General features: G+C 43.6%; 101 protein-coding genes and 2 pseudogenes (2 of these 103 cut by a window edge). 75 read left to right on the top strand and 28 right to left on the bottom strand.

All coding sequences use genetic code 11. The features are described from left to right. Together BBH88_RS19830 and BBH88_RS14200 are read left to right on the top strand one after the other, a co-directional pair. Positions 1-185, top strand: the 3' end of a protein-coding gene (locus BBH88_RS19830; protein WP_269148234.1) for a glycosyltransferase. It extends 202 nt beyond the left edge of the window; 185 of the gene's 387 nt are visible here — the last part of the coding sequence; its start codon lies off the left edge, out of view; its stop codon occupies positions 183-185. Further along, complete coding sequence (locus BBH88_RS14200; protein WP_065536631.1) at positions 178-753, top strand: sugar transferase; 576 nt, start codon at positions 178-180, stop codon at positions 751-753. The genes BBH88_RS19830 and BBH88_RS14200 overlap by 8 nt, the downstream gene beginning before the upstream one ends. Before the next feature lie 155 nt (positions 754-908). Here BBH88_RS14200 and BBH88_RS14195 read toward each other — a convergent pair whose 3' ends face one another. From BBH88_RS14195 to BBH88_RS14170, 7 genes are all read right to left on the bottom strand, one after another. Next, entirely contained in the window at positions 909-1,712 is an 804-nt protein-coding gene (locus tag BBH88_RS14195) for an ExeA family protein (RefSeq protein WP_238323330.1), read from the bottom strand. Positions 1,713-1,728: 16 nt separating this feature from the next. Continuing rightward, on the bottom strand, positions 1,729-2,481 hold the full coding sequence (gene istB / locus BBH88_RS14190; RefSeq protein WP_197684175.1) for an IS21-like element helper ATPase IstB: 753 nt from the start codon (positions 2,479-2,481) through the stop codon (positions 1,729-1,731). Beyond that, the gene (gene istA, locus BBH88_RS14185; RefSeq protein ID WP_427596335.1) at positions 2,474-4,021 is read right to left on the bottom strand and encodes an IS21 family transposase; all 1,548 of its coding nucleotides are present in this window, start codon (positions 4,019-4,021) and stop codon (positions 2,474-2,476) included. Before istA ends, istB (BBH88_RS14190) begins: the two co-directional genes overlap by 8 nt. Positions 4,022-4,146: 125 nt before the next feature. Next, positions 4,147-4,920 carry an IS21-like element helper ATPase IstB gene (gene istB, locus BBH88_RS14180; RefSeq protein ID WP_006830734.1) on the bottom strand — a complete coding sequence of 258 codons (774 nt, stop codon included), beginning with the start codon at positions 4,918-4,920 and terminating at the stop codon, positions 4,147-4,149. After that, positions 4,917-6,059 (bottom strand): Mu transposase domain-containing protein, encoded by a 1,143-nt coding sequence (locus BBH88_RS14175; RefSeq protein ID WP_154669170.1) that lies wholly within the window; start codon positions 6,057-6,059, stop codon positions 4,917-4,919. The genes istB (BBH88_RS14180) and BBH88_RS14175 overlap by 4 nt, the downstream gene beginning before the upstream one ends. Before the next feature lie 202 nt (positions 6,060-6,261). Next, complete coding sequence (locus BBH88_RS20045; protein ID WP_407946504.1) at positions 6,262-6,423, bottom strand: transposase; 162 nt, start codon at positions 6,421-6,423, stop codon at positions 6,262-6,264. After that, the gene (locus tag BBH88_RS14170) at positions 6,375-7,088 is read right to left on the bottom strand and encodes a hypothetical protein (RefSeq protein WP_065536634.1); all 714 of its coding nucleotides are present in this window, start codon (positions 7,086-7,088) and stop codon (positions 6,375-6,377) included. The genes BBH88_RS20045 and BBH88_RS14170 overlap by 49 nt, the downstream gene beginning before the upstream one ends. A 133-nt stretch (positions 7,089-7,221) precedes the next feature. Here BBH88_RS14170 and BBH88_RS14165 point away from each other — a divergent pair, with 133 nt between their 5' ends. Then, entirely contained in the window at positions 7,222-7,446 is a 225-nt protein-coding gene (locus tag BBH88_RS14165) for a hypothetical protein (RefSeq protein ID WP_065536635.1), read from the top strand. A 437-nt stretch (positions 7,447-7,883) separates the two neighbouring features. Here BBH88_RS14165 and istB (BBH88_RS14160) read toward each other — a convergent pair whose 3' ends face one another. The 3 genes from istB (BBH88_RS14160) to BBH88_RS14150 all read right to left on the bottom strand — a co-directional run bounded on the left by istB (BBH88_RS14160) (position 7,884) and on the right by BBH88_RS14150 (position 11,047). Beyond that, positions 7,884-8,627: an IS21-like element helper ATPase IstB gene (gene istB / locus BBH88_RS14160; protein ID WP_065536636.1), complete on the bottom strand. Its 744-nt coding sequence runs from the start codon at positions 8,625-8,627 to the stop codon at positions 7,884-7,886. Between the two features lie 299 nt (positions 8,628-8,926). Beyond that, a complete protein-coding gene (locus BBH88_RS14155; RefSeq protein WP_065536637.1) occupies positions 8,927-9,523 on the bottom strand; it encodes a transposase in 597 nt (198 codons plus the stop codon). Positions 9,524-9,526: 3 nt separating this feature from the next. Then, a complete protein-coding gene (locus tag BBH88_RS14150) occupies positions 9,527-11,047 on the bottom strand; it encodes a YifB family Mg chelatase-like AAA ATPase (RefSeq protein ID WP_269148254.1) in 1,521 nt (506 codons plus the stop codon). 598 nt (positions 11,048-11,645) lie between these two features. Here BBH88_RS14150 and BBH88_RS14145 point away from each other — a divergent pair. Further along, positions 11,646-11,942: pseudogene (locus BBH88_RS14145) on the top strand (UTP--glucose-1-phosphate uridylyltransferase); the annotation flags it as partial. 200 nt (positions 11,943-12,142) lie between these two features. After that, positions 12,143-15,589, top strand: coding sequence for an Ig-like domain-containing protein (locus BBH88_RS14140; RefSeq protein ID WP_065536640.1), 3,447 nt, complete (start codon positions 12,143-12,145; stop codon positions 15,587-15,589). A gap of 728 nt (positions 15,590-16,317) precedes the next feature. Here BBH88_RS14140 and BBH88_RS14135 read toward each other — a convergent pair. From BBH88_RS14135 to BBH88_RS18950, 6 genes are all read right to left on the bottom strand, one after another. Beyond that, a complete protein-coding gene (locus BBH88_RS14135) occupies positions 16,318-16,893 on the bottom strand; it encodes a hypothetical protein (RefSeq protein WP_065536641.1) in 576 nt (191 codons plus the stop codon). Beyond that, positions 16,868-17,089, bottom strand: coding sequence for a hypothetical protein (locus BBH88_RS14130; RefSeq protein ID WP_006831618.1), 222 nt, complete (start codon positions 17,087-17,089; stop codon positions 16,868-16,870). Before BBH88_RS14130 ends, BBH88_RS14135 begins: the two co-directional genes overlap by 26 nt. A gap of 137 nt (positions 17,090-17,226) precedes the next feature. Continuing rightward, positions 17,227-17,814: a transposase gene (locus BBH88_RS14125; protein ID WP_154669169.1), complete on the bottom strand. Its 588-nt coding sequence runs from the start codon at positions 17,812-17,814 to the stop codon at positions 17,227-17,229. Between the two features lie 4 nt (positions 17,815-17,818). Continuing rightward, entirely contained in the window at positions 17,819-18,085 is a 267-nt protein-coding gene (locus tag BBH88_RS19685) for a magnesium chelatase subunit ChlI family protein (RefSeq protein ID WP_238323495.1), read from the bottom strand. Between the two features lie 26 nt (positions 18,086-18,111). Beyond that, positions 18,112-18,741 (bottom strand): ATP-binding protein, encoded by a 630-nt coding sequence (locus BBH88_RS19680; protein WP_456291192.1) that lies wholly within the window; start codon positions 18,739-18,741, stop codon positions 18,112-18,114. Between the two features lie 56 nt (positions 18,742-18,797). Then, on the bottom strand, positions 18,798-19,304 hold the full coding sequence (locus tag BBH88_RS18950; RefSeq protein WP_162098200.1) for a magnesium chelatase domain-containing protein: 507 nt from the start codon (positions 19,302-19,304) through the stop codon (positions 18,798-18,800). Positions 19,305-19,516: 212 nt separating this feature from the next. Between BBH88_RS18950 and BBH88_RS18945 the strand changes: the two genes are divergently transcribed. The 10 genes from BBH88_RS18945 (at position 19,517) to BBH88_RS14070 (ending at position 28,036) form a co-directional block, all read left to right on the top strand. Continuing rightward, positions 19,517-19,780 carry an AlbA family DNA-binding domain-containing protein gene (locus BBH88_RS18945; RefSeq protein WP_083387789.1) on the top strand — a complete coding sequence of 88 codons (264 nt, stop codon included), beginning with the start codon at positions 19,517-19,519 and terminating at the stop codon, positions 19,778-19,780. A 188-nt stretch (positions 19,781-19,968) separates the two neighbouring features. Beyond that, positions 19,969-20,415: a type II toxin-antitoxin system RelE/ParE family toxin gene (locus BBH88_RS14115; protein WP_065536642.1), complete on the top strand. Its 447-nt coding sequence runs from the start codon at positions 19,969-19,971 to the stop codon at positions 20,413-20,415. A gap of 14 nt (positions 20,416-20,429) precedes the next feature. Further along, positions 20,430-20,705: a helix-turn-helix domain-containing protein gene (locus BBH88_RS14110; RefSeq protein ID WP_006830418.1), complete on the top strand. Its 276-nt coding sequence runs from the start codon at positions 20,430-20,432 to the stop codon at positions 20,703-20,705. Between the two features lie 320 nt (positions 20,706-21,025). Further along, positions 21,026-21,880 (top strand): HipA domain-containing protein, encoded by an 855-nt coding sequence (locus BBH88_RS14100; RefSeq protein WP_065536643.1) that lies wholly within the window; start codon positions 21,026-21,028, stop codon positions 21,878-21,880. Further along, positions 21,877-22,632 carry an HIRAN domain-containing protein gene (locus BBH88_RS14095; RefSeq protein WP_065536644.1) on the top strand — a complete coding sequence of 252 codons (756 nt, stop codon included), beginning with the start codon at positions 21,877-21,879 and terminating at the stop codon, positions 22,630-22,632. The genes BBH88_RS14100 and BBH88_RS14095 overlap by 4 nt, the downstream gene beginning before the upstream one ends. 188 nt (positions 22,633-22,820) lie before the next feature. Further along, on the top strand, positions 22,821-23,390 hold the full coding sequence (locus tag BBH88_RS14090; protein ID WP_006830415.1) for a DUF7713 domain-containing protein: 570 nt from the start codon (positions 22,821-22,823) through the stop codon (positions 23,388-23,390). Positions 23,391-24,164: 774 nt separating this feature from the next. Continuing rightward, positions 24,165-24,440, top strand: a complete 276-nt coding sequence (locus tag BBH88_RS14085) for an excalibur calcium-binding domain-containing protein (RefSeq protein ID WP_065536645.1) — start codon at positions 24,165-24,167, stop codon at positions 24,438-24,440. 175 nt (positions 24,441-24,615) lie between these two features. Further along, on the top strand, positions 24,616-25,491 hold the full coding sequence (locus BBH88_RS14080) for a threonine aldolase family protein (RefSeq protein ID WP_065536646.1): 876 nt from the start codon (positions 24,616-24,618) through the stop codon (positions 25,489-25,491). A 463-nt stretch (positions 25,492-25,954) separates the two neighbouring features. Continuing rightward, on the top strand, positions 25,955-26,740 hold the full coding sequence (gene proB / locus BBH88_RS14075; protein ID WP_006830413.1) for a glutamate 5-kinase: 786 nt from the start codon (positions 25,955-25,957) through the stop codon (positions 26,738-26,740). A gap of 18 nt (positions 26,741-26,758) precedes the next feature. Further along, positions 26,759-28,036 carry a glutamate-5-semialdehyde dehydrogenase gene (locus BBH88_RS14070; RefSeq protein WP_006830412.1) on the top strand — a complete coding sequence of 426 codons (1,278 nt, stop codon included), beginning with the start codon at positions 26,759-26,761 and terminating at the stop codon, positions 28,034-28,036. Positions 28,037-28,271: 235 nt separating this feature from the next. Here the strand turns inward: BBH88_RS14070 and BBH88_RS14065 are convergent, their stop codons facing one another. Then, complete coding sequence (locus BBH88_RS14065) at positions 28,272-28,859, bottom strand: CHRD domain-containing protein (protein WP_006830411.1); 588 nt, start codon at positions 28,857-28,859, stop codon at positions 28,272-28,274. A gap of 285 nt (positions 28,860-29,144) precedes the next feature. Between BBH88_RS14065 and BBH88_RS14060 the strand changes: the two genes are divergently transcribed. Beyond that, positions 29,145-29,858 carry a class D sortase gene (locus tag BBH88_RS14060; RefSeq protein WP_065536647.1) on the top strand — a complete coding sequence of 238 codons (714 nt, stop codon included), beginning with the start codon at positions 29,145-29,147 and terminating at the stop codon, positions 29,856-29,858. 381 nt (positions 29,859-30,239) lie between these two features. Here BBH88_RS14060 and BBH88_RS14055 read toward each other — a convergent pair whose 3' ends face one another. Further along, complete coding sequence (locus BBH88_RS14055; protein ID WP_065536648.1) at positions 30,240-31,610, bottom strand: LA2681 family HEPN domain-containing protein; 1,371 nt, start codon at positions 31,608-31,610, stop codon at positions 30,240-30,242. A 246-nt stretch (positions 31,611-31,856) separates the two neighbouring features. On the opposite strand from BBH88_RS14055, the gene BBH88_RS14050 reads away from it, so the two are divergent. The 7 genes from BBH88_RS14050 to BBH88_RS14020 all read left to right on the top strand — a co-directional run bounded on the left by BBH88_RS14050 (position 31,857) and on the right by BBH88_RS14020 (position 44,361). Continuing rightward, positions 31,857-32,918: an S-layer homology domain-containing protein gene (locus BBH88_RS14050; protein WP_006830408.1), complete on the top strand. Its 1,062-nt coding sequence runs from the start codon at positions 31,857-31,859 to the stop codon at positions 32,916-32,918. Between the two features lie 31 nt (positions 32,919-32,949). After that, positions 32,950-34,020 carry an S-layer homology domain-containing protein gene (locus tag BBH88_RS14045; RefSeq protein ID WP_065536649.1) on the top strand — a complete coding sequence of 357 codons (1,071 nt, stop codon included), beginning with the start codon at positions 32,950-32,952 and terminating at the stop codon, positions 34,018-34,020. Between the two features lie 82 nt (positions 34,021-34,102). Then, positions 34,103-35,518, top strand: coding sequence for a plasmid pRiA4b ORF-3 family protein (locus tag BBH88_RS14040; RefSeq protein WP_065536650.1), 1,416 nt, complete (start codon positions 34,103-34,105; stop codon positions 35,516-35,518). A gap of 505 nt (positions 35,519-36,023) precedes the next feature. Beyond that, positions 36,024-36,500 (top strand): VanZ family protein, encoded by a 477-nt coding sequence (locus tag BBH88_RS14035; RefSeq protein WP_006830405.1) that lies wholly within the window; start codon positions 36,024-36,026, stop codon positions 36,498-36,500. Positions 36,501-36,706: 206 nt separating this feature from the next. Beyond that, positions 36,707-40,867, top strand: coding sequence for a tetratricopeptide repeat protein (locus tag BBH88_RS14030; RefSeq protein WP_238323327.1), 4,161 nt, complete (start codon positions 36,707-36,709; stop codon positions 40,865-40,867). Positions 40,868-41,150: 283 nt separating this feature from the next. Beyond that, positions 41,151-41,669, top strand: coding sequence for a DUF6241 domain-containing protein (locus BBH88_RS14025; protein ID WP_006830478.1), 519 nt, complete (start codon positions 41,151-41,153; stop codon positions 41,667-41,669). Positions 41,670-42,045: 376 nt separating this feature from the next. Beyond that, positions 42,046-44,361: a 3'-5' exonuclease gene (locus BBH88_RS14020; RefSeq protein ID WP_238323325.1), complete on the top strand. Its 2,316-nt coding sequence runs from the start codon at positions 42,046-42,048 to the stop codon at positions 44,359-44,361. A 200-nt stretch (positions 44,362-44,561) separates the two neighbouring features. Here the strand turns inward: BBH88_RS14020 and BBH88_RS14015 are convergent, their stop codons facing one another. After that, positions 44,562-44,963 (bottom strand): DUF2512 family protein, encoded by a 402-nt coding sequence (locus BBH88_RS14015; protein ID WP_006830480.1) that lies wholly within the window; start codon positions 44,961-44,963, stop codon positions 44,562-44,564. A gap of 127 nt (positions 44,964-45,090) precedes the next feature. Further along, positions 45,091-45,915, bottom strand: coding sequence for an aldo/keto reductase (locus tag BBH88_RS14010; RefSeq protein ID WP_065536651.1), 825 nt, complete (start codon positions 45,913-45,915; stop codon positions 45,091-45,093). A 706-nt stretch (positions 45,916-46,621) separates the two neighbouring features. Here BBH88_RS14010 and BBH88_RS14000 point away from each other — a divergent pair. The 10 genes and pseudogenes from BBH88_RS14000 to BBH88_RS13955 all read left to right on the top strand — a co-directional run bounded on the left by BBH88_RS14000 (position 46,622) and on the right by BBH88_RS13955 (position 56,978). Next, positions 46,622-46,819, top strand: coding sequence for a hypothetical protein (locus BBH88_RS14000; protein ID WP_006830483.1), 198 nt, complete (start codon positions 46,622-46,624; stop codon positions 46,817-46,819). A gap of 152 nt (positions 46,820-46,971) precedes the next feature. Further along, positions 46,972-48,708, top strand: coding sequence for a DNA/RNA non-specific endonuclease (locus BBH88_RS13995; protein ID WP_006830484.1), 1,737 nt, complete (start codon positions 46,972-46,974; stop codon positions 48,706-48,708). Then, a pseudogene (locus tag BBH88_RS13990) lies at positions 48,705-49,487 on the top strand (ABC transporter ATP-binding protein). Before BBH88_RS13995 ends, BBH88_RS13990 begins: the two are co-directional and overlap by 4 nt. Positions 49,488-49,945: 458 nt before the next feature. Next, positions 49,946-50,125 carry a hypothetical protein gene (locus tag BBH88_RS13985; protein WP_006830485.1) on the top strand — a complete coding sequence of 60 codons (180 nt, stop codon included), beginning with the start codon at positions 49,946-49,948 and terminating at the stop codon, positions 50,123-50,125. Continuing rightward, positions 50,122-51,540, top strand: coding sequence for an amidase (locus tag BBH88_RS13980; RefSeq protein WP_006830486.1), 1,419 nt, complete (start codon positions 50,122-50,124; stop codon positions 51,538-51,540). Before BBH88_RS13985 ends, BBH88_RS13980 begins: the two co-directional genes overlap by 4 nt. Before the next feature lie 328 nt (positions 51,541-51,868). Then, complete coding sequence (locus BBH88_RS13975) at positions 51,869-52,810, top strand: acetamidase/formamidase family protein (RefSeq protein ID WP_065536653.1); 942 nt, start codon at positions 51,869-51,871, stop codon at positions 52,808-52,810. A 182-nt stretch (positions 52,811-52,992) separates the two neighbouring features. Continuing rightward, positions 52,993-53,997: a GNAT family N-acetyltransferase gene (locus BBH88_RS13970; RefSeq protein WP_006830488.1), complete on the top strand. Its 1,005-nt coding sequence runs from the start codon at positions 52,993-52,995 to the stop codon at positions 53,995-53,997. A 105-nt stretch (positions 53,998-54,102) separates the two neighbouring features. Further along, positions 54,103-55,056 (top strand): hypothetical protein, encoded by a 954-nt coding sequence (locus tag BBH88_RS13965; RefSeq protein ID WP_065536654.1) that lies wholly within the window; start codon positions 54,103-54,105, stop codon positions 55,054-55,056. Between the two features lie 123 nt (positions 55,057-55,179). Then, positions 55,180-55,563: a VOC family protein gene (locus BBH88_RS13960; protein WP_065536655.1), complete on the top strand. Its 384-nt coding sequence runs from the start codon at positions 55,180-55,182 to the stop codon at positions 55,561-55,563. A 440-nt stretch (positions 55,564-56,003) separates the two neighbouring features. Next, positions 56,004-56,978, top strand: coding sequence for a N(5)-(carboxyethyl)ornithine synthase (locus tag BBH88_RS13955; RefSeq protein ID WP_083387788.1), 975 nt, complete (start codon positions 56,004-56,006; stop codon positions 56,976-56,978). A gap of 611 nt (positions 56,979-57,589) precedes the next feature. Here the strand turns inward: BBH88_RS13955 and BBH88_RS13950 are convergent. Beyond that, positions 57,590-58,354 (bottom strand): SGNH/GDSL hydrolase family protein, encoded by a 765-nt coding sequence (locus BBH88_RS13950; protein ID WP_006830492.1) that lies wholly within the window; start codon positions 58,352-58,354, stop codon positions 57,590-57,592. Positions 58,355-58,548: 194 nt separating this feature from the next. On the opposite strand from BBH88_RS13950, the gene BBH88_RS13945 reads away from it, so the two are divergent. Then, entirely contained in the window at positions 58,549-58,920 is a 372-nt protein-coding gene (locus BBH88_RS13945) for a helix-turn-helix domain-containing protein (protein ID WP_006830493.1), read from the top strand. Between the two features lie 203 nt (positions 58,921-59,123). Beyond that, a complete protein-coding gene (locus tag BBH88_RS13940) occupies positions 59,124-60,317 on the top strand; it encodes a cation:proton antiporter (protein ID WP_065536657.1) in 1,194 nt (397 codons plus the stop codon). Positions 60,318-60,362: 45 nt separating this feature from the next. On the opposite strand, the gene BBH88_RS13935 is transcribed toward BBH88_RS13940, so the two are convergent. Next, entirely contained in the window at positions 60,363-62,591 is a 2,229-nt protein-coding gene (locus BBH88_RS13935; protein WP_006830495.1) for a bifunctional diguanylate cyclase/phosphodiesterase, read from the bottom strand. 460 nt (positions 62,592-63,051) lie between these two features. On the opposite strand from BBH88_RS13935, the gene galU (BBH88_RS13930) reads away from it, so the two are divergent. Both galU (BBH88_RS13930) and BBH88_RS13925 read left to right on the top strand, forming a co-directional pair. Then, complete coding sequence (gene galU / locus BBH88_RS13930; RefSeq protein ID WP_006830496.1) at positions 63,052-63,933, top strand: UTP--glucose-1-phosphate uridylyltransferase GalU; 882 nt, start codon at positions 63,052-63,054, stop codon at positions 63,931-63,933. 219 nt (positions 63,934-64,152) lie between these two features. Beyond that, positions 64,153-66,270: an LTA synthase family protein gene (locus tag BBH88_RS13925; RefSeq protein WP_006830497.1), complete on the top strand. Its 2,118-nt coding sequence runs from the start codon at positions 64,153-64,155 to the stop codon at positions 66,268-66,270. Positions 66,271-66,302: 32 nt separating this feature from the next. Here the strand turns inward: BBH88_RS13925 and BBH88_RS13920 are convergent, their stop codons facing one another. Then, positions 66,303-67,448, bottom strand: coding sequence for a stalk domain-containing protein (locus tag BBH88_RS13920; RefSeq protein ID WP_169823201.1), 1,146 nt, complete (start codon positions 67,446-67,448; stop codon positions 66,303-66,305). Positions 67,449-67,738: 290 nt separating this feature from the next. Here BBH88_RS13920 and BBH88_RS13915 point away from each other — a divergent pair, with 290 nt between their 5' ends. The 8 genes from BBH88_RS13915 to BBH88_RS13880 all read left to right on the top strand — a co-directional run bounded on the left by BBH88_RS13915 (position 67,739) and on the right by BBH88_RS13880 (position 76,385). Beyond that, positions 67,739-68,731: a lipid II:glycine glycyltransferase FemX gene (locus tag BBH88_RS13915; RefSeq protein WP_065536658.1), complete on the top strand. Its 993-nt coding sequence runs from the start codon at positions 67,739-67,741 to the stop codon at positions 68,729-68,731. A 187-nt stretch (positions 68,732-68,918) separates the two neighbouring features. Continuing rightward, on the top strand, positions 68,919-69,938 hold the full coding sequence (locus tag BBH88_RS13910) for a GNAT family N-acetyltransferase (protein WP_065537365.1): 1,020 nt from the start codon (positions 68,919-68,921) through the stop codon (positions 69,936-69,938). A gap of 208 nt (positions 69,939-70,146) precedes the next feature. Continuing rightward, positions 70,147-70,620, top strand: coding sequence for a VanZ family protein (locus BBH88_RS13905; protein ID WP_065536659.1), 474 nt, complete (start codon positions 70,147-70,149; stop codon positions 70,618-70,620). Between the two features lie 192 nt (positions 70,621-70,812). Then, on the top strand, positions 70,813-71,046 hold the full coding sequence (locus BBH88_RS13900; protein WP_006830502.1) for a hypothetical protein: 234 nt from the start codon (positions 70,813-70,815) through the stop codon (positions 71,044-71,046). 135 nt (positions 71,047-71,181) lie between these two features. After that, positions 71,182-72,309, top strand: a complete 1,128-nt coding sequence (locus tag BBH88_RS13895) for a right-handed parallel beta-helix repeat-containing protein (RefSeq protein WP_006830503.1) — start codon at positions 71,182-71,184, stop codon at positions 72,307-72,309. Between the two features lie 294 nt (positions 72,310-72,603). After that, a complete protein-coding gene (gene galE / locus BBH88_RS13890; RefSeq protein WP_065536660.1) occupies positions 72,604-73,569 on the top strand; it encodes a UDP-glucose 4-epimerase GalE in 966 nt (321 codons plus the stop codon). Positions 73,570-73,910: 341 nt separating this feature from the next. After that, positions 73,911-74,876: a glycosyltransferase family 2 protein gene (locus tag BBH88_RS13885; RefSeq protein ID WP_006830505.1), complete on the top strand. Its 966-nt coding sequence runs from the start codon at positions 73,911-73,913 to the stop codon at positions 74,874-74,876. A gap of 39 nt (positions 74,877-74,915) precedes the next feature. Continuing rightward, positions 74,916-76,385 carry a lipopolysaccharide biosynthesis protein gene (locus tag BBH88_RS13880; protein ID WP_006830506.1) on the top strand — a complete coding sequence of 490 codons (1,470 nt, stop codon included), beginning with the start codon at positions 74,916-74,918 and terminating at the stop codon, positions 76,383-76,385. A 308-nt stretch (positions 76,386-76,693) separates the two neighbouring features. Here BBH88_RS13880 and BBH88_RS13875 read toward each other — a convergent pair whose 3' ends face one another. Further along, complete coding sequence (locus tag BBH88_RS13875) at positions 76,694-77,683, bottom strand: peptidoglycan bridge formation glycyltransferase FemA/FemB family protein (protein WP_407946503.1); 990 nt, start codon at positions 77,681-77,683, stop codon at positions 76,694-76,696. A 739-nt stretch (positions 77,684-78,422) separates the two neighbouring features. Between BBH88_RS13875 and BBH88_RS13870 the strand changes: the two genes are divergently transcribed. The 21 genes from BBH88_RS13870 to BBH88_RS13770 all read left to right on the top strand — a co-directional run bounded on the left by BBH88_RS13870 (position 78,423) and on the right by BBH88_RS13770 (position 104,670). Beyond that, the gene (locus tag BBH88_RS13870) at positions 78,423-79,547 is read left to right on the top strand and encodes a right-handed parallel beta-helix repeat-containing protein (RefSeq protein WP_006830508.1); all 1,125 of its coding nucleotides are present in this window, start codon (positions 78,423-78,425) and stop codon (positions 79,545-79,547) included. 199 nt (positions 79,548-79,746) lie between these two features. After that, the gene (locus BBH88_RS13865; RefSeq protein WP_065536661.1) at positions 79,747-80,658 is read left to right on the top strand and encodes a glycosyltransferase family 2 protein; all 912 of its coding nucleotides are present in this window, start codon (positions 79,747-79,749) and stop codon (positions 80,656-80,658) included. Between the two features lie 561 nt (positions 80,659-81,219). Continuing rightward, on the top strand, positions 81,220-82,698 hold the full coding sequence (locus BBH88_RS13860; protein ID WP_065536662.1) for a lipopolysaccharide biosynthesis protein: 1,479 nt from the start codon (positions 81,220-81,222) through the stop codon (positions 82,696-82,698). A gap of 39 nt (positions 82,699-82,737) precedes the next feature. Further along, positions 82,738-83,889, top strand: a complete 1,152-nt coding sequence (locus tag BBH88_RS13855; protein ID WP_006830511.1) for a DegT/DnrJ/EryC1/StrS family aminotransferase — start codon at positions 82,738-82,740, stop codon at positions 83,887-83,889. Between the two features lie 17 nt (positions 83,890-83,906). After that, complete coding sequence (gene rfbA, locus BBH88_RS13850) at positions 83,907-84,797, top strand: glucose-1-phosphate thymidylyltransferase RfbA (protein WP_006830512.1); 891 nt, start codon at positions 83,907-83,909, stop codon at positions 84,795-84,797. Positions 84,798-84,810: 13 nt separating this feature from the next. Beyond that, positions 84,811-85,827: a dTDP-glucose 4,6-dehydratase gene (gene rfbB, locus BBH88_RS13845; RefSeq protein WP_006830513.1), complete on the top strand. Its 1,017-nt coding sequence runs from the start codon at positions 84,811-84,813 to the stop codon at positions 85,825-85,827. Positions 85,828-85,873: 46 nt separating this feature from the next. Further along, a complete protein-coding gene (locus BBH88_RS13840) occupies positions 85,874-87,988 on the top strand; it encodes a protein kinase family protein (protein ID WP_065536663.1) in 2,115 nt (704 codons plus the stop codon). A gap of 21 nt (positions 87,989-88,009) precedes the next feature. Next, positions 88,010-89,485 carry an MOP flippase family protein gene (locus BBH88_RS13835; RefSeq protein ID WP_065536664.1) on the top strand — a complete coding sequence of 492 codons (1,476 nt, stop codon included), beginning with the start codon at positions 88,010-88,012 and terminating at the stop codon, positions 89,483-89,485. 395 nt (positions 89,486-89,880) lie between these two features. Then, positions 89,881-90,831, top strand: coding sequence for a GDP-L-fucose synthase (gene fcl, locus BBH88_RS13830; protein ID WP_065536665.1), 951 nt, complete (start codon positions 89,881-89,883; stop codon positions 90,829-90,831). An 11-nt stretch (positions 90,832-90,842) separates the two neighbouring features. Beyond that, positions 90,843-91,904, top strand: a complete 1,062-nt coding sequence (gmd, locus tag BBH88_RS13825; protein ID WP_006830517.1) for a GDP-mannose 4,6-dehydratase — start codon at positions 90,843-90,845, stop codon at positions 91,902-91,904. A gap of 43 nt (positions 91,905-91,947) precedes the next feature. Then, a complete protein-coding gene (locus tag BBH88_RS13820; RefSeq protein WP_006830518.1) occupies positions 91,948-92,919 on the top strand; it encodes a glycosyltransferase family 2 protein in 972 nt (323 codons plus the stop codon). 66 nt (positions 92,920-92,985) lie between these two features. Next, on the top strand, positions 92,986-94,362 hold the full coding sequence (locus tag BBH88_RS13815) for a hypothetical protein (protein WP_065536666.1): 1,377 nt from the start codon (positions 92,986-92,988) through the stop codon (positions 94,360-94,362). A 54-nt stretch (positions 94,363-94,416) separates the two neighbouring features. Next, positions 94,417-95,526, top strand: a complete 1,110-nt coding sequence (locus BBH88_RS13810; protein ID WP_065536667.1) for a glycosyltransferase family 4 protein — start codon at positions 94,417-94,419, stop codon at positions 95,524-95,526. Between the two features lie 51 nt (positions 95,527-95,577). Beyond that, a complete protein-coding gene (locus tag BBH88_RS13805) occupies positions 95,578-96,885 on the top strand; it encodes a glycosyltransferase family 4 protein (protein ID WP_065536668.1) in 1,308 nt (435 codons plus the stop codon). A 443-nt stretch (positions 96,886-97,328) separates the two neighbouring features. After that, positions 97,329-98,714 carry a sugar phosphate nucleotidyltransferase gene (locus BBH88_RS13800; protein WP_065536669.1) on the top strand — a complete coding sequence of 462 codons (1,386 nt, stop codon included), beginning with the start codon at positions 97,329-97,331 and terminating at the stop codon, positions 98,712-98,714. Between the two features lie 64 nt (positions 98,715-98,778). Further along, positions 98,779-99,732, top strand: coding sequence for a mannose-6-phosphate isomerase, class I (gene manA, locus BBH88_RS13795; protein WP_006830523.1), 954 nt, complete (start codon positions 98,779-98,781; stop codon positions 99,730-99,732). A 272-nt stretch (positions 99,733-100,004) separates the two neighbouring features. After that, complete coding sequence (gene galU, locus BBH88_RS13790) at positions 100,005-100,895, top strand: UTP--glucose-1-phosphate uridylyltransferase GalU (RefSeq protein ID WP_006830524.1); 891 nt, start codon at positions 100,005-100,007, stop codon at positions 100,893-100,895. A gap of 16 nt (positions 100,896-100,911) precedes the next feature. Then, entirely contained in the window at positions 100,912-102,237 is a 1,326-nt protein-coding gene (locus BBH88_RS13785; protein WP_006830525.1) for a UDP-glucose dehydrogenase family protein, read from the top strand. Between the two features lie 20 nt (positions 102,238-102,257). Next, on the top strand, positions 102,258-102,971 hold the full coding sequence (locus BBH88_RS13780; protein WP_040852566.1) for a sugar transferase: 714 nt from the start codon (positions 102,258-102,260) through the stop codon (positions 102,969-102,971). A 264-nt stretch (positions 102,972-103,235) separates the two neighbouring features. Further along, the gene (locus BBH88_RS13775; RefSeq protein ID WP_065536670.1) at positions 103,236-103,961 is read left to right on the top strand and encodes a YveK family protein; all 726 of its coding nucleotides are present in this window, start codon (positions 103,236-103,238) and stop codon (positions 103,959-103,961) included. Positions 103,962-103,965: 4 nt separating this feature from the next. Continuing rightward, a complete protein-coding gene (locus tag BBH88_RS13770; RefSeq protein ID WP_065536671.1) occupies positions 103,966-104,670 on the top strand; it encodes a CpsD/CapB family tyrosine-protein kinase in 705 nt (234 codons plus the stop codon). Between the two features lie 57 nt (positions 104,671-104,727). Here BBH88_RS13770 and BBH88_RS13765 read toward each other — a convergent pair whose 3' ends face one another. From BBH88_RS13765 to BBH88_RS13755, 3 genes are all read right to left on the bottom strand, one after another. Then, a complete protein-coding gene (locus BBH88_RS13765) occupies positions 104,728-105,174 on the bottom strand; it encodes a GDYXXLXY domain-containing protein (RefSeq protein ID WP_006830529.1) in 447 nt (148 codons plus the stop codon). After that, complete coding sequence (locus BBH88_RS13760) at positions 105,171-106,346, bottom strand: DUF2157 domain-containing protein (RefSeq protein ID WP_006830530.1); 1,176 nt, start codon at positions 106,344-106,346, stop codon at positions 105,171-105,173. Before BBH88_RS13760 ends, BBH88_RS13765 begins: the two co-directional genes overlap by 4 nt. A 121-nt stretch (positions 106,347-106,467) precedes the next feature. Continuing rightward, a complete protein-coding gene (locus BBH88_RS13755; protein ID WP_006830531.1) occupies positions 106,468-108,003 on the bottom strand; it encodes a glucosyltransferase domain-containing protein in 1,536 nt (511 codons plus the stop codon). A 494-nt stretch (positions 108,004-108,497) separates the two neighbouring features. On the opposite strand from BBH88_RS13755, the gene BBH88_RS13750 reads away from it, so the two are divergent. The 5 genes from BBH88_RS13750 to BBH88_RS13735 all read left to right on the top strand — a co-directional run bounded on the left by BBH88_RS13750 (position 108,498) and on the right by BBH88_RS13735 (position 112,447). Further along, positions 108,498-109,481, top strand: coding sequence for a glycosyltransferase (locus tag BBH88_RS13750; protein WP_065536672.1), 984 nt, complete (start codon positions 108,498-108,500; stop codon positions 109,479-109,481). Positions 109,482-110,101: 620 nt separating this feature from the next. Further along, on the top strand, positions 110,102-110,449 hold the full coding sequence (locus BBH88_RS19925) for a flavin reductase family protein (RefSeq protein ID WP_006831689.1): 348 nt from the start codon (positions 110,102-110,104) through the stop codon (positions 110,447-110,449). Beyond that, positions 110,446-110,745, top strand: coding sequence for a flavin reductase family protein (locus BBH88_RS19920; protein WP_331243547.1), 300 nt, complete (start codon positions 110,446-110,448; stop codon positions 110,743-110,745). The genes BBH88_RS19925 and BBH88_RS19920 overlap by 4 nt, the downstream gene beginning before the upstream one ends. Positions 110,746-110,903: 158 nt before the next feature. Further along, the gene (locus BBH88_RS13740; RefSeq protein WP_065536673.1) at positions 110,904-111,863 is read left to right on the top strand and encodes an IS30 family transposase; all 960 of its coding nucleotides are present in this window, start codon (positions 110,904-110,906) and stop codon (positions 111,861-111,863) included. Positions 111,864-111,901: 38 nt separating this feature from the next. After that, complete coding sequence (locus BBH88_RS13735) at positions 111,902-112,447, top strand: GNAT family N-acetyltransferase (protein ID WP_006831346.1); 546 nt, start codon at positions 111,902-111,904, stop codon at positions 112,445-112,447. A gap of 70 nt (positions 112,448-112,517) precedes the next feature. On the opposite strand, the gene BBH88_RS13730 is transcribed toward BBH88_RS13735, so the two are convergent. Then, entirely contained in the window at positions 112,518-113,225 is a 708-nt protein-coding gene (locus BBH88_RS13730; protein WP_006831345.1) for an MBL fold metallo-hydrolase, read from the bottom strand. Between the two features lie 73 nt (positions 113,226-113,298). Here BBH88_RS13730 and BBH88_RS13725 point away from each other — a divergent pair, with 73 nt between their 5' ends. The 4 genes from BBH88_RS13725 to BBH88_RS13710 all read left to right on the top strand — a co-directional run. Beyond that, positions 113,299-113,478 (top strand): hypothetical protein, encoded by a 180-nt coding sequence (locus tag BBH88_RS13725; RefSeq protein ID WP_040852941.1) that lies wholly within the window; start codon positions 113,299-113,301, stop codon positions 113,476-113,478. Between the two features lie 14 nt (positions 113,479-113,492). Beyond that, positions 113,493-113,768 carry a YciI family protein gene (locus BBH88_RS13720; RefSeq protein ID WP_006831344.1) on the top strand — a complete coding sequence of 92 codons (276 nt, stop codon included), beginning with the start codon at positions 113,493-113,495 and terminating at the stop codon, positions 113,766-113,768. Positions 113,769-113,799: 31 nt separating this feature from the next. Further along, complete coding sequence (locus BBH88_RS13715; protein ID WP_006831343.1) at positions 113,800-114,345, top strand: glycerol-3-phosphate responsive antiterminator; 546 nt, start codon at positions 113,800-113,802, stop codon at positions 114,343-114,345. A 181-nt stretch (positions 114,346-114,526) separates the two neighbouring features. Then, on the top strand, positions 114,527-115,343 hold the 5' portion of the coding sequence (locus BBH88_RS13710; RefSeq protein ID WP_040852950.1) for an MIP/aquaporin family protein. Its footprint extends 14 nt past the window's final position; the window shows 817 of its 831 coding nt (coding positions 1-817); it begins with the start codon at positions 114,527-114,529; its stop codon lies beyond the right edge, outside the window.

Genomic DNA, 115,343 nt, shown 5'->3' with positions numbered 1-115,343 from the left:
GCAAAGTGAAAGATGCTAAAGCTCTTGCAGACTCTTTAGAAGTACTTATAATTAATGAAGAGAAAACTAAAAATTTTGGTATTCAATCTAGAAGAATATTTTTAGAAGAATTTGAAGAGCAAAAAGTATTAAATAGACAATTAAATATTTTTAATGAATTTCGAAAGGGAAAATTAGATGTATAATTTATCTAAGAGAATAATGGATTTCATTTTGTCATTGATTGTAATAGTAGTAGTGTCTCCAGTAATGATTGTGATTGCCCTTTTCATTAAATTTGATTCTAAAGGACCAATTATATTCAAGCAGAAAAGGCCGGGATTAAGAAAAGAAATCTTTACAATTTATAAGTTTAGGACTATGAAAACTGATACACCGAATCTCTCTACAGAAAAACTAGGGGATCCTTCTCGGTATGTTACAAAACTAGGACTATTCTTAAGAAAATCGAGTTTAGATGAATTACCCCAACTATTTAATATTTTATTTGGGGAAATGTCAATTGTCGGCCCACGTCCTGCTTTATATAACCAAGAGGATTTAATAAGTTTAAGAGATGAAAATGGTATAAATAATTTAAAGCCTGGTTTGACTGGTTATGCTCAAGTTAAGGGACGAGATAATATTACCGATATAGAAAAAGTAAGATATGAAGAATACTACAAAAGAAATATGAGCATGTGGCTGGATATTAAGATAATTTGGTGGACCTTTAAGAGCGTACTAAAGTCAGAAGGAGTAAGAGTAAATTAGTTCAGACTTATGCTAATATGGACTATTTAAAATGGAAAAAATACATTAGTAACTGTTATTGACGCCTGATTTTGTCTAGAAATTGACATTTCTTTTTGTCCCAAACTTGACGGCTTTGTTGTCCGAAAAATAGAGGGAAACGAGGGGGAACTAGTCTAGGCCAGTTCTCCCTCGATCACTTTCTTCACCATACGGTCGTCGATGATGCGGTTTCCATTCTGTGCCGCAAATAACAGGCAGTGCGTTGCCAACTTGTTGATCAGACGCGATGCGCCACTAGAATAATTGAACACCTCGTCAATCGCGGATTTACTGAAGATGTCACTTCCGACACCTGCGTAAGCGAGGTGCTGGATCATGTATTGTTCGGTCTCTGCACGGTCGAGATGATGCAGCCGGAATTGGATATCGATCCGCTGCCGGATGGCCGCGAATGACTGAAACTGAAGGCAATCCCAAAGTTCGGTCTGTCCGACCATGATCAGCGCCATCAGGCTTTGCGCGTCCATCCGAAAATTCAGGAGAAACAGTACCTCTTCCAACATCTCTCGATCGAGTAAATGGGCTTCATCCACCACACAGACAGGCGTCAGTTTGTGAATGCCTTTCATCAGCTCGATTTCGCGATGCAACTGGCATTTGGCATCGCCTCGGTAGAACTTCGATTCAAGTCCCAATTGCTCCAACATGCCTTTGTAGAAATGCCTCGGTGTCAATTTGGAGTCTGATAGATAAAGCAGTTTAAATCGCGATGGATCCAGTTGATCCGTGAAGCGCCGGATTGCAGTCATTTTGCCGAGCCCGCATTCTGCGGTCATGACCGCAAAAAGTTGTAGTTCTGCGGCATAGTTCAAGCGGCCAATGATTTCTTCCAATTGATTGGACTCGTACAGTTCGGCCGTCGGGATGTCCCACGAGAACGGCTGTATTTCGCAAATGAAAATTGAGCCACAACGCAATTTAATTTTGAGCCACTTATGAATGGTTGTTTTCGAGCCATTTTTTCGTTTCTCTCATTCGATAAGAAGGACCTACCATATTCACCACATGTGATTTGTGCGTCAGCCGATCCGTCAATGCTGCAGTCAAAATGGGGTCATGAAACACTTCCTCCCATTTCGCAAACGATAGATTACTTGTGATAATGGTCGAGGATCGCCCTGCACGCAAAGATAAATGCGTAAAGAGTAATTCAGCGCCTTCTTTATCGAAGGAAATGTAGCCCAATTCGTCAATGATGACAAGGTCGTACTTCTCAAAGCGCAATTCGAAAGAGCGCAAGGTCCGTTCGGACCTACTTTCTTTCAATTGATTGATCAAGGAAGAGACACTCGCAAAATATACCTTGTAACCAGCCAAACAGGCTTCTACTCCTAAGCCGATAGCCAAGTGGCTCTTGCCGGTGCCAGGGGAACCGGTCAGAATCACATTCTGCCCAGCTTTAATGAAATCAAGCGTCTGTAAGTTGGGCAGTTTTTGTTGCGCATCTGTGGGCAGCGCTTGGATCTCAATCTCCTCAAGCAGTTTCTTCTCCGGAAAGTTGGCACGGCGGATCCGTGTTGATTTCGATCGGATCCAACGGTCTTTCTTTTCTTTTGTTAATAATGTATATAACAGCTCGATTGCAGCTGTCGTTTCTTCAAATCCTTCATCTTCTTCAACCAACTCACGGATCCCCGGGAGTCGTAATTCTTTGCACATATCAATGACTTGTTGCTTTTTATCCATTTTCAAGCACTCCTTCATCGACTTGTTTGAACATCGCTGAAAAGGCTTGGATGTTTTGAAGCGCCTGTTCGACTGTCTCATCTTTTTGTAGAGGTACCGTAGGTACTAAATCTGTTTGTTCGCTCAGAAAAATCAGCTTTTCGGTCGTAACTTCACCGAGGCCTTTTATCTCAATCTGTCGTGCAGCGGTCATCACGTTATCCAACTGATTTTTCTCTCGTACATAGAGGAGTAGCTCTAGAAAATCTCTCTCTTTTCCGATATAATGGTTTTCGAAGAGTTTTTTAATTTGATTTGGTGCTTGGCTCAAACATTCACTTTGAGCTAAAGCGCCTTTTTTCTTTGTGAAGGTTTTTATGTAGTGATAGAGATTCATTTCCCATTGATGGACACCCCAATTTCTCCGATGTTCTGCAACGAGTTCGCCTTTAATAAAGAGCCGGACTGCATCTGCGCTGACCTTGGCACGGATCCATGCGCCTACATTGCCCTCGGGTACGGAGTACCGATTTTGTTTAATCATGACGGTGCTGTATTTATCTACCCGACATTCCAAGACTTCCGAAACATCGAATGGCAGAGGGAGCGACTCTTGAGTAGCTGTTGCTTTTTCTTGCTCTTTCAATTCCACATGAGCGATCTTCTTTTCGTGGTGGATTCGTTTATTGAGCGATTGAATCGTTTGGCTTAGACGTTTCCGGGCGTCTTCCAGGGAAGCGAACGCAATATCATATGAAAATGCTTTTCTGCGGACAACCTCGACACTCCGTTCTACGTGTCCTTTCTGGTTTCCTTTTCTTGGCTCGCAGAGCCGTATCCGGAATCCGTAATAATTGGAGAGGTTGATCATTCCATCCGTGATCTTCCGGTCTGTTCCGACAAACGATTTCACCACGGTTCGCATATTGTCGTAAGTGAAAACAGATGGGACGAAACCTAAGTGGTCAATCAGCTTGGTATGGGCATCCTGCACACAGATCATCGTCTCGGATTCATAAAGCAGCGCAAATCGGTAATTGCTGTAAGCCAAGGTGAAAACCGCTAAGGAATAGGATTTCTGTTTCCCATCAATTACTAGTTTTACTTCTCCCCAATCAAATTCTACTTCCCAAGCTGCTGAATAGCGTTGCCGAATAAAAACCTCTTTCGCTCGCATCTCCTCGATATTGACGAAATTCCGAACCGTCGTATAGCCGATGTCATATCCTTCTTCTTGCAGTTTTTCATACATATCAATCTTTTTCATTTGTTGCTTGCTCATGTTGTTTTTGCGTTTCCATTCATTGTCTTGAATGAATCCTCTGAGCCTGTCTATAATCTCCTCTGTCATTTTGCGTTTTACCCCATCCCTTTTCTTGTAGGAGGGAGCCGATAAGATATCCTCTGTAACCGGCAGGTTACGGACATCGGTTGCCTTGCTCTTCTCAAAAGCTTCGATGTATTTTGAAACGGTGTTTCTCGAGACCTTCACTTCTGTGGATATTTGTCTTTGGCTGACATCTTGAAGATGCAGCTGAATCACCTGTTGCTTCTTGTTCAATGTGATCACTCCTGTTTCCCCCTAACAATCATGCTAGGGTTTATTTTCCTACAGAAGTGGCTCAGTGTAACCGTCAAGTAGAAATCAACAGTTTTCCAAAAATAAGTTCCAACAGTTTTCACCAATTAAGATTCAACACCTTGATTGCTGAATAACGTTTTTCGATATCTCATCCGGATACTGTCTTGCGTCTCGTCGAATGTGAGAATCTCGCTTCTGTGAAGAAGGCGATCTAAAATGGCCGTCGTTAAGGTCGGATCCCCTAAGAATTTGCCCCATTCACCTGGGCCTTTATTCGAAGTCAAAATGAATGCCGCTTTGTCGTACATTTCATAAATGAATTGGAAAAACAGGTGAGCCTCTTGAGGCTCATAGGCCATGTACATCACATCATCGATGATGATCAAGTCAGATGCGGTAATGCGTTTATATCTGGTTTTGGATTTGCTGGTGTATTCTTTGGATTTTAGGACATAGATCAAGCGCTCCATCGATATAAACGACACCTGATACCCACGTTCGATGGCGTGGATACCTAAGGCAGTCGATAAATGGGTCTTACCGGCGCCTGTCGGCCCCATCATGATTAGCGTGAAGCAGTCATCAATCCAAGACAATTCCTTTAGCACATTCAGCTGCTTTTCTCCGATGGCTGTCTGTTCCTCCAAGCGGAAATGCTCAAATGTCAGTAATTCAGGGAACTCCGCCCATTTCATTAGCTTCTCGCTGGTTTTTCTTTCCCGGCAACGCATTTCATAGCTAAGCACTTCATGGATAAACTCATGATAAGTCCATCCTTTTGATTCGGCTTCACGAAGGAAATTCGGCAATTCTTTGGCCGTCTCTGCCAATCGCAAGGTTCGGCACTTTTCTTGTAGCCCCTCGTAGGGATGACTCATCGCTGCTCACCTCCTTGAAGGACGGAGAGGTAAATGTCCGCTGTCCGTTCGGGAGCCACGAGGTCTTTGTATTTCTCATTGATCGTGCCCACTTTTGACAGGTTCTTTTGTTGCTGAATCTCTAACGAGCTGGCGATGTCCCGTAAATCATTCGCACTCGACAATTTGAGACGTTTCAACTCATGCAGCGCTTCATCGACAAAGTCTGGGTAGTTTGCGATAACGGATTGCACAACCTTCAACTGATCGATTAAATGACGCGGGTATCTTTCGGTCAATTGCTCAATTAACCAGTCGGCCATTTTGGTATCCGTCAACTGTTCTTGAATCTGTTCGATCAATAAATCTCGCTTGATCGTATTCCGTTCTCGGTGGGATTCTTCGGAAATGAGTTCTCCTTTGCCGGTCGCCAGTGGGTGCTTCGCTAAAACCTCTCCGTGTTGCTGAAGGCGGATGTACAAGTAGGCGCCATCGCTTTGAACATAGACAATGTTCGGTGCCCCTTTTCGGTAGGTACCGCGCGGTACACTGTAACGGTTGGCGTCAAAGCGAATGACATTGTCAGGGCCAACATCTCTTGTTATACTCGAAGTGAAAACTTTTTCAAAAATGTAAGTACCAGAGACCTTTTGCAGGTGTTCCTTTTCCAGGGCGTGCACCTCAAAGGGTCTTTTTTTAATATTGTGATGGACTTTGTAATTGCCGGTCCGTTTAAGCCACTTCATGCAGGCATCCTGCCAATCGATTAAATTGGCAAACGTGCGGTTTTTAACGAAATTGTATTTTACATATTTGATGACTTGTTCGATTTTCCCTTTGGACTGCGGATCCGATTTCCGGCAAAGGTAGACTTTGAATTTTCGCGTCTGCTGGTACTTGGTAAATTCGGCCGTCATAATCAAATCTCCGGAATTCTCACTGACCATTAATAGCCGGTCTTGGTCGTAAACGATTTCTCGGGACATGCCCCCAAAATGGCGAAAGGCATTCTCATGCATATGTATCAGATCGCTTGCCCGGAAGGGCCGGTCCAAGAACTCCACATACTTAAACCTCGAATGCGCCAGCACAAAACCGATAAAATACAGACGTTTGAAAGTACCATCGGTTGTCAGTACCTTTTTCTGCCCAAAATCCACTTAAATTCGCGCCCCTGGGAAAGAAACAATTCTACAGTATTTTGACAATTCACGACAATTGCATGACAAAGAAACTCCATTCGCGTGAACACAAGGTTCCAGGTGATGGAGTTTTGACGTTTATGCAGGAAGCGGAATTGTCATGAATTGTGCGGTTCCCTGGGAACAAGGAAAGTAAGCGTCCAATAGGTTCTTTCCAACGTTAGTTGAATTTTCGGGCTTCTAGTAATAGAAGCTTATTTCGTAGAAGAGCGAAACTATTGCGGCCATACATGATTCGCTTGATGGTTTTCAATTTATTGACACTGCCTTCAGCTAATCCGTTACTATAGGGAAGTGTACAGGCATTTTCAACTGCCTTGATATCTTTTTTATTCCATTTAGGAAACTTTTCAATTCAGCTAATTCTAGGCTTTCCGTCTCTGCAATCCATGTATGGATGATCTCTTTCTTACCTGATTTAAGAATCTTTTTGAAATCCCAAATTAGATCGAGTAATGTACCTTTCAATGGATACTTCTGAATAATATTTTCAACTTGTTCAAAAGAAATATCTTTCACTTTGTCAAGTGGCTTGTAGAGTAACTTTATCAGCCACTTTCTCTCAATAACCTCTGTGGCATCAGTAGAGGCTTCTTTTTTAAAATCTCTTCCCATTCTTTTTTCTTTCGCAATGAATTGTCTAATCGCCGCTTCTGAGCCCGTGTATCCTTTCTGACAAATGAAAGCATGGATTTCTTTATATGTGGTTCCTTTTGTCCGCAAGGTCAGCACTTCATTTCTGAAAGGAGATAATTTCCCAGGCCGCCGTACGCCGTATTGACCATTAATTGGATTGAAATTAGGAGCTAAATAATTGGTTATGGTCTTATGGGTATAGCCTGTTTCGTCGTAAGCGTCCAATAGCGAGCACGTTCTAATAGAAGATTTTTCATGAGATACTCTTTTCAGATTTGAATTTCTGGGAGGGGTTTTTTTTGAAAAGAAAAGAGAAAGAATTGTATTGGACCGAGCAGTGCATACAGCCACTTAATAGAACCACCTGTGCCATATTTTAGAACCACTTCGGACAAAAAATAGAACCACTTAAGACATGAGAGAACCACTCCTATATAATTAGTTTGCGGAATATTCCGTAAATTGATTGTGTAGGAGGTTTTTTATGATCAAATATCGAGAGATTCTACGGCTGGATGCTCAGGAGGTATCCAAACGTGGAATCGCAGCCAGTTGTAAGTGTTCAAGGAATACGATCACTGAAGTGCTGGAACAGGCAGAAAAGAAAGGGATTTCCTGGCCCTTGCCAGAGGATCTCGGAGACAGAGAACTTCAAAAGCTTCTTTTTCCCGAGAAGCATGTGAAAGATGAAAGATACTTGCCTAATTAAATTCGCGTCCCTGGGAAAGAAAAAATTCTACAATATTCTGACAATTCACGACAATTGCATGACAAAGAAACTTCATTCCCGAGAACACAAGGTTCCAGGTGATGGAGTTTTGATGTTTATGCAGGAAGCGGAATTGTCATGAATTGTGCGGTTCCCTGGGAACAGGCATCGTTGATAAACGTAAGCGTCCAATAATCAACACGTTCTAATAGCAGGTTTTCCATGAGATACTCTTTCCAGATTTAAATTTCTGGGAGGGGTTTTTTTTGAAAAGAAAAGAGAAAGAATTGTATTGGCTGGATCAAATGAAGAAGGACAAGCTCGAGAACCACTCGTGCCATAAAATAGAACCACCTCGGACAAATTTCAGAACCACCTCGGACATCTGAGAACCACTCATAAAATTAAGAAGGCCGCCCATAGGCGGCTTTTTATACTTATGACTGAATCCCGATCCTTTCGCGCATGGAAATCTTGCCATCAATAAAAATGGAATGCGAACTATGGATGACCCGATCAAGGATGGCATCGGCGAGCGTTGCTTCCCCAATCTGTTCATACCAACCGCTCGGTTCAAACTGCGAGCAGAAAATGGTGGAGGCATTCTGGTATCTCGATTCGACGATTTCCAGTACATCTCGAGCTTCATACTCGGTCAATGAAACAAGTAGCCACTCGTCTAAAATTAATAAATTTACCTTTCGGTAAGCTTTCATGATCTTTTGATACGTTCCATTTAATCGAGCCAGGGCCAGTTCATCCAGTAATTCCGGCAGACGCATATATTTGGCCGTATAACCGTTTCGGCAAGCACTGACGCCAAACGCACATGCTAGATAAGATTTCCCGTTTCCAGATGCCCCTTTTAGGATGACGTTCTGTTTTTCACCGATGTAATTGCAGCTGGCTAAACGTAAGATAGTGGTACGATCCAGCTTGCGGTCTTCGTAATAGTGGATGTCTTCGATGCAAGCGTCTGGCATACGCAAATTCGCTGTACGGATCAGCCGATCCAACTTGTTGTTCTTCCGGCGGATGTACTCGCTGTCGATCAATAAATTGAAGCGATCCTCGAAAGACAGCTCCCGGTATTGAGGGTCGTTCATTTGGTTGTAATAGGTGTCAGCTATAGCGTTCAGGCGCATTTCGTTTAGTTTGGTGATCGTAGATTCAATGGTCATTTATCTTTCCTCCCGTAGTAGTCTGCCCCTCTGACAAATCCATGCTCTTTTGGAAATTCGCGCCCCAGGGAAAGAAACAATTCTAAACGATTTTGACAATTCACGACAATTGCATGATAAAGAAACACCATTCCCGTGAACACAAAGTTCCAGGGGATAGTGTTTTGCTGTTTATGCAGGAAGTGGAATTGTCATGAATTGTGCGGTTCCCTGGGAGCAGGAAAGGAAAAAGGAAAAGAAAAGAAAAAACGACAAAACAGCAACAACTAAGAAAAGAGCGGATAGCTCTGTCGCTCCCTTCATGGATCAAACCATTCTGAATGTGGATCTTCTTCCGCAGTCTGTCGGTAACTCAAGCAATAGACGCAATACGCCGTATTGGTTTTAGCAAACGGTTCCGGCAACAATTCCTTTAACAACTGCCGGTTTAAAAAAGTCGGAGCGTCTTTCTCATCATCTACATATAACGGAAACGAGCTATACGGATAGAGTTCCAGTTTTTCCACCATCGGTACTTTCGTCTCAATCGGATTGCGGTGAATATAACTGCTGACGGTTAGCAAACCAAGTCGGGAATCGACTTCTTTGGCGAAATAGCGTTTCTGGTAAATCTGCCCGACATGCCCATACCGTTTTGAATAGGAGATGCTGTAGCGCTTATTGATACGCTGCATGATTTTATCCAATGGGTCCCGGACAGGTTTCAGCAAAAAATGATAATGGTTCGTCATGACACAATAAGCCAACATCGTGAATGGATACTCAGCATGGACGTGCAAAAGCGTACGCTTGAGCTCAAACATATCTTCTTTTGTTTTGTAAATCGGTTGCCGGTTATTGCCGCGCATGATGACATGGTAATAGGAATGCGGATTGAACTCGCGTTTTCGTGTCATGGCTCACCTCATCAGCGAACTGTGGGTACGCGAAGCACTGATTTTCCACTCGAGCGCTTCATCGACCGCCATGTCCGTGACCTGATCGTCGCCTGCGACGTCCGAAATCGTCCGTGCCAGCCGCAGGATTTTCATCGTGGAGCGGCTGCTCAGTTTTTCCTGGAAACTGACCGTCTCAATCCGTGCCAGTTGTGCTGGGCTGAAATGGGTCTTTTCCTCAAACAGCTTAATCGGCACAATGGCATTGGTGTAATTGGCGCCGTAACGGATTCGCTGGCGAGTACGTGCAGCCGCTGTCAGCTTGCGCAGTTCTTCGGACGTGACGGCAGTTGGTTGTGCCAACACACCCTGATTTTTCATCTCCAGCACAAAATCCACCCGGTCGATGATGGGGCCGGTGATTTTCTGCATGTACTTCAACCGTACTTTGTCCCCGCACGTGCAATATTTTTCATGAGAGCCGTAATAGCCGCACGGACACGGGTTGGTCGCGGCGATCAAGTTAATTGCTGCCGGAAACTGGTCAGATCCTTCAACGCGGTTAACCACGGCAAACCCGCTTTCGAGTGGCTGCCGTAACGTATCGATAACGCGCCGCGGAAAATGGCCTAATTCGTCCAAGAATAACACTCCGCGATGCGCCAGCGACATTTCGCCCGGCTTCGGGTACCGTCCACCGCCAATAATCGCACCTTCTGAAGAAGAATGATGCGGACTGCGAAACGGTGGACGCTCGGATAACGACCGTGCTTGTTTAGCCAGTTGATAAATGCTATACACTTCTAAAATCTCGTCATGTGCCAAGTCGGGCAAAATCGTATGAAACGCATTCGCTAGCAAACTTTTCCCACATCCCGGTGGACCGCTCATCAATACGTGATGACCACCAGCCGCCGCAAGCAATAGCGCGCGTTTCGCCTCGTCGTGACCGCGAATCGCAGAGAAACACACATGAGGAACTTTTTCATGATCTTCGTAAAATGTTTCGGGTGTTAATAGCGTGAGGTCTTCATCAAACAAGGAAGGTTTTCCGCTTAAGTGGGAAAGTAAAGAGGGCATGTCCGGCATACGAATCAATTCAACATCCGCAGCTTGCGCAAACAGGGAGATTTCAATAGGTGGAATGTAGATGCGTTTAAAACCGAGTAAAATGGCTTGGTGAATCGTTGGAATCATACTGTGGAACGTCGTCAGTTCGCCGTTCAACGTCAATGCGGCAATAAAGCAGGTCTTTTCCGGTATCTCCAACGGTTTTTTCGTCATCGCTTGCAACACCGCCAAAAGCATCGCCGCGTCATACGAAGTGCCTTGCTTTTTAACATCGGCAGGGGATAAGTGAATGGTGATTTTCTTCATGTCGATGTCTTTTTTTAGTGCATGTAGGCAATTCAGAATCCGTTCGCGTGACTCCTTGATCGACACATCTGGCAAGCCGATGATGATGCATTGTTCTTTGTCTTCCCGCACGGTCGCCTCGACCCGGATCACTTGGCCGGAGAGGCCGCTCATGCCGACACTGTAAATATAGTTTGATATACAAATCCCTCTCTTCTAAATAAATTATCCAGCAATACCAGTGTAGAGGAAAGCGAAGTAGTTGTCGAAATATTTTATTAATTAAATTTCTCTCTATTACAAAATAACAATATATATAAATGCACCACATACAACAACGGTTTGCAAAAAAAAATACATAACGGTTTAGCCATGATTATACATGGAGAGGCGAGCGTGATAGCCTGCTTGGGCAAAGGCGAAACTTTAAAAAGACTGGCTTCTCAGCTCGTGAGTCATAATCGTATAGGCTCCATGTCAAATTAACTTGAAGTCTGTACTAGCTATGAATAAAGCTTTGCAATGCTCTGCACTCGTTTTTGCAAAATCAAACTTCTCTGCTTATACAATTGTCAGAACAGGCTACATGTTTTATTGTTAAGAGAATAAATCGCGTCCCAGGAAAAGAAAAAATTCTACATGATTTTGACATTTCACGACAATTGCATGACAAAGAAACTCCATTCCCGTGAACCCAATAATTCATAATTATAATTCATAGTTCGCGTCCCTGGAAAAGAAACAATTCTACAGAATTCTGACAATTCACGACAATAATTGTGCGGTTCCCTGGGAACAGGCATTAATGGGCCGTTATATTCTGACTCCAGAAATCTTTGACTATTTAGGAGAGCATCAACTAGGTGCAGGTGGAGAAATCCAGTTGACGGATGCGATTCAGAAACTCAACGAAGTGCAGTCTGTTTATGCTTATGAGTTTGAAGGACAGCGGTTTGATGTGGGCGAGAAGTTCGGCTTTATTGAGACGACGATTGAGTTTGCTTTGAAGCGTCCAGAGCTGAGAGATCAGTTGCTGGAGTTGTTTGAAAAGAAATTGCTGGAACAAAAAGTTTTGACTAAGTAAAATACGTTCAATATATGAACAAGTCGATTTGGAATTCAAAATTCCTCATTTACTTGTTTTTTTATTTGATAAAAATATGTATTTTATTATTTTGTAAACCTTTTTAATTACGCTATATACTTATTTGTAGGCACAAAGTATAATATCTAAGGAAATATAAAACAGTAAGACTTATTTGATAACCCAAGGGAGATAGTTAAATGAAAAAGAGCATGAAGGTTTCATCTGTGTTACTGAGCGTTGTATTGTTGTCCAGTACATTGGGGACAACTGTATACGCTGAAGAAGAAAAGCCGCTTGTCACGCAAGAAGTAGAAACAGACCAAGTGATCGTCACGTTTAAAGAAGACACGACAAGTGAAATGACTGACTTGGATGTGGTGAGCGTAAAAACTGTAGACACCGAGGAAATCGCAACTTTAAAAGTTCCAGAGGGAGAAACGGTTAACACGTATATAGAAGAATTAGAAGCAAGAAAAGATATTGAAAGTGTAGAACCTGATCACTTGGTTCAGCTAACATACACACCAAACGATCCTTATTTCAACTATTATCAATATCATCATAAAAATATAGAGACTGAAAGAGCTTGGGATAAAACGATGGGATCTTCGGATGTCGTTGTTGCGGTATTGGATTCAGGTTTTGATATTAATCATCCAGATCTTAAGGAGCAGATTGTCAAGCCGCATACTACGGCAGATTCGGGTTTTAGTGTAGATGATCATGGCACACATGTTGCTGGCATAATTGGCAGCTCAATTGACAATTACGAGTTCGGTGCTGGAGTAGCTCCAAAAACGAGCATTATGCCAATCGATGTTTTTGTTGGAGAAACTGCCTATACGTCAGATGTGATTGAAGGCATTTACCAAGCTGTGTGGGCGGGGGCCGATATCATTAATATGAGCTTAGGCAGCTACAATTATAGTACTCAATACAATAATGCCATTCAGTATGCTTATCAAAGTGGATTAGTTATCATAGCTTCTGCAGGAAATGATGCGACTAGTCGTACTCATTATCCATCTGCTTATGACAATGTCATTTCGGTGGGATCAACCGACTCTTCAGATTATCAGTCTTATTTCTCAAACTATGGATATGACGTTGATGTTGTAGCACCGGGAAGTTCCATCTATTCGATACTTCCTTATGGTTCTGGCGGTTGGATGAGTGGGACCTCAATGGCCTCACCAGTCGTTGCTGGTGTAGCAGCATTGGTTATGGCCAATGAGCCCAATTTGACGAATACTGAAGTAGTCGATCGATTGCTTTCCACTGCAAAAGACTTAGGAGACTACGGTAGAGATTACATTTACGGAAATGGTTTAGTGAATGCTAAACAAGCGGTGAAAGTTATAGATATTCCTGCACCAGTAGTTGATCCTATTCAAGATTACGCAACTACCGTTCGTGGTTTTCTTCCGTTTTATATTGATAATGGAAAGATAATGATTCGTAACGAGTCAGGAAATGTCATTGGTTCAGCAGAGGGATACTCAAGTTATTCTGTTTTTGAAGTACCAATTTCGAAACAAACTGCCGGAACTAAATTATATATATCTGTGGTAGATTCATACAATAATGAAAGTGAAGCGCTAGAAGTCATTGTTTCGGATAATACAGCTCCAGAAAAACCGGAAGTCCATGAAGTAACAGATCAATCAACATCCATTATAGGATCGGCTGAACCGAACACTGTATTAACAGTTTTAGCAAATGATAGCATCATTGATACTGCTTGGGTAGACGGAAACGGAAATTTTGAAAGACCGATCGTTCCATTTGCAGCGGGTACAAAACTTTCACTTAATGTGATGGATGACGCTGGGAATATTAGTGAACCCGCAGATCTTATAGTGAAAGATGCAACAGCCCCTGCAAAACCAAAAGTAAATGGAGTAACAGAAAACGCGGTTAAAGTAACTGGAACTGCAGAAGCAAATTCACTCGTAACAGTAAAAGTGAAAGGTGTTTTATTGGGGGAAGCTACAACTGCAGCAAATGGCAGTTATTCTGTTGTGATTGTAAAGCAAAAAGCTGGAACTCTGTTAGCAATTAATTCTACTGATCAGTCAGGAAATGTTAGTGAAACGACAGAAATCAAGGTGAAAGATACCACTGCACCTGCTTTACCGACAGTAGCAGAAGTAACAGACAAATCAACAACTGTAAAAGGTACTGCAGAAGCAGGTTCTATTATTGTTGTGAAAGCTGGAGCTACTGAGATTGGCAAAGCAAAAGCGAATGCTGATGGAGGCTTTGCAACGACGATTGCAAAACAAAAAGCGGGAACCAAATTAAGCGTAACTGCTACAGATGCATCAGGAAATGTTAGCCCGTCAAAAGACGTCACTGTATTGGATGCAACAGCACCCTTAATTCCAACAGTCGACAAAGTGACAGACAAATCGATAGCCGTTACCGGAACTGGTGAAATAGCTTCTTTTATTTCCATTAAATCGGAAGGTAAAGAATTGGGAGCTGGAACAGTAGACGGAGATGGCAAATACAAAGTAGCTATAGCCGCACAAAAAGCCGGAACCAAAATCCAAGTGACATCAATGGATGTTGGGGGCAATATTAGTTCTGTTAAAGAAACAGTGGTTCTTGAAGCAGCTGCTCCTGACATGCCGACAGTAAACAAAGTAACAGATCAATCTACTGTTGTAACAGGAACAGCGGAAGCGACTTCCAAAATTATAGTTAAAGTAGGAAGTAAACAAGTCGGTACAACTACAGCAAGTGCAGTCGGAACGTATTCAGCAGATATTTCGAAACAAAAAGCTGGCACTGTCATAGCGATTACTGCCGTGGATAAAGAAGGAAATACTAGTGAAGCAAAAGAAGTCATCGTTGTCGATGGCACCGCACCAGCGCTTAAACTGAAGAATAAAGTAACGCACTATTCCACACGCATTATTGGTACAGCGGAAGCGGATGCTAAAATTGAAGTCAAAGCGGGTACGAAATCTATCGGAACCGCAACGACGGATGCAAAAGGTACGTATGAAGTGACCATTGCTAAACAAAAGATCGGAACAAAAATTTCCATAACTGCAACAGATGCTGCTGGAAATAGCAGTAAAGCGATTCCAGTCACAGTAGTAGATGGCAACTATCCTGATTTGAAGCTGACACACTGGGCACTAGATAAAATCATGTACCTAGCGGATGATCAAATCATTGGTGGCTACCCGAACGGTAGTTTCCAACCCGAAAAGAACACGACACGCGCAGAAGCAGCAAAAATGTTAGCTTTGGCACTCGACTTACCAGTTAAAGACGTTCCATCTGGCTACAAAGATGTTTCGAACAAACACTGGGGCAAAGACTACATTGCAGCAGTTTCTAAAGCAGGCTTGTTTACCGGTAATCCGGATGGTACGTTTGCACCAAACGATGTGCTGAAGCGTGCTGAAATGGCCAAGGTTATCAGTATTGCTTACAAACTGAATGCCAGCGACAAAAATCATTTCAGTGATGTCAAAGCAGGTCATTGGGCAAAAGGCTATATCTCAGGATTATATGAGAATGGCATTACCACCGGATATCCAGATAAGACATTCCATCCTGGTGAGCCAACGACGAGAGCAGAGTATTCCGTGTTCTTAGCACGTGCGATGAATGAAGATTTTCGTTAATATGATTTGAAAAGAAATAGAAGAAAGCCCATTCCGTAATTGGAATGGGCTTTTTTAAAGCTATGGTAAATAAAAAAATGATGTGGATATTCATTAGAGATAATAATTATTGATTTTTATTAGAATCTTGCACCTGTAACTAAAATGACTCAGTCTACACAACGTGTTAATGCTATTTCATAATGTCTAAAAGTTGATGGTATTGTCTGTCCAGGAATTGATGGATATAATGTCCTTAATAACCCTGGAGAAAGGAAAAGACGCCTCCCATAGTATCGACTATTACTAGTAGCTCGATGGGAGACGTCTTCCAAAAAAATATGATAATCGTCTCTCATTATAACATAGAAGAATGCGCCTCAAAAGGCGTTTTTTATTCGGAAAAACGCGTCCCTGTGAGCAGAACAATTCACTCTATACAAAGAATTTGCATAGAAAAAATGCCATCTTCGGTGAAATCAATTGATTTCGAAGGTGGCATCCGTATAATTAGTGATGTCGATAAATAGTTATAATTGAACCGCTCACAAGGATCATTTAGAAACAGTTGGAAAAGAATCGCCATGAGAGTCACCATGAATCAAAGCGACATAATCGGAAATTCCCCAGAAAATAGTAAGAGAAAACGGAATAAAATAGGCGAATCAGATAGTGCTTACCTTCATTGTACTGAAGAAAACCAATAGTGAAAAAATTAAGGGAGCACCCGTTCAATTTTGTTGATTTACTTATTTTGCTCTTTGATGGTATTGAAGAACACATCGGCTACTTCTTTTTCTTTTGATCCCTATTAAGCGGGAATAAATATAGTCCTGATCCAACTCATTTCCTTCGTATAACTTTGTCATCCATTTCAATTGCTCTTTTTCCTTCCAATGAACAAGTGCTCTTAACCTATCACAAAAGATGTCTTCAGGACTAATCATATGAACGATACAACCGTCATCAGTCAGGACATCTCTTACTTTTTCATAACTGCCTTCTAGGTGATTGTCAGGAATTTCGACAGAGACCTGTAACTCTTTTAAGTAACTGTCTTTGCCTTGTCTTTCAAAACCCAATTCAACTAGCGATTCCATAATCTGCTCATGTGAAGTTGCAACAAAATCGATATCAACAGTCGCATATTGTCCGGTCGTATAGTACTCAACGCTGAGGCCACCGACCACTATGAGTTGAATTTTCGGATGTTTTCTTTCAACATACTCCGTCACAATACCAGCAACACGAATGTTCTTTTCTACCAAGGGCAAGTCTTTTAACTTAGCTAATTTTTCTCTATATTGTTCCGTTTTGTTTTCCATATTCCTTTTCAAACATCAGAAGGATTTTTGTCTCATCTTTAGAGCGGGGGCGTTGTCTACCCGGCTTTAAATCAGAAACAATTTCTCCTGTCCTCTCTTCTAAAGTTTTCAGGAAATCATCTGGCAGAGTCGACTTAGAATTTCGACGCTCCTTCATAGCAATGCTTGCAATTTCCAGCTTACGTTTAGACTCCATTGTCGATCACCTCTTTTCTATATAATAGCATATTTTGTGGTAATCCATATAATTGTACCGCTCACAGGGACCATTTGGGAACTGCTGGGAGAATGGAGAATGCAGGGCAATCGCTCTTTCCTAAATCTCCCGCTACATCACCGGCGGCTCCATATCCTCCACATGCTGATCTTCTTATAAGTCAGGCAATACATACAATAAGCCGTGTTGTTCTTTTGAAACGGCTCTGGCAGCAATTCTTTCAGCAGTTGCCGGTTTAAAAAAGCGGGAGCAGGAAGCGACTCGTCCCAGTACAGTGGAAACGAACTATACGGATACATCTCCAATCGCTCCACCATCGGCTTTTTGGTTTGAATCGGATTCCGGTGGATATAACTGCTGACGGTGAGAAGGCCAAGACGTGAATCGACTTCCTTCGCGAAATACCGTTTCTGGTAAATCCGTCCGATGTGGCGATAACGCTTGGCATAAGACATGGAATACCGGCGATTGACCAGTCCCATGATTTTATGAAAAGGATCACGCTCGGCTTTGATTAAAATGTGATAATGGTTGGTCATAAAACAATAAGCCAGAATCTTAAACGGGTAATCCACATAAATATGTTGAAATGCCCGTTTGAGCTCAAGCATATCTTCTTTCGTTTTGAAAATCAGTTGCCGGTTATTGCCACGCATGATGACGTGGTAATAGGAATGGGGATTAAACGCCCGTTTTCGCGTCATCGCTTTACCTCATCAGCGAACTATGTGTTCGAGAAGCACTGATCTTCCAGTCCAGTGCTTCTTCAATTGCCGCATCTGTTACGTGGTCTTCGTCTACGATATCGGCAATCGTTCGTGCGAGGCGCAAGATTTTCATCGTGGCACGGCTACTCAGCTTTTCTTGAAAACTAACCCTCTCAATACGTGCCAGTTGTGCAGGTGTGAAAGCCGTTTTGTCTTCAAATAACTTGATCGGCACGATGGCATTGGTGTAATTAGCGCCGTAACGGATTCGCTGGCGAGTACGTGCAGCCGCTGTCAGCTTGCGCAGTTCTTCGGACGTGACGGCAGTTGGACACCCTGATTTTTCATCTCCAGCACAAAATCCACACGGTCAATAATCGGTCCGGTGATTTTTTGCATATACTTCAAGCGAGCTTTGTCCCCGCACGTGCAATACTTCTCATGTGAGCCGTAATAACCGCACGGACACGGATTCGTTGCGGCGATCAAGTTAATTGCTGCCGGAAACTGGTCGGATCCTTCAACGCGGTTAACCACGGCAAACCCGCTTTCGAGTGGCTGCCGTAACGTATCGATCACACGGCGCGGAAAATGGCCTAATTCGTCCAAGAATAACACTCCGCGATGCGCCAGCAACATTTCGCCCGGCTTCGGGTACCGTCCACCGCCAATAATCGCACCTTCTGAAGAAGAATGATGCGGACTGCGAAATGGTGGACGCTCCGACAGTGAACGCGCTTGTTTGGCCAGTTGATAAATGCTATACACTTCTAAAATCTCGTCATGTGCCAAGTCGGGCAAAATCGTATGAAACGCATTCGCTAGCAAACTTTTCCCACATCCCGGGGGACCGCTCATCAACACATGATGACCACCAGCCGCCGCAAGCAACAGCGCACGTTTCGCTTCGTCGTGACCACGAATGGCCGAAAAACAAACATGAGGAACTTTTTCATTGTCTTCGTAGAACGTTTCGGGTGTTAAAAGAGTGAGGTCTCATCAAAAAGGGGATTTTTTCCATTTAAGTGGGAAAGCAAAAAGGGCATGTCCGGCATACGAATCAATTCAACATCCGCAGCTTGCGCAAAAAGAGAAATTTCAATCGGTGGAATGTAAATGCGTTTAAAACCGAGTAAAATGGCTTGGTGAATGGTTGGAATCATACTGTGAAACGTCGTCAGTTCACCGTTTAACGTTAGCGCGGCAATAAAACAAGTATGATCTGGGATGTCGATAGGGTGCTTATTCATTGCTTGCAACACCGCCAAAAGCATCGCCGCGTCGTAAGAGGCACCTTGCTTTTTCACATCGGCAGGCGACAAGTGAATGGTGATTTTCTTCATATCGATGTCTTTTTTCAGGGCGTGCAGGCAATTCAAAATCCGTTCACGCGACTCCTTGATCGACACATCTGGCAAGCCAATGATGACACATTGTTCCTTGTCTTCCCGTACGGTCGCCTCAACACGAATGACCTGTCCGGCCAACCCGCTCATACCAACACTGTAAATATAAGTAGATATACAAATCCCTTCTTTCTCTTTAGTTTTGGCTGTACGATTTTATTGTAAGGGAAGAGTTGGGAGTTGTCGAAATATTTCTTTAACTACTAGGAGTAGCATCCGCATCTATTTCATTCGTACATAAATGTCTAATGGTTAAGCGTATTTTATTAGTTGATAGATCGATTTGAAAATAGATAAAGTTTGAAGAAAGTCCGAAACTTGAACTTAAGCGTGAAATAACGGAAGGACTAAAAAAAGAAATTATCACTTTTGCAAATACAGATGGCGGAGAAATCCTAATAGGAATTGAAGATGATGGTACGGTGGTCGGCTTGGCAAATGCTCAAAACGATTTGGAAACCGTCAGCAACATACTGAGAGATAGCATAAAGCCCGATGTATTGGTGCATACCTCAGCTGAAATCCTAAAAAATGATGGAACGAAATGGAAAAAATGAGAACCAAATCAAAAAATTAGATGAATGAATAGCTGACTCGAAGAATTAAAAAATTCTGTGAGTTGGCTTTTTCACATTTACTTTTTATATAGAATGACGAAAAGATAGAACTTTAAAATTTTATTGTTTGAATTATGATAGCAAATTTGCTATCATAACATTAAATAATCTTTGAAGGACTTGAGAGAGTGAAAAAATATGACTTTGAAGAACTAGGAAATGTGAGTGTTTTTCAAGATAAATTGATCAGCGAAGCTATGAAGGAAAAACAAGTAAAAAAGTCTAGTGTTTGGACAAGTTTTTTAAAAATCTATATCCGCCAAAGAGAAATTATTCTTCATGCTCCTGTTCCTGATCCGTTTGAGGACGCTGACGAAGACGAGTTACCGCCATCTATCAAGCTTCTCAATCGCAATATAAATCCGAAATATGAGAATCAATTATATAGATGGGGGATAAAAGCTCAAAAAGTAGGTAATTTTCGAATTATCTATTTGATTTACGATTACCATAAGATATTATTTCTGCATGCTTTTGATAAACAATATAACGGTGATATCAAAAGACAAGATATTGAAAAAGCCGAAAAAATTTATGAAGAGTATTTAGAAAAGTATCCGAGTAAGTACCTTTGAAAGGAGAGAATGGCATGAGTGAATTTTTAGAGAAGGCCAATCAAGTAATAGGTGAAGAAAAAGTGAAACAACTTAGAACAGAAGGTTATATAGCAGCCCAAATAAAAGTAAGAAGACAAGAACTAGGTTATTCTCAGCAACAATTAGCGGATAAAACAGGATTGCAAAAATCAACAATCGGCAGAATTGAAGCGGGATTGAATAGTCCGTCGTTAACTACGTTATTAATCATTTTAGAAGAGCTCGATATGGATATTACAGTTAGAGGAAGAGATACACTTCTAGTTTAATGTGACATAAAATCGAGCCCCTGTGAGTGGAACAATTCAATCTATACAAAGAAGTTGAAACGGAAAAGTTGTTTGGGTGCCTGGCACCCAAACAATTAAAAATCGCGTCCCTGGGAAAGAAACAAGTTTATGCAGGAAGCGGAATTGTCATGAATTGTGCGGTTCCCTGGGAAGTAAGCGTCCATTTAAAATCTGGAGCAGAGCAGTAGAAGAATGAAGTGAAGGAATCGCTAGTGCTCCATATCGTTCATTGAGTGACAAATAGTTACTAAAACTATATACTTATAGAATTGACTATTTAGTTGAAGGAGCGATGAAAAATGGTTGATACGTCGCTCTGGAAACGAGATGAGAAAAGCCAGGCTTCGGGAACTCGAACGAAATTTTGGTTGATTGAACCCGGGACAAAGCCCGAAGATCCAGTGAAACATCTCTTTAAGGTGCCTACCGAGGGGACCGGTGGTCATTGGGCAGAATATATAGCGAGTAAAGTGGGAGCACAGCTAGGATTTCCCACAGCTGAAATAGAATTATCCAATTATCAGAATACTATAGGGACAATCTCTAAGAACTTTCGTAATCAGACAGAAGAGCTGTATGAAGGCGGAGATTTGTTCATGGCGAGGTTCGAAGATTTCGATCGCCATTCATTGACTTATTACGAATTGCCTCATATTCTCGAGATGCTTTCTGAATATAGTTTAGAGAACACATTTGTTGCATTGCCCGTCTATGACGCATTAATAGCCAATAATGATCGGCATTGTGATAACTGGGGTGTCTTAAGTGGTCCCAAAGGAATACGCCTCGCACCTATTTATGACAACGGTTCTTCTCTTGGTTTTAACGAAGTAACCGAAAGAAAACAGAAGATGTTAACTGACGATCATATGTTAGCAGGTTTCTGCAATAGAGGAAAATCCAGCATAGGGTTGCCGGATAGAAAAAAGCCGAAGCATTTTGAATTGTTAGCTTATCTTCGTCTCCATTCAGAGAAAGCGCTTGAAATAGAGTTAGCCAGATTAGAACAGCTGCATAAAGGCATGTTATTGGCTATAGTGGATAACATTCCAGACGAGGTAATGAGTGATTTAGATAAAGAGTGGATAGTCCGGCTTCTGCTTTTCCGGAGGAATTGGATGTTGAGTTGGTTAGAAGGGAGCGAAAAGGTATGAGAAAGAGACCTTTTGAGTTATGGCTTATTTGGCAAAATGTTGAAACGCGGCAACGTTACCATATTGGAAAGCTATTTCATGAAGATGGGGTTTATACATTTTCTTATGAGCGACAGGGATACAGAAGAAGGTTGGAAGAAGCTATGGAACAGGGCTATCGTCCGCATCTAGCCTTTCCAGAAATCAATAAAACGTATACCTCTCAAAAACTTTTCGGCCCATTTGCCCGCCGTTTGCCAGATTCCCGAAGACCCGATTATTCATATGTCCTTCAAAAGTTAGGCCTTTCAAATGACTGCACAGAAATGGATATGTTACGTGCTACAGGAGGAATTTTGGCGACAGATTCTTATGAATTTGTTTCGCCAATCCTGGTTGAGCAAAATTCTTTTAACTATGATTTCTATGTGGCCGGTTGGCGCTATTACAAGGGCGATAAGGTACTTAACCAATTGCAAGTGGGTGACAGCATTGAATTTACTTTAGATCCTGAGAATGTTCATGACCATAGAGCAGTTGAAGTGCATACTCAAAGTGGAGACAAACTAGGGTTTATTCCTGCTTTCTATAGCGGGTGGATGTTCGAAATCATTGCTAAAAATTGCAGCTATGAAGCAAAAGTGGAAGCCATTCATCCTTTAGCAGTTGATCATCGAAAAGTAAGCATTTCAATTGTAGGAGAAGTAAATCGCTCAGTTGATATTCAAGAAGTGTTGGAAGACAAAGATGAGTTACGTGTGATTATGTATTAACTGATTTTTTTGAAACGTTCATACAGCTCCGACAAATAATAAACAGCCACTCCTAAAAAAGCAGGAGTGGCTGTTTTCATTTTTCATTTCGAAAAACTCGCGCCTCGGTGAACAGAAAAATTATTGTCAGAGCAGGCTCTTTGTTTTATTGTTAAGAGAGAATCGAACAGACGAAAGAGGTGGCCGGGGTGTCAAAGTGTCAGGATTGTCTACAGAACGAAGTGTTTGTTCATTTTGGTGAGGAAAAGCTCTGCCTGAATTGTTACAACGGGCGAATGGCAAAGCGGTTTGGTGTTGTAGCCACCAGTTATCCAGAAGGCGTAGCCATTCGTGACGGACTTGGAGAAGTCCATCATTTTCAATTGCGAAAACGCTTGGATCCGATCGGAATTTTCATGGAAGCGGAAGAATTGAAATCTGCGGGACACGACTTTAAGGTGCAAGGAGATTTGTACTGCGACCAGGGAGAACTGCTTTTGCAGTTGATTGCCAAAGCCGAACGAGGAATGGGCGAACGCTATGTGGAGCGGGGCACGTTTCCCAATGGTCAATTGTACGATTCGATTAAAAACCAGCGGCTGGCTGGACGGGTTGAATGCAATCCCACAGATGAGGGTGTGCCTTTGCTGGTGGTTGACGGTAAATCGTATACATGGGAAGAAATCGGCAAAATGCTGATGGCTTGTGAAGGATTTCAGGTCAAGCTTGAGATAATAGATCCGTATAAAGAAGTCGAATGGAAGACAGAAACAAAATAGAAATTGAAATAAGAGAAGTTATATCCTTTTGGTGAAGGGGATGTCTTGTAGAGAATAGAACCTGGTTTTTTAGGATTACAGATAAGTAAAGCCAGCAATGGAAGTGGCAGCTATTCGGCACTGGAACAGATGCTTGAGGACAGCCTGAATCGAATTATAATGTACTCAGTGGAAGCATAACCAGAAGTTAAGTATTCAATAATAGTGAATGGCCGTCATCGGAATCGAACTGATTCTGCTGGCGGTTTTTTGTATTGGGATGAATCGTTAAAGAACAAAAGAGACATAGGACAAGCATTGAAAATCGCGCCACTGTGAGCGGAACAATTCAATCTATACAAAGAAGTTCTATAGAAAAAACGCCATCTTAAATGAAATCAAGCGATTCCGAAGATGGCATTTTTGTATAGCGCATAAAAAAACAATTCCAAGAATCCATCTCTTAGGATTAGGTTTGATTTTTATAGAAAAATCTACTAAGCACATCAACCAGCATCGCGGCTAGCACAACGCCAGTGCAACGAATTCACTATGCTAGCCTTACATGTAAGCAATATTTATATTCACTCACAGCAACTATATATTCAGTAGCCATGCACACAGACAACTAATTTTTCAGGGGCTTTAAACTAATTTTTTTGAGGCTATAGTCATGGATACAAATAACTGGTACACTGAATTAGCTAACAATATTTGGATGATTTCACTTCGTTGTGGTTAAAGTTAGCAACGAATAATTCCAGAGGGAATAGTTGGAAATAGGAGGAATTTAGTATGAAAAAAATTGGTTTTGCAATCATGTCTTTGATGGTGGTTATTAGTTTCACAGTCAGCGCAGCACCTATGCCAGCAGATGCTGCAGCAGCAAAAGCGAAGACCTATGCCAACTGTACAGAAATCAATAAACAGTATAAAGGCGGTATTGCCCGCTCTTCAAAAGTGAAGAACAAAGGCGGCACAACGAAATACAAGCCGTTTGTTTCCCAAGCTCTGTATGATGCGAATAAAAAGAGCGATCGCGATAAAGATTTGATTGCTTGCGAGCGATAAGAATTTAAGGCGAACCTGTAAGAGACGATTCAGTTTATACACATCAATTGCATGAAAGAATAACCGGTGCCAGGAATCACAACGATTCCTGGCACCGGTTTTAAATTGTGTGGGTGCCTGGCACCCACACAATTCCAGAAAATCTGCTTTAAACTGAAGAAAGGAGGCGAATGCAATGACACAGAAAATGTTTGCAAGCGATAAGAATTCAGGAGTTCACCCACTCATTTTAGAAGCCATGGGACAAGCGAATGATGGACATGTTCCGGCTTACGGAAACGATCCGTATACGGCAGCGGCCATCCAAAAATTCAAAGAACATTTCGGTGAAGAATGCGAAGTGGTATTTGTTTTTAATGGCACGGGTGCCAATGTGACAGGGTTGAAAGCAATGGTTCGCTCGCACCAGGCAATTATCTGCACGGACGGCGCCCATATAAACTCCGATGAAGGCGGCGCGCCGGAAGGGTTTATTGGCGGCAAACTGCTAACTTCCCCGTCAGCGGACGGCAAACTGACGATTAGCCAAATTGAGCGGCAATTGCACCACATCGGCAATCCGCAGCGAAGCCAACCAAAAGCCATTTCCATCTCACAATGTACGGAACTCGGAACGGTTTACACAATTGATGAAATCAAAGAAATTACTTCTTATGCCCATGAAAATGGACTTTATGTACATATGGACGGAGCACGACTAAGCAACGCAGCAGCCTATCTCGATTGCAGTTTTGCCGAAATGACAGTGGACGCTGGCATCGACATGCTGGCGTTTGGCGGAACCAAAAATGGCTTGATGATTGGAGAAGCAGTCGTCTGTTTTAATCCGGAATTGGCGCCTGAGATCACATACATTCGAAAACAAGGCATGCAACTGGGGTCCAAAATGCGCTTTCTGTCGGTGCAATTCGACCGGTTATTAACAGAAAACTTGTGGCTGGATAACGCCCGAAGCGCCAATCACTCGGCGCAGCTACTTGCAGAAGGGTTATCGGCATTCCCGGAAATCAGAATTGTTTGGGTGCCAGGCACCCAAAAAATTCCGGATTAGAAAAGATTTTAATACTTATTTGAAAAGACCACGGCTCTTAGGTAAGCAAGGCTTTGGCAGTTCGAAAATCCTATTAAAAACTGGAGAAAATTTGGAAAGAGGATGAATGTGTGTTAACATGGCAACTTACTCTTTTGTTTAACGATCATCAACAATTGATTGTTAAACAATATCGAACGTGGCCAAGCGCTGGTGGGGAAATGCTTAGATTTAAAGAGAAGACCTCAATAACGGTTTTAAAATCTATGCAAGGTTATACGCTCATCATTTTTTTGAAATTATAAAACTCTTTTTCACCAGCTTAACTCAGCCTATGAAGTTAAATGAAAAATCGTAACAGCGTATAGTCTAATCGGTAGATTGAAGACAATCTTGAATTGGAACACATGCCATGGAATCGACGTTTTTCCGTCTTAAGACAAGAAGGAAAAATTTTTTTATTTAAAATAGGAGATGATTGTTAGTGGAAAAGAAACGAATAGTAGTGAAAATAGGCAGTAGCTCGTTGACGGATTCGAATGGGAAATTGTCAATCAGCAAACTGCGCGGACATGTAGAAGCGTTGGCGCGCTTGAAAAAACATGGCCATGAAGTCATTTTGGTTTCATCAGGAGCAGTAGCCGCAGGATTTAAAAGCATTGGCTATTTATCGCGTCCAGACAAAGTTGTCGATAAGCAATCGGCTGCAGCTGTCGGGCAAGGGCTGTTGTTGCAGGCCTATGCAGATGAATGCAAAAAACACGGCATCGTAGCAGCACAATTGCTATTGACCAAAGATATGTACAAAAACGCAAATGCCACAATATCCAATTTATTGGAGCGTGACGTACTGCCCATTATCAATGAAAATGATTCCGTAGCTGTGAAAGAATTGACGTTTGGTGACAATGATATGTTGTCCGCCTTAGTCAGCAGACTCGTACACGCAGACTTCTTAATGATTTTGACAGACATTAACGGAATTTACCGGGACAACCCCATGAAAAATCCAAACGCAGAAAAATATACATTCCTCACTGAAATTCATCAAGAAATGGAAAATGCAGCTACTTCAGAAGGTGCTTCAGGCGTCGGTACAGGCGGAATGAAATCAAAAGTAGAAGCTGCTAAAACCGCATTGGCTTCGAAAATCCAAGTGTTTATCGGATCTGGCGAAGGCAGTGAAAAACTGGTTGAAATTTTTGAAGGAAAAGGCGACGGCACGTATATTGGTGCATTGATCGAACCCAAAGTATTAGTAAATTCATAAATCGAAAGGGGATACAGAATGACTGAACTTCTTAAAGAAGAACGCATGACAGAAACCGAATTGATTGTAAAAGCACAAAAAGCAAAGGAAGCCGCTTTCCGACTTGCGAAAGCAACTACACAAGAAAAAAATGAGGCTTTGCAATTTATCTCAGCTCAATTGCTGGAAGAACAAACCTTTATTTTGGATGAGAACGCGAAAGATGTACTGGCCGGACGCGAAGCCGGGATGGACGAGTCGCTAGTAGATCGCTTAACACTAGATGCAGCCCGCTTAAAAGATATGGCAGATGCACTCATCCAATTAACCAGATTGGATGACCCCATCGGAGAAGTCCTCGAAAAATGGCAGCAGCCCAATGGATTGTCGATGACAAAAATCCGTGTACCTATCGGTGTCGTCGGCATGATCTATGAAGCGCGTCCTAACGTAACAGTTGATGCCTCAAGCCTGTGCCTGAAAACAGGGAACGCGATTGTCCTACGAGGGAGCTCAACAGCAATTAACTCAAATAAAGCAATCGTCCAAGTAATTCGCCGCGCGCTGGAAAAAACCAAATTGCCGGTTGAAGCGGTTCAATTGATAGAAGATACGCGCCGAGAAACAGCGTCTAAAATGTTCAAGCTAAACGACTATTTGGATGTTTTGATTCCACGTGGTGGAGCGAAACTCATTCAAACGGTCGTTCAAAATGCGACAGTGCCTGTTCTGGAGACAGGAGCGGGAAATTGCCATCTGTATATTGATCAAACAGCGGACGTCAAAATGGCGCTAGATATTGCGATCAATGCGAAAACGCAACGTCCTTCTGTCTGTAATTCCTGCGAAACGATTCTTGTACACAAAGAGTGGGCCGCAGCTCACTTGCCTGAACTTGTCACTGCTTTAGGGGAACATGATGTGAAAATCCACGGAGATGGAGCAGTGCAGCAAGTGTCGTCATCTATTTCTCCTGCAACAGAAGAAGATTGGGCCAAGGAATATCTAGGTTATGAAGTAGCCATCAAAGTTGTGGAAACGGTCGACGAAGCTGTTCAACACATCAATCGCTATGGTACAAAACATTCAGAAGCCATTATTTCAACAGATGCTCGAAGCGTTGAACAGTTCTTTAATGAAGTCGATGCAGCGGCTGTCTATCACAATGCTTCCACACGATTTACGGATGGATACGAATTCGGCTTTGGCGCCGAAATCGGCATCAGCACGCAAAAACTTCATGCGCGCGGTCCAATGGGCTTGCCCGCACTCACTTCAACTAAGTACATTGTCAGAGGAAATGGACAAACCAAATAAGCGGTTAAGAAAAGTGAAAACGACTAGCTAGGAAAACACTCTTGCTTAAAAGATTAACATTTCTCGATATTTAAAAAGGGCTATCCCGAAAGTCATGTAAACTGACTTTTGAGGATAGCCCTTTTAATTGTGCGGGTACCAGGCACCCGCACAATTCCAAACAATAAAAAAAGCTGAACTTTTGTCATAGATGAGTGACCGACCAAGTAGGAGTTCAGCTTTTTAGAAAAAATGCTTATGCAGTTTTCTTCTGTTTTCTGCCGAAGAGCAACAATCCGCCCATTAACGCCGTAAACAGTCCAATCATCGTGTAGAGAGGTCCGTTTGTAGCTGTAGTTGGCATTTCGTCTCCAGCCATTTCAACTTGCCCGCGAATTTCACCATCAGGATACTGCTCTGTATGGAGGTTGACGTAAATATCACCTGCGACCATCGCTGCAGTGAATTCTTCCCAGTTCATATCTCCGGCAAGATCGGCTTCGGTCAGTGTACCCGTCGCGACTTCACCGTTATAATCCATGGGCTCTGCATTTTCAAACAACAGCAATTCTACAGGCCCGTTCTCCCCAGTAGCACCACTGTGAAAATGTCCTGCAAGCGTGTTGGTCAAATCATCGGCATTGACCATGAACTCCAAGGACATGCCATCTTCACTAAACTCAACACTTGCATCTCCTGTTGCAGTGCTTTCGACTTCCATCGTTTCTTGGTCTGGCGTCAATTCCGCCATGAATTCCTGTCCTTCGTGAGCCGCAAAAACCGATCCAGCAAATCCTGCGACTGCCAATACTGAAACTAGTGGTAAAACCATGCGTTTTTTCATACATCAGTCTCCTTCTTGCAAATTTCGCCAGTAGGCGATAACATAAGTATACCTCAAAACATTCTTAATCAATCAAATTTTCTGATAAAATATTAATTATATCCCTGAATAAAACCTTTATTTTCCAATTATCAACATGCAGAGTAAAGATGTAGAAACTCAGAAAGCTTTTCTGCACTTGTCGTTTCATTAATTGATAAATAGCTACAGGAGCTTTGGATTTCGCTGATGACCAAGCAATAAACAAAAGAATTCAATGCCAGTAAGTTAGTGGGAGTGAAATAAATGAAGAGAATATTAGGAGTGATGCTTTTATTGATGGGATTGCTGTTCGCCGTTTGGAACGGCTATGTGTGGCTTTCTGAAATGTCTTCAGGGCAGGAAACTATCGGCGAAAATGATATTGCACAAGCTGATGAAATCGGAAAAACCGAAAGCAGAAGCAGTAACGTTTCGGTACAGTCCGAGAAAGACCCGCCATCAAAAAATGGGGAAGATCTTTTTGAAGAAGAAGCTATCCTTTCTTCAAAAAAAGCTGAAAAACCCGAAGAACCAAAACAGCGAGATTACGAGGAATACGATCGTGGTGAAGAAATAGGCTGGCTGTTAATTCCTTCCCTCGATAAAAAGTACCCGGTATATTGGGGGACTGATGATGACACGTTGACACAAGGGGTCGGTTACCATGTCGGCAAATTCACCTCACCACCAGATGGGCAGCGCCACACGGTTTTATCCGGTCACAGGGACACCGTTTTCCGCGAACTTGGCAATTTAAAAGAAGGCGACAGTATGTTTGTGCAATTTGAAGACATGCAGTACGAGTATAAAATAAAACAGAGTTGGATCACGGCTGCGGAAGACCGGACTGTGATCGTGGCAAAAGACGAACCGGTGCTGACGCTTACGACTTGTTATCCGTTTAACTTTCTAGGCGCGGCACCTGATCGTTATATTATTGAAGCGCCACTTGTGAATATAACGGATATGAATTCTTAAGAATTGTGTGGGTGCCTGGCACCAATCACCCATCACTAATATTGACGAAAGACTTTGTTTTCTTCTACACTTTTCATAAGGAAGCTCCTTTCTGTAGAGTCAAAACTGATTTAGTCGTCAGTTTCATTCTGTGTTGGGAGCTTTTTTTTTATAACTATCAGCCTGTAATTTGGATTTTAATTACAGCAGATCCTTTAACCGTAAGCTATGCAACGCTAGTGGGCACCCGCCACTTAATTTAGGGTTTTCCGGATAGAAATAGACGGTTTTCGGGTAAAAAGCAAACACCCGGGTCCAACCGGCAAACACCCGGGTTAAGAAAAAACGAAAAAGCATCCAAGGAAATCCACATGATTTCCCGGGATGCTTTTTCAATTTATATTATTTCTTCTCCAAACTAATCGCAAATCCTAAATACATCAGCGCATTACGCACTTTGAACGTGTTGGCCATCGCCATGCGTTCCAGTTCAACTTGCGTCATTTGATGCTTGCGCAGCTCGCCAGTTTGAGCGATTTCTTCTTTCTTGGTGATGATTTGAACAAAGCTGCGTTCCATCTGGTCGCGCAACATCAATGAACGGACAGTGGCAATGTTCTGGGTTTGGGATTGCTCGTAGCCAAAGAGCTCTTTGGAATGCCAGAACAAAGCTTTTAATGCGCCGTTTTTAGTGTTGCGGATAAATGGCTTGAGCGCGTTTTTAGGCTGCTCTTCTTCAAACCAAATGCGCTGCATGCCAGCCCGCGGGTCTTTCATATCAAGCTTATAATAATGGCTAATAAATTGGGCGATTTTTGTGAACAGCGAGAATGACTGGCGGTAAACGGTTTTCAACTGCTCGTTGCGTTCTGTACTCGGCTCACGCTCAAGTGCTTCAAAAAGGTTCCAGCGCAGTACGGTGAATTCAGAAACCATGGTGTCCATAAACGTTTCGAGGAAAAGACCATGTTCCTTGTCGTCGCCCCGGTGGCGGTAGTTTAGCGTATCGGTTTTCATCGTGCCTTCAGGATCGATTTCATTGTCATCATTCAGCAGCAGGCGGTGCTTCGCGCACCAGTCGCGGTAATCCCGCTCGCGTCCTTCAAAAAAGTTTGGCTTGTAGCTACCAGTGACGTCAATCGGTCCGATCTCTTCGAGCATCTTGTCGGCAAGCTTCAGGCGATCTGCGTATAATGCGCGTCCGTTGGTATTGGTAATTTTCTCTATGCCTTGCTGGAGCAGCTCACGCGACAGATGAAGTGCTTCGGCTTTTTGTTCTTTGTCGCGCAGGAAGGTAGAGTAAAACAACAGTCCCCAGCCACGTTCGGCATCTTTTCGTTCGTAGGATGGATCGTTTTCCGTTTCGGTCATTTGTTCCAGTACGTTCAGTCCATCGAGCGACCGACCGACATAGATCAATGCTTCTGCATAATTCAAACAGATCTGGTTCCAGACAGTCGGCGGCACTTTCGCACGGAACTGGGCGTAAAGGCTTTCAAACAAGAATAGCTGGCGCTGCTTCATCGGGCTGTTCCAATCTTTCTGCAGCTGGTGCTGGATGCCCAGCTGGCTGCTCTCCAAAAGGATAGCGAGTGGATAGGTAGTTTGGCCATCCAGGCGTTCTTTCAAATGACTGACTATATCGTTGAGCTTTTCCGGCTCCGTGCGTGTTTTCTGAAACTGTTGCAGCAACAGCTGTGCAGCTTGGTAAATTTCCTTCAAATCAAACTGCCCGTAATCGTCTGACTGGGCAATATCGTGTAATGTCGACATCGGGTTTCCTCCTTGGATAGGTGCTTCTCTCCTTATTGTAACGAACTGAGTGGAAAGGGTCACCTATTGTTGTCGGAATTTTTGGCGATTTTTTGGTCGTGGTGGATCCTTTATAATTGTGTGGGAATTGTGCGGGTGCCAGGCACCACAAAAGATATCTGAATTTTTAGTAAATAATTGATGTAACCATAACTTTTAACTGTTAGACTGAGGGCAAGAAGCTAGACAAAAGGAGGAGTGACGATTGTGAAAAAGCTGTTGGGTGTGCTTATCGTTCTGCTGTCATTGTTTTTGGTCTTGCCTGTTACCGCTGCCGCACCGGATTTGCCGGAGAATCATCCGTTTTATGAGGAAATAACGTATTTAATGGAGAAAGGCGTGATTACGGGTTATCCGGATGGTACAGTCCGGCCGGATGCACAAGTGACTCGAGCTCAGGCTGCCATAATGATTGGCCGGTTAAAAGGCTTGGATGGCACGCAACAAGCAACACCTTTTCGTGACGTGCCGGCTGGCCATTATGCCAGCGGCTATGTCGCCGAAGCTGCCGAAGCCGGGTACTTGAAAGGATATGGAGACGGGACATTTCGTCCGAACGCGCCGATCATCCGTGGGGATATGGCGTTGATTGTGGAGCGGGTCTTTGATCTGGCATTCACATTCAACCAGTCGTTCACGGATGTGCCACAAAACGCTTATTACACAGAGGCCATCAGTAAGGTCTTGGCGGCGAACATCACCATCGGCTATCCGGACAACACGTTCCGGCCGCGTCTTGCCGTGACGCGCGGACAGTTCTCGGCTTTCTTGGCACGGGCACTGGAGCCGGAATTTAAAAATGATGCAGTTATCCCGCGTTCCTACCAAAAAGACAAAACCAAAGCCTATACCTATAACATGTCAGACGGAACAACGGCTGTTCACCGTTTTGCGGATGTGGCAGACCGCGGTGGTTTAACTTACGGATTTATGTGGACGGTCAAAGTGGACGGCGATACCTACGAGTACCTGGAGCTAGAAAATCACCGGCTCTTTGCATTTGGCTATCCGTATTCCGAGTACGACGTGGCCCTCGTTTATCCCGTTCGGCTTGGCAAAACCTTTAACGCAGGTCTGGGGGACGAAACGATCATCCACACAATCACTGGCGTCAATAAAACCGTCAAAACAGCGTACAAAACATTCACGAACGCTACGGAAGTAACGACACCAGACGGCTTCAAGTATTACATGGCAGAAGGCTTTTCGACCATCAAATCTATTAATGCCGAGGGACGAGTAGAAAGTGAGTTAATGAGTGTTAAATAGAGGGTATTGATGGGAGTGAAGGAGTGTTGATATGAAAAAAGTAGTGAATTTTACGGTTATTGTGCTGTCTTTATTGCTGATTTTTCCTGTAGGAAATACAGCGCAAGCCGCTGGAGATTTTCAGAAAAGCCATCCGTTTTATGAGGAGATCGCTTATTTGATGGATAAAGGTGTCGTGACTGGCTATCCAGATGGTACCATCCGTCCAGATCGTGTTGTGACACGCGCTGAGGCTGCGGTGATGATTGGACGGGTCAAAGGCTTTTCTGAAGCCCAGCAAGAGACGACATTCAGTGACGTACCGGCTGGGCAATATGCCAGCGGTTCTATTGCAGAAGCAGCTAGAGCCGGTTATATTATCGGCTACAAAGACGGTACGTACCGGCCAAGTCAAGCGGTTTCCCGAGGCGACATGGCCTTGATTATCGAGCGTGTCTTTGATTTGAATTTTATCTATTTCCATGACATCAAAGATGTGCCGGACGCGGCCTATTATTACGACGCCATCACACGCTTGATTGCAGCAAACATTGCCATCGGCTATCCGGATGGCAGGTTCCAGCCGAAACTCGAAGTGACGCGTGGGCAGTTCTCCGCTTTCCTGGCCCGGGCATTAGAGCCGGAATTCAAGAACACAGCGGCCATTGCCGACTCCTACAAGCGGGATAAAACCAAAACCTACACCTACCTCCGAAATGGCAGAGGAGAAAGTGTAGACCGTTTTGTGAAAGTACCGGGAATTGATGGTGGAGAAGATCAATTTGTTTGGGAAACCCAGATCGGGGAAGAGCGCTATCCGGAGCTGGAATACGAAACTTACAAGGAATTCGCCATCGGCTATCCGTATTCAGATCACAATGCGCACCTGGCTTACCCGGTTCGAGTCGGCAAAACCTTTGTTGCAGCCCATAATCCGGAAGCGGTGTATTACACCATCACAGGCGTGGATCAAACGGTGGAAACCGAATACCGGACCTTTACCAACGCCGTGGAAATCACCACGAATGACGGCGGAAAGTATTATATGGTAGAAGGCTTTGCAGTAGTGAAATGGATCCAAGCGGACGGGACGATTTATTCGGAGTTAAAAGATGTGGAATAGTGGTGCCTGGCACCCACACAATTCTCACACAATTCACTTTCTAATATATGATATGCTGAAAAGAAAACGAATGGGTGAGTAGATGAAAGCATATAAGTTGAAAGTAGAGATGATTGGACTCGAGCCGCCGGTATGGCGACGTGTCATGCTGCCGGCCGATGTGACGTTTCAGCGTCTGCATGCCGTAATACAGCAAGTGACGAATTTTCAAAGCGAGTACATGGATTGGCCTTTGCATGTCCATGAGTTCCGCTTGCCAGAAGAAAATATGCTAGTTACCAACGAGCCTGAGATCTACGAAGCGTTCAAGAAAAGAAAAAAAGGCGCCAGCGGGCAAACGGTCCGGAAACCGCAGACCTTAAAGATTGATGGTTTTCTAGAAAAATACGGCAGCCTTTCCTATACGTATGATTTTGGTGACGATTGGCAGTTTGCGATCTACTTAGAGGAAACGGTGGATGATTATCATTTCGGTTATCCGGCAGTTTTGGACGGAGCGGGTGACGCGCCACCGGAAGATGCCGGGGGAGTTCCGGGATTTGAGCATTTGCTTTCCGTGCTTGCGGACGAGACGCATCCTGATTTTGAACACATGTTGTGGTGGAGCAAAGAACAGCATTTCGACCCTTATAACCGGGCTCGCATCAATAGTTCTCTGTCCCACCAGAAAATCAAAAAAACGGAATGGAATAAAATCGATCACGTGAACCATCAGGTGCTATCGGATAAATACTTGCCAGTCGAAGAAGACACACAATGGGGAGCGCTACCTCCAGATTTTGATGCAGAGCTATTCTGGCAATATGTCAAGGCTTGCACCCATCTGTACGGTGTTGTGCCACTCGATAAAGTATTGGAGATTTTCAACCGGCAAAATCCCAAAATGTATATTAGAAGTGGCGATGCTTACAGAGTCATGACTGAGGCAGATTGGAAAAAACGGATGGAGCAGTCCCAAGTTAGACAGAGTGGTTTGAGCTTTATTCATCAAAGTGTTGTGGAAGCAGATGCCAAGGCCTTTATTGAAGAAAATGGTGCCGGCAAAGACTGGTACATTCCAGGCAAAGAAGAGTTGCTGCGGTATGTGGATGAATTGTATATCGAGCCGACTCCTGCCTATCAGGCATTGTACCGGAAACTAGCACCTCATTTTCATTCATTGAAACCGGTCAGTTTGGAGCAAGCTTTAAAAGAAGTTTCGTTAGTTATGCAAGTCGAGACAGCTACAACTCACGCGGCGCAGATATTGATCGAACTTAGCGGAATGAACAGCGAGCGAGAATTGAACGAGTTGGTCGGCCTGTATTCAAATTTCGCCAACCATTCTCGGCACTGGGCCAACCGAGGCAAACAGCCGGCTGAATTATTTGAGCGAGAAGCCTTGATGCCATTGCCAACCGTGCCTTATGAAATTGGGTGCGCCAGTGACAAAGTCGGCCGCAACGATCCATGTCCCTGTGGCAGCGGGAAAAAGCATAAAAAGTGCTGTGGCGCTTGAAAAATAGTATGACCGAAAACCGGTCCGTTCGACTAAGTCGAATCGACCGGTTTTTTCGATCAAACTATGTCTAGTGTCTAGTCGATTCCAGCGTTACGCACGGTAAAAATAGAATACGCACGTTCAGCCGAGTTTACGCACGGTCAGGGAGAAATACGCACGTTCAGGAAAGTTTACGCACGGTGGCACAAAAATACGCACGTTTGAGAACGGTGCCAGGCACCCAAACAATTCACTAGTCATTTGTAATCACCCGACTTATAATAAGCAAAGAGAATCGACCGGAAGTTTCATGCAATTAAAGCATAAGCTCCTCAAATTACATAATTTTGATAGATTCAACGAAAATCTCCCCATAAATTTTCCACACGCCAAAGAGGGCGAAGCAGGAAGACAGGCGTCTTTTGCCTGGTTTCATGCATAAGCCATGCCCAAAGCGAGAGAAGCAACTTGAGAAAAAAGTCTACTAATCCACACACAGCCGTAATTTGAAGGGAAGAGCGTTTTGAAAACTAAGTATATACCGGTCATCCTATGGGGACTTTGCATCCTGCTGGCAACCAACAACTACAATTTCCAGTCCTTGTTATTTGCTCAGGAAATAGATTTCCACATTCGCCTATTTCCGGACTTGTCAGATCTGTTCATCACCAGTGACATCCACCTGGACAGCAAAACCTATGTATTCCAAAAAATCGGGCATGCCTTGTCTTTTGGCATCCTGTTTCTGATAGTGGCCAAGACCATCAACGACGACGGCAAGGCCATCATTCTGTGCAGCTTGTTTGCTTTCTTTACCGAAGTCCTGCAACTGTTTTTTGAAAGAAGTGGGAGAATATCCGATGTTTTGATTGATATAGGCGGCGTTTATCTCGCCTACCGCTTGAGTATTTACGTCAAGGAGCAGGGAGGACTGAGCCCCGCCTTTTGGAAAACGGTGCAGAAAATCGCCGGTGTTTTAGCGGATGACAAGCCGCGGTGATCCGTACGAAATAAAACCGCTGCCTCTTCAATCATCGAAGAGGCAACGGTTTTTTCATGTTAGTTGAAAGCGAGCGTATAGTAAAGTCAGAGGCTCTGGGACAAACTCAACTAAAAATCAATCACGCCTAAAATTGTATTGCATGCTATAATTTCCCACTATATAATAAATCAACCACATTTATATGGGACATAGGAGAGGCGGGAATGGTAGAAATGACAGCGACAGAGATAAAGACAGCGCAACAGGCAGTCGAGGCAATTCACCAGTTATGGGCAGAGCGTTCGATTGAGGGATTGCGCAGATTTCTTGGGGAATTAAAGACAGAAGATGATTTTTACCGCTTGATCCGTTTGACGGATCAAGCGGATTTATATACGTACAGCCATTTGCTGGCGACGCAGGCACATAAACGTTTCGGGACGTTGCGAACTTTTACGTGGCAATGCGCGCGCCTCTTGGAAACGGGGCGCAGCCTGGAAGCGGAAGAACGCATGGTCGGCAGGCTTCAGGGGATTTCGTCCGGCAACGACTCGGCAGAAGAGCTGGCTTCGGCGCATCAATTGCTGTTGCGCGTGTTCGCACAGCTAAACCGGCTGCCGGAGGCGAAAGCGCAGCTCGGCCGTTACGCAGAGCTGAAAGGCTTTGTCTGGCCGGATCTCGAGGGCTATTATTTTATTCATAGCGGTGAATGGCAAGAAGCGGAGCAGGTGCTGGAAAAGGAACTGTGCGATACCGTAACCGAGCGCAGCGACTATGTGCGGCTGTTGTATGCAGATGTGCTGGCGATGACCGGCCAGCAAAAGGAGTCGCTGGCTGTTCTTGAAAAGGGCCAGGAGCTGGAATCCAGCAACTGGACTTTTCGTGCGGACATTATCCGAACGTCGTTTTTCCTAGGACATTACGAAAAAACTCTCGCTGGAATGGCACACTATAATGAAGAAAATCCATACCATGTCTTTCGTCCGGCCTGGATCCACATAACGGCAGAATGTTTATACAAACTCGAGCGCTGGGAAGAGCTGGCGGCTTGGGTCGGCATGCACGACAAACAGCTTGGACAAACAGTCTATGGCAAAGGCGAAATCCGGCAAGACGCCAAGCGCCGCGAGTTGCGGTTGACGCCAAACATCCAGAAGCTCAATTATTGCGTCCCGGCGTCGCTCGCGTTGATGTTGGAAGCTTATGGTATGGAAAAAGGGCAGGACGAAATCGCGGAGCATGTCTTTGACGTGACGGGATCAGACCTGCAGAAAACCATGCAATACATGGAATCGCTTGGCTTCACGGCACGTTATTTCAAAGGGACGATTGACATTTACAAGCAGCTGATCGATGCCAATGTTCCGGTGCTGCTCAGCATGATGATCGAAAACAGCGCGCATGTCCAGGTGGTAATCGGCTATGACGACCGGCTGCAAGCGCTGATCATCCAGGATCCGAATGACCTTGGTCCGTTTTTATTGTCTTATCAAGATGTTGCGGACACTTATAAATTAAGCGATTCGTTGAGCATGATGTTCGTGACTCCCGAACAGCTAGGATTATTGGCTTTATTGGACAGCAAACAACATGATTTCTTCCATGAATTGTTCGCCATCTGGAGCCTGGAAGAAAAGACCAAAGAGAAAACCTTGGCGGTCGACTTTTTGAAAGCGCATCCGGACGAGCGCTACGGCGCAGTGGTCGGGCTCGTTACCCAGTTTTCAGAAGAAGCCAAGGCGCTTCATCCGATGTGGCTCGAAAAGCTTTATAAGGATCTGGGGGCAGAAGATGCCGAAGTGGCGCTGCTGGCGGCGCATATGCATTACCAGAAAGAAGAAGCGGCACAAGCGCTCGAAAACTTGGCGCGCGTTAAGGAAAAGAACTCTCCGTATGCGCTGTTCTTGAAAGCGGCGATTTTGATGAGCCGCAGCGAACACCAAAAAGCCGTGCCGCTCTTGAAGCGGTCGATCGAGCTGGACCATTACCAGCCGATGGCGTATAGCCATCTGGCGCGCTGCTACTTGGAAACTGGCAAAACTTATCAGGCCTACAAATGGTCGAGTATCGCGCTCGAGCAGGAGCCGTCGGATGTCTTTGCCCGGATCACGCACAGCCTGATTCAATACGAATCGGGTGCCTACGAAAAAGCGCTGGCGCGTTTTCGCGAGCTGTCGGCGGAGCAGCCAGAAGACGGCTATTTCATTTATGAAATTGGTCGCTGTTTGCTTGTGCTTGGTGAGGAAAAAGAGGCCATCGCGACATTTGAACGGGCACGGGACATTGACTCTAAGGAACCTTACACGTATTTGCGGATTGCTGAAATTCACTTAGAAGCGAAAGAATGGCAGCAAGCAGAAACGGTTATCCGTGCCGGTATCGACAATTGCGGGACGACCGATTTGCTGCATCAGTATTTGGGGCATATCGCTATGGAGCAGGAACAGTACAAAGAAGCGGAAGCGGAATACCGCAAATCGTTCGAGCTGGATCCGTCCGACTTGTTTACGGTGACGCACATCGCCCATGCGCTGCTCAAGCAGCAGAAGATCCAGGACGTGAGGGAGTGGGTCATGCATCATGCGGAATCTGGAGACACGGATTATGTTGTCCGAACGGCGGCAATGCTGTGGCAAGAAGCGCTGGACGACGCTGGCAAAGTATTGGCACTAGATCTGTTGGAAAACGGCATGATACGGGAAACACTTGATCTCCATGAAATGGCTGAGCAATATGCGGAGTTCGGCGAAGCGCCGCAGTTCCGCGGCCGTTTATTGGACACGTTCAAGCGATTGCGCTCGAACGCTGCGGATCCGCTACTGCTGTGCTACGAAGCGAGTTTGTATGAACTCGAGGACCATCAGCGCTTTGCAGCAATCCTGTACAGCCAGGCGGTGGAAATGAATGGCCTATATTTGGCTCATTACAATTTGGGGCTGCTTGCCGAGCAAGCAGGGAAATGGGACAAAGCTCTTGTTCATTATACAGAAAGTGCTGAAAGGGATGCTGGGTTTACAGCATCTCATGAAGGGCTGATGCGGACTCATCTTGCGCTGGAAGACAAGGGCAAGGCATTTACGGCGGCTTTACATGTGCTGGAAAACGAGCCGTTACCGCTTGATTTGGCTGAGTTATTTGAACTGGTGGACAATGAAACACAGATGGCTGCTGTGGCGGGCGCGCTGCAGAAAGTGTCAGCGCAGGTGCCGGAAGAATGGCTGTTGTCGGCCGAGGCACATATGGCGGAGAAAAAAGGCGACGTGGCGGAAGCCGAGTCTTTATTCCTCCGGGCAAAAGCAGTCAACGGAGCGCTGCCTTCGCGTTATCAGCATATGCAATTTTCTGTGCGGCAAGGCGAGTTAGAGCGGGCAGTCGGAATGCTGGAAGAGCTAATTACCGAACACCCGGACGAAGAAGGATTTTATGCAGAATACGTCCGTTTGCTGGTAGACATGCGTAAAAGCCGCGATCTTCATAAGCGCTTGAAAAAACGGTTGAAAGGCGAAGAGCTGGCAATGGCTGAAACCTACAGCGCCGATCATTTGACTGAATGGCTGGATGAGCAAGGTGAGTCAGAACCAACAGGGTTTTTCAGAAAACTGCGCGAAAAATCACGGCACATAATGATGTTCTCCAACGCCATTGCGCTTTACAGGGACGCGGCGAAAAAATTCAAAGACAGCGAAGTGCCGGTGTTGCATCTTGCCGAGTTCTTTATAAATCGCGGCATGGCACAAGAAGCCGCCGACGAGTTGGCGCCGTTCGTCAAGCGCACCGGACATTTTGGTGCGGCGAAGGCTTTGCTTCAGGCAACGTTGCAACAAGCCAATAACAAGCAGTCCGAAAAGTTGCTAAAAAGAGCTGTTCGGCAAGCACAAGACCTCCATAAAGAGGAGCCGTCTGACTTTGAAATTGTTTTATGGCAAGGCGATATGGCCGCTATTCAAGAAGACATCCATCAAGCCGAATTATATTACGAGCAGGCGATTGCTTTGAATCCGTATCACAGCGAAAGTTATGTCCACTTGCTGCACCTGCTGGCTGAGCATCGGCCGAAAAAAGTAGAACGCTTTGAAAGCCTTCTGCCTGAAGAGTTGCGGGTCAACGAATGGATCCGTTTGTCGCTTGCCATGAGTGACATCACGATGGGCGATAGTGAAGCAGCGACCACGCGACTGCTTGCGCTCCAAGAAGACGCCCCCGATTACTTACCGACTGATTACGAACTTGCTCGTGCTGCCATGATAGATGGCCAATCTCTGCGAGCCAAAAAACTTCTCAGTAAGCTGTTCAACAAGGACGGCGGCGAGCAGTTTATTGAAGCGGCAGTGGAAGAGGAATTGTTTAGAGAGATTCTGGATGAGGTGTTGGCGGTTGGGGTTTAGGGCCGAATGCGGTGAAAGAATCCGTAGTAAATTGGTCCTGTGAACAGCTCGCTGCTGGTTATCACAACTAATAGAATAGAAAGAACGCCATCTTTGAAATCAATGGATTTCGAAGATGGCGTTCTTTTAGTTTGGGGGAAGCTTACTGTTTTATAGTATTTCACAGCGGACGATTTCATGATTTCCATAAAAAGGGTTGAAACCTATTCGAGTGTTCTTCATAATAAGATGGGGATAAAGTCGTGAACAGCAGAAAAAGATCTATGTCAGGAGTTGCAGAAAAATGAAATCGATTTTGAAAACAATCGGAGTAAGCTTTGGCGTATTGGCATTGTTGGCAGCAGCCGGTTATTATTTCGTCATGCAGCATTCTTCGAGTGACGGAGAAATAACAGAGGTAGCGGAAGATATCGAAGGGCGCCAGGATAGCGGGACCGAAGCAAATACAACCGAGAAAAGCACAGCCAAAAATGTAGAAGCCGATATGGATGAAGGACAGCTACAAATCTACCTTCATCAGATGACACACCAGAAAATCGTTGCTAGCAAAAAAAGAGGCGCTGTTGAGATGACAACTGACAACATCAACAATTTGCTGACGATCGTCAAAGCCAATCAGACGCATTATGAACATGCCGATTTTTATGAGTCGGCGTTGACCGATTGGAAACAAGGCGATTTTGCCAATGCCGTGCATGTTCACAACACTATTTGGGATTGGCAAGATGGTACTGTCGGCCGTGCGACCGGGCTGATGAGTACTGAGCAGGAACAAGAGTTTGTGGAAAAACACTTTAGGTGAGTCAGAAAGGTCTGCGAAATGTCAGGCTTTTCGTTTTGGACAGGTTTTAGATAGGATGATTTCCGGTGAATGAAGCGATTCAGTTGGTAAAATATGCTAGAGAAAAAGGTTCATTCGAAATCAATCGATTTCGAATGAACCTTTTATTTATCTTGTGATATAAAACGATTCATAATGGAGAGAAACATAGGAACTTCTAATGAAAAAGAGCGACTCTAAGAAATTTGCGATAGTGCAAAAGTGGTTTCAAGTGAAATCAGACCCAATGCTTAACCTTGAGTTCTGTAAAAATGCGTGACTAGTATTAGACTTTGCTATTATGCGACAATATTCTTATAATATAGGTAGAAGTTGTAAATGTGGAGGGGTGTTATCATTGAAGTTGAATATGGAACAACGCCGTATTGTTGAACTGGAACCATCAGGTCCAATGCTCGTAAAAGGGGTAGCAGGTTCAGGCAAGACAACTGTCGATATTCGCAGAATTCATTTTCTACTGGATCATTATTGCCACGAGGAAGATGACAAGATTTTGCTGGTCACATATAACAAGACCTTGCTTCATTACATAAAGCATCAGTATGAACGGATGGCTGAAAAAGAAATGCAGGAAGCGGAACGCTTTTTCGCTGCGGATGCAGAAGTGGAAATTACAACAATCGACAGCCTGATGTTTAAGGAGTTCAGGCGGTATCAGAAGCGGATTGGAGAAAAACTCGAAATTGCTTCGGTGGAAAAAATCCACAAAGTTATGATTCAAGCCATCCACGAAGTGAAAAAATCCTATCCAGATGTCAAACTGCTGTTACCGAAAAACAGTAAATTCCTATTGGATGAAATAGAGTGGATCCATTCCTGTTCAATGGTGGATGTAGAAACCTATCAATCCGTCGACCGAATCGGAAGGGCATCTGGAAATAGTGGGACACCTCAGAAATTACTGAAGAACTCGCAGACGCGTCAAGCTATCTACGAAGTCATGAACGTATTTCGGCAGCTGCTTGAAGGAGCAGGGCTCACCACATTCAAACAGATGAATCTCTACGCTCTAGAAGAATTGCGCAAAAGCGCGGCCGGGCAATATACACATATCATCATCGACGAAAGTCAGGATTTGACGCGCGTCCAGCTGGAGTTTCTGAAGGAACTGTATAAAGAGAAGGATTATTCTTCGCTGATGTTTGTGGCAGATAATACGCAGAGCATCTATCCGCAGTCCTGGCTTGGCAAAGGGCGGCCGTTCACTACCATCGGCTACGATATGAGCGGGAAATCTCGGACATTGAGCAAGAACTACCGGACGACGACAGAAATCTCGACGGCGGCTTTTCATTTGATCGAAGCGGATGAAAGCATTCAGTCGAATGTCGATTTCGTTAAACCGGCATTGATCGATCGCCACGGGCATCCGCCGATTTATCGGTTCTTTATGACGCCGCAGCAACAAGTCCATTTTCTGGCGGAAGAAATTGCCCGGCTACAGAATGATTATGCCTTGTCAGAGATGTGCATTGTTGCAAGGGGAAAACGGAATATTGAAAGTGCATCATCCGATCTGGAAAAGGCCGGAATCCCGTGCGAAATTCTGCAAAGCACAAATCCGGATTTTGAATCCGACAAAGTGAAACTAGTGACCATGCATTCGATCAAGGGGCTAGAGTTCAAAGTCATTTTCCTGATTGACCTCAACAGCGGATTGATCCCTCAGGATTTGTATGCGGATGCTGAGGATCAGAAGACGGTCGAATCGGATGAGCGGAAATTGCTGTATGTCGGAATGACACGTGCAAATGAGCTACTTTATATGTCTTCAGTGAAAAAGCCTTCCAGCTTTGTAAAGGAAATTAACCGGAATCATTTGCGAATGAAAAAGGATGCTTCTCTTCGTCCATTCGAATCCATCAGCATGACTGAATACCGTTTGGCGGATCAATTAGTTGACCTACATTCCAAAGAAGAAGTCACCCGCCAATGGCTAGTCCGTGAACTTCATGAAACCTATGGCTATCCATACGAACTGATGGAACTGGAGTTTCCAGTACAGCAGTTTTCGAAAAAAGGCTATTGTGATATTGCAGTTCAAGTCTATATGGCTGAGAAAGCGAGACCGTATATTATTGCGGAAGTAAAGCGCTTTGGGAGTGGTATCGAGGATGCTGTCTTGCAACTGAAAAGCTATATGGAAGCGGACAGCCAGGCATTTTACGGAATCGCAACTGACGGGCTTGAAGTCAAAATTATCGATCGCAAGGGAGACGAAGTACAGGATCTGCCAAAATGCCAGGCTCAGTTTCTGCCGGATACAAAAAGCCGGCGTGTCTATATGAATCTCAAAAATGGTCGGTATTACGACTACGCAGAAGATCGGGATGAAAGCGATCAGATAGAAGTGAGAGAAGCGGGACAGGAAGTTCTCGTGCAGGTCCACGAGACAGTAACAGTTCCACTGATCGGCAATGTTGCTGCCGGACTGCCAACACTGGCAACCGAAGCCTATGAGACGATTCATACCTTGCCGCGTGAATGGGTGGTATCTCCTAGTGAAACTTTCTCTCTGACAGTTACTGGTGACAGCATGAATGGTGCTGGAATCGATAAAGGCGACATTGTTATTGTTCACCAACAAAACACCGCTTCCAATGGCGATATTGTTATTGCGGTCATCGACGGCGAAGCGACCATGAAAAAATAAATGCCAATGGGCAGTGAAATTATTCTAGTCTCAGAAAACACGAGCTATGAACCAATCATCATGCGAAGTGAAGATGTCTACATTAACGGAAGAGTTATTGGGGTGCTAAAGCAGTAGGTGAAGAAAACAGTACCCACAGAGAAAAGGCAGTTCCTAATCTAAAAGATTAGGAACTGCCTTTTCTGATGGCTAGGTTCTACTCATCCTTTAGCCGACTTATAATTGTTGTACTCAGGCACCACGGAGCGATCGACGTATAAATGGAAGAACCATTCCCCGCCCGCTATGACCAATGCGGAAAGCAGCGCTGGTGTAGCCATTGCGAAATTTTCACCAGTCAACAGCCAACCAATCAGCCAGATGACTAGGAATGCCATGACGAAATCGACAAGGGTCGCAACGGTATTGCGCGCCGACTGGTTTTCCGGGCTTCCCGCATTCAGGAAAATCATGATGTCGCCCACCGCATAGGACAATGCCGTCAGCGCCAGGCTGATCAGCAGGGTATTGACGAACGATACGTCAAAGGACAAAGTCAGGACAATTAAAAGGACAACGGTCACCATAACGAATTTAATAGCAAGTGCAAGTAGATGTCTCAACGGCTTCTCCTCCTCTAATAAGTTCTATTAAGTGGAATTTACCCGTTTTCAGCGGGAGTTATGCCGGAAATTGAAAATAACAGGAAAAGCCGCCTCTTCTACTTCTAAAGAGGCGGCTTTTAACCAATTAACGTACATTCATTTCATTTGGGTGAGCGCCTTTGCGACGGTCTTTATTCAAAGCATGGATTTCATTCATCTCGGCTTCCGTCAATTCGAAATCGAAGACATTGAAGTTTTTCTCGATGCGTGACGGCGTGACGGATTTCGGAATAACAATCGTGTCGCTTTGCAAATGCCAGCGCAAGACGATCTGAGCCGGTGACTTGCCTTTGGCTTCAGCGATTTTCTGGATAGACTCATCCTTCAGCACTTCTCCGCCCTGATCAAGCGGGCTCCAAGCTTCAACGAAAATATTATGCTTGGCGCAGAATTCTTTCAAATCGTTTTGTGCCAAGTACGGATGGCATTCGACCTGGTTCAAGACCGGTGGAACGACGCATTCAGCAAGCAGACGCTCTAAGTGCTCGACTTCAAAGTTGCAGACGCCAATTGATTTGACGCGGCCATCTTTGTACAGCTTTTCCAATGCTTTATACGTATCGATATAAGTATCAAATTCCGGAGTTGGCCAGTGGATCAAATACAGGTCAACATAATCGAGGCCGAGGCGCTCGAGGCTTTCATCAAATGCAGTCAAGGTATTTTCGTAGCCTTGGTCGCTGTTCCAGACTTTCGTCGTGATGAACAGGTCTTCGCGCGGCACGGAAGTTTCCTTCAATGCTTTGCCGACGCCTTTTTCATTCTTATAAATCATCGCGGTATCGATCGACGTATAACCTGTCTCGAGTGCTTTCGCAACCGATGCAGTTGCCTGATCGTCTTCAACCTGCCAGACACCAAAGCCCAGCTGCGGCATTTTTTTCCCGTTGTTCAATGTAATAAAGTCCATGTAGCATTTCTCCTTTTGTCTTAATTTGGTTAGATTCAGTGTATACCCATTAGTTCGGAACTCTAAGCATTTTTTGTAATGAATCGGTCGTTTGTCGTCGAAGTAGCCTTGGGAAAGGTGATGAAAGCTATCCGCATGGAAAAAAATTGCCGAGATAGAATTGGTGTGCGACAAGTATGGCAACTACTGAAAGGTCGATGGCATCCCCTAGATGCGCCCTAAAAGAGACCAAGCCATTTAGAGGAAGAATAAAGCCAGCGACGAGCTTTTTTGAGCCTGGCGTTGGTTTTTTTGTGGTGCAGAAAGTATTCTGATCGTAATGGAAAGTATTCTAGTCGTAACGGAAAGTATTTGGGGGCAAACGGAAAGTATTTGCCTCAAATTAGAAAGTATATCCAATTAAGTGGAATAAATCATGCATAGATTTAGCCCAATCAACGAAATGCAATCCATTATGCACAATATACAGTCGGTTATACACCAACTACTGTCCGTTGCCGTTGCAATATATACCAACTACTGTCCGCGGCAACAGAAACGCGATTTTCAAGCGGAAAGCGCAGGCCTGCGCTTTCCATGGTTTTGGGCATTCAGGAAGTTTTATTCTACTGGACTAGTTTTACCAGGTGCCTCCTCTCACAAGATGGGATTATTTTAGCCACCAGCGGGTAAAGTACAACGACTACAGATTCTGGAGGGATGCAACATGACTAAAAACGACGCACAAGGAAGAAATCCTGAAAACAATGGAGATGCAGAGAAATCGACATTCGATAAAGTTGTTAAGAAGACCAGCGAGATGCTGAGCGGCAGCGACGAAGGCTGGGAATCTGCCGGCAAAAACAGTACACGCGATCCGAAAACCGGCGAAGAGACATTTGTGAAGAATGACAACAAGAAATGATTGAGTTTAAGCGGATCATCGAAAACCCATTCCGAATAGCGGAATGGGTTTTCTGTATCTATTTGTGATAAACTTTTTTTAAAGTAAATTAATAGAATATTAAATTTTTTATTGAAAAATAATGTTTATTCGCCGGAAGGGGCTGGGAAAGGATGGTCAACAAAATGGGACAGATTCAACAAGAGGCGTTGAAACGGTATTTGGCTTTTGAGAAAGAGCACAATGCGGAGAATCGTCAGGTCACGTCGACGGAGAAGATGATAACGCGGTCGAGCATCATTAATCATCATGACAATTTAGCGATGGAGCGGATCATTAACAAAAGTGATTTGTTTCCGATAGCGCACCTACAAGCAGGTCTCAATGTCAGCAAAGCTGTTTGCCGCATTTCAATCCGCGGTCGCTCAGGGCAGTTAGAAGGTTACGGTACTGGATTTCTGGTGGCGCCGAACTTGCTGCTGACAAATAACCACGTATTGGAAACGGCTGAAGCTGCGATGTATGCGGTGGCAGAATTCAACTACGAGGACGATGTCCAGTTCATGCCACTCGAAATCATCAGCTTCCGGCTGGATCCGGAGGCGCTTTTTGTTACCGATGAGGCGTTGGATTTTACACTGGTGGCGGTCGAGGAGAACAATCTGAGTGCCGTTTCGCTAGCTGATTTTGGCTATTTACCGCTGTTGCCAAAGCCGGGAAAAATTTTGGAGGGTGAGTACGTGACCATTATCCAGCATCCAAACGGCGGTCCAAAAGCAATTACCATCCGTGAAAATGAAGTTAAATTCATCTCCTCCGATTTTATCCATTACGTCAGCGACACAGAACCGGGCTCATCAGGTTCACCCGTTTTCAATGACCAGTGGATGGTCGTCGCACTGCACCATGCAGGCATTCCAGATCCAACGGATAATAATCGTTGGATCGCCAATGAAGGCATACGCATCAGTTCGATTATCCAACATCTCAGTGACAAGCGGAGCGGTTTAGAAAATGAACGCTCGCGCAAGCTGCTGGATAAATTGCTGGCTGTTGTTATGCCGGGGAGGTCCACAACGCCGATGGAAGTCGGGATTTTGTCAGCTGATTGGTATGCAGGTGTTTCCGGTTACGACCCCGCATTTCTGGGTGCTGGATTTAAAGTGCCATTGCCGGTTCTCGGCAAAGCATTGACAAAAGATACAGCGCAAACGGTAGATGGCAAAACCGTGCTGGATTATACGCATTTCTCGATTGCCATGAGCAAGTCGCGCCGTCTGGCATTTTACACCGCTGTTAACATCGATGGTGATCAGTTGGTCGACGTCAAACGCGGCAACGACCGGTGGTATTTCGATCCGAGGATTGAGGAAGCCTATCAAATCGGACCCGAATTTTATCAATCAAACGACATCGACCGCGGCCATTTAGTCCGTCGCCGCGATCCGAACTGGGGAATTGATGCGGTCAAGGCCAATGAGCACACGTTCCACTTTACCAATTGTTCGCCGCAGCATAAGAATTTTAACCAGAAAGCGTGGCTCGACTTGGAGGATTATCTGTTGGATAACGCCCGAGAATTTGGGATGAAGATTTCAGTGTTTACAGGCCCGGTGTTCCGACAAGATGATGTCAGCTACCGCGATGCAAAGATTCCGGATCAGTTCTGGAAAGTGGCGGTGATGATCAAGGACGGCACGTCCCTGTCAGCCACTGCCTATCTACAGACGCAAGAGGATTTGATCGGTGGCGACTTGGAATTTGTCTACGGCCAGTTTGAGACATATCAGGTGCCAATCGAACAAATCGAGAAGCTGACAGATCTTGATTTTGGCGGATTGCGGCAAGCCGATCCACTCTCGGGAGGGACCTTTGTCCATGTTCGCAGGAGAGAGGACATCCGTCTATGAGGATGATTTTAGAGCTCGAAGGCGTCACGCGGCGAAGAGACGACAACTTGTTGTTGGACAGAGTCGATTGGCAAGTTCAACAAGGTGAACACTGGGTGCTTTACGGTTTGAATGGTGCCGGTAAAACTTCACTACTGGATTTGATCACTGCCTATTTTTTCCCGACAGAAAGAAAAATCACAGTGCTTTGCCTGGAGTTCGGCAAGACGTATCTGGCGGAAAAACTGCGTAGCCAAATCGGCTTTGTGGCAGCTTCTGTTCAGCAGAAGCTGCCAACGAAGTGGTTTTGAGCGATGCGTTCGCCTCTCTCGGCTTGCACCAGGAAACAACAGAAGCAATCGACCAAAAAAGCGTCAACATTCTCTATGAGCTCGGGTGCATGGGTTACGCCAACCGGAGATTACCAAACGCTGTCGCAAGGAGAAAAGCAACGTGTGCTGATTGGGCGAGCCTTAATGGCCGACCCGGAGTTGCTCATTCTTGACGAGCCGACAGCAGGACTCAACTTTATTGCCCGCGAAGAGCTGCTTGAGTCGATCGCTGAGATCGCACAAAAGCCGGGCGGTCCGACCATCATTTACGCAACGCATCACATAGAAGAGATCCTGCCGGAGTTTCATAAAACCTTGCTGCTAAAAGCAGGCAAAGTCTTTGCTTCCAGCAATACCGCCGAGCTGATTACTAGCGAGCAACTTTCCGATTTCTTCGGCTTGCCGGTAGACCTTGTTTGGAGCAACGAACGTCCATTGCTGTCAAAGGCCCGGACAGCAGAACGTTGAATGGACAAGGGCGGGTCCCAAGTCAAACCCGCTTGGGACCGAAAGTGCTTGGCGGAAAGCGCAGGCTTGCGCTTTCCCGGTTTTGGGTATCCAGCGGGTTTTAGGTCTGGAAAGTATTCTGCTTTTTATAGAAAGTATTTGAGCTCAAGTAGAAAGTATTTGTAATAAAAGTGAAAGTATTTGCCCTGAATCAGAAAGTATATCCATTTTATTGGGATAAATGAGGCGCAATTGCAACTCACAGAGATAGAAATGCGTTCCATCTCACACGAAATATTATTTTACACGCTTCTTCATCCCATAACCCCTATTCGCCAAGACACCATCTTGTCGGACGGGGTTTCATTTTGTTAAAATCCCCTCTAAAATTTCTGAACTATCTGCGAACTATGCTAAACTATCGATAGACAGCTCAGATTCTCAGACGTTTTAAAATCATTCAAATGGGGGGACTTTCTATGGCAGAGGGCATTCATACGATTTTAGAGGAACGGGGAATTCAAGTACCAGAGGCGCATCAAGAAATGTTGGCGCAACAGATGCAGGCAGTGCAGCAATTGCGGGCAACGGTGGACAATTCGCAATTGAAGGATTTCGACATGGCACTGACGCATGTGCCAGGAGGTGAGCGGCCATGAATACAGAGTTGGCAGCACAATCGATTGGAGAATTGGCACCAAAGCTGCGCGACAAACAAGTCTCTCCAGTTGAACTGACAGAAGCTGTTTTGTCGAATGTGGATGCTTATGACAGCCATATTAATGCGTTTATTCGTGTCCAAAAAGAGCAGGCATTGGAATCGGCAAGACAGGCAGAGCAGGAAATTCAAAGCGGTAATTACCGCGGCTTCCTGCATGGCATTCCAATGGCGCTGAAGGATATACTGTATTTCAAAGACGAGCCAGCGACGATGGGTTCAAAAATCCACGAAGGGTTTACTGCTGATTTTGATGCGACCGTGGTGTCGAAGCTTAAACTATCAGGTGTGACGTTTCATGGCAAGCTCAATATGCATGAGTACGCCTGGGGTGCGACGACGAACAATCCGCATTACGGTGCTTGCCGAAACCCGTGGGATTTAAACCAAATTCCAGGCGGTTCGAGTGGTGGTTCGGGTGCGGCGGTAGCGGCAAACATGTCGATTGCTTCACTCGGGACGGACACCGGGGGTTCTATCCGGATTCCAGCGTCGAGCTGTGGCATCATCGGTTTAAAACCGACGCATGGCCGCATCAGCAAGTATGGCTGTTTTCCGCTGGCTTGGAGCCTTGATCATATTGGACCGATGACAAAAACCGTTTTTGACGCCGCGCTCCTCTTGGAAGTGCTCGGCGGCTACGATCCAAAAGATCCGACATCAGTCGACCGGCCAACACAACATTATTCGGGGTTATTGAAAGAAGACGTTAAAGGGCTGGTCATTGGCATCGAAGAAGGTTATTTCTTCAAAAATGTTGACAGCCGTGTCGATGAAGCTGTGCGAAATGCGTTGCAACAACTCGAAAAGCTCGGAGCACGGATTGAAGTAGTGAAGATTCCATCGCTGGCACAAGCTGAATTTGCGGAACTGGTGACCATTGCGACCGAAGCGAGCGCCGTCCATCATGATAATCTCGTCAAACAGCCGGAGAAATTTGGCGAAGACGTTCGCTTCTTATTGGAAGTGGGCGAGCTGATGTCGGGCGTCGATTACGTGCAGTCCCAGCAAATTCGCCGCAAGCTAAATCTCGATTTTGCGGCGGCTTTTGAAAAAGTGGATGTACTCATTTCTCCGACACTACCGTTTCTACCGCCGTCAATCGGCGACAGCACCGTCGACATAAACGGTAAGTCACTGAGTTTCTTAGATGAAGTTATCCGCTTTACGGGACCAGGCAATCTCACAGGACTGCCGGCACTCAGCATTCCGTGCGGCGTCCGCGACGGATTGCCGATCGGCCTGCAAATCATGGGACCCGCGTTTCAAGAGGAAAAAGTTCTCAACGTCGCCTATGCACTCGAAAAGCTGGAGCTGATGAAAGGCCAGAAGCCCAATTTGAAAGTGATTAATTAAGTGCGAAATTCTATGTCGTTGTAGATAGAACAATCTTCTGCGCATGAAATAGAATCCATTATGCATAAAAAGTAATTTACACCCCAGCGAATTTCAATGTAAAGCGGAAATCGCAGGCTTGCGCTTTCCGTTTTGTAGGTAATTAAACGGGTTTTGGGGCTTTGGACAGTATTTTCGTTTAATGGACAGTATTCAGAGTGATTTGGACAGTATATCATTCGACTTGGACCGTATATCCATTTAACTGGAAAAAATACGACTTTAAATAATAAAAACGTGCTCTAAGACGCTCAAAATACGACTTTTCAACAAAGAAAGGATATCCTACATGACCAACACACATCAATTTCCGGAAGACCACGTGCATTACACGTGGGACAAAGATCCGCAGCCGGTGCTGACGATCGACAGCGGCGATCAAGTAGATTTTTCTACACGCGAAGTGGCGGACGATCAATTCAATAAAGATTCTGTGACAGAAGATATCGCGACACTTGACTGGGCGAAAGTTTATCCGCTCGCAGGTCCAGTAGAAGTTCGAGGCGCAGAGCCGGGAGATACATTGGAAGTGGAAATACTGAGCCTGAAGCCGGGAAGCTGGGGGTGGATGGCGATTTTGCCGGGGCTAGGACTTTTACCGGATGAGTTTCCGGATGCATACTTAAGAACCTTCGATTTAAGCGATGGCCATTTTATCCATTTCAATGACAACATTAAAGTACCGATCACACCGTTCTTTGGCACGATGGGCGTTGGTCCGGCAAATGCTGAAGGGCAAGTCGTCATGCCGCCTGGGACATTTGGCGGCAATATGGACACACGCCACTTAACTACCGGCACGAAGCTTTATCTGCCGGTGCAAGTCGCAGGTGCGATGTTCAGCTGCGGTGATGGCCACGCTGCACAAGGGGACGGCGAAGTTTGTGTGACTGCGCTCGAATGTTCGATGCAGGCGTCGCTGAAATTCCGTCTCATCAAAGGCAAAAAGATTCCAGCGCCTCAGTTCCAAACAGCCGGCGCACTGACGCCGCAAGTCGACCATAAAGGCTTTTACGGCACGACCGGCGTAGGGCCAGATTTGATGGCATCAGCGCGCGACGCCATCCGCTCTATGGTGGACCACATCTCTGAGAATTATGGCCTTGAACCAAAAGATGCCTATCTGTTATGCAGCCTGTGCGTTGACCTCAAAATTTCCGAAATCGTTGACGCTGGCCAGTATATCGTAAGCGCATTATTGCCGCTCGCAGTGTTTCAGGAAAATGAATAAAGAGAAAAAACGCTGCCGAATTCGGCAGCGTTTTTTTCGGCTTACTCTTACTTATACGCGAAAGATATCTTAATTATCTGTATTTTTTGAGAATGGAATGATAAAATAGTAGCAGGTTCGCAAGTATGAGCAATAAAGAAATCAATCCTTAAAACAATCTTGTGAGGGAAGAGGTCCTCTGGATGAAAGATATTTACTTTGAGATAGACTATGGGCGTTTGTACGAAAAAATTGAAAATGGCAAATGTGAGGAATTTATTTTCAAGCATGAGTTAGGAACAGTCCGGCATTTATTCATCAAACGTGAAATTCCAATCAAGCTGGATGGTGAAGGTTTTTATGACCTGGTGACGCCTTATGGATATGGCGGTCCGCGAATTGTCAGCGGTATGGACGAGGACAGAGCGGAGTTGGTGGCCTCTTTCCAGCAGGCGTTCGGTGAGTATTGCCTCGAAAAAGGCATTGTATCCGAACTTGTCCGTTTTCATCCGGTCATCAAAAATCACTTGGATTTCAGTTCCTGCTACGACTTGAGTTTCAAGCGCAAGACGATCCAGACCAGACTCTCGGATGTAGACGACCCCATTCTCACAGAATATTCGGCTTCGTGCAGAAGAGATATCCGGCATGGCTTGAAAGCCGGTGTGGAATACCGGATCACCGATCACCCGCAGGATCTAGAGGACTTCAAGAAACTTTATACTTCCACCATGCAGCGTAATGATGCTGAGGCAGTTTATTATTTCGGCGATTCATACTTTCAAAATTGCATTGATTGGCTTGGCGACTATTTAGTAGTCGTGGAAGTGACTTATGAAGGCAACATCATTGGCATGAGTCTAAACTTTGTCTGCGGCGACTTTGTCCACGTCCATCTTACCGGAACACTTCGGGAGTTTCATCAGCTTTCGGCTGCTTATATTCTGCAATATGCCCTCGCGCTGTGGGGGAAAGATCAAGGCAAGCAATTGATCCATCACGGCGGTGGTCGGACTGGAGAGCCGGACGATAAGCTCTATCTTTTTAAGAAAAAATTTGGGCGCAATGAAGAATTGGAGTATTTTACAGGCAAAAAAATCTGGAACTCGGCAATCTATGAATTGCTGTGCCAGGCCGCAAATACACCAACTGATGCCGAGCGATTTCCGGCATACCGCACCCGTGAATCTCCTGTATCGATAAACTGAGGTACAGCGAGGTGCGATTCTGAGTCTTTGAGGTGCAGTAAAAGCTGATTAAGATACGGCCAGTCGTTTACCGGCGACAATTCGTAAAATTGGGGGAATTTTGATATGAAAGAGATAGGCGGATATTTTGGGTTGGACAATCTGGTCAGCAATGAATTCTATGATCGATTGATTGCGCTCAATACTGGACGGAATACATTGCTTTATTTGATGAAAGCACGGAATATCACGAAACTGCATATCCCTTATTATTTATGCGACTCGGTCAGTACGCTGCTGGTAGAGCATGGATATCGTTTTGAATACTATTACATCGATCAGGAGTTTCAGCCGATTTTCGATAAACAGCTGGAGCAGGGAGAATACTTGTATATCGTTAATTTGTTTGGACAGCTTACGAAACAGCAGACGCTGATGTTAAAGCAACATGTTGGACAGGTAATTCTTGATCACAGCCACGCATTTTTCCAGGAACCACTAGAAGGCATCGATACCATTTATTCCTGTCGCAAATTCTTTGGTGTGCCGGACGGCGCTTATTTGGCGACCGATGCTATCCTGCCCGAGAAGCTCGAACAGGACGTGTCTTCAGAACGCATGAAGCACATAATTGGCCGCTATGAGGGAACTGCCAGCAGCTACTATTCTGATTTTCAGCGAAATGACGATGTCCTAGACGCAACACCGCTCCGAACGATGTCGAAACTGACACACAATCTGATGGGCGCTATCGATTATGACCGGGCACAAAAGACAAGAAATGAAAACTACGCTTATTTGGACAAGCAGCTGGGCGCTAACAATCCCTTAAAGCTGACCACGCCGCAAGGGGCTTTTGCTTATCCAATTTTAGTGGAGAATGGCCAATCAATCAGAAAACAGCTGGCGGAGCAGGACATCTATATTCCGCTGCTGTGGCCGAACGTCCTTGCCGACTGTCCAGAAGATAGCATTGAATACCAGTATGCCGCAAATATCCTGCCATTGCCTTGCGACCAGCGCTATAGTTTAGAAGATATGGAGTACTTGGTGGATGTGTTAAAAAAGCAGCTAGTCTGAAGCCAACACGTAAAAAGTGTTCCTGAATCAGACGGGTTTTCGGGACGCTTTTTTTTGTATTTAAAGGGTTTTGAAAAATTTGTAGCGAATCATGTTGGAAATGAATAAAAGGGAGGGTTTCCAATGACCGAAGAAAGCAAGGGACAGCCTGGCTCCATCTTTTCGGCAGATTTGACCGTTCATCATGCAAAAGGAGTTCGCGATTTTTATAAGGAAGAGATCGGCTGGCAGCATAGTGATTTCCAGATGGGGGAATATGCTGATTACATGATGAATACGCCTGACGGCAAACCGGTGGCCGGCATTTGCCATCAGGTGGGCGTCAATGCAGGATTGCCTCAGCTGTGGATTGTCTATTTTGCTGTTGCGGACCTGAAGCAAAGCCTCGAAATGTGCCGAAATCACGGTGGCATCGTTCATCGCCAACCGGAAGGCGCCATTACTTCTGGAAGCTACGCCATTATTGAATACCCCGCCGGTGCTTTTTGTGGGATAAGTCAGATTTGAGAAAGATGCACAAGAGAAAAAATGGAAAGTGCAAAACTGCGCTTTCCTTATTTTGTGTATCCAGCACTTGTAGAAACACTTTAGCAGAAAAACCTGTCTAGTATTTCAGAATGATTACCAAAATTTGTACTAGACTAAAAATACCAGACTGAAATCAAAATTTTGTCTGTGAATCCGTGAGTTTGCTACTTACAAAAGCCTTCTCAATAAAGCTGTGAAACGTATGTGAACGCTTCCTTTTTTTATTTAAAATACCTAATACAAAATACATATATTGCTTCCGATATATGTTATGATTCAAAATAGATCAGCTATACGGAAACGATATTAATATATTAACTCGCTCGGCAATTTCTGAGGGTTGTCCGGTCTATTCTGTATGAAATGTCTATTATCAGCCGATCAGGATTTAACAACATTCATTAATTGGAGGTTTTATTATTTTCACAATAGGATTTGTCATCAGCCATAAAAACAATGAAAAAAGAAGAGCGCTTTTGCCGAAGGACATGCCGAACATCAAGAACATCGAGCAGTTGTACTTTGAAGTCGGCTACGGCGAAGCGCTTGGTTTTTCGGATGCCGAATATGAGGTTTCCGGTGCTCAATTTGTTTCGCGCGAAGAGGTACTGCAATGTGATGCGATTGTCGATGTGAAACTGGGTAATGCGGATTACTTTGATCAATTGACGCCTGGGAAATTATTGATTGGTTGGGCTCACGCGGTTCAAGATATCGAATTTACCGACTCAGTACTTGCTGGAGACCACACAGTGGTTGCCTGGGAAGAAATGTTCGAAGACGGCCGTTACATCTTCTACCGCAACCGGGAAGTTGCCGGGGAAGCTGCGATCATCCAAGCTTATCAGTATTGCGGCAAAATGCCATACGAAACAAAAGTGGCAGTTCTTGGCAATGGCCACACGACCAAAGGGGTGCTCCGCATCCTTCACGGTTTAGGCGCTGATGTTGACGTTTACGGCCGCAAGCTGGAATCTTTGTTCATGAAAAACATGGGCAATTACGATGTTTTGGTCAACTGTGTAATGTGGGACACTACCCGCACAGACCGCATCATCTACAAAGAAGATTTGAAACGTTTAAAAAAAGGCGCGATGATCGTCGACGTCAGCTGTGATCCAAACATGGAGATCGAGACGTCCCGTCCATCGACCATCGATGATCCCGTCTATACAGTGGATGGCATCATCCATTACACGGTCGACAACACACCGGCCATGTTCCCTCACACCGTCACGAAAGTACTGAGCGAAGGATTTTCGCCGATGGTTGATAACTTTGTCGAAGGCAATTGGACAGACATGATCCGCCATTCCACGGTCATTGAAAACGGCCGTATCATCGATCACCATATTAAAGAGTTTAGAGAAGCCAGAAACTTGTTGGTTAAGTAATCAAAAAGAGTCTCCTCCAGTGAAATCAATGATTTCGCCGGGGAGACTCTTTTTTTATAAGTTGAACTAAAGAAATCGCTCCAGGCGGACACTTTGTGCCCACAGGATGTGGGTCATGCAACTAGCGCGACAGGACGTCACCCCAGCCTCCTCGCCGCAAGCTCCTGCGGGATTTCCTGGATGTCGCTTTGCTGCCCCAGCAGGAAAGTCAATGAACGAAAGGAGTTCAGGCAATGGCTTTGCGACGAAGCTAGCGCAGTGATGCAGGAGCACATCTTTGCCCTTCGCCTTCTCACACTCTTTCTTCTAAGTATCCTTAAGGAACAAATCATCCGGATACGGAGCAAGCCAACGGAGACTCTTATGAGAGCAGCGTAAGTGACACGGAAGGCAGCCCTAGTTCGTTCGGCGCAAGCTCTTAGCAACTGGTTTACGGAATATCTATAGCAGAATCGTTGCTATTATAAATAATTGATACAGCATCCATAATAATGGATGCTGTTAATATTCCGAGAACCAGCTACGCGTCTACATGCGGAGCGAGGCCAAGCCCAAAGTGACTAAAGTGATGTGCAAAAGGTAGTTCTTAGTTCAACCTATCTAGAAACCAATTATTGATCAATCAGCTCCATTGTAAAATACACCTTGAATTTATCGAACAGGTAAGCCTGTCCTTTGGTGTTCGGATACAGTGCATTCTGCATCACGCTACTTTGGGAAAATTCTTTGGCATGCACTTCATCGGACATGACCTGATAGAAATCAAAAAAGTGAACGCTTTTTTCTGCTGCTAGCTCGCGGCTTGCCCGCATGTAGGACAGCATTTTTATGTTTTCTTTGATCGAAGTTGTCGGGTTCGGCGTCCGGATCAGCACTTCGGTATCGCCGGAAATGGTAATTTCATCTACTATCAATTGGTAATTTTTTTTATATTCCTCAACTGGAATTTTCCAGTTGCCGAGTGCGTCATTCAACCCAGCAGAAATCACCACCAAATCAGGAGCTTGGTTCAGGACATCACTAGCCACCCGGTCCTTCATGTGAGAAACGGTATTGGCATTCATGCCTGCGTTAACAACCTTGACTTGGTCGGGGTATTTGTCGTCAAACCAGTTGGCCAGTAGCGCTACATGATTTGGATTGCCGTCTGGTAGAGAATCAGCAGACGTTACATAATCGCCAAGAAAAACGATGGTAACCTGATCTCCGGCCGCCAACTTTTCAGAAAACGTCACGGGTTCGGCCTGCTGTTCTTCCGTCTCGGGCAACAGCGCAGTTTTTTCTGTTATTTCAATTTTTTCAAAGTTTTTTTCGCCGATAATAATAATGAAAATGAGTACAAAAGCTAGTATGAAAATCAAAGTTTTAAGCATCATAATACCTACCCTCCATTTTAAAAGTAATTACATGTTACCATACAATTGAACGGATTTATCTAAAATTTCAGAATTTTTATGAGTATTCAGCACTAACTGCATCCTGACAGACTTCTTCCGGGTTTTAAAACAGTTATGTATGGGAATAATACAATAATTATATAGCTGCCACGGAAGTAAAGGAGGCGCTTGAAGTGAAGCAAATAGGAGAAAAACTAAAAGATTTGAGAGAGCAGAACCAGTTGAGTGTGGACGATTTGGCATTGGCATTGGGGTTTGCAAAAACGGTGATTTGGGGCTATGAAAGCGGCAAAAAGCAAGTGAGCGTGTCACATCTGGAATTACTGGCCGATTATTATAAAGTATCTATAGACTTTTTGCTAGGCCGAGATCAAGCTTCCAGCAAACTGGATATTGCGCAAATGGCTGATTTGAACTCTGTAATACTTGTGGTGGATGACCAGCCTGTAAACGATGAAGAACTCGCAGAAGTGACATCTTATTTACAGGTCAAGCGTCGGCTCAAAGAGGAAGGTCAACAGATTCAGAATCGAACTGCAAATTAAAAACCAGCAACTTTCAGTGATACCTTATCTTCGACTAATCGCGAACAAAACGGACAGCCTGAAAACGTTGGGCTGTCTGTTCGTTTGTGAGTGTTTTTGCTCAGTGGCTTTTGACAATATCCAAAGCCTGACTCTGTTTAAAAAAGCGTTGGAGAGGGAAAACCTCCATATTGAGTAGCTAATGCATTTTGGAGGGGATTTTAATGTCGGCAGCACTTGTGACGATTTTACTGTGCATCGGCTATTTGGTGTTTACAATTGACAAAAAACAAGAGAATTTCCCTGTGCCGGTCGTGCTGTTGCTGCTCGGCATCGGTTTGTCATTTGTCCCCTATTTCAATGATGTGGAAGTAACAGAAACGCTAATTTACGATGTATTTTTGCCAGGTTTGTTATTTGTTTCGGCCTATCAGTTTTCAACAGCGGCTCTTCGGAAGAATGCTAGTGTTATTGGATTACTTAGCACGGTGGGGCTCGTATTGACGATTGCGCTTGTCGGACTGGTTATTTATTGGGTCGGCGGCTGGTTCTTTTCCATCTCTTTGGCTGGGGCGTTAGTGATTGCTGCGATTCTGGCACCGACTGATTCAGCTTCGGTCGTATCAATTTTAAAAAAATCAGCACCTGATAAAAGCATAGCCGACATTGTTGATGGCGAATCCATGATCAATGACGGTACTAGCATTGTTTTGTTCACTGTCTTATCCGGCTTGTATCTTGAAACAGCATCGATTGATGTACTGCCCATTTTAGGGGAGTTCATTTATGTTTCTGCAGGCGGTGTAAGTGTTGGCCTAACAGTCGGTTGGTTATTGAGCAAAGCTGTACATATTACGCATCACCGGGATTACCAGGTCATGCTCAGCATCGTGTTGGCATATGGTGCATTCCAGTTGGCTGAAAGCTTTGGATTCTCCGGTGTTTTGGCGACGGTGTCAGCAGGCATCATGCTGTCATGGGAATTTTCCCATGCCAATAAAGAAGACCATTACCGGGAGTCATTGTCGGGGTTTTGGGGAATAGTTGAACCGTCGCTGCTGTCACTGCTATTTTTACTAATTGGCATTGAAGCGACAGAGTATCTGGAGTGGAACAATTGGATTTTAGCCATACTGATATTATTTGTCAGCATCGCTATCCGCTTCTTGGTTGTTGGGAGCACCTTCAAATTATTGGCTGGGAGAAAGCATGAAGAAATATGGAAAAAGTCACTGCTCATTTCCTGGTCAGGTATCCGTGGTTCGATGTCGGTGTTCCTATTGCTGCAGTTGGGAGTGATGGCGGAAGGAGACGCAGCAAACGAACTGATTTCTCTCAGCTTTTCCGTGGTGATCTTGTCGCTTATTATTCAGAGTCTTGGCATCCACCCACTTTCAAAACTATTGGAAAGTAAATAATAATGCCCGTGCTGGAAGATAAGCTTTCCGGCACGGGCATTTGTGTTAAGTGTTCATATATAATTCTTCAATTTTCTCAGGAAGCAGAGGTTTTTGGAAATAATAGCCTTGGGCTTGGTTACATCGCTTGTTTTTCAGGAATGCCAATTGTTCCAGCGTTTCCACGCCTTCCGCGATGACGTTCAACTCTAGGTTATGAGCCATCTGAATGATGGTAGCCACTAACGCTGCATCCTTAGGATCGTTGTGGATGTTACGTGTGAAATGTTGATCGATTTTTAAGGTATCAACAGGGAATAATTTTAAGTAGCTCAGTGAAGAATAACCGGTGCCGAAATCATCAATCGATAAATGAATGCCCATCGTTTTTAGTTCCTGCATTTTTGAAATGGCAGAAGTGGCCCCTTGGATGATACTTTCCGTCAATTCCAGCTCGAGAAAATGAGGTGCCAATCCGGCATCTTCTAATGCGGAAGTTACTACCGTTGCTATATTGCCCTGCGAAAATTGCTTTGCTGAAATATTGACGGCCACACGGAATGGCGCCATTCCGCTATCCTGCCAATCTTTGTTCTGCTGACAGGCAGTCCGGAGAACAAATTCACCGATGTGGATAATCATGCCATTTTCTTCTGCAATTGGAATAAACTCAGCTGGTGAAATAGATCCTAATTTAGGATGGTGCCAGCGAACCAATGCTTCAACACCAATAATGTTTTCAGTTTCGATATCGATTTGCGGCTGGTAATGAACCGTGAATTCACCAAGTTTCAGTCCTTTGCGGATGCTCATGGCAATGGTTGATTTTCGGGATACCAACTCGTTCATTTCGGAAGTAAAGAATTGGAAATGATTTTTTCCTTCCTCTTTTACCCGGTACATCGCAATGTCGGCATTTTTTACCAGCATTTCAGAATCTTTACCATCAGCCGGATAGAGGCTGACACCAATCGAAGGTGTGGTGAAAACTGATTCGTTATTTAATAGGAAGGGGTCGTTCAGAACTTCTATAATTTTTTGCGCTATTGCTCCCGCTTTTGTGTAATCGGCGCTCGGCAGCAGTAGGATGAATTCATCGCCGCCAAGGCGCGCGAGCGTATCGGTTTTAGTGATGCAAGATTTGATGCGGTCAGCCACTTCCATCAATAGCTGGTCGCCGGTAGTATGGCCGTATGTGTCATTGACTAGCTTGAATTGGTCGAGATCAAGGTATAGTACCGTCAAAACCAAGCCGTTTTCCAATGCTTGACCAATAGTGGATTCGAGCCGGTCGTTAAACAAACGGCGGTTTGGCAGTCCTGTCAGCGAATCCAAGTAAACAAGATTGCTGATTTTCTCTTCGGTTGCTCTACGATCGGTGATATCCCGAATGATCAGGCTGTAATAGCCGCCTTTGGCCGTGTCCCAATATCCAGTGGATAATTCAACTGGAAATTGACGACCATCTTTTTTTAATCCCATGACTTCAATGGTCTTTCCGCTGACATCAGTAGTGGTAGTCGACAGGTTCAGCTCTTGATAAGCTTTAGAAAAGATCAACTGGACATCCTGATGAGTGATTTCATCTTTGCTATAGCCGAAAAGACATTCAGCACCATAATTCCACTGCATGACGAATCCTTTCGCGTCCGTGACCACGATGCCATCAGTAGCGGATTCGATGACAGACAGGAATTGGCGATCGTATTCATCGGACAAGGATTTCACTTTGGTCTCACTGCGGATGCTCAAGATGGCAATCATCAAAATCAGCGCCATGCCAATGCCGACATTATAAGCGATATAGCTATTGTCTATGGAATTGGTTACGGCTGTGTGATGATTGGGTAATTCAAATGAAGCAGCTGCCATGCCGATATAATGCATACCCGAAACGCCGAGCGCCATCAATGCGGCACTGGCCCCTTTCAACCAGAAAAAACCTAAGCGGCTCCGCGAATAGTGCAGCAGGAACATTGCCAGCAGAGAAGCGGCCAAAGCGACCACGACAGATAAAGTCCATAGCAGCGGATCGTATTGTATGGTCGCCTGCATCTGCATTGCGGCCATACCGGTATAGTGCATTGCGACAATGCCTGTAGTAATTAGAACCGCACCAGCTAAAACCTGGGTTTTACCGACTTGTGGCCTACCGGTTATGGCAAAGGCTATCCCGCTCGCGAGCACTGCAGGGAAGATTGAGGCGACGACTAATGGTGTATTGTACGTCACTTCCATGGACAAATGGGAAGCAAGCATGCCGATAAAATGCACCGACCAGATGCCAAGTCCCATAACGAGGGCTCCTAGGAGTATCCACTTTGTACGTGCTTTACCGACTGTAGCAAACAACATCCCGCTAATATTTAAAGCGATAAAAGCGGAGACGAGAACTACGACAATTGACAGAAGAATTAGCACAGGATCGTAAGATAATGGTAAAACGTTCAATTAATTTGCACATCCTTCATAGAATACGGAATGAAAAGAGGTAATAAAATATAAGAAATAGAAAATATTGAATATAAATGTAGACATATGATTCATTAATTCTAGCACCTTAATAGAAGTTTGTTAATAGTTTTAAATTTCTGTTAACATGAGAGTGTCTATTAGCCCATTTTATTATATAATAAGGGTGTGTAATCTTTTTTGGAATCTGGAAAAAGGATTTTTTCTCGGATTATCTTTATCCTGCAAAACTGTTAGTATTAAACAATACGCATATAGAAAATAAGAAGAAGAAGGTGAAGAGATGCAAGTCAAAAAAGCGATAATCCCGGCTGCAGGTCTTGGAACGCGATTCCTGCCAGCTACCAAAGCGATGCCAAAAGAAATGCTGCCCATCGTTGATAAGCCGACGATTCAATACATAGTCGAGGAGGCAATCGCTTCTGGCATTGAAGACATCATCATCGTAACTGGTAAAGGCAAACGTGCCATTGAAGATCATTTTGATCACGCTTTTGAGTTGGAAGATACTTTACTGAAAAAAGGGAAAATCGATATGTTGGATTCAGTCCTAGAAACATCCAATGTGGAAATTCATTATATCCGACAAAAAGAACCGCTTGGTCTTGGCCATGCGATTTGGTCAGCACGTCGTTTTATCGGCAACGAACCGTTTGCCGTGCTGCTTGGCGATGACATTGTGGAAAATGAAGAGCCTTGTTTGGCACAGCTAATGAAGCAAAACGAGTTGACCGGTAAAAGTGTCATCGGCGTCCAGCAAGTACCGGAAGATGAAACCCATCGCTATGGCATCATTGACCCAGTTTCCATTGATGATAAATTGATTAAAGTCAAAAAGTTTGTCGAGAAGCCTGAAGCAGGAACAGCTCCATCCAATTATGCCATTATGGGACGTTATATCCTGACACCAGAAATTTTCGAGTTTTTAGGCCAGCATCAACTTGGTGCAGGCGGCGAAATTCAATTGACGGATGCTATCCAAATGCTGAACGAAGTTCAATCTGTCTACGCCTATGAATTCGAAGGGCATCGCTTTGATGTTGGAGAGAAATTCGGATTTATCGAGACGACTATCGAGTTTGCTTTGAAACGCCCTGAGTTGAGAGATCGGCTGCTGAAGCTTTTTGAGGAAAAGTTGAAAGAGTCATATATCAAGGAAAAGTGATTGCTTGTATTCCAAAGATCAGACCGCTTCAGCCAATTAGGCGAAGCGGTTTTTCAATTTCTAGTAGTTTATCAGAACAGGCAAATAATGATACACTGTATAGGTTAAACTTCTGGATTGGCTTTCTAATAAGAAAAGCGTGCTTCAGTTTGATGCTTTCGAGGCCGCATAATCGACATCAAATTATGCAATCACCAATAAAAGAAATGAGTGTTTAAGATGGACAAAAAATCGAGATTTAAAAAAATAGTGGTCGGACTGCTGACCCTTTTCTTCATGATTGGCTTGCCGCTCGTGACGCTTTATGTCAGCGAACAGCTTGTCCGTGAAGTGCTGACCCTTCCACTGAGGGAATGGGTGACAGAATTTCCGGAACGCTTTACGGTCAATGCACTGCTGCTGATTGCAGTATTCAATCTGCTCTACATCCTGCCAAGAAAATGGTTTATGTTTACTAGTTTGCTAGTGAGCGGTATATTGATCGTCTTCGCTTATGCCAATAAGGTTAAAATGGAACTGCGCAGTTCTCCGATTTCAGTAGGGGATTTTGCCTTGCTGAAGGAACTGGGCGGGCTGGAGCAGCCGATTGTCATAAATACCGCATTGCTGGTTGGCATCGGTTTGGGTTTTATTGTGCTGACAGTTGTCATTTTCATCGGTATACCGAAGCTGAAGGAAAACTGGATCGCTAAAATCAGTGTTTTCCTCATTTCTGGATTGTTCTTGGGAATGCTGTGGACGGATAAGCCTGTTTCTCCAATGGATGAAGCGCAATTTGAAAACACATGGTGGAAGTTGGAGCTGGCGCTGATACGCAATGGCGTCTTTGGAAATTTCGTTATGCTTGCCAAGCAATCCAATATCGAACCGCCCGAAGGGTTTTCAGCCAAGACTATGAAGACTATTGCAGGAGAATACCAGCCGACTGAGGATACGGATGAAGAAAAGCCAAATGTTATATTTCTGATGAGCGAATCGTTCATCGATCCTTATTCATTCGGCGAGCAGCATTTTGCCAAAGATCCAATCCCCAATTTCCGGCGGTTGTTCGGAGAATCACTGCACGGGGGAATGTATTCATCAGAATTTGGTGGAGGCACGGCCAATGTGGAATTTGAAGCCTTGACCGGTTTCAGCATGCAGTTTATGCCGGCTAATTTTGTGCCGTATCAATTGTATGTCACTCAGCCTTTGCCGTCGGCGGCTTATGCTTTCAGAGAAGCGGATTACGACACCACGGCAATTCACTCCTATTACGGTTGGTTTTACCAGCGCGAATCGGTTTATCGCCAATTAGGATTTAACCGCTTTATCTCTGGAGAGTTTATGGATTTGGATTATTCCAATGATGCTGGAAAAGGTTTTCCAAAAGATAAACATATAACCGATTCTGTCATTGCCACTTTGGATAAAACAGATGGGCTAGATTTTATTCACGCAGTATCGGCTGAAGGACATATGCCGTACCACCAGACCAAGCAATCAGAGTTCCTGAATACAGGCACGCTGCCCGATGATACCCGGCAGTATTTGAATAACTTCACAGAAAAAATGCATAGCGTCGATGCAGAGCTCGGCCGGATGGTGGAGCTAATTGAAGCGCGTGACGAACCCACAATTCTGGTGTTTTTCGGTGACCATTATCCGTCCTTCCCAGACAACGATGCGGTGTATGGTGCTAGCGGAACTCAAGTGGCCAACGACCTGCTGGGAGATTACGATGATTTTGTCGCTACTCATAAAATGCCTTACTTCATCTGGAAATCTGATGACAATCAACCCGCTGAGCTGGATTTGACCCCCAATCAGTTAGGGGCAGTGGCGCTTGATATGGCAGGAGTCCAGGGCAATGCAGTAACGGCCATTCTCGATGACATGCGGGAGCAGGGGGATGCGGTGATTCCGTATAATCAGTGGCGAGCGCAAATGGGCGAGCAGACACAAGAAATGAAAGACCTGCAAATGGTCCAATACGATTTGCTCCACGGGAAACGCTATTCGGAATACTTGATGCCAGACCTTGTCAGAACGCCTTCTGCGGATTATCACTTGGGTCTTTATGCTGAAATGGCTGCGCAGAAAGTGATAGAAACGTCGGAGTCGTATGATCTCTATGTCGAAGGCGCACCTAAATTTTCAGAGGTTCTCGTAGATGGCGAAACGACAACTGCGGAATGGCAGACTACCAAGCAAGGTTTGGCGGTGTTTAGCATTCCAAAACAGCAAGTAGAGAAAGACGCTGAGATTCAAGTGGTCGTCTATAATTCAAGAGGAGCTGTTTTGAAGCAAACCGATGTATTTTCAATAGAAAAAACTGTGGAAATGAGCAAACAATAAAAGCAGCGGCCGCTGATTCATGGCCGCTGCTTTTATTTATGCGATTCGATTAATTTAATCAATTGGTTGCCGGAGTATGACCCATTGGCGGTGGTGCGCGTCAACTCAAAAGGAGCTGAGTTTGAAAAATTCACACCACTGCGAACAGTAAATGCCATTTTATAGCCTGCTTTTTTCGCTAAGCGGATCGTGTCAGCTGTGTAATCTCCATATGGATAGCTAAGAGCTGTGACTTTGGTGCCAACATTCTTTTCAATGGCTTTTTTTGATGCTGCTAAATCCGTATAGACACGATCTTCAAACTCTTTCTGCGTTTCTAATTTTGTGTCAATATCTATGGGGCTAGCAATCAATCCTCTACTGCGTCCCTGATAGTCCGGACGCTTCGAATGAGAATCCCAAGTATGGCTTTGAATGCTTATCGTTCCCGCCATTTCACGTGCTTGCTGCCAGGAAATCTTTTCGTATTCTCCTGCTGTGAATCCGTCATTTTCAAATATCCGGCTGGCGATAACGTAAATGCTCGCTTTCATGTCCAGCTCTTTCAGTACCGGAAAGGCTTCGGTGTAATTGCTGATATAGCCATCATCAAAAGTGATGAGTACCGGTTTTTCCGGGAGAACGGTACCCTGCTCAAGATGACTCAATAAATCATTTTCAGTAATACTTGTATACCCAGCTGATCTTAATGCCAGCATCTGTTCTTTGAAACGCACTGGATCAATGCTGACGGAATCGTTTTTTCCTGGGATCAGGATATGATACATCAAGACGGGAACTTCCACAGTTGATACTTCATTGCTCACTTGTTCGATTTTAGGGGAAGTAATGGAAATGATTTTGGCTTGGTTGTCCCACTCGACTTTAAAGCCATAATTCTCCGAAATGAATCGCAGTGGAATAAGTGTTCTGCCTTTAACGATAATTGGTGACGTATCTAGTTTTACAGTTTTGCCATTAACTGAAGCTGTATTTTTTCCGACCGACAGAATAATGACATTGGAACCTGATTTCGTCGTGACTTTTTTCGACTTGTTGTCCCATACAATTGAAACGCCTAATGCGGAAATCGTATGTCGGATTGGCACCATTGTTCGTCCATTTTGAATAATAGGCAGAACATCATATTCCACTAAATTGCCATCGGTATACACCTGAACAGAGGGACTTGTAGCCACATACCCACTGGAGAAAAAAAGGCAGAGGATTATTAAAATTAATATTCGTAAATAAAATCCATTATTTTTCATTTTACTAAATTATTAAACATATAGGTTTATCCTTTCTAGTAGTTAATTAGTCCTGTAAATCGAGTATTAAATAAAAAATAGATCTTGTCAACAAAAAAATAGGTATTTATAATTGTTTTTTATTTTTTTTAATTCTTTTGACCCCTTAAAAATGGTATGATTTTAAAAAAAGTCTGAGTTTTCTTTTTAATCTGATAATTTACGAGGAGGAACGATAAATGGCTAATGTACCAGATATTTATTTTTTACCTGAATGGGGAAAATATTTTGAAACCCAAGAAGAACAAGGGAAATGGACAATGTTCGAATTTAAGAACGATTTGGGTCATATCAATTATCAATTTATTGCAAGGCCAGTTCCTGTTGATACTGGCGCGATAACCTATTACGATATCATCACGCCTTATGGATTTAGCGGCCCAATCGTACTAGAGTGCCAGGAAGGGAAGCGCCAAGAATTGGTAGCGGAATACGACAGTGCATTCCAACAGTATTGTGAGGAAAACAACATTGTCACTGAATACGTTAGGTTCAATCCGTGGATTCAAAACGTTAAGAATTTCGAACACCTTTACAGTTTTCGAAATAATGGCGATATGATTTATATTGATTTGACGGTTGAAGATTTTTTTATGGATGAGTTTTCACCAAAATCACGAACCCAAGTGAGAAAAGCACAAAAAAATAATGTAGAGATTGAGTTGGACTTTACAGGGGAGACAGTTGGTGAATTTCATCGACTGTATGACATCACGGCGAAAAGAAATGGAATAAACAATGACTATTACTTGTTTTCCGAGGAGTTTTTTCAGAAATCCTTTGAAATCTTTAAAGGCAAGCAGTTCTTGCTGAATGCAAAATATGAAGGAGAATATATTTCTTCTTCTCTTATCCTGCATTATGGAGACTATATGCACTCTCATTTGACTGCGAATGATCCAGACTATTTTCATTTGGCAGCAAATAGTTTGATTCAATATGAAGCATGCCGATGGGGAATTGAGAATAACAAAAAAGAGTTTCAACTGGGTGGGACGGCTCCATACGAAAACTTGCATCGATTTAAAAAAGGATTTACCAAGACCAAAGCCTTGGATTTGGTAATTGGTAAGAAAATACGTCTCCAGAAAACATATGACCAACTCGTCGATCGCAAAATGGAAAATGGAGGTATAAAAGTGATGGGCTATTTTCCGCTATATCGAGGATAGAGAGGATGTCTTTCATTAGTTCGAATTAAATAGAATTATCAAAAAAATCTGTATTTTTGATGGATAAATTGTAGGGGTATGTTAAACTATCTAAATAAAGAGCGGAAATTGTAAACAGATGGTAATTTTCACTCGATTAGCTGTCTTTGCTTACAAAAAAGCTTTGGCAGAAGGAGGCAGATTCAAGGTGAGTGACATCTATTTTGAACGGGATTACGGACGTTTGTATGAACAAATTGAACAGGGAATATGTGAGGTTTTTGAGTTCGAGCATCCCTTGGGGAAAGTCAGGCATTTGTTTATTAAACGCCCTATTCCTGTGTGCATCAACGAAGAGTCTTATTTTGATATAAGCACACCCTACGGCTATGGGGGGCCACTAATCACCGAATGCCAAGAAACACACAAATGCCAGGTGGTCCAAGCTTTCCACGATAAGTTTGAGGTATATTGCCAAAAAGAGAATATTGTCTGTGAGTTTGTCCGTTTTCATCCCTTATTCACGAATGCCCAGGACTTCCAAAACTGCTACGAATTGACGTTTCGCCGCTATACAACAGGAACCAATTTAAAGGATTACGAAAACCCTGTGAAATCGGAGTTTTCTAAGTCAAAGCAAAAAAGCATCCGCAAAGCACTCGATGCCGGTGTTGAATATCGCGTGACAAAAAATCCGGCTAGCCTGGAAGCATTCAAGCAGATTTATTACTCAACCATGAAAAGAAAGAGTGCCGCGGCCATCTACTATTTCACTGACGCTTATTTTGAAGAGCTTTTAAAGTCGTTTGGCAAGAACATCCTCTTGTCGGAAGTGCTTTATGAGGGAAAAGTAATTGCGATGGGACTGAACCTGGTTTACGACAAAATCATCCACATTCATTTGTCTGGAACCTTAGAGGAATACCACCGGCTATCAGCGTCTTTCGTTATGCGGTATTCGCTCGTAGAGTGGGGGAAAGAACATGGAATGGATCTGATTCACGAAGGTGGAGGTGTCACAAGTGAGATAGACGATCCCTTGTACCTTTTTAAAAAGCAGTTCGGCAAAAATACAGAGTTCGAGTATTACGTCAGCCGTAAAATATGGAACCGCAAGATTTACTGTTTGCTATGCAAAACGGTCGGAGTCGAAAACGAGAGCGACTCATTTCCTGCATACCGGTCTCTTGCAGCAGTGCGTGAACAGTTGAGCATTACCAATCGTTAAATTTTGGAAAAGGAAAGTCTGCCGATTTACGCAGACTTTTTTTATTTTTACTGATAAAGTCTGAAAAGCAAGTTCATATGCTGGAAGCTTGCTTTGCTTATCTGGCAGAAAGGAGAAGCGAGCGAAAAGCTAGCTTTCGCTTTTTGTGTCAGGTGATATAATGTAGTTTACGGATAACATCTGATTTTAATGGTAAAGGATTTGTCATATGACAGCATATAAAAGTATTTCATGGATAGCGGCTATTTCTTGGATGGCTGTGATTTTTTATCTTTCTCACCAGCCAGGTTCAGCTTCAAGTGATTTGAGTTCGGGTGTCGTAGTAGCACTTTTGAACTTTGTCGAGCAAGTGGCGCCGAATTTGGAATTTGACATTGATAGCTTTCACACTTTTGTTCGGAAAAACGCTCATTTTTTTGCTTATTTCCTACTAAGCCTGCTGAGTTTCAATGCTTGGAGAAGTAGCGGTTTTCGTGGGCTGAAGCAGTTGCTGCTAGGTTTAGGCATGTGTGTTTTGTTTGCAACGACTGATGAATTCCATCAATTGTTTATCGATGGCCGGAGCGGCGAAGCCAGAGACGTTTTAATTGATAGTGCGGGCGCCAGTTTGGGCATGGTAGTTTACATCATTACAGACGAGCTGTGGAGATTGAGAGGAAAGAGTGCAGCAAACAGCAGATAAAAACAGAATAATCATAAATGAGTTGTCTAATGTAGATCAATAGACACAGTGAGTTTCAATTTACTGGTCAATATGAATCTAGTAAATACCAAAAAATTAGCGTAAACTAATATATAGTTAAATAATATTGGATATTGTAAGGAGTAGGACGTTAATGACAGCAACTGGTCTTTATAAAAAGAGGTGGATTGTATGTGGGCATTAATTGCAGGAGGTTTTATGTTCGTAACGGCCATTATTTTTTCTTTGGGTAAAGCAAGTTCAAAGAGAGAAGAGGCCGCTGACAGCCACCGCGAAGAATTGCTGGCTCGCAGCAAGGATAGTACAGCAGAAAAAAAAGTTATTGAAACTCGCCACACTCAACCGATCGAACAGCCAACATCACATAAAGAAAACAAAACACCACATCCATCGGAGCAACTCTGATGGATGTGGTGTTTTTTAGTTCTTTTTTACCAAATAAAAATTTATATTTGAATTTTCAGATATCAAACTGTTATTTTTGGCCTGTATTCTGTATGATGATTAGTAAGAGATTTCGCAACAAAGGAGGTGATTGGCATGACAGTAAAAAAAGTTGGATCTGCCCTGCTGGTACTTTTGGGAATTGTAGGATTTGGCTATTTCTTTTTGATGGTTGAAAAAATGACACAAGGAGACGATGCCGAAAGTGGTGTTGAAAGTTATAATGCTAATCTGGACGAAGCCGTCGATAAAACGGAAGAAATTCAAGCAGCCATTGACGAAACGCCAGCCGGAGGCACTCTAGAAATACCACCAGGCGTCTATAAGCTTAGCAAAAACCCTGAGCTTAAAGCAGTCACGGGATATGGGGACAGCTATTTTGCTTTGAAGATCTCAAGGCCGATCACCATTTTAATGGAAGAGGTTATATTCCAGACGGATACGGAAGAAGAATATGGAGTGTTTTGGGTCAATGAAACAGAAGATGTCCACCTTAAAGGCGGCGTTTTGATGGGGGAGCGTTTGCCAGAAGATGGCTCTTTGACTTCCCATATCGCCATTTTGTTTCTCTATACGGACAATAGCTCGATCGAAGGTACTTATATGAAGAACTATTCACAAGGTGTCCATCTTAATCATTCAGATGATAATATTGTTCGGAAAGTCACTTCGGAATTTAATTACGGATCGGGAATCATCAATTTTGATTCCAACCATAATGTCATTGATTCGTGTGTAGTGCGAAATTCTGGCGACGGTCATGTATCTTTGTATGGAGGTGGCGAAGATAATCATGTGGTCAATTGCATGGTTACGGAAGACCGGCCAGGTTATGACGATCAGCAGGGAATTACCGTAGAAAGTGAAACCAGCAGCCTGATCGAAAATAATACAGTTAGTGGATTTTATTACGGCATCGATGTTAAAAATGCTTCAGAGTCAAATATCATCGAATCGAATATTGCCTTCAACAATGAATACAACATCGCTGTAAGGGGAGGAGATGGTGGCAAAAACCTCGAACTGCCCAGCTACAACACCCAGATTCTAAACAATTTGGTCGTTGATCCGCGAGATAAATCCTCTTACGGCATTTATGTGGGGGCGGGGGATGGGCATGTCGTCATTGGCAACACCTTAAATATCGGCAACCTCATCATGCCTGAGAAGGACTTGGAAGTCTACGAAAGCCAAAACTATTTTGTACCGGAAGAAGAAGAATAGACACGTTTCCTGCTGGGGTCGTCAAAGGCTCCGTGGAAACGTTTTTTTGTTTTTTGTGAACGAGGTGCGGTCTTAACGAATTGAGGTGTGGAAATCGCCTGTTGAGGTGCGGTTTTTACCCTGCGAGGTGCGGTCTTAACAGATCCAGATGCGGTTAACGTCATATGGGGTGCGGTCGTGATCAAATAAAGTGTGGTCAGTCTATTTTATTGAAATAAATCCTCTTGAAAATTTTCTGCTAATGGTATAATCGATACCATTAGCATCTTTTATGGGCAGAGGAGGAAAAAATTTATGGCAATTTTAGTTTGCGGCGGTGCGGGGTATATCGGCAGTCACACAGTTAAGGAGCTAGTGAGTACATACGAGGTAGTGGTGTTAGACAATTTGACGACCGGTTTCGAGCATTTAATTGATGAGCGGGCGGATTTTGTGAAAGGTGACTTAGGTGACCGCGCAATTCTAGATGAAATTTTTACTACGCACAGCATAGATGCGGTCTTCCATTTCGCAGCCAATAGCTTGGTGGGCGAATCAGTTGAAAATCCGCTGAAATATTACCGCAATAATGTCAGCGCAACTTTGGTGCTGCTAGAGAAAATGATTGAGCACGGCGTCAAGCGCTTTATCTTTTCATCAACAGCTGCCACTTACGGCATACCGGATACGGACGTGATCACGGAAGAGACATCGACAAATCCAATCAATCCCTATGGCCGTTCAAAATTGATGATCGAACAGATTTTGGCTGACATTGCGTGCGTTCATGATTTCCAATATATTGTGCTTCGCTATTTCAACGCAGCGGGTGCACATGAATCGGGAGAAATCGGCGAAAGCCACGATCCCGAATCGCATTTAATCCCTATCGTTTTGCAGCATCTTATGGGCCAGCGCGATAAGATTTCAGTATTTGGGACAGACTATAACACCTCAGATGGAACTTGCGTACGGGATTACATCCATATCACGGATCTGGCACGAGCGCATATCCTGTCTTACGAAGGTATGGCCAATGGAAAAATCGCCAACAAAACCTATAATCTTGGAAACGGGGCAGGCTATTCGGTGAATGAGATCATCGATACTTGCCAACAGGTATCTGGCAAACAAGCAACCGTCGAATATGCTCCTCGCCGCGCAGGAGATCCGGCTACTTTGGTCGCATCTTCCAATAAAATTACGGATGCATTGGGCTGGACGCCCGTGTATGATTTACAGGCCATTATTGGCAGTGCGTGGGCATGGCATTCAAAATAAAAGAAAGATGAAATCCCTTGAGCAATTTGTGTGCTCAAGGGATTTTTTTCTAGCTCGTCTTGTCATTAGCTAGAATCTTTCTAAAATTGTTATTATTATATTAGGAAATTAGTAGAAACGATAATTTATTATTAAGTTTTTGTAAATTAACTATTATTTTCTAAATAATACGAATTAAATATAATTATGGAATTGTTTTATGATAAAATATTAAAAAGGTGGTGAATATGAGTACAAAGTAATGGGTTTAGCGACTACTTCCCGTTTTTATTCTTTTTAGACTGCTGCAATTCTCTTTTAGCATCGGCAATGCCTATTTCTAATACAGAGGAGTGAGAATCATGACAACACCACCGATGGTCAGCATAGTCTGCACAAGCTACAATCACGGCGATTACCTTGCTGAAGCAATTGATAGTTTCTTAATGCAGAAAACGGATTTTGAGTTCGAAATCCTGATGTACGACGACGCCTCAACCGATCATAGCCCTCGAGTGATCAAACAATACGAAAGCAACTATCCCTCATTAATCAAACCAATTTACCAAACCGAAAATCAGTATTCAAAAGGAGTTCGTGTGGAGTTGTTTAACCACAACCGGGCAACTGGAAAGTACATTGCCGTTTGCGAAGGTGACGATTACTGGACCGACCCCTATAAACTGCAAAAACAGGTTGACTATATGGAGGCACATCCGATGTGCAGCATGACTGTACATGCAGCGGATCGTGTTCTTTCCGACAAGAAAAAAGTTCTTTCTACTGTAAGACCTGAGAAGAAGAATGCCGTTTTTTCAGTTGAGCGCGTAATAGAAGGCGGCGGAGACTTGATTGCGACAAATTCCATGGTCTACTCCAAAGCAAAAGTTGAGACCTTGGCTCCCTTTTATTTGAATGCGGTGGTAGGGGATTATCCATTGATCATTTTGGCTGCGCTTCATGGAACAGTGGATTATTTGGATGATAATATGGCTGCCTACCGAGTGGGTGTCAAAGGATCCTGGACCGAGCGAGAGCTGGCCACCAGCATGAAACGAATCAACCATTATCACGATATGGAGAGAATGTTCGACGAAATCAATGAACACACTGATTTCCAGTATAATAACGCACTGGAAAAGGCAAAGCGCGGCTACCAGTTTTCACTTTTACTGGAGCAGGGGGAATTCAAAAAAGCAAAACGCGGCGAATTCCGACAAATCTATTTGGAGCTCGGCACCAAGCAGCGCATATTGCTGGAGATGAAACGATATTTTCCGAATGTCACAGAGAGCATCCGAAAAGCAAAATGGAAACTGATCCAGTAAGTTAGCTCTTGAGAGGACTGGGGGATAGGAGACCGTTAAATGGAACCACAACCATCACTGAAAAAAAAGACAATTGGCGGTCTGCTTTGGAGCTTTGGCGACTTGATCGGCAATCAAGGGATCCAGTTCCTCATCCAAATCATTTTGGCACGCCTGCTACTGCCCGAACATTTTGGGTTGATCGGCATGATCCTGGTATTTATCGCACTGTCCAATTCACTGGTCGACAGCGGATTTACACAGGCCTTAATCCGTGAACGCAATGCCAGTCAGACAGATTACTCGACCATCTTTTACTTTAATTTGTTAATTTCTGTACTCATTTACGTCATCCTCTATGCGGCTGCTCCGAGCATCAGCCGCTTTTTTGATGAACCGCAGCTGGTGTCTCTGTTGCGTTTACTGTCTATCGGGATCGTCATCAATGCATTTGCCATTATTCCAAAAGCGATGTTCGCTAAAGAAGTGAATTTTAAGGCACAGGCAAAAATCAATTTAAGCTCCAGCATCTTATCGGGGGTTATCGCTGTTGTTCTGGCAGTAGCGGGGTATGGTGTCTGGAGTCTGGTGCTGCGGCAATTGTCGATGAACGCCATTCAGTCTCTCCTTTTTGCTATATCGAAAAAGTGGATTCCTTCATTGGTGTTCAGCATCGCGTCGTTCAAGCGATTATTCGGTTTTGGCTGGAAGCTTCTCGTATCGGGTTTAATTGATACCTTCTATACCAATGTCTATTTTCTGATTATCGGTAGGCAGTATTCCGCAGCTCAGCTGGGTTATTATACAAATGCCTCTCGTTTTAGCGAAATCATCTCACAGAATTTAGCAGCCACTATTCTGCGGGTGACTTATCCGGTGCTCAGCAGTATTCAAGACGAGCACGAGCGCTTAAAGCAGTCCTATAAAAGCATCACAAAACTGGCTGCTTTTCTCATTTTTCCGGTGATGGTGGGCATGGCAGCTGTTGGTGAGCCCTTAGTGATGCTGGTGTTTGGCGAAAAATGGCTACAGATGATTCCTTATTTTCAATTACTGTCCATAGCAGGGATGTTGTACCCCATACTGGCTCTCGATCTGAGCCTTCTACAAGTAAAAGGCCGATCCGATCTATACCTGCTATTAGAAATTATCAATAAAATTTCTTTGACGATTTTGTTGTTCCTCGCTGTTTGGTTGGAACTGGGCGTCATCGGATTAATCACAGCCGCTATTTTGAACACCTATCTGGAATTCTTTGTCAATAGCCATTTCTCCAAAAGGGAAGTGTCTTATCCAGCTAAGGAAAAAGTTCGGGATCTGCTACCGATTTACTTGCTGTCCTTTTTAATGGGGGCTGTGGTATGGATGCTTGGCTTGCTTGTGGACACGACAATTGTCATCCAATTGCTACTCCAAGTCACAATCGGTATGCTGTTCTATATCGCTGCTTGCCGCGTTGCTAATATCGCCGAATTAAAAACAGTCTATGGGCTGATTTTGTCACTGCTCAAAAAGGTGAGAGAAAGGTAAGTCTTGCTCATAGGCTATTTTTCGTTTAATGATAAACATAAATAAACAGCAAGCAGATGTTCCTGCTTGCTGTTTGCATATTTATAAAGCTATATTTTTATAAGTTAAACTAGAGAAATCGTTACAGGCCGTCGCGATGCAGTTTGTTGAAGAAGTGTTGAGCTTTCTCGTCTCAAGCTGTTGCGGAATCGGATGTCGCTGCGCTGCTCCAGTAGATTTCAGCGCAATCCTGCAGGAAAGAGGGTCTGGTTTAGGAAGTATCCATAGCCAAGTCGTTTCTATTACAAATAATTAGTTCAGCAGACATTTTAACGATATGCTGGGAAAAACTCCTTAGCTGGACGCGCTTTTGAGAGTTCTGCCAATTGCTGATAGATTTCTTCGTTCCATATTTTATATCCGGTATAGTAATCAAATTCCGTGTTCCTGCCAAATTTCTTTTTGAATAGATACAGTGAATCATCGGAAGCGGTAGTGAGTCCTCCTCCTGAGTGGATCAATTCAACCCCTTGTTGTTTCGCCCAAAGAGCAATTGCGTAGGTCATGACATAAACAGGATTCAGGTGGCTGTATTCATCCAAGCTGCCAGATAGATGCGTATGAAGGATTGGACCGGTATGGAAATGAAGCTCGGTGCCAATGACTCGAGATTCATGCAGGACTTCCACTAGAACCAGCTGATCGCCGAAGTATTTTAGGCAATTGGAAAAATACGCTTCGTTAAAAAAATACATGGGATCTGCACCAATCCGCTCCATTGTTTTTAAATAGATTTCTTTAAACTGTTCTAAATTATCAGGATTGACCGTTATCCGATAAGTCACCCCATCCCTTAGAGCTTTTCGTATTTTTTTTCGAGTGGAGCTTGAGAATTCTTCCTGAACCGGGTCTTCAAATCCTTTCAAGGTCACTCCTGTGGTATGTCGCCTGAAATGGACGTCAAAACAGGACGTGAAATCCTTGGCATTTTCTTTGATTGGATGGAACCGGACAAATTCACTGATGATATTATGTTCCGCGCAGTAAGCTCGAAATGCTTTGGAGAAATGAGCAACTAGCTTTTCCTTCTGCCCGCCGTCTCTTAGATGTGTGATGAGGGGGCCGCCATAGCCATAAGGAGTAGTAAGGTCATAATATGTGTTTTCTTTGTATTCAACAGGAATCTCTCTCTTCATGAACATGTGACGTATGGATCCCAAATCGTTTTCAAACTCAAATACTTCACAAGTACCGCCTTCAATCTCTTCGTAAAGGCGACAGTAGTTTTCTTTAAAATACAGATCCTCCAATAAAATCACTCCTCTTTTTCGGTGGTTAAGTCCATTAATTTGATCCTTTTTCCAGGTTTTCTGCCGGTAAGCAGGGCACATTTCAGCTTTCCTTCAACGACTCTTGTCGTCAAAGGTCCGCCGTAGCCATTAGGTGTCACCAGGTCATACTAGACGCTGTCATCACCATGTTTGATGGGGATCTCTTTTTTGATGAATTGATGGTAGACCGATCTTGAATCATGGGGAACTCAAAAACTTCGCAGTATCCGTCTTCGATTTTTTCGTAAAGCTGCCCATACTTTTTGCCGAAAAAAAATCCTCCAAATCAAACCCTTATTTCTTGTATAATCGCCTTAAATATTTAATGTTACTAAATATTCAACTAATTTAAGCTATCTTTTTAAGTATAGCTAATTAAACACAAAAATGCGATGGTACTTCTTCTTTAATATCCATCTATATAAGTTGAACTAGTGAATATTCATAATCGATATACCGCAAAAAAGCTCCGCTTGCCGCGGGCGAGGAGCCATGTCCAAAGCGACCAAAACGATTTTCAATAGGATATTTCTTTAATTCAACGTATATAGCTGGATTTTTTATAGGTACTAGGATAGGATACCAACCTTATTGGGTAATACTATAAAAAAAAGTAATCTGAAAAGTGTGCGTTTTTAGATATATTACCTTATACTAGAATTAATTAGGCTTTTAGACAACTAGAGGGCCTCTTTAATTTTCAGTTTGTTCAAAGGGGAGAACATGAATGGCGGCCAATAAAAAAACTCACTGGCTTCTGATTCTATTTGGAATTTTCGGCTTAACTGTTGTTTTTTTGATGGGAGAAAATTTCTTCTATGCTGAGGAGCAAATTGACGCGAAAACACAATTTGGAGCAGAAGGTGACGGGATGACAGATGATACACAAGCGATTCAGGCAGCTATTGATGAAACGCCGATCGGCGGAACTTTACATATTCCGGCAGGTGTATACAAGTTGAGTAAAAATTCGGATCTGAAAGCAAGCACAGGATATGGAGATAGTTATTTTGCTTTGAAAATATCAAAACCTATTACAATTACGATGGATCAAGCGATTTTTCAAACAGAGGCTGATGGCGAATATGGCGTATTTTGGATCATCGATACGGCCGATGTCCATTTACAAGGTGGATTCTTAATGGGAGACAAACTGCCAGAAAGCGGGTCGCTGGTATCCAATATCGCCATTCTTCTTCAGGACAGTCAGAAAAGTTCCATTGAAAACGTCTATACAAAAAATTATTCACAGGGAATTCACCTTCACCATGCCAATGACAACGTTATTCGGAATGTAACAAGTGAATTTAACTATGGCTCTGGTATTATTAACTTCGCGTCGGATTATAACTTGATTGAATCCTGTGTCGTTCGAAATTCAGGAGATGGCCATCTCTCTTTATTTGGTGGAGGCAAGCATAATGTGGTTAAAGGCTGTGTTGTACAAGAAGACCGTACGGGGTTTACCGACCAGCAAGGAATTACAGTGGAAAGTGAAAAAAATAGCTTGATTGAACAAAATACAGTAAGCGGCTTCTATTATGGAATCGACATTAAAAATGATGCAGACTCCAATATCATCAAAGGAAATCTCACCTATAACAATGAATACAATATTGCTGTGCGCCCGGGCGATGGAGGGAATAATTTGATGGGGCCAAGCAACAATATCAGCATTATTAATAATTTGGCCACCAATCCCCGCGAAGGCTCCGAACGGGGTATTTATATCAATATAGGAGAAGGCCATGTCGTCAAAGGCAATACTGTGGAGGAAAATCAGTTGATTCTGCGGGATGAGGAATTGAGAGTGGTTTATCAAAAAGAAAATTTCATAGTAAAAGCCGAATGATAATAAAAAATTTTACCAAGATGTAAATTTAACGTTAATTTATCTGATTAATCCATATATTTTATCTTTTTGTGCTAAGATATGAAAAGCAACAGAATTCCAACGATTTTTATTTTAGTTAGGCTGGCTGTGAGTGTTCAGGGCTGCAAATTATAACTGATAACCAAAACTTACTTAACTGAAGAGGAGTCTGTGATTTATGGCAAACAAGATTATGGTGAGTATAGAGTGTACTAGTTATAATCACGAAAATTTTATAGCTGAAGCCTTGGATAGCATGTTGATGCAACGTACAAATTTTACTTATGAAATTCTAATTCACGACGATGCATCTACGGATCGAACTGCTAAAATCATCAAAAGCTACGAACAAAAATATCCGGATATCATCAAACCGATTTATCAAACCGAAAATCAATACTCAAAAGGTGTGTTAGTGGAGGAGTTTAATCTGGAGCGTGCCAAAGGAAAATACTTGGCTGTCTGCGAAGGAGATGATTACTGGACAGATCCGGATAAACTGCAGAAGCAAGTGGATTATATGGAAACACATCCGCAATGCAGTATGTGCGTACACGCAGCCGAAAGAGTATCTGCCGTAACCAAGAAACCCGTCTCTGTTATGCGGCCGAGCCACAAAAACAAAATCTTTTCAGTTGAAGAAGTAATTGAAGGCGGAGGAGATTTGTTTGCTACCAACTCCATCCTATATTCACGAGAAAAAATTTCAGAAATGCCCGATTTTTATTTAAATGCAACAGTTGGAGACTATCCACTGGTTATCTGGGGTGCATTAAATGGGACGCTTTGTTATATTGATCAAAATATGTCTGCTTACCGGGTAGACGTAAAGGGATCTTGGACATCTGTTCAGGTATCTGACGTTGCCAAAAAGCAGAAGCATCTGCAGGAAGTCGCAGAGATGCTCGATGAAATCAATGCTTTTACCAATTATAAATACAATTGTGTCATTAGTCGAACTAAAAATCGGGATCGCTTCTACATCTTGTTAAAGCAGATGAAAATAAAAGAAACAATGAAAAGAGGCTACCGCCAGTTCTATATGAAACCCGAATTCTTCAAGCGGGTCTTCAAACGAATCACGATATAATGCAAGCATTTTCATATGAAGTCAGTAGAAGGCGATTCCAAAAGGCCACCATCAATGGTCCTTCGGAATCGCTTTTTTTGTTCGAATTGCTTCTATTCAATGCAGGTATCTTAGAGAGAAAATTGTGCGATTCGAAATTTTCTTTGTATTTTAATTTTCCTGATTAGCGATATAGACCTATAAAGAGTTATGCAGAAGTAAAATAATTAAATTTACATAAATTAGTAAGTATCTAACAGTTAAATGAGGAATATTTCGTTAAACTGCAGTTGAAAAGCAGCTTTTTTGTCCTTCTATAAAAAGATAGTGGAATAATTTGCATAATAAAAATAAAAAATAATCTAAATTATCTGTTATTAATGACTTATAGTATGTTAGAATGAAAAACAAGAAGTATAAATAAGCACAAAGTAGCGTATCTGAAATGAGGTAATGGTTATTTAACGGAATAGTAGATGTTATTTACCTAATTTTTATAAAAAATAGAGATTGAGTTGAAATTTCTGAATAGTTAAGTGCTTTTCATGAAACTGTAAAAAATTCTTCGATAGGAGACGGCAGATGAAACAGGAAAGTTCGTTGAAGAAAAAAACAATTAGCGGTCTGCTTTGGAGCTTCGGGGATATGATGGGCAATCAAGGTGTTCAGTTTATTATCCAAATCATCTTGGCGCGGTTATTAACGCCTACAGAATTTGGGTTGATCGGAATGATTCTGGTGTTTGTCGCACTTTCGAATTCGCTCGTCGACAGTGGCTTCACCCAAGCGTTGATCCGCGATCAAAAAGCTAACCAAACCGATTATTCGACAGTTTTCTATTTCAACTTGGCTGTTTCTCTTTTTATTTATGGAGTATTGTTCTTATCGGCACCTCTGATCAGTAATTTCTTTGATCAAGCCCAATTAATATCCATTATCAGGGTGCTGTCACTCGGGGTCATCATTAATGCATTTTCGATTATTCCAAGGGCAATGTTCACGAAAGAAGTAAATTTCAAAGTACAGGCAAAAGTCAATATGACAGCGAGCATCCTGTCAGGAGCAATTGCTGTTGTGATGGCGGTGATGGGGTTCGGCGTCTGGAGCTTAGTGGTTCGCATGTTGGCATTGAATTTGATTCAGGCGCTGCTGCTGGTGTTTTCCAGAAAATGGTTGCCTACCTTGGTTTTCAGCATAGCATCATTCAAGCGCTTATTTGGTTTTGGCTGGAAGCTACTCGTTTCCGGATTGATTGATACAGCCTATAACAATATTTACTACTTGATCATCGGAAAGCAATATTCGGTAAAGTCCTTGGGTTATTACACCAATGCCGCGAAATTCAGCGATGTGGCAACACAGACATTGACGGCGACAATCCAACGTGTAACCTATCCGGTATTAAGCGGAATCCAGGATCAGGAAGAGAGGCTAAAGCAAAGTTTTAAGAAAGTCATCAAGTTGTCTGGATTTCTTATTTTTCCTGTCATGATTGGTATAGCAGCAGTCGCGGAACCACTGATTTACCTGATCTTTGGTGAGAAATGGATGACTATGGTGCCTTATTTCCAGTTGCTGTGTATCGCCGGTATGCTTTATCCAATTCATGCCTTGAACTTGAACATCCTGCAAGTTAAAGGGCGTTCAGATCTGTTTCTATACCTGGAAATCATTAAGACAATCATACCGACAACAATGATTTTTATTGTGATTTGGATGGACTGGAGCATTATCGTGCTGGTGGCAACCATTGTTCTGGATTCGCATATTTCTCTTTTCATCAATATTTATTTTTCAGGACGAGAGATTTCGTACAGCGTTAAAGAACAGGTGCGTGACCTGCTGCCGATTTACGCAATTTCGTTTGGGATGGGGGCAGTGGTTTATGGCATTGGCAGGCTGCTGCCTTTTTCGGAGTTATTGACCTTGCTTCTTCAAATTGGAATTGGCTTAGTGCTTTATGTTGGGATTTGCAGATTGTTGAAAATTAAGGAATTCGATACGGTCTATGATTTGCTGGTACCTGTAATAAAAAAGATAAAACCCGCTAAGACGGGTTGAATCGCGGAAAACAGATTTATACCTTGGGAGGGAATGTAAATGGCTAAAGCTTTTGAACAACCAATCTATGTCACACGACCTTTATTGCCGGATTTCACTGATATCACGGAACGCTTAAGGGTGGTGTGGAACAGCAAGCAGTTGACAAACTTCGGCAAGCAGCATGATGAATTGAGTCATCAGCTCAAAGAGTATCTGGAGATAGATCATATTTCCATGTTCTCCAACGGAACAATGGCTTTGCTGTTGGGGTTGAAAGCCTTGAAACTGACGGGCGAAGTCATCACTACACCTTTTACATTTCCTGCGACCGTACAGGCACTGGATTGGAATAATTTGACGCCGGTATTTTGCGACATCGATCCGGTGACCTTCAATATCGATGCCGACAAAATCGAGGCATTGATTACCGAAAAAACCACTGCAATTCTAGGAGTTCATGTATTCGGAAATCCGTGTGATGTGGAAAAAATACAGGCGATTGCCGATAAGCATGGGCTGAAAGTGATCTATGACGGTGCCCATGCGTTCGGCTCCAAAATAAACGACGTGCCCATCAGCAGTTTTGGGGATATGACGATGTTCAGCTTTCACGCGACAAAACTGTTCAACACCATCGAAGGCGGGGCGCTCACCTACAATAATCCGGCGCTCGACAAAAGCTTGGATTTGCTGAAAAACTTTGGGATTGCCAGTGCTGAAGAAGTGGTAGTGTCCGGATTAAACGCCAAAATGAATGAAGTCCAGGCAGGAGTCGGCCTTGAAGTCCTGAAAGTGATCGGCGAAGAACGCAGCAAGCGCTATATCATCAAAAAAGCCTACGAAGAGAATTTAGCAGACATTGAAGGCATTCAAATTTTAACTACTCTTGAGGGGGAATCCAGTAGCTATCAATATTTTGTCATTCGAATCGATGAAGCGGTATTTGGTCAATCGAGAGACGCCGTGCACAAGGAACTTCAGAAATACAATGTATTCGCTAGAAAGTATTTTTATCCTTTATGCAGTGATTTCGAATGGTACAGCGATCTACCATCCGCACGTCCAGAAAATCTTCCGCATGCACAACAGGCAGTTCAGCAGGTACTAGCGATGCCGTATTACGGAGATTTGCCAGTTAGTTCAGTCGCACTGATCTGCGGCATTATTCGGGAACTTCACATAACACAAAAAAGTTTATCTCAAATTTAAGAAATGAGGGATCTATGATGAAAGGGATTATTTTAGCTGGTGGAACGGGGACGCGCCTTTACCCATTAACCAAATCGATTTCAAAGCAAATGCTGCCTGTATATGACAAACCAATGATTTATTATCCACTGTCTGTGTTGATGCTTGCAGGAATTAAAGAAATTTTGATTATATCAACACCGAGAGACATCTCCGGATTTTTAAGTTTGCTTGGCAATGGTCAGAAACTGGGCATCAAACTGGAATATGCAATTCAGGAAGAGCCGAACGGATTGGCCGAAGCGTTTACAATCGGTGAAAGTTTTATCGGTGATTCATCTGTTGCACTGGTACTGGGCGATAATGTTTTTTACGGATCGGATTTTGGGAGTCGGCTACGAGAATCGGCAGAGCTGACAAAAGGCAGTATTATTTTTGGCTGCCATGTAGCGGATCCGAGAGCTTATGGGGTTGTGGAAGTGGATGATGAATTGAATATCATCTCCATTGAAGAAAAACCAGAGCAGCCAAAATCCTCTTACGCCATACCAGGTCTTTATTTTTTCGACAATCATGTTATCGAGATTGCCAAAGGTATAACTCCTTCAGCACGAGGAGAAAAAGAGATTACGTCCGTTATCGATGAATATTTAAAACAAGGTGAATTGCAAGTCAATATCATGGGACGCGGACTGGCGTGGCTGGATACAGGAACGCATGAAGCGCTGCTAGAAGCCTCTAACTTTGTAGAAGCCATTCAAAAAAGACAGGGCTTGTATATCGCTTGCCTCGAGGAAATTGCTTACCGGAAAGGCTATATTAGCCAAGCGCAATTGATTGAACTGGCGCAGTCTTTGAAAAAGACGGATTACGGCCAATATTTACTGGACATCGCTTCCGAAAAATCATTGTTACCCAATAACTTATGAAAGGGGCGCCCCCATGGAAAATATACTCGTAACAGGCGGAGCAGGTTTTATCGGAGGGAACTTTGTCCAATACATGGCCGAAAAATATCCGCATTATCATATTTATAATTTAGATCTGCTGACATATGCAGGAGATCTAACAAAGCATCAAAAAATTGAAAATGACATGAACTACAGCTTTGTCCATATTGATATCGCTGATCGACAGGCGGTCGGTAAGCTATTTGAACAAGTAGACTTTACTTACGTGGTGCATTTTGCGGCAGAAAGCCATGTTGATCGATCGATTACGGACCCAGAGATTTTTATCCGGACGAATGTTCTGGGGACGCAAGTATTGTTGGATGCAGCCAAACGAGCGAAAATTAAGAAATTCGTTCATGTATCAACGGATGAAGTTTACGGGGAATTGGATTTTGATCCGACAACTTTCTTTACGGAAGAAACGCCGCTGCAGCCAAACAGTCCCTATAGCGCCAGCAAAGCATCCTCGGATCTGTTGGTCAGGGCTTATTACGAGACCTATGGTTTACCGGTTAATATTACGCGTTGCTCCAATAATTACGGACCTTACCATTTTCCGGAAAAGCTCATTCCACTGACGATTTCCCGGGTGCTGAACGATCAAAAAGTTCCAGTTTACGGCGATGGCAAAAATATCCGTGACTGGCTGCATGTCCTAGACCATTGCGCGGCAATCGATCTGGTGATGCAAAGCGGTGAAACCGGTGAAGTATATAATATCGGCGGCCACAACGAGCGGACCAATCTGGAAGTGGTGCGCACCATCATTCAGGCTTTAGGGAAGTCGGAAAGTCTGGTCGAGTTTGTCGAAGATCGGTTGGGCCATGACAAGCGGTATGCCATCGATCCGACAAAAATCGAACAATTGGGCTGGCGACCCGTCTATGATTTCGAAACAGGAATCGCTCAGACAGTTGACTGGTTTCTAGAAAACAAGGACTGGTGGGAACAAATCATCAGCGGCGAATACCAGCAGTATTTCGACAGACAGTATGCGCGCAAATAGCAAGGCATACTGCTTGGCATGCCGGTAAACAAGGGGGAATAGGGCAATGGCAAATCAGCCAACAATCAGTGAGTATATAAGGGCTTCGTACCCAAAAAATCAGAAAGTGAAAGTGTTGGAATACAATGCTGAAACTAGCGCTTTAAAATACCAGTTGGCAACTTTCGGGTATGAAAACTATCTTGGAATCTGTACGGTTAGTCCGAACAGTCAGCGGAATCCGGACTTGTATTACGCAAATGAAAAGACGTTAACCTACAAAAATAACGCAGAAGTGTTAGTTATCAACAAAGCCGATTTTATGGATTTGAAAAATGCTTTTCATTCTTCTGCTGACTTGATCTTGTTCATGCCGTCCAAAATTATTGACCGTGCGAGTTTCTTGCCGCTTTGGGCATATAAGTTGGTGCGGAAGAAAAAATGGGATTTTCGTTTTGAAACTTTTTTCGGCCGCTCGGGGGAACTGCGGACTGGAATTGTCTTTAGGCGGGACCATAAAAAAGACAAGGCGGCGCGGCAATACTTGTCGCCGGAGTTTGGGCTTGAGAACTTCTTTGAGCTTCTCAATGAACGGAAGCTTAATTATGTGATTTTACGGTGGTTTGACGAATTGCCTTTTCTGGATCTTGACGAAGATGTGGACTTGTTGATTTCAGACGACCATATCGAAAAGGTTCGGGACTTGTTGAATGAAAAAATCGGAATTTTGCCGTTTGATATTTATAGTGTGGGCGGTCTTACAGGAAGCAATTTCCATAATATTGCTTATTACCCCCCGTATATCGCAGAAACGATATTGGACCAACGGGAGTTGTGGAACGGCAAATACTCCGTTCCGTCTAAACGCCATTATTTCCTCAGCCTGATGTACCATGCGGTTTATCATAAAGGCGAAAAATCGGGAATTTCGGCCAAGTCGGGAGGCACTGTCAAACAGATTCCGCAGGACCACGATTATCCTGGGGTTCTCCAGCAGCTGGCGCAAGAGACAGGCAGCGAATTGGACGAAATCAGCCTGGAATGCTTCCACCATTTTTTAGAACAGGAAGGCTGGGCACCATCCACAGACACCATCCGTAAACTAATCGGAGTCAGCGGTAACTGGCTGGAGTCGACCATCACATCGAGTGAGCATAATTTTAAAAAAGATGGAGAATTAATGGTGTTTGTCATTCGGGAATGGGCGACTGAACGTCAGCTGACGGATAAGATCGTCGACTGGTTCGAGCGGAACGGCCTTTGTTTGGTTCGAGCAGTCGAACTCGATGAAGAACAGAAAAGAAATGCTGCCCAGAGCATGAGGGGCGGCAATTGGGGGCAGGGTCCATGGCCGGTGAGTGGTGGAAAGCCATCTACTTTGCTGATCATGTATGATTATCATCCAAAATCGCTGAATACAAAAATGAAGAAAAAATACCCACATGTCTCAAACGAGCATTATTTGCTAAAAGAGCAGCTGCGGTCAGAAATCAATTTCAGCTTGTCGAAGGAAGAACGCGCCAATCCGCTTCACAGTGCAGATGACGAAATTGAGGCATTGGATTATATCTCTGCGGTCGCTCCTGATCTCCTTCAGGAAATCAAAGCCCTTGTCACCAAATGGGACGAAGCTTACCGTACGTCGGAAAAAGTGATTGCAGATGTGTCTGAGAAAAAAAGGCGCGCCAAGGTTGAAATTGTCGAATACCAAGGAAAAAGAGCGGTGAAAAAAACCTATAAAGCTGGCAAAGAGCGGTTTTTGGAACGTGAAAAATTCGTGTATGGAGAATTGAGCAAAGAATGCGAATTTATTCCAAAACTGATCCGGAGCGGAGAAAACTACATCATCGTTCCTTACTTGAAAACCAATAAAATGACAGAAAGCTGGCATATCAAAAAGCAAATCTTGAAACGCAAACATAAGCAAGAGATATTCAGCATCAATGAATTTTTCTATAACAAAGGCTACGCGCTGATTGATTTCCATCCAGGTAATATTTTGCTGACATCTGAAGGGCTGAAGGTTATCGATTTTGAATTCCTGTATCAATATGAGCAACGGCCGCCAAGTGTCCGTGATTCGTTTGACTTGAACGGATTTCCCGAAGATTTTGCAGAAGATCGGCCGTATGGAATATTTCCGAAGCAACGCCGAAATATGTGGAAAAAAATTTTATATTAAATGCGATTAGAGGAATGATATATGGCATCTTTAAAAAATCAAGCAGTGAACAGCGTGAAACTTACTTCCATTTCAATGCTCGTGACCAGTGTCTTGCAAATTGCTCAATTGCTTATTTTGGGCAGGGTGTTGGGCCCGGAGATTTTTGGGCTGATCGCTATGGTGCAGATTGTCATTCAGTTTTCGCAATTATTCTTGGAAATGGGCATCACAGACGCCATTATCCAGAAAGAGAAAATCTCCAAGCTCGAGCTGTCTAGCCTTTACTGGTTTTCAATTTTCGTTGGACTGGTGCTATTTCTTATCTTATTGCTGGCGGCTCCGGTTATCGCACTACTATTTGGTGAACCCAGTTTAACGGCAATGATCCAAGTGGTCGGCATCAGCTTTCTGATCCTGCCATTTGGCCTGCAATTCCAAACAATTGCCACCAAAAAACTGGAATTTGAGCAAATTACCAAAAATGAGATTCTGGCTACAACCATGGGTGTGCTGCTTACTATTTATCTTGCTGCTTTTACTGGTCTCGGTGCCTGGTCTCTAGTATACGGGCATATCGTCACGTCCCTAATCAAAAGCATTCCTTGGATGATCGGTGGTTACCGGAATCGGGAAACAAGACCCCAGCTGGTATTTTCTTGGGCTTCTATCAACGTATTTGTGTCATTCGGCATGTACCGTCTTGGCTCGACCAGCATCAATTATTTCACGACAAAAATTGATCAGATGATCATCGGTATCACCTTAGGATCCGTGGCACTCGGCTATTACAGCATGGCCATGAACCTAATCATGCAACCGGTCCAGAAACTGAACTCCATGATCAACCGAGTGGCTTTTCCGGTATTCTCGAAAATCCAACTCGATAGCCGCAAATTGCGCAGAGCCTATCTGCTGATCACCAATATGCTGACCAGCTTTAATGCGCCATTACTGGCAGGAGTCATTATTGTGGCTCCATATGCCGTGCCAATTTTGCTTGGAGAAAAGTGGCAGGACAGCATAACCATCATCCAAATTCTTTGTCTGTATGGACTGTTCAAAGCGCTGGGCAATCCGAGCGGCAGCCTGTTCATTGCTGTCGGGAAGGTCAGATGGAGCTTTTACTGGCAATTGTTTCAGTTGGCGATCATACCGGTCGTTGTATACTTTGCCAGCTTATCTGGAGAAATCATTGTTGTGGCATTGGCGGTTGGTCTCTTGAGGGTCGTGCTGTTTTATATCAGCTATTTTGTGCGGATCCGACAGATCATCGGCGACAGCTTAGGTGAACTGTCCATGTCAATCGCTAAGCCGATGGTTCACTCAGCCATTATGCTCGCTTCTTTGTATGTCTTGAACTCCCAGTTAACAGGGACCGGACCAATCGGCATCATGGTCATCGATACGATCATTGGTATGTTGATTTACGGATTGTTGATGATCTTAAACCAACGCAAGCTGCTAGTAGAAGTAAAAAGTTTTTTTCAAAAACGCACGGCGATTAAAGAGGGGTGAAAGAATAAAGAAATTGCGTTGTTCTTTACCTCATTACTAAAATATGGAGCGAGATTTCGGCATATGGAGCCGCGGCGTCCTGTCGCGCGAGTCTCATGACCGGATCTAGTGGATGCGAAAATGGAGCAGGTGTGCGGCGTGCTACAGTCGCAACCAACCCAGAATTCGTAATATTAGCAAACTTTTATTATTTAAATTATCAAATAATCGAAATTATCTGTAATATATAGACTATTGTATGGTAGAATGGAAAAATGAAATCGATTAGTAAGCATATAGTCTTAGGTATAAGGGCGAATTTCGATTTTTTATTTAGTTCCCATAAAAGAGCATAAAACAGATACTGGCGTCCATGTATTTATACATGGCAGACATTAAAAAAAGGTGGGGTATTTATGAATTCAGATTCAAAAATTTACGTGGCTGGGCACCGGGGATTGGTAGGCTCTGCAATTGTGAGAAAGTTACAGGATAGCGGCTATTCCAATCTTGTGTTTCGGACCAGTCATCAATTAGATTTAACCAAGCGCGATCAGGTTGATGCGTTTTTTGAAGAAGAGCAACCTGAGTATGTTTTTCTGGCAGCTGCCAAAGTGGGCGGTATTATGGCGAATAACGACTATCCGGCAGAGTTCATCCGCGATAATTTAATGATTCAAACGAATGTTATCGATGCTGCACATCAGAATGGTGTCAAAAAACTGCTGTTTCTCGGCAGTACATGTATTTATCCAAAGCTGGCTGCGCAGCCGATGAGAGAGGACTCGCTATTGACTGGTGAACTCGAACCGACTAACGAGCCATACGCTATCGCTAAAATTGCTGGCATTAAAATGTGCCAATCTTATAACCGGCAATACGGTACGAATTTTATTTCTATCATGCCAACTAATTTGTACGGACCGAATGACAATTTCGATTTAAATAGTTCGCATGTTCTGCCAGCACTGATTCGGAAGTTCCATGAAGCTAAATTGAACAATACGCAGACGGTAGAGGTCTGGGGAACTGGAACGCCAAAACGGGAATTTCTTTATTCCGATGATTTGGCGGATGCGGCGGTTTATTTGATGAATACTTACAGCGGCAACGACTTGGTCAATATTGGGATGGGGAAAGACATTTCCATTAAAGAGCTGGCAGAAAAAATCGGGAATACGGTCGGGTATAAAGGAGAAATTATTTTTAATACTTCAAAGCCAGATGGCGCTCCTCGAAAATTAGTGGATATTAGCCGTTTGACTGGCCTAGGCTGGCAGGCGGAAATCCCATTGGATGATGGCCTAGGGATGGCTTATGGCTGGTTTTTGGAACACGTAGAAAAAAATACACTGCTGACCAATTGAGGAGGAAGACGATGAAAAAGGCATTGATTACAGGAGTAAACGGCCAGGACGGCTCGTTTCTATCGGATTTTTTATTAGAGAAAGGCTATGAAGTGCATGGCATCATTCGCAGGAGCTCAAGCTTTAATACGAGCCGGATCGAACATTTATACATCGAAGAACTAAAATCAAGTGAGAATTTTTATATTCACTACGGAGACATGACAGATACTTCCAATATTATTCGACTGATCAGCGAAATTAAACCGGATGAAATCTATAATTTGGCGGCAATGTCCCATGTGAAAGTGTCATTTGAGACACCCGAATATACGGCAGATGTTGACGGTATCGGCACTTTACGCATTTTGGAAGCTGTTCGTATTTTGGGGCTGGAGAAAAAAACGCGTATTTACCAGGCATCTACATCAGAGCTGTACGGCAAAGTGCAGGAAGTTCCACAAAAGGAAACGACACCATTTTACCCGCGTTCTCCTTATGGCGTTGCAAAATTATACGGCTACTGGATTACGAAAAACTACCGGGAGTCGTACGATATGTTCGCGGTGAACGGCATCTTATTCAACCATGAATCAGAGCGTCGCGGCGAAACCTTCGTTACGCGCAAAATCACCATGGCAGTTGCTCGTATCGCAGGTGGCAAGCAGGATAAAATCTTATTGGGAAATCTGGATGCCAAGCGGGACTGGGGCTATGCTAAGGATTATGTAGAGTGCATGTGGTTGATTCTGCAGCATGATACACCAGAGGATTTTGTCATTGCGACAGGAGAAATGCACACGGTCCGCGAATTCGCGACATTAGCTTTCAAACATGCTGGAATTGAAGTGGAATGGCAGGGCGAAGGAGTTGAAGAAAAAGGTATCAACGCAAAAACGGGGGAAGTAGTGGTTGAAGTGAACCCTGAATATTTCCGCTTGTCAGAAGTTGAGCAATTGCTGGGCGACCCTTCTAAAGCGAAAAAGTTACTCGGATGGAATCCGACTTCCACATCGTTTGAAGAACTCGTAGAAATTATGGTCACGCATGACTGCAATTTAGTAAATGGAGAAAAAAGCGCTATTACGGAGTAGTAGTGGAAGCGGGTTCCTTATCGGGGGAGGGGGATGAAATCTAATGGTAATCTTAAATGATAAAGTCAGCGTCATTATTCCGACGTACAATCGATCGGAACTGCTGAAAAAAGCGGTGAAAAGCCTAGAGAACCAAAGTCACCAAAATTTTGAAATCATCATTATCGATGATTTTTCGACAGATGACACGGCAGAGGTCGTTCAAGAGATGCAGGATGACCGCATCATTTACTTGAAACACGATACCAATAAAGGGGGATCGGAAGCCAGAAATACCGGCATCAAAATGGCCACGGGGAGATTTATCGGCTTTTTGGATTCGGATGATCAATGGCTTCCTGACAAATTGGAAAAGCAGTTGCAGCTTTTTGCGGATCGGCCGGATGTGGGTGTGATTTATACAGGCGTCCAAGTGGTCAATGAAAACAATCAGCCTACCCGCAAAATAATTCCTGAATACCAGGGAAATATATTGTCGAATTTGTTCGAGTCTAATTGCATCGACACGACATCATCGGTATTAGTAAAAAAAGAAGTGCTAGATCAAGTGCAGGGTTTTGATGCAGGGTTGCCAAGTTGCCAGGATTGGGATTTGTACATAAGGCTGGCTCAAGTAACAAAATTCGATTATGTCAAAGAAAGCATGGTGTTGTTCTACCATCATAGCGGTGAACGCATTACCACCAATAAAATATCGGTGCTCAATGGACATTTGAGTATTTTTAAAAAATACAAAGAGTTGGCGCGGAAACAACGGAAATCAACTTTCCAGCGTTTTGTTTTGACCATTTGGAAAGTCATTTTCCGAACAGGAATAGTCGGTCGAAACAAAGAAACTATTCAACTGTCCAGAAGGATTTTGTCAGAAGGTTTTAAGCGCGACCGGATATCGGTAAAGTTCCTGTTCTATTATCTATCCACTTTTTTGCCTCTTGAGATTTTGTCTTATCTTTATATCCAGTCCAAAAAAAACAACAGGAAATCCTACCTGTTATCTGCGACGACGCCTTCTTAAAAAAGGCAGCAGATAGGAAGGCATTGAGTTGTCGAAAAAGGGAATTATAAATAGGGGAATGAGACGATGGAAAAGCATATTGAGGCCGATGATCGATTTGAAAAAGTCCTGTTTATCATCGTTAATTTACTAACTGGGATTTCAGTGATCTACTACCTGCTTCGTGCAGGTCAGGTTTTCAATACCGATGATCCATGGAATCTATTCATTTTGATTATTTTTTCCGTTAAATTCATTATGGATATCTATGTCTTCAAAGTGGGTTTTGCCACTTTTTCGCTAGTGCTGCTGTTTCTGCCCATTATCAGCATATTGGGCTTCGGTCCAATCGGCGAAGTGCAGGCATTATTCAACGACCGCACTCATCTCATCGAAAAGCATTTCTACACATTGGCATTTGGTGCGTTGTTTTTCTACTACATTTGGTCCATCTTGCTTTGGATGACGAACAAAACTTATCAAAATTACGATGCGAAGATTCTGGCTTTTTATTCAGGAACAGTCAAAAGTTTATTGGCTACCTGGTTTTTTAGTGCGTTAGCCATTGTCTCTTCCATTATTTATTTGCCGGATCTGCCAGGTAAAGCCTACCACGAGCTTTCGCCCAGCCTATTGCCAGGGAATGCTTGGAATTCCGTTGTCGTCATTTCGTATTTCTTTGTTCTTATGGGTGTTAAAGGGAGTGCCATCCGGAAATTCGCCATCCTTTTTGTGCCTTTTTGGCTGTTAGCGCATTATGCGCGGGTCGATATTCTAGGATTGCTGCTAATTTTATATCTACTTTTAACAGCTACCAAAAGAGCGGGCGTTATCAAATCGAAATTCTCGTTTAAAAAAGCAGCATTGATTGCTGGGGGATTATTGGTGTTTTCCTATTTAGGACTAGTTCGACATTCGGGATTAATTTTTGATGTAGAAGCCATTTTGGATTCTATTTTCATTCTTATCAATTACCCAACTGTTCAAGATCTTGTCTATTCGACAGCGGCTGCAATTGAAGTAACTCATACGTACGACAACTATCACACGCTCATCGATTATATCCCGCAGCTGATTCCATCTTTCTTTGGGGTTGAGGCACAGAGTCCGCAGGCGGCCCATCTTGTCGCTTCGCTCATCCATACCAATTATGGGTTATTTGTCTACGGGGAATACTACTTGAACTACGAGATTGTGGGACTGATTATGGCGCCATTTGCAACATACGCCATCATTTTCATACCTGCTGCGTTATTGAAGAAATTCTTCGGCAACTTTGGAATGGCACTGGGCTATTATTGGATTGTTCTGACCATCGCTAGGGTGTTCTGGTATGGCTACATCTACTACATCAAGCCGTTGGTCATTATCCTGCCGATTTTCATCCTCATTTACCTGGTCATTGCATCATTCGAGAAAGATCTGGTGGACAAGCCGGCATTGAAATCCATTGATCCACAGTAAAGAACAGTTTTTATGCTGTACAAATTGACGTCAATTGAGAAAAGGTGATTCAGCATGATTGGAACAAAAAAAAGGAATTTGATTTTTGTCGGACCTTTGCCTCCACCTATATTGGGAGAAAGCATCGCCTTGCAATCTTTGTATAAATCCGAAAAACTTCATCGGCAGTACAAGGTGAAGAAAATCAATTTGAGCCGGAAGGATTTTGAACATCCAGGGGCTCTTTCTTTTGATAAAGTATGGACGGATTCTTTTGCGATTCTGTATTCTGGATTGCTATCGCTAACCATGAAAAACCCGATTTTGTATATCTCCATTTCTCAAACGAAAATGGGTTTGCTGCGGGATTGTATGATGATTCAGGCTTGCAAACTGTTGGGCCGCGGAAAAGTGGTCACTCATCTGCATGGCAATAATCTGGGTGGCACTATTGATGCGACTTCCGGAATCACGCAGAAGTTTATCATCAATTCATTGAAGAAAATTGATGTAGGTATTGTGCTGGGCGAAAAACTATCCCCCAACTACCGCGGTTATGTCAAATGGGTAGAAGTGGTATCCAACGGCATACCGGCAGATTTCATTCTTGGAAGCGAAGTTGTGTATGGGAAGAAGAAAGGGCCGATTTCTCTTTTGTATTTGAGCAACCTGATGTTTGAAAAAGGCTATGTCGAGCTGATCAAGGCAACCACCGCTTTAGTTAACGAGGGCCATGATCTTCGATTGGATCTGGTCGGCGGCATCCAGAATGAAACCGAATTCCAGGAAGTAAAACAGTATATCGCAGAAAACGATATGGACCAGCGCATCCAATACCACGGTCTCAAGCAAGGTGAAGAGAAAAAACGTTTTTTTCTTGAATCGGATATGATGGCCTTGCCAACCAAATATAAGGTGGAAGGCCAGCCGATGTCTATTATCGAAGGAATGGCTGCAGGTCTGCCGATTATTTCCTCGGATCGCGGAATTATCGCAGAACTGATCAAAGATTGTGGTGTCATCATTGAGCCGACCGTGGAAGGTGTCAAAGCCGCCATCAAGGACCTAGTGATCGATGATGCAGAACGTATGCGTCTTGGGAGAATAAGTCGGGAAACGTTTGAAGCATACTATACCGAAGACAAATATACCGATGCCTTGATTGACATTTTTGATGAACTTTAAATGGGGAACGCAGATATTTCGGTAAGTGCTCCCCGGGAAAGGAAGGTCCATATGCTACGCAAAAAAAAGATCACTTTTGTTATTAATTACTTTTACCCAGACCTCGCCGCCACTAGCCAGTTAATGACGGAACTGACCGGGCGTCTTCAACACGATTTTGATATTACGGTCATTGCAGCGCAGCCGAGATATGCCGGTGAAAACCACAGTAGCAAAAAGCTTTTTGAAGAGGATTATTTGGAAAGCATTAAGGTGGTTCGGATCAAACTGCCGGAGGTGAACAAAAACTCCAAAGTCAGCAGGATAAAATACATCTCCTCTTATTTTCTATTGGCAAACATCGCGTTGCTGAAGGAGAAGGGGACAGATGTTATTTTCACGATTTCTCAGCCACCGGTATTGGGTGGTTTGATTGGGACCATCGGCAAGCTGCTAAAGCGTTCTCGGCATATTTACAGCATCCATGACTTTAATCCCGAACAGGCAGAGGCTGTGGCGTATACAAATAACCAAGCCGTCTTTAAAATCGCCAAGGCAGTTGATAAACTAAATTGCAGCTACGCCGATCAAGTGCTGCTGGTGGGCGAAGATATGGCTGAAACCTTGAGAGGCCGTTTTGTCGACAAAAAAGTGCCGAGCCATACCGTCATCAGCAATTGGACAGATGAACATGCGATTGTTCCGCTTGAAAAAGACGAGCCGGCTATCCGTGAATTCCTAGAAATGCATGGCTTGGAGAATAAGTTTGTCGTCATGTATTCAGGGAATTTAGGGCTTTATTACGATTTGGAAAATCTGATTCAAGTGGCCAAGCAGTTTACAAAGCAGCCTGACATCGTCTTCTTGTTTATTGGAGAAGGGGCAGTCAAACAGCAGATTCAGGAATATACCGTCCAAAATAATCTTGAAAACGTCAAATTTCTTCCTTATCAGCCAAAAGAATTTCTCAAGTATTCATTGAATGCGGCAGACGTTCATTTGGTGGTCAATCAAAAAGGCATCAAAGGGGTTTCTGTGCCAAGTAAAATTTATGGGGTCATGGCCGCAGGAAAACCTGTTTTAGGTGTATTGGAGCAAGGCAGCGAAGTGCAGCGATTGATTTTCGAAAGTGGTGCTGGTGTTGTTATCGAACCTCAAAATTACCAGGGCGTCGTCCATGCCATCAATTACCTGCAGAGCTTGGATCCTGTTGAATTGAAGACAATGGGACACAAAGGGCGCGCTTATCTCGAAGAAAACCTGACTCGGGACACATCAATCAATAAATACCGTGATGTGTTGCAGGTGATTGCTGGGACACATCAGCTGGAGACATCTCCTCGGATCGAGAACTACGAAGAAGCTGTCAATAAAAAATAAGTATATGTAACCAAACCGCTTTCATGGAATCCGTCGATTTCATGAAAGCGGTTTTTTCTATTGCTAAATTTCAACTGCTAACTAGAGAATCTTTGGACGATACAATCGAGAACGACTTTAAGAATAAAAAATGTCTTTAATTTCTAAAAAAAATTGAAAAATAAAATAACTCTGAAAGCCTTACGCTAAAGGAGTTTGGTACATAAAATAGGTAAATGTATCTGATATTTCTAATTAATTAGAAAATTATATTGAATTATTAGGTATTTATATATATAATACGGTTATACCTTTTTAAATTTATATGTAAATAGGATTACTTATTTTTTATAGTAGATAAATATTACCTATAAGGTCGTATTTAATTTATATTTTTATCGGAAAGAGCAAGTACAAAGAACTGGCACTCAGCTAAAATCGCAGATGAGAAGGAGGGCATAATTATGAGGTTGGTATTGTTATCGGGGGGATCAGGAAAGCGCCTATGGCCACTTTCCAACGATGCACGTTCAAAACAGTTTCTAAAAGTATTGAGTGACGAGGGAGGCAATAAAGTTTCCATGGTTCAACGAGTTTGGAAGCAAATTGAGGAAACGGGCATGGCTGAAAATTCCATCATAGCTACCAGCAGCTCACAGGTGGATATGATCAAAAGCCAATTGGGACATGATGTCCACGTGGTCACGGAACCGGAAAGAAGAGATACGTTTCCGGCAATCGCTTTAGCAGCCGTATATCTTTATTCTGTCCAGAAATGCAGTCTTGATGAAGTGGTCGGCATGTTGCCGGTAGATCCGTACGTTGAGAACCGATTTTTTGGTCGTGTTCAGGACTTAGAAAAAGCCTTGCTGGCTTCCGGTGCGGACTTGGCGTTGATGGGAGTTAAACCAACTTATCCTTCCGCAAAATACGGCTATATTATTCTCGACAATAAATCGGATGATTCTTATTTGACAGTTGATTACTTTAAAGAAAAGCCTACTGAGCAGCAAGCAGAAGAGCTGATTGAAAAAAATGCCTTATGGAATTGTGGTGTCTTCGCTTTTAAATTGGGCTACATTATTGATTTGTTGAAAGAGAGAGGGATGCCGACTGAGTATTCTCAGCTGCTAAAAAATTACCATCGCTTGCCTAAAAACAGCTTTGATTATGAAGTGGTTGAGCGTGCTTCTCATATTGTTTCATTACCGTATGACGGCTATTGGAAGGATTTAGGTACCTGGAATACGCTGACAGAGGAAATGGCAGTTCAGGTGACAGGTAAAGGGATTATCGGCAGAGGAGTAGAAAATTCTCATATTGTCAATGAACTTGATATTCCGATTACTCTGCTTGGCTTGGATAATGTCGTAGTGGCAGCAAGTCCGGACGGGATATTGGTGACCGACAAAGATGCCAGTACGAAAGTGAAAGAATACGTAGAAGGCTTCAATGGCCGGCCGATGTATGAAGAGCGCCGCTGGGGCTGGTACCGAGTACTGGAATACACGAGGTATGCGGAAGGGAACGAAGTTTTAATCAAGCGCTTGGGCATAAACGCAGGGAAAAACCTTAGCTACCAGATGCATTACAAACGCAGTGAAGTATGGACCATCGTCAAAGGTGAGGGCATTTTTGTTTTCAACGATCAACTGAGTCATGTCAGAACAGGAGATGTCATCCATATCCCGCTTGGCGCTAAGCATACGTTGAAAGCGACGACCAATATGGAAATCATCGAAGTTCAAACAGGTAGTGAACTAATTGAAGAGGATATCTTCCGTACTTCAAAAGAATGGGAAGAGATTGAAGCCATCTGCAAAGTTAAATTGACGGCTCGCCACGGATGATAGGCGAGAAAGAGTTTGCGCAATGTGTAAGTTGCTTATCATTTCCATGGTGGGAGGAGATTTCATGTACAGGGAACCCGTTTTTTTAAAGCCCGTTTTTCAAGAGCGAATCTGGGGTGGAGGAAAGCTTCAGGAATTATTCGATTACGATATTCCATCGCAAACAACAGGAGAAGCGTGGGTCATTTCCGCCCATGAAAATGGGCCATCCATTGTCATGAACGGCGAACTGCAAGGGAAGAGTTTGTTGGAGGTTTGGCGGGATTATCCGCAGCTATTCGGTTCTGAAACAACTGACAGTGATTTCCCTTTGCTGGTGAAAATCCTTGATGCCAATGATCAGCTATCGGTTCAAGTGCATCCGGATGACCACTACGCTCAAGAACTGGCACACAAACCGTGCGGAAAAACAGAATGCTGGTATATTTTGGATTGTGAAGAAAATGCTGAAATTATCATTGGGCATCAAGCGCAATCGCTTGAAGAGTTTCAGCAGCTGGTGAGCAAAGGTGAATGGCAGAAGTTATTTCAAAGTATTAAGGTGAAAAAAGGAGATTTTATTTACGTGCCAAGCGGGACTTTACATTCCATCGGTAAGGGTATTGTTATTCTGGAAACTCAGCAAAGCTCTGATATTACATTCCGGCTTTATGATTATGATCGTGTCGATCGAGAAGGTAAAAAGCGCGAATTGCATTTGGAAGAAGCGATGGCGGTAATGACTTGCCCACACCAGCAAGTTATTCAGCACAATCTGAAGGAACAACTGACCAACTTAGAGTCGACGCGATTGATAGAAGGAGAATATTTTACTGTTTATCATTGGTCGCTTGGCGGCAGAGTTGAGGTGCCGGTAACGACTGGGTTTTTGCTAGTCAGTGTCATCGATGGCGCAGGGCAGATTGTCACAGAAGAAAGTGTGTCAACGGTAAAAAAAGGGGACAACTTCATTGTACCGGCGACCATCGGAAATTACTTTATTGACGGGGATTTGGAGATGATCGTTTCACATACCTAAATTCGCCTAAAAATATCAGAATATTAAAATATAATAAAATGTGATGAAATCGAATTTAACGAGTTTTAGGTAGTTATATGTATCTATTTATTTTTTAAAATTAAATAATTCTTAATAATTAATCTACTTTTTAAGGACTATCGATGTTACAATGGGACAATGTTTAGTCATTTAAGCACTAAAGGATCTTTTTTTCGTGTAAGAAAGATTCAAACCCATTAGAAAAGATTGCAATCAGTGATCCTGAAAAAATTTGAAGGTGGGTGGATTTTATGGTTAAAAAAGTGACAAAGGCAATTATTCCGGCAGCTGGTCTGGGTACTCGGTTTCTTCCAGTAACGAAGGCCATGCCCAAAGAAATGCTGCCTATCGTAGACAAACCGACAATTCAATACATTGTTGAAGAAGCTATTGCTTCCGGCATCGAAGACATCATCATTGTTACCGGAAAAGGAAAGCGTGCCATTGAAGATCATTTCGATAAGAACTTCGAGCTGGAAGACAACTTGTTCAAAAAAGGCAAGTTCGAGCTTCTTGAAAAGGTTCAACATACTTCTAATGTAGAAATTCACTATATCCGCCAAAAAGAGCCAAAGGGCTTGGGGCATGCAGTTTGGAGCGCGCGCAAGTTTATCGGAAACGAACCGTTTGCGGTTCTGCTGGGCGATGACATCGTAAGAGCGGAAAACCCTTGCTTAAAACAATTGATTGACCAGTATGACAAAATGCAGTCGTCCATTATCGGAGTCCAGCAAGTTCCGGATCACGAAACACATCGATACGGCATGATCGATCCAAGCGGAGTGGATGGACGCTGTTACCAAGTCAGCAATTTTGTAGAAAAACCAAAACCAGGTACTGCTCCTTCTAATCTTGCCATCATGGGACGCTATATTTTAGATCCTGAAATTTTTGATTTCTTAGGTACTCAGAGTGCCGGTGCAGGAGGAGAAATCCAGTTAACGGACGCTATCCAAAAGCTTAATGAAGTGCAGAATGTCTACGCATATGACTTTGAAGGTAAACGCTATGATGTAGGTGAAATGCTAGGTTTCCTGCGGACGACCATCGAATTCGCTTTGGACAGTCCAGAATTTGGTGAAGGTGTCGAAAGCATTATCAAAGAATTGATGGCTGAAAAATCTGCTGCACCACTATTCTAACTTGGGAGGCATCCGTATGAGGATAGCTGTAATTGGAACTGGATATGTAGGGTTGGTAACCGGTGTGAGTTTGTCTGAAATCGGCCATCATATAACCTGCATCGATGTTAATGAGGACAAGGTTGCAAAAATGCAGAATGGGATTTCTCCCATCTACGAGCCTGGCCTTAGTGAATTAATGACAAAAAACATCAATGAAAAGCGTTTAAGTTTTACGACGGATCACCAGGAAGGTCTCCAACAGGCCGAGATTGTCTATATTGCTGTAGGAACTCCAGAAAATATAGATGGTTCTGCTGATTTGTCTTTCGTGGCTCAAGCCGCAAAAGACATTGCTGGAAATGTTGAACATAATATCATTGTCGTTACGAAAAGCACCGTTCCCGTAGGTACAAATGACATGATCAAAGACATTATCCAAACGCATTTACCAAACGGGTTGATGGTTGAAGTCGTCTCAAATCCGGAGTTTTTGAAGGAGGGTTCTGCTATTCACGATTCGTTCCACGGAGATCGGATTGTCATTGGAGCAGACAGTGAACATGCATTCAGCATAATTGAACAGGTCAACCAGCCGTTTGGAGTTCCTATTTTTAAAACAGATATTAAAAGTGCTGAAATGATCAAGTACGCATCGAATGCATTTTTAGCAACGAAAATCAGCTTCATTAATGAAATCTCTAATATTTGTGAATTATTGGGGGCTAATATAGAGAATGTATCGACAGGCATGGGACTGGACCAACGAATCGGCAGCCAATTTCTGAAAGCGGGAATCGGCTATGGGGGATCTTGTTTTCCAAAAGACACAAAAGCCTTGATACAAATTGCGGGGAATGTCGAATATGAGTTTGAATTGCTGAAAGGCGTGGTCAATGTCAACAAAAAGCAGCAAGGGATATTGATCAGCAAGTTGAATGACTGTCTGCCAGTTATTTCTGGTAAAAAAATCGCTGTATTAGGACTTTCTTTCAAACCAAATACAGACGATATGCGGGAATCTGCATCTATTCTGGTTACTGAGGAATTGATCAAGCAAGGGGCAAAGGTTGTAGCCTATGATCCGATTGCGATGGAAAATGCGAAATCGATTCTGAATCCATTGGTCCAATACGCAGACTCAATTGAAGATGCGGTTGAAAATAGCGACGCTGCGCTGATATTAACTGATTGGTCCGAAATCAAGAATGTCGAGCTGGCAGTATTCAACAAAATGAAAAAGCCGCTCGTTATTGATGGAAGAAATTGTTTTGCATTAAAAGCGATGGAGAATAATGGAATTGACTATCATTCGATCGGCAGACCGGTTTCAGCCAAACTGATTGAAGCAGCGCCCATCTGATTTGATAAAGTTAATTTAAGATGAAAGTGGTGATTCAAATGTCAGTGTCCGCTCCTGAAAAAGAAAAAATGGATGTAAATACAAGATACAGCGAAGTGGTATTTGAAAGCGTAAAAACAAACACCAGCAACGGGTATTTGTATACAAAACGCTTTCTGGATATTGTCGGTTCGCTAGTGGGTCTGATCATATTGATTCCCTTATTTCTGATTATCAGTTTGCTGATAAAAATGGAAGATCCTCATGGTCCGGTATTCTTTAAACAAAAAAGAGTTGGTAAACACGGCAAGTCATTCGATATGTATAAATTCCGCTCCATGGTTTGCAATGCAGAAGACCTAAAAGCCTCCCTGCTCCAACAGAATGAAGCATCAGGCCCGGTGTTTAAAATCAAAAGCGATCCACGAATTACAAAAATCGGAAAGTTCATCAGAAAAACAAGTATTGATGAATTGCCTCAATTGGTCAATGTGTTGAGTGGCGGTATGAGCATTGTTGGGCCAAGGCCAGCTTTGCCTGATGAAGTGGCTCAGTATACGAATTATGAGAAACAGCGCATCAGCGTCACACCAGGCTTAACCTGTTTTTGGCAGGTTAACGGCAGAAGTAATATTAGCTTCCAGGAGTGGGTCGAAATGGATTTGGATTATATCCGTACTCGGAATACGATGATGGATATTAAATTGATTTTAAAAACCATTCTGGTGCTGTTCGGTTCTAAGGATGCTTATTGAAATCAGCTGAAAAACCGACTAAGTGTATAGCTTGTGCTGAAGGCAGTTATTGTTTGAACCATAGGCAGTCAGCACTTTGGTTTATATAAGTTGAACGCCAATTATGTTAGGCTTGCAGGCTTAAAAAATGGGGCATCAATCAATAAAGTTGATTGATGTCCCATAGCCGATTGAATAGAAAACAATAAGGCAAAGATTTTGTTTATGCCCGAAGCCGCGGCTTTTGGCGCTTGCACTTTTCCAATTGAAAGGAGGGATGGCGAAATGTTAGAAACCATCAGCCTACGTGAAGTTTACTTAATTTTGAAGAATCGAATGCGGCTGATATTGGCCATTACCATCGCATTCATGATTATGACAGCGTTGATATCGTATTACATGATTACACCAATCTACCAAACATCTACTCAGCTGCTGATCAGTCAACAGCAGACTGAAGCTGGGCTGGATAGTCAAAGTATCGAGACAGATTTGCAATTGGTCGCTACATACAGTGAAATCATTAAGAGTCCAATCATACTTGAACAAGTAGTCAGCCAGTTGGAATTAGGCATATCTTATGAAGAGCTTCAGGAAAAAGTAACTGTAGAAATTGCAGAAAGTTCTCAACTGCTTAATATAGTAGTGGCGGATGCAGATCTTGCAGCAGCTGTGAAAATTGCCAATAAGACCGCTGAAATTTTTGAAGTGGAAATCATGGAATTAATGAATGCAGACAATGTCTCAATTTTGTCGCCGGCTGTGGTCATGGAAAATCAGACACCGATATCGCCAAATCCTCCACTGAATATTTTGCTGAGTGCAATTGTTGGTCTCTTGGTTGGAGCGGCCCTCGCGATGATCTTACGCTATTTGGATACGACACTCAGAGGTGAAAAGGATATACAGGATGTACTGGGAATTCCTGTACTTGGATCTATCTCACCGATGAATGAAGAAGAAGACATTCCGGCTAATGAGCCGATTGCCTTTAAACGTAGGGAGGCATAAGTGAATGGTGAAAAAAAAGAACAAACCGGAAGTGAAGAACAGGAAATTGATAGCATTTACCAATCCGAAATCGAGGGTCTCGGAACAGTTCAGAACCTTACGAACAAATCTTCATTTTTCTTCTCCAGATGGAGATATCCAATCACTGGCAATCACCTCCGCTTCTCATTCTGAAGGAAAGTCGACCACTGCGTCGAATTTAGCGATTGTCTTTGCTCAGGAAGGAAAGCGTGTGTTGCTTATTGATGCGGATATGAGAAAACCAACAATGCACGAAACGTTTAAAATTACGAATACACGTGGGCTATCAAGCGTACTGACTCGTCAAATTGCGTTAAAAGTGGCGATCCAGTCGGCTGAAATTAAAAATCTTGATCTTTTGCCATGTGGGCCGATTCCGCCAAATCCAGCAGAATTGCTGAGCTCCCATAGTATGGATTTGTTTTTTGAACAGGCATTGGACACTTACGATTTGCTGATTTTTGATACACCGCCTGTTTTATCTGTGACCGATAGTGTAATTTTAGCGAATAAATGTGAAGGTACCCTCCTAGTGGTCAATTCTGGAAAGACAGAACGGGAGTATGCGCTCAGAGCCAAAGAAGCCCTCACTGCTTCGACGAAAACCCGTTTGCTTGGAGCGGTGATTAATAACGTAAAAGTCCAAAAGGATGCTGCCTATGAACAGTATTATGGTACGGATAGCTAATGTGTTTGGAAAGCCAAAAAAGTTCAATCAGAAAACTGATTGAACTTTTTTTATAGTTTATTGTGTTCGCTCCTGCAGATCTACTGGTCGAATGGTTCCCCAGCTGGAGACGTCAATGGTGACCTGCAACTCGCGTGCTGACTCGAGTTGTGGACCAAGTCCCTGCTCTACATAGTATTGTTCTAGTTGGGGGGCTGTGACGTTGCCACCATAAACAGATCCTTTAATGGCTCCGAAGAAAGATTCATTATCGATTCGGTCGATGACGGCAAAGCCATCATCCGCCTCTTTTAAAGTAAAGTAAACCGAATTGTCGTCCGTGATGGAAGACGTTTGCAAGTCGGGATATTGCAACATGACATATTCTCCGTAGAACGGATCAAACGGATCAAAAGGTTCGGCTCTTAATACATACTGCTCACCGAACCAGGAAGCTGCGTAATAACTAACGAGCAAGATGACAACAACTGTTGTTTGAATGATTGGGAAGAGCCAGGATTTCATGGTTGAACACCTTCTTTCCTGCGATTAATCCACCAGGCTATAGCTGACAACAGGAACAACAGCAATGCACCTATCAGGAAGAAGAGTGACATGTCGAGCCGTTCCCAAGCATAGATGACATAAATGACGAATTGCACAACAATGAAATAGACAAAGCCAAGTCCCAAAGGTTCATTTTGTCGCTGGGCGATGATCAGGTAAGCAAGGGCAGATAATTCAGCAACCACTGCTAAACCGATTGCCGTTTCATCAAAAAGTAGCAACCCGATAGATCCCGTAACAGCAATCCACATGACAAATCGAAATTTGAAAAAGCCCAGTACCAGCACGACAATGCCGGCGATGGCTAAAGCGATAGCTTCTGCCATATGGCTTTCATCGATCACGCTGATGAACGTTTGTCCACGAACTGCTAAATAAGCTACAATCAGCATACCTGCTACCAGCAAATAAAGCGGGCGAATCATCCGCTGCTTGTTTTCGGGTACGATAAACAGGAGCAGCACAAGTGCGAACAGGGTCCAAATCGGCCATAGTGAGCTGTCATAATCCACAAGTCCCCATAGCATGAAGCCAGAAGCAAATAGCAAAATCCAACTGAAAGCCACTGGTGCAAAGCTATTGCTGAAGTAAAACCACGCTACGGTAACGGCGATAAAGATGCCCCATTCCAGCCATCCGATGTCAGGCAGGAACGATAGTAGCACTGCTGCGCCAAAGAAAAAGCCAATGACGGTATAAGTGAGGTTCCGCCAGTAAAAGAAATGGGCAAGTGTTGCAAGAAACATCGCCCATGGCAAAGCGGAGTTTGCCAACGGAAAATGAAACGTTTGTGCAGTTACCAGTAAAGTGGCACCAAACATCGCGAGACCGATCACCCTAAAGAGGAGCGGAGAGCCAACAGCCTTTTTCTCCGAGAAATAGGCAATGCTGTAGAAAATCCACATTAAAGCGAGCATCATCAAAACTCTTGCCAAATCCGGTATTGCGTGCCAATTGGCCGCAATAAAACTAAAAATCGCCAGAGAAAAGAAAATTAAGCCAATCATCAACAGCAGCGGCAGCTTTTTAGGGGCGGGCTGACGCTTTTCGAACGCTAGAATCTGTTCGGCTGTTTCTGGATCCAGCAGTCCGGCCTGCTGCCATCTCTTCAATTTTTGCTCCGTGTCCATGTCTATCCCCCCAGTCTATTTACCTTCATTATATCCTTTATTTATAGGATGAGATAGGTAAATACCAGGGAATAAAAAGAAAACATCAGACAGTGGATAACCCATCCATGTCTGATGTTTTTTATTCCTGAAGCTTTACTACGACCACGTCGTCGATCACACGAATGGATTCCAGAGATGGCCATGCTTCCATCTCTGCAAACCAATCGCTTCCCGCAATTTCCTGACGTTCCTGCTCAGAAATGAATTGATAAGTAACTCCGAAATGATCTTTCATCATGGCACTATAGTGATAAGGCAGTGGAATGATGCTATCCCCTAAGGGGCCTGTCATTCTTGGTATATTCTCGGGAATGACCCGTGTGCTCAATGAGGACCCCAATTGTACACGACCGATTAATGCCAGTTTCGATTCTGCAGTGACGCCTTCCGTTTGTTCAACTCTACTGATCAGCCGATTAACGAAAGCGGTTGATTTCTCATACTTCAAATCCATGTTCAGGTAAGAGATATTTGAAATAATCGCGAAGTTGAAGATTACAGCGAACACAACCACAACGGATAACCATGAAAAGGCTTTTACAACAACGGTTGGTCTGGTGAGGTTCTCATAGAAAAGTATAGGCAGTACGTAGAAGCTGACAAGTGCAAGTACCATTAACATATGATAAACAACATCGGAAGATACAAAGTACAGAATATAGGCGGATAAAGGCATAAGCAACAGTAATGCCAAGGCAATCAGTGTCATCGGAATGTTAGCGAAGATGCGGTTCTGAGTCATCAAAAGGACAAAGCCAACAGCAATCAGTAAGAAGACAGCGACATTCAGCCATTCGAATAGATTAATTGGCGAATCAGCGTTGAACCCCCTGAAAAAGAAAGCGAGAAAAGAATTGTTTACTTGGCTGAAGCGCTCAAAGATAGAGCCGCTGCTGTCGCCGACTGAATCTAGCCCCTGGTAGCTTGAAATGTTTCCGGCAAAAAAGCTCGTATAAAGTTTGAAATTGATGGCATACAAGGCCATGCCAATGGTCCCCAAACCGAAGAAGCGGAGGATGTAGCTCTTCAATTGCTGGAAAGTGATCTTTCTACCTAAGATTTCATTGATCAGAAAAATGATGATCAACGTTGATAGGAAAGGCAAGTTGGCTTGGTAAACGCCGACACCTAGATAGAAAATGAATGAGCCCGGGATAAATCCATATTTATAAGTCTTGGTGATGAGCAGGGCCAACACTGTCAGCAAAGAGCCAAGCATATAGCCATCTGCTGTAAACATATAAGAAAAGGTGGATGCTATGGTTGGGAACGTAACAATCAGTCCGCTGATGGCAACGATTGAAAAGGTCTTTTTCAATTGGAACAGTTCTGTCAGGATGACAGCTGTCAACGCTAGATAAAGAATGGACAAGCTGCCATTGATCCATGGCAAGTCAAAATAAGAGCTGATTCCGCTGAACGGGGACAGAAAAAAGCGGCCAAGATTTCCTTTTAGCTGCGGGCTGTGCATATTGACTAAACTATCGTGATTGGGCAGCATATTGGTGAATACAAACATATGGCATAAAAATCCAATGATGGCTGCTGACAGAAACGCTAATTTCCATTGTGGCTTGATTGCTATTTTCCATTTTGATAAAAATTCTTCGGGCATTTTCGATTGGCTCCTCGTCTATTTGAGATGAACTAGAAAATTGAAATTTTCAAATGATTAAATAAGGGTGGATGCTAAGAAATTGCTTTAGACGGACCCTTTCCGTGAGAGAAGCGATGAGACTCCTCGTAATAAGCTCCAGTGGGTTTCATCGCTTACCTGCTTAATAAGTGGAGACTCTGAAGAGGGCACTACAGCGGCAAGGTTAGAAATCCAAGCAGGTGCTGAGCGTTCTACATTACCTGTTTGAACCATACCCTATCGGCACGAAAGTCGAGTTGTTTTCGAAATATTCACAGTGGATTGGCACCCATGGAAACTTAACTTATAAGTTCCGGTAACTTCAGTTTAGTTTGGTTGATAAATTCCATTTCTAATAATAGCAAATTTTGTTTGGGAAAAATAGAGCTTTTGTTCAGTCTCTATGAGCATGGCTGTGACATATGCTATAATTTGAAGCAATCAGTCTTTTACGAACGGAAGGTGAACTATGTATGAAGTTAATCACAATCCTCATTCCTGCCTATAATGAAGAAGAAGTCCTGGAGACGCTTCTTGAGCGTTTGTTGCTAGTGACTACAGAAATCTCGAATTACCAGTTCGAATTTTTATTTGTCAATGATGGCAGCAGGGATCGGACACTGGAAATGCTAAAAGAAATGTCTACCCTTCATCCGCAGATCGCCTATATTAATCTCTCGCGGAATTTTGGGAAAGAAGTCGCAATGCTGGCTGGCATCGATCATGTTAATGGGGACGCTGTTATCATCATCGATGCAGATCTACAGGATCCCCCTGAAATGATTCCAGAGATGATTTCCTACTGGGAGCAGGGATACGACGATGTATTTGCGAAACGAAACAGCCGTGCCGGGGAAACCTGGTTCAAGAAATGGTCGTCCAATTCGTATTACAATATTCTGGACAAAGTTTCGAATATTCCCATTCAAAATAATACAGGTGATTTCCGGCTGCTTGACCGCAAATGCATTGAAGCCTTAAAGAAAATACGAGAGTCTCAGCGATACACGAAAGGGATGTTCAGCTGGATTGGCTTCGACAAGAAAGAAATTCTTTTTGACCGGGATCCACGAGCCGCCGGAACGACTAAATGGAATTACCCGAAATTAGTGAATCTAGCGATTGATGGCATCACTTCATCTACTGTGCTGCCACTTAGAATTTCTTCTTTTCTCGGAATTCTCGTATCGTTCTTGGCTCTGTTATACATGCTGTTCTTATTTTTCCGGACCTTGATTTTCAATGATTCGATTCCAGGATACCCGTCCATGATGTCCGTTATTCTGTTTCTTGGGGGCGTCCAGTTGATTTCATTGGGGGTTATTGGCGAATACTTGGGCAAAATTTTTATTGAAACTAAAGGTCGTCCAGTTTACCTGATCGAAGAATATTATTCTAACTACCGACAGTACGAAACCCAGAAAGCTCAAGAAGAAAAGACCTTTCAACTAAAATAAAAGCATAGCCCTATCACTGGAAGTTGAAAACTTGGAGTGGTGGGTTTTTTATTGCCTATTTTTTTAGAGCCATAAAGGGTCAGTGCTGAACTGAATGGAAGATGGACTACGTAAGTTGACCTATACATGTTCAAACTTTAGATATCCCGTAAACCCACTCCGCTTTCGAGCCCGCATATTGTGGACTATGTAGTTGACTCGACAGAATTTTGCGGTGGCTGCTGCCATGGACTTGTATTGAACTAACTCGGGCTCTAGAAACGAGTCGATTTCTCCCTCAGTCACTGCGTTTCCGTTTTTGGAGTCTCCTTTGTTTTGCTTCGTATTTCTCTATCTCTCTCATGAAAAAAGAGAAAAAGAACTCGTCGCTTTACATTAAGTGAAACCCTTAGCGCCAGCGCGTCTACGGGATGGGCGCCGCTAGAGACAGATGTTTTCCGCGGCTCATAGCGAGAGCCGCGCCCTAAGCAACCGAAGTGGTGTGAAAAAGCTATTTCTTTAGTTTAACTTAATGTAGAAATAAAAACGGAAATCACTCAAAAATTGATTTAGTTCTTTTCGAAAAGGGAAAAGAAAAGAAATGAAGTCTCCGGACTATAAAGATGAATGGTGGCTGCAAAATGATTATCGATCCACTGAATATGACCGCAAAACAAAATTATAAACGATTGATTGGCAGTGTTGTGCCGCGCCCAATCGCTTGGGTATCCACCAGGTCTGTAGATGGCATCGCCAATTTAGCGCCTTTCAGTTTTTTTACAGTGGTATCGCGCAATCCACCGATGTTGGCTTTTTCTGTTGGAGAAGGGGTAGAGGAACGCGCGGGTACCGTCAAAGACACATTGCAGAACACACGGGAAAACAAGGAGTTCGTCATCAATATTGTAACTGCGTCCTTGGCTAATGAAATGGCAAGAAGCGGCGAACATGTACCGAGGAAGTTGATAAATTCGACTACGCGGGCTTGACGGCTGCCGAATCGATTGAAGTTTCTGTGCCGCGTATTCTAGAAGCACCTATCAATATGGAATGCCAATTGCACGACATCATCCAATTAGGGGACGATCATCTGGTGATTGGCAGGCTTGTTAAATTCCATATCAAAGATGAGCTGTATCAAAATGGCCGCATCAGTATGGAAAAGCTGGCGCCAATTGGCCGTTTAGCTGGAAATTACGCCCCGGTGGAAACCATTTTATCATTGCCAAATGAACAGTTGGATAGCATCTCGAAAAAACCTATTGATAAATCTGAAAAACAGTAATTGATTGCCAATACCGCTTTTGCTTATTCAATGGAATAACGGAGAGCGGTTTTCTATATCACGCCGATTGTAAAATTAAGCTAGACAACTAAAAAAGTCATTCATGGTACACTCATCATGTATTTTCCGACCAAAGAAAAACAGAGGAGTGATCACGAATGACCTACACCCATCTTATCACGGATGAACTGGTGATGATAGAAGCCTATTACCATCAAAATATACCTGTGGCGCAAATCGCCAAACGCCTGAATCGTTCCAGACAGCCGATTTACAATGTCATCAACTTCCTGAAATCGGGCCACTCAGCCCTCGACTATTACACCCAGTACGAGAAAAACAAGAAGCGCTGCGGTCGACTTTCAATCGTCTTGCCGGAGGAACAGAAAATCTATATCCAAGACATGGTGGCTAAGGGGTGGACACCAGACGTCATTGTGGGCCGCGCAGAGATGGCTCTTGATTGTTCCATACGCACCCTCTATCGCATGTTCAAAAGTCGGATCTTTGATGCAGCCACACTGCCGATGAAAGGGAAACGGAAACCCAATGGTCACCAGGAACGCCGCGGAAAGCAGGCGTTCAAACGGCATATTTCCGAAAGGGAATCCGATTATCCTTCTTTCAAAAAAGAGTTTGGGCACATCGAAGGCGATACCATTGTGGGCGTCCGCCACAAAAGTGCTGTGATCACGCTGGTCGAAAGGCTAACGAAAGTGATCATCGCCTTGAAACCTACAGGACGTAAGGCAGGCGATATTGAAACCGCGTTGAACCAGTGGTTTCAAGGAATCCCAAGAAATCTGTTCAAATCCATCACCTTTGATTGCGGGAAGGAATTCTCCAACTGGAAGCCGCTGTGCAACCGACACGACGTCTCGATTTACTTTGCGGATCCCGGAACGCCTTCCCAGCGCGCCTTGAATGAAAATTCCAACGGACTCCTTCGAAAAGACGGCTTGGCAAAGGAAATGGATTTCAACCAGGTCGATCAACCGTTCATTTCCGCGGTGGCTGACAAGCGGAATAATATCCCGCGGAAGTCGCTGGATTACCGTACACCCCTGGAGGCATTTTTGAGTCACCTGAATGGAGTGGACTTGTCTAGCTTATATTGACAAACGGAATCATTAAAAAATAAGAAAGGAGTGTTTTGATGGGCTTGGATATAGGGAAAGTCAGCTTCCGACGATTGCGGCGAGATCATTTGCCGCAGCTCTATGAATGGATTACAAAAGAACCGCCTGCCACCCGCTTTTGGGGTTATATGCAGGGCGCCACGTATGGACAGTTTGTACAAGAGTTCACGGCTAGCATTAAAGGCAAGGATCCGACAAAACCCTATATCATTTATTACGAAGAAACACCGATCGGTTATATCCAAACCTACCAATGGGACGATTACCCGGGGTGCGAAAAATACGAAGAGCTGCAAAAAGCCGCTGGACTGGATGTGCTGATTGGGGCTAAGAGCTATCGCAACAAAGGACTTGGTTCCAAAATACTTCAAAAATTTCTAAAAGACATCATCTTTGCGGACTCAAAAATCCAATTCTGTGTAACTGATCCGGACGTTCGGAACACAGTCGCGATCCGGGCCTATGAAAAAACTGGCTTCCAACAGACTCGGCTGGTTGATGAAGTGCTCGATGAGCCAAGACCCGTCATGTTGATGCGCTTGGGGCGCAAGGAAGTGAAATAAGAAAACCGTTTACTGGGAATTATTCCAGGTAAACGGTTTCTTTTATGCAGTAGAGATAGTTGTTTTTTTTCTATTGAAGATTCTTTTCGCTTTCTACGATGGCTAAATCGATGGCGTCCAGTGGCTTTTCAATCATTGCACCGTGTCCGACTGCTAGCAGCTGTGGATTTAACTGGCGGATTTTGCGTGCACTTTCGAGCGCTACCTGCTTGTTCCAAGTTGCAAATGCGGGAAATGGAAACAACGCTTTAAATGTCCCGGAGACGGCGATGCCGCCACGTGTCTGAAAAGCATCTCCTGCAATAAGAAACTGGTTGCGCACATCCACTAATGAAATGGAGCCCGGCGTATGGCCGGGCGTATTGACCACTTTCAGAGAGCCGACCTGTTCGCCTTCCTCGAGCAAGCGGTCCGGCTGCGTCTTAACGTTCTTAGGAACCCCGCCTTTAACCGGTGAGTCGGGTTCGCCAGGCAACAGACTCGTATCACCAGCGAGCAGACGCGCATCACGCGACGACATGCTGACAACGGCATCCGGCCATTCACGCTTGATGGCATCGAGCGCGCCAAGATGGTCGATATGAGCATGGGTGATGATAATCTGGGTTAAAGGCTTTTTCAAGACCTTGATCGACAATAAAATCTGTTTAGCATTAAATCCTAAAGCGGCATCGACCAAAGTCAATTCCGTTCCTTCATCAATCACATAACAGTTTATGGGAAAAAATCGAGACATGAACGTTAATTGATAAACAGGTCCTTTTTTCGTCATCTGCACAGCCAATCAGCTCCTTAAGGATGTTGTAAGTTAGTATCAGTTTACCCTGTTTGGAATGTAGGGAAAAGCTGTTTTGAAAGTAAATGAAGCAGAATGGAAAGTATTTCAGTGGTTACGGAAAGTATTTCACCGGTTTGGAATGTATGTTAAGGAGTTTGGAATGTATATCCAAAAAAATGGCAAAAAAACTCAAGTTCATAAAGAATTTATGGCAATAACAGATTTTTTCCATCATGCTCCTTATAATAAATGAAAGGGGGCAGACTCATGAAATATTTTGCGGTATTATTACCAATGAAAGACGCTGATAAAAGCCGAGAGTTTCGGCCGCAGCATTTGGCGTTTCTGAAAGACAAGCGCGATAGCGAACAAGTGACAGCCAATGGCAAGTTTACAGATGGTTCTGGCGGACTGGTTATTTACCGGGCCGAATCATTCGAAGCCTGCGAAGCATTGGTGAAGGCAGATCCATATGTTGTAGAAGGCGCCAGAAAATACGAAATCTTTGAATGGGATGCGGTTTGGGCGGAGAATGCCACATAAAAGGCATGGAACAAATTGAGGAGGAAAATCGGTGCATGAGTTAACAGGTGTTTTGCCAGTTTTGCGCAATATGAAAGAATTTGAACGCTTGCTCAACAGCGACCATGAATACATTATTTTTTTGGAAATCCGATTGGCACAATTGAAGCAACTGGTACAAGTTGCAAAAAAAGCGAACAAAAAAGTCATTCTGCATGTCGATTTGATTCAGGGATTGAAGACAGATGCTTATGGGTTTGAGTATTTAGTGAGGGAAGTCAAACCGGATGGCATTGTTTCAACACGCAGCAACGTCATCTCTTTGGCGAAGAAAAATAATTTACTGACAATCCAGCGCTTGTTTTTGCTCGATAGTCAGGCACTTGAACATAATATTAATTTAATCAATCAAGTCAAACCAGACTATATCGAGATCCTGCCAGGAATCATTCCTTCAGTCATCAAGGAAGTGTTCAATAAGACAGGCATTCCAGTGATCGCAGGCGGTTTGATCCGCACAAAAGAAGATATTCAATTAGCTTACGACGGTGGGGCAAAAGCGATTTCAACGTCACAGCCTGAACTTTGGGAATTATAAAAAGTTGACAGCGTTTTCATAAGCTGGTAACTTAATAGTTACAAGTTAAGAACTGTGTTGGAGAAATGGAGACCCACACTGAAATGAGCGCTTCTCGCAGAGAGGTGGCTCGGTTCAGTGTGGGTCTTTTTGCGTTCTTCTAAAAGCGGTTCAAAAACGAAAAGCAAAGGGGTGCATGAAATTGACGGAATTTTTAGCGGAATTAATCGGCACCATGATTTTGATTATTTTTGGAGCTGGCGTTGTGGCTGGTGTGGTTTTAAAGGATTCGAAAGCTGAAAACAGTGGCTGGGTAGTCATTACCATTGCATGGGGACTGGCCGTTACCATGGGTGTTTATGCAGTAGGAAATTTTTCAGGAGCGCATATAAATCCAGCAGTGACGCTTGGGTTCGCAGTTGTTGGTGATTTTCCTTGGGCTAAAGTGCCAGTTTATATTACAGCACAGATTCTTGGTGCTATCATCGGCGCGGCCATCGTCTTTTTCAATTATTTGCCGCATTGGAAGCGGACCAAAGATGCAGAAACGAAGCTTGGTGTATTTGCAACAATTCCTGCAATCCGCCAGCCATTTTCCAATTTGGTCAGCGAAATCATCGGAACTGCCGTATTGGTCATGGGCTTGCTGTTCATTGGCGCTAACGAATTCACAGAAGGCTTGAATCCATTGATTGTTGGTGCGTTGATTGTAGCGATCGGGATGTCACTTGGCGGCACGACCGGATACGCCATCAACCCAGCGCGTGACCTTGGCCCCCGTATTGCACATGCTTTGCTGCCGATTCCTGGTAAAGGGAAGTCAGATTGGTCATATGCTTGGGTTCCAATCGTTGGACCCATCTTCGGAGGTGTTTACGGCGCATTATTTTATAAAGCGCTGTTCACTGGAGTATACAGTTTGCCGTTTTGGATTATGAGTGTCGCCTTGTTGCTGGTTTTATTTGGTGCAGCAAGTGTAGAATTAAGAAAAGAACACACAGCAGCAGATACAATAGAAG

Source organism: Planococcus antarcticus DSM 14505 (assembly GCF_001687565.2).
In the GTDB taxonomy this organism is placed as follows: domain Bacteria; phylum Bacillota; class Bacilli; order Bacillales_A; family Planococcaceae; genus Planococcus; species Planococcus antarcticus.
Note: the sequence above shows the minus strand (reverse complement) of the source record. Positions and strands in the feature narration are given on the sequence as shown.

Excerpts from the sequence above, each read along its gene's own strand:
- BBH88_RS14200 (WP_065536631.1), top strand. The coding sequence starts at position 178 with ATGTATAATTTATCTAAGAGAATAATGGATTTCATTTTGTCATTGATT.
- istB (WP_197684175.1), bottom strand. The coding sequence starts at position 2,481 with ATGGATAAAAAGCAACAAGTCATTGATATGTGCAAAGAATTACGACTC.
- istB (WP_006830734.1), bottom strand. The coding sequence starts at position 4,920 with ATGAGTCATCCCTACGAGGGGCTACAAGAAAAGTGCCGAACCTTGCGA.
- BBH88_RS14165 (WP_065536635.1), top strand. The coding sequence starts at position 7,222 with ATGATCAAATATCGAGAGATTCTACGGCTGGATGCTCAGGAGGTATCC.
- istB (WP_065536636.1), bottom strand. The coding sequence starts at position 8,627 with ATGACCATTGAATCTACGATCACCAAACTAAACGAAATGCGCCTGAAC.
- BBH88_RS14155 (WP_065536637.1), bottom strand. The coding sequence starts at position 9,523 with ATGACACGAAAACGCGAGTTCAATCCGCATTCCTATTACCATGTCATC.
- BBH88_RS14140 (WP_065536640.1), top strand. The coding sequence starts at position 12,143 with ATGAAAAAGAGCATGAAGGTTTCATCTGTGTTACTGAGCGTTGTATTG.
- BBH88_RS14135 (WP_065536641.1), bottom strand. The coding sequence starts at position 16,893 with ATGGAAAACAAAACGGAACAATATAGAGAAAAATTAGCTAAGTTAAAA.
- BBH88_RS14130 (WP_006831618.1), bottom strand. The coding sequence starts at position 17,089 with ATGGAGTCTAAACGTAAGCTGGAAATTGCAAGCATTGCTATGAAGGAG.
- BBH88_RS14125 (WP_154669169.1), bottom strand. The coding sequence starts at position 17,814 with ATGACGCGAAAACGGGCGTTTAATCCCCATTCCTATTACCACGTCATC.
- BBH88_RS14110 (WP_006830418.1), top strand. The coding sequence starts at position 20,430 with ATGAGTGAATTTTTAGAGAAGGCCAATCAAGTAATAGGTGAAGAAAAA.
- BBH88_RS14100 (WP_065536643.1), top strand. The coding sequence starts at position 21,026 with ATGGTTGATACGTCGCTCTGGAAACGAGATGAGAAAAGCCAGGCTTCG.
- BBH88_RS14095 (WP_065536644.1), top strand. The coding sequence starts at position 21,877 with ATGAGAAAGAGACCTTTTGAGTTATGGCTTATTTGGCAAAATGTTGAA.
- BBH88_RS14085 (WP_065536645.1), top strand. The coding sequence starts at position 24,165 with ATGAAAAAAATTGGTTTTGCAATCATGTCTTTGATGGTGGTTATTAGT.
- BBH88_RS14080 (WP_065536646.1), top strand. The coding sequence starts at position 24,616 with ATGACACAGAAAATGTTTGCAAGCGATAAGAATTCAGGAGTTCACCCA.
- BBH88_RS14070 (WP_006830412.1), top strand. The coding sequence starts at position 26,759 with ATGACTGAACTTCTTAAAGAAGAACGCATGACAGAAACCGAATTGATT.
- BBH88_RS14065 (WP_006830411.1), bottom strand. The coding sequence starts at position 28,859 with ATGAAAAAACGCATGGTTTTACCACTAGTTTCAGTATTGGCAGTCGCA.
- BBH88_RS14060 (WP_065536647.1), top strand. The coding sequence starts at position 29,145 with ATGAAGAGAATATTAGGAGTGATGCTTTTATTGATGGGATTGCTGTTC.
- BBH88_RS14055 (WP_065536648.1), bottom strand. The coding sequence starts at position 31,610 with ATGTCGACATTACACGATATTGCCCAGTCAGACGATTACGGGCAGTTT.
- BBH88_RS14045 (WP_065536649.1), top strand. The coding sequence starts at position 32,950 with ATGAAAAAAGTAGTGAATTTTACGGTTATTGTGCTGTCTTTATTGCTG.
- BBH88_RS14040 (WP_065536650.1), top strand. The coding sequence starts at position 34,103 with ATGAAAGCATATAAGTTGAAAGTAGAGATGATTGGACTCGAGCCGCCG.
- BBH88_RS14030 (WP_238323327.1), top strand. The coding sequence starts at position 36,707 with ATGGTAGAAATGACAGCGACAGAGATAAAGACAGCGCAACAGGCAGTC.
- BBH88_RS14025 (WP_006830478.1), top strand. The coding sequence starts at position 41,151 with ATGAAATCGATTTTGAAAACAATCGGAGTAAGCTTTGGCGTATTGGCA.
- BBH88_RS14010 (WP_065536651.1), bottom strand. The coding sequence starts at position 45,915 with ATGGACTTTATTACATTGAACAACGGGAAAAAAATGCCGCAGCTGGGC.
- BBH88_RS14000 (WP_006830483.1), top strand. The coding sequence starts at position 46,622 with ATGACTAAAAACGACGCACAAGGAAGAAATCCTGAAAACAATGGAGAT.
- BBH88_RS13995 (WP_006830484.1), top strand. The coding sequence starts at position 46,972 with ATGGTCAACAAAATGGGACAGATTCAACAAGAGGCGTTGAAACGGTAT.
- BBH88_RS13985 (WP_006830485.1), top strand. The coding sequence starts at position 49,946 with ATGGCAGAGGGCATTCATACGATTTTAGAGGAACGGGGAATTCAAGTA.
- BBH88_RS13980 (WP_006830486.1), top strand. The coding sequence starts at position 50,122 with ATGAATACAGAGTTGGCAGCACAATCGATTGGAGAATTGGCACCAAAG.
- BBH88_RS13975 (WP_065536653.1), top strand. The coding sequence starts at position 51,869 with ATGACCAACACACATCAATTTCCGGAAGACCACGTGCATTACACGTGG.
- BBH88_RS13970 (WP_006830488.1), top strand. The coding sequence starts at position 52,993 with ATGAAAGATATTTACTTTGAGATAGACTATGGGCGTTTGTACGAAAAA.
- BBH88_RS13965 (WP_065536654.1), top strand. The coding sequence starts at position 54,103 with ATGAAAGAGATAGGCGGATATTTTGGGTTGGACAATCTGGTCAGCAAT.
- BBH88_RS13960 (WP_065536655.1), top strand. The coding sequence starts at position 55,180 with ATGACCGAAGAAAGCAAGGGACAGCCTGGCTCCATCTTTTCGGCAGAT.
- BBH88_RS13950 (WP_006830492.1), bottom strand. The coding sequence starts at position 58,354 with ATGATGCTTAAAACTTTGATTTTCATACTAGCTTTTGTACTCATTTTC.
- BBH88_RS13940 (WP_065536657.1), top strand. The coding sequence starts at position 59,124 with ATGTCGGCAGCACTTGTGACGATTTTACTGTGCATCGGCTATTTGGTG.
- BBH88_RS13935 (WP_006830495.1), bottom strand. The coding sequence starts at position 62,591 with ATGGGACTTGGCATCTGGTCGGTGCATTTTATCGGCATGCTTGCTTCC.
- galU (WP_006830496.1), top strand. The coding sequence starts at position 63,052 with ATGCAAGTCAAAAAAGCGATAATCCCGGCTGCAGGTCTTGGAACGCGA.
- BBH88_RS13925 (WP_006830497.1), top strand. The coding sequence starts at position 64,153 with ATGGACAAAAAATCGAGATTTAAAAAAATAGTGGTCGGACTGCTGACC.
- BBH88_RS13915 (WP_065536658.1), top strand. The coding sequence starts at position 67,739 with ATGGCTAATGTACCAGATATTTATTTTTTACCTGAATGGGGAAAATAT.
- BBH88_RS13905 (WP_065536659.1), top strand. The coding sequence starts at position 70,147 with ATGACAGCATATAAAAGTATTTCATGGATAGCGGCTATTTCTTGGATG.
- BBH88_RS13900 (WP_006830502.1), top strand. The coding sequence starts at position 70,813 with ATGTGGGCATTAATTGCAGGAGGTTTTATGTTCGTAACGGCCATTATT.
- BBH88_RS13895 (WP_006830503.1), top strand. The coding sequence starts at position 71,182 with ATGACAGTAAAAAAAGTTGGATCTGCCCTGCTGGTACTTTTGGGAATT.
- galE (WP_065536660.1), top strand. The coding sequence starts at position 72,604 with ATGGCAATTTTAGTTTGCGGCGGTGCGGGGTATATCGGCAGTCACACA.
- BBH88_RS13885 (WP_006830505.1), top strand. The coding sequence starts at position 73,911 with ATGACAACACCACCGATGGTCAGCATAGTCTGCACAAGCTACAATCAC.
- BBH88_RS13880 (WP_006830506.1), top strand. The coding sequence starts at position 74,916 with ATGGAACCACAACCATCACTGAAAAAAAAGACAATTGGCGGTCTGCTT.
- BBH88_RS13870 (WP_006830508.1), top strand. The coding sequence starts at position 78,423 with ATGGCGGCCAATAAAAAAACTCACTGGCTTCTGATTCTATTTGGAATT.
- BBH88_RS13865 (WP_065536661.1), top strand. The coding sequence starts at position 79,747 with ATGGCAAACAAGATTATGGTGAGTATAGAGTGTACTAGTTATAATCAC.
- BBH88_RS13860 (WP_065536662.1), top strand. The coding sequence starts at position 81,220 with ATGAAACAGGAAAGTTCGTTGAAGAAAAAAACAATTAGCGGTCTGCTT.
- BBH88_RS13855 (WP_006830511.1), top strand. The coding sequence starts at position 82,738 with ATGGCTAAAGCTTTTGAACAACCAATCTATGTCACACGACCTTTATTG.
- rfbA (WP_006830512.1), top strand. The coding sequence starts at position 83,907 with ATGAAAGGGATTATTTTAGCTGGTGGAACGGGGACGCGCCTTTACCCA.
- rfbB (WP_006830513.1), top strand. The coding sequence starts at position 84,811 with ATGGAAAATATACTCGTAACAGGCGGAGCAGGTTTTATCGGAGGGAAC.
- BBH88_RS13840 (WP_065536663.1), top strand. The coding sequence starts at position 85,874 with ATGGCAAATCAGCCAACAATCAGTGAGTATATAAGGGCTTCGTACCCA.
- BBH88_RS13835 (WP_065536664.1), top strand. The coding sequence starts at position 88,010 with ATGGCATCTTTAAAAAATCAAGCAGTGAACAGCGTGAAACTTACTTCC.
- fcl (WP_065536665.1), top strand. The coding sequence starts at position 89,881 with ATGAATTCAGATTCAAAAATTTACGTGGCTGGGCACCGGGGATTGGTA.
- gmd (WP_006830517.1), top strand. The coding sequence starts at position 90,843 with ATGAAAAAGGCATTGATTACAGGAGTAAACGGCCAGGACGGCTCGTTT.
- BBH88_RS13820 (WP_006830518.1), top strand. The coding sequence starts at position 91,948 with ATGGTAATCTTAAATGATAAAGTCAGCGTCATTATTCCGACGTACAAT.
- BBH88_RS13815 (WP_065536666.1), top strand. The coding sequence starts at position 92,986 with ATGGAAAAGCATATTGAGGCCGATGATCGATTTGAAAAAGTCCTGTTT.
- BBH88_RS13810 (WP_065536667.1), top strand. The coding sequence starts at position 94,417 with ATGATTGGAACAAAAAAAAGGAATTTGATTTTTGTCGGACCTTTGCCT.
- BBH88_RS13805 (WP_065536668.1), top strand. The coding sequence starts at position 95,578 with ATGCTACGCAAAAAAAAGATCACTTTTGTTATTAATTACTTTTACCCA.
- BBH88_RS13800 (WP_065536669.1), top strand. The coding sequence starts at position 97,329 with ATGAGGTTGGTATTGTTATCGGGGGGATCAGGAAAGCGCCTATGGCCA.
- manA (WP_006830523.1), top strand. The coding sequence starts at position 98,779 with ATGTACAGGGAACCCGTTTTTTTAAAGCCCGTTTTTCAAGAGCGAATC.
- galU (WP_006830524.1), top strand. The coding sequence starts at position 100,005 with ATGGTTAAAAAAGTGACAAAGGCAATTATTCCGGCAGCTGGTCTGGGT.
- BBH88_RS13785 (WP_006830525.1), top strand. The coding sequence starts at position 100,912 with ATGAGGATAGCTGTAATTGGAACTGGATATGTAGGGTTGGTAACCGGT.
- BBH88_RS13780 (WP_040852566.1), top strand. The coding sequence starts at position 102,258 with ATGAAAGTGGTGATTCAAATGTCAGTGTCCGCTCCTGAAAAAGAAAAA.
- BBH88_RS13775 (WP_065536670.1), top strand. The coding sequence starts at position 103,236 with ATGTTAGAAACCATCAGCCTACGTGAAGTTTACTTAATTTTGAAGAAT.
- BBH88_RS13770 (WP_065536671.1), top strand. The coding sequence starts at position 103,966 with ATGGTGAAAAAAAAGAACAAACCGGAAGTGAAGAACAGGAAATTGATA.
- BBH88_RS13765 (WP_006830529.1), bottom strand. The coding sequence starts at position 105,174 with ATGAAATCCTGGCTCTTCCCAATCATTCAAACAACAGTTGTTGTCATC.
- BBH88_RS13760 (WP_006830530.1), bottom strand. The coding sequence starts at position 106,346 with ATGGACACGGAGCAAAAATTGAAGAGATGGCAGCAGGCCGGACTGCTG.
- BBH88_RS13755 (WP_006830531.1), bottom strand. The coding sequence starts at position 108,003 with ATGCCCGAAGAATTTTTATCAAAATGGAAAATAGCAATCAAGCCACAA.
- BBH88_RS13750 (WP_065536672.1), top strand. The coding sequence starts at position 108,498 with ATGAAGTTAATCACAATCCTCATTCCTGCCTATAATGAAGAAGAAGTC.
- BBH88_RS19925 (WP_006831689.1), top strand. The coding sequence starts at position 110,102 with ATGATTATCGATCCACTGAATATGACCGCAAAACAAAATTATAAACGA.
- BBH88_RS13740 (WP_065536673.1), top strand. The coding sequence starts at position 110,904 with ATGACCTACACCCATCTTATCACGGATGAACTGGTGATGATAGAAGCC.
- BBH88_RS13735 (WP_006831346.1), top strand. The coding sequence starts at position 111,902 with ATGGGCTTGGATATAGGGAAAGTCAGCTTCCGACGATTGCGGCGAGAT.
- BBH88_RS13720 (WP_006831344.1), top strand. The coding sequence starts at position 113,493 with ATGAAATATTTTGCGGTATTATTACCAATGAAAGACGCTGATAAAAGC.